Below are 115,343 nucleotides of genomic sequence, written 5' to 3' on the forward strand. Positions count from 1 at the left end.
CGGCTGCGGGGTTGAAAGATGCGGCGCCGTGCGCTTAGCTGCTCCCTTAGCTGCCCCGATAGGTGCTGTACGACCACGGCGACACCAGCAGCGGCACGTGATAGTGCGCACCGGCATCGGCTACGCCGAAGCGCAGCACGACGCGATCGACAAAACGCGGCTCCGGCACCTTCGTACCGATCGATGCAAAGTAGTCGCCGGCGCCGAACACGAGTTCGTATTCGCCCGGGACCAATGCGTCGCCTTCTAGCAGCGGCTGGTCGCAGCGGCCGTCGTCATTGGTGGTGGTGGTTTTGAGCGCGCGGCGGGTATCGCCGGAGAGCGCGAAGAGTTCGACCTTGATGCCCGCGCCGGGACGGCCGTTTGCGGTGTCGAGCACGTGCGTGGTGAGCTTTCCCATTTGCAATAGTCCTTGTCAATGAAGGCGAGACTTAGGCAGTAGCCCGACTCAGAATGTGTTTGCTGCGGATCGCGTTCCCGGCGTGATGGTTCCAGACACCTGGGTCATCCAATCGGAGCGCCGTGAAAGTCCATCTGGGAAGGGGGCGTGCATCCGCGCTCCTCGTGACGTGGCAGTGGTTGCTCGACTAGCGTTTGTGTGGCTGCGGCGATCATATTTCGCAACCAGCGTATGTCGTCGGAGTAGTGGGAACGTTCGTGCCATAGCTGGTAATACGAAATCTGAGGAAAATCGAGCGGGGCGGGCAGGATCGTCAACGGCAGCGACTTTGCATAGTATTCGGCGAAAAGTTGCGTCGTCGTGAAGATCAGGTCCGACTCGATCACCGCGTATGGCGCTAAAGTAAAGTACGGTAACGTAACAGCCACTTGGCGTTTTAAGCGCTTACGCGCGAGATGGATATCGATCGCATCCCGTTGTCCGACCGAATAGGGTGTCGGCGCAAGATGAGGCGCCTTCAGATAGGCATCGAGAGTCAATCGGCCGCGACGGGTAAGCGGATGCGTATTGCCCATCAGACACACGACCTGGTCGACGACTAACCGCGCGAGGTGTAATTGCTCAGGCGGTTCAGGCCAGTCGCCAATTACGATGTCGAGCTCACCTTCTTCAAGCGCCAACTCATAGTCGAACGACGGCCCCAACGAATGGAATTCGAGCGTGGCATTCGGCGCCGCCCGGCGGAAAAATGCGATGACTGTGGGGACGAACAGGATGTTCAGAAAGTCCGGGCAGCCAATCCGGAAGCAGCGGATCGAGGTGGACGGATCGAAGTTGTGTTGCTGAACTCCGATACGATCGATCTCATGTAATGCATTCTGCGCGGACGCGAGAAGCCGCAGCCCGTACTCGGTCGAGACCATCCCGCGCTCGCCCCGTACAAGTAGCGGGTCGGCGGTGATTTCGCGTAGCCGGCGTAATGCCGCACTAACCGCAGGCTGCGACTGATCAAGTTTGACTGCCGCACGCGTAACGCTGCACTCTGTCAGAACAGTGTGCAAGACCCGTAGTAAGTGCGTATCTATCAGCTCGCTTTGCTGAGTCATGATCCCTCCATGGACAACCAGGACGCTGTTGCGAAATCATCTTTGGTGTTTAAGTCCTCTTTGCCCGATGCTAAATTCCTGTTCCCCCTGATTCGAAACGAAACCCGATGCCAAAGGGACCTGGTGACGGCGAATCTGCTTATTCATCGAATACGTGCAATACCTATGGCCTGACTCGCGTCTGAACGGTGTCTTCAGCTTTCAGGCTCAAAAGGAGGTCTGTAATTAGACTCAAAAACGATGCATCTGAATTCAAAAAAGGACTGCGAATTGAATGAATTCATCCATGTTCAGGGAAAATTGTCGAGCCTTGTCAAACCTGCGGAGTTTTTAAAGACTGTCCTGAACCGTACGTGGCTTTTCTACTGATTCGTCTGGTCGAAAGATGACAGGTTCAACCACCACTCATTCTGAAACTGCTCCTGCAGGAACTGGATCAGCACGGTCACCTTGGCCGGAACCAGTTTCGGCGACGGGAATACTACGTGGATTTCCTGGTCGGGCAGGATATGGTCGGCCATGATCTGTCGCAGGTGGCCGCCGGCAATCGCACCGGCCGCCACGTAGTGCGGGACGATGGTGACGCCGAGATCCGCCCGTGCGGCCGTGACCAGCGACGAAAGATTGTTCGAACGCAGCCGCCCGTTCACGAAGATCGACACCCGATCGCCCGTGGGCGTACGCATATGCCAATAGTTGTCTTCCTGAACGCTGCTGTAGACAAGGCAAGCGTGCCGCGACAGTTCTGTATGCGACTTCGGCTCGCCGTGTTTTGCCAAATAGTCCGGCGACGCAACCATGACCCACGGGTTCAAGCCGATATAGCGACCTCCGAGCGATGAATCGGCGAGCGAGCCGAGGCGTATCGCGGCATCGAGTCCAATCCCGACCAGATCGACATACCGGTCGTCGTGGCTCACGTCCACACGAAGATCGGGATGCATCCCCATGAATTTGACCAGCAGCGGAACGATGATCCGCCGGCCAAACGTCAGGGACGTGCCAACGCGCAATTGGCCTTCAACATGTGTGTGCCGTCCGAGAACGATGTTTTGCGCTTCATCGTAAAAGCGTACGAGATCCTTACATTTCTCATAGTAACGCGCGCCGATTTCGGTGAGGCTGACCGCGCGCGGATTCCTGTTAAGCAGTCTCGCATTCAGCCTGCCCTCAATGGAATTGATGTGCTTCGTAATGGTTGGCTGGGTCAGCTGGAGTTCTCGCGCAGCCTTGGAAAAGCTTCCCATTTCCACCACCCTGATGAAGATCTGCAACTCCGTGAGGCGATCCATGTCCCCCTCCATTTTTTGCTATTAGATCAAAGCTTCGGTCTCTGTGCGCACTTCCTGGCATTCGCGGACGGAATACCTGTTATTCGATTCGGTCGCATTGCGGGATCGATCAGCATGGATTTACCATCCGGCCACGTTCCAACCCACAGTGCAGGCGGAGGTGACAACGATGAGCCGCATGACTGCCGTAGATATGCCGTATGGGTAATGAAAAAGGAAGGCTCCATGCGTGCGTTCGGGATCCAGGGAGCGGCGATCAATTCCCCGTCCACGGCTATGGAGCGCCGTGGCAGGAACGTGCGTACGCTGGCGCGGCACGCGAAAGAGGCGTCACATATAGGTGAAGGGTATACCCGGGGCGAGGCCAGTGATATTGGTGTTTGCATCGGTGCCTCGCGACTTCCGGACGGTTACTCCAAAGGAACCTACCGAGCCTGCTTAACTTGTCTAAGCCATTGTTCACGGCGTGGTCGAGCGAGGGGCGATCAACATTTCGTCCGTTAGCGGTTCGAAGGGCGCTTTGGGGTAAACCATCTACTCATCTTCGAAAGCCGGCATGCAGGATTTCTCCGTGGACGTAACGGCTGAGAAGTACATGTAGCAGATCGTTATATAACGCATTCCTAATGGAATAATAATGAGAGGGGACGCCCACATAGCTCAACGAAACCAGCGAACAAGTCGGCGAAACGTGATCGGAATATTTTGGGGTACGCCGTCTGTGACGGTGACCCGCTTCAACAACATAAGCCTGAAACGTGGCGGAACGGTGAGCGCACACGAGGTATTGTCTACAAGGGCCGAACACAGGTCAGCAGAGAGTCGCCTCGCGGGGTGTAAAGGTCGCATCGCTGTGCGTCAACTTCTCGGTAATCTGTTTCATTCAGATAGGAGGGGCCATGGGCCAATCGACACATCCCGTTGACGAGGTGCTGCCGTTCGGGCAGATGCTGGCAGTCGGCATCCAGCACGTACTTGTCATGTACGCTGGCGCAATCGCTGTACCGCTGATCATCAGCGCGGCGCTCAAGCTTCCCAAGGATCAGGTTGCGTTTCTGATCAGCTCCGATCTCTTCGCCTGCGGCATCGTCACACTAATTCAGTGCATTGGGATCTGGAAGTTCGGAATTCGCCTTCCAGTCATCATGGGCGTTAGCTTTGCACCGGTCGGCCCGATGGTGGCCATGGCCAATTCGGGGTTGGGATTACCCGGCATCTTCGGCGCGACCATGGCAGCGGGCGTCTTTGCGATCATCATCGCGCCTTTCTTTGGCAGACTGATGCGGTTTTTCCCACCCGTTGTCACGGGTACCATCATTCTGACGATCGGCATGACGCTGTTCCCGGTAGCCATCAACTGGGCGGGAGGCGGACACGGTTCCCCCAATTTCGGCGACCCCAGGAATCTGCTGATCGCGACAGTGGTGCTTCTCGTGATCTTGCTGATCAACAAATATCTGAAAGGATTTCTCGCCAACATTTCGGTGCTACTGGGGATGATCGTTGGCTTCCTGATTGCGCTTCCGCTCGGGTTTGTGAACTTCTCCGGCATTGGGCAGGCCGCCTGGTTTGCGCCGGTTTATCCGTTTGCCTTCGGCTTTCCGACCTTCGATGTTGGCGCTATTGCTTCACTATGTCTCGTGATGGTCGTCGTGATGGTCGAGTCTCTCGGTATGTTTCTCGCGTTGGGCGATCTCACCAAGCGACCCGTCACGCATGACGACGCCTCGAGGGGGCTGCGTACCGACGGTCTCGGTACGCTTATTGGCGGCATTTTCAATACGTTTCCCCACTCGTCGTTCTCGCAGAACATTGGTCTCGTCGGTATTACCGGCGTCCGCAGCCGGTGGGTGGTGGCGGTTTCAGGGGTGCTGTTGTCGTCGTTGGGTCTGCTGCCAAAGCTGTCGAACATTATCGCGTCTATTCCCGTTGTGGTGCTGGGTGGCGCAGGCATTGCGATGTTTGGAATGGTCGCCGCAACGGGCATTAAGATCCTCAGCAAAGTACACTACGAAAGCAAGAACAATCTGCTCATTGTCGCGATCAGTTTGGGCGTTGGTGTGATCCCGCTGGCGGCGCCGACATTCTTCCATCAATTGCCGCAGTGGACCGGTGCGCTTACGCACAGTGGCATTACACTTTCCGCAATCACAGCAATCCTGCTTAACGCGTTCTTCAATCGTGCGGAGTCGGTTGAGGATGTCGAACGAGAACTGGCAGCGGAACTGGCAATGAGCCTTCAAACGGATCCGGAGAATAGGTCAACTCCGCATGCATGATTGGCTGCGCAAAGTCATCCGCTCATCGCCCCCAATACACCCATGATTTCCTCAGCGAGCAACAAGCTCGCCAGCCCGTGCCCCAGTTTTTCGCGACGGACGAGGGAGAGGACGTTCTTGCTAAAAGCGCGGTCACGAATCTGTCGGTAAGTGAGAATCTCCTGGCGGTGCTCTTCCGCGATGTCGAACTTGCTGAGAAACGCAATGCTCTCGCCCGCGGCGGCGAGGCGTTTCATCGTCTCGATCGAATTCGTTCGAAAAGCTGGCTCGACACTCAGCCCCGCTTCCACGAAAGTGTCGGCGACGATGCCGTGCATCAGCATGGACCGGTCGGCGAAGATGAGCGGATAAGAGGTGCAGTAAGCGAGCGGTATGGATTCCATGCGCGCCAATGCATGGCTCGGTGCGATCACCGCACCGAGACGCGTGTCCATTTCCCAAAGAATTTCGAGTTGTGGCGATGCCGCCAAATTGAAGCCCAAACCCAGATCGGCTTCACCGCTGACTAGCGCGTCCAGGATTTCGCGCCCGGACACGGCTCTGATCGAAATCTTGATATGAGGGTGGTGCGCACAGAAACTTGCTGCTGCAGTGGAGGCGATTCCGCTGGCCAGCCCCGTCACGGTGGCAATGATCACCTCACCCTTCTGCAGCGTCTTGAGGTCACGTATCTCGGCTTCGACCTGGCGGTATTCCAGAATGGTTTTGCGCACATGGGCGAGGAGGATTTCTCCTGCCGGCGTCGGCCGCAGTCCGCGCGGCAGGCGCTCGAACAATGGTTCGCCGATCTCCTCTTCAAGAAGCAGCAAATGCTTATTGATGGCGGAAGGGGCAATGTGCAGCTTCTCGCCGGCACCGCGGATCGAGCCGGAACGCGCAACCTCGTCGAGGTAGCGCAGCAATCTTGAATGGAGCATGGTCGGCTGTCTCCCCGGTCGGTCGCCTGCCTCTCTGGTCAGCATAGCGTACTCGAAAAGTGCACGCTCTGTGCAAAAAACACTTCTTTTTAGAAACGCTCACTTCAGTCTTAATTGCACCAGTCGCGTTGGTTGGCGATTGGATGTGAAAGAGATCGATGACACAGGCTTTACGTCGCTCTCTCTCCGCGAACATTGCTCCGCATCTACGCTGGCCAGTTTGTTCGTTGCGGCGCGGCAAAAAGCAGGCCCAAACTAATTGATGAAAGCGAGACAACCATGTATCAAGAAGTCAGCGAGAGAAACGTCACAGCATCCGGGCAACAGGGTAAGGCGAGTGCCCACTACGATCAGGTGAGAGCGATTTTTGAAGTTCTCAACGGGAGAAAAGAAGCCGATCTTCTGCTGAAGAATCTGAATATCCTCGACGTCCACAGTGAAACTGTCTATCAGGGATCCATTCTCGTTTACGACAAACGCATCGTCGCATTGAATCCCGACGAAACGGCTATCAAGGTGCGTGAAGTTTTCGATGGCGAAGGTCTCTATGCGATTCCAGGGCTGATCGACGCTCACGTCCACTTCGATGCGCAATTGGCTCATCCGGCAGCGTTCGCCGAGGCCATCGTCCCTTGCGGAACGACCACCATTTTCTCCGAATGCCTCGATTTTGTGAGTGCGGCGGGCGCGGAAGCGGTGGAGGCAACCGAGCAGTTGTTCAAGAACCACGAACGTTTACCCTACCGGGTCTACGCGTTTGCACCTGGAAAGAAAACGTCCGTGGCAGTCACCGACGCGCTGCTGAAGATGGATCCGGTGATTGGCCTCGGCGAGCTCGCGCATCTGACCTACAGCGTGGGTAACGACGACGACTTCCGCAAGTCGGCCCTGGGGCGTGCCAAGGGTGGTTTCATGAACACCCACTGGGGTGTGACCACGCTGTCGGACATGATGCTGAACTACATGCCCGCAATCGGCGCCTTCGCCAACCACGATGTCTGGAAGGAGGATGACATCGAGAAAAGCGTTCGCTACGGCCTTCAGACGCAAATCAAATTTGGCGTCGGCAGCAGCGAGGTGATTAAAATCATGCTGCGTGCGATTGTCAAACGTAAGTGGCCTGCCGAGAACTTTCAACTGTGCGCAGACAATATCTCGGTCGACCGCCTGTTGACCAAGGGTCACATGGACTGGATCGTTTCGCTGTGCGCCGAAATGGGCATCGATCCGATCAAGGCGATCAAGATGGCGACCCTCTATACGGCGCGTGCATTCCGGATGGACAACAAGTTCGGTTCCCTGACGCCGGGCCGCTTCGCCGATATCGTGCTGACCGACAGCCTGTCAAAGATCAACCCGCGTTTTGTTTTCAAGGACGGCGAACTGGTCGCCAAAGATCGCAAGCTGTTGAAGCACGCTGACATCGACTATTCCAGCATGGTGAAAAAGCCGGTTCCGGGTCTTGGCGATCTGACGCCGGAACAACTGGATCTTGTACCGCTGGAAATCTCGGCAGACGGCAAGCAGGCGAAGGTGTACCTGTTCGACGTCTATGGCCGAGGTCACGAAAAGTTCTATCAGGAGGTGTGGGTGCCGTTGCAGGACGGCAAAGTCGTCGCTGAAGTAGGGGGCGTCAAGCTCAACCGGATTTCAGTCGTACAGCGCTATGCCAATGGTAAGCGTCATGTAGTCAACGGTCTGTTCAAGGGCGTTTATATCGACCGCGGCGCCGTGGCAACGTTCTGGCCCGCACCCAAAGCGTACTTCGTTGCGGTTGGGCAGGACAGCGCGGAAATGTGCCACTGTCTCCAGCAGGTCGACACCTATGCGGGCGGTTGCGTCGTCACCGACAACAAGGAAGTCAAGGCGGTGCTACCCCTCGACATCTACGGCGTCCAGGCCAACATGAACCTTTCCGAGTTGCTCGGCGCGACCCGCGCTATCGACGCCGCGTTGGAGGCGATGGGCAACCGCAATGAGGGCGAGCCGGTGGTGAACAAGCTTCTGACCTTGTTCATCTCTCTCGACCGGTTCGGTTTCATGGTTTGATGTTAACCCCATAGGAGGAGAACGCCGGCGGGTGCGCTAGATTCCCGCCGGCCGTGGGAGCCGAGGATGGAACCGGCACGTTCATGCCGGTCAATCGCGGAAGACTCCTTACCATAGCGTGGTGTCCCATCATCAAGAAACGCGGACAGCACCGCACAAAAGCAGGCAGACAACCAAGGGGCAGTCATGGCGCATCATGCAAGGGAAGCTGAAGTCATTGATACCGGGAATCTTAAACGGCGCTGGATCACCTACATCATTGGCATTTACATACTGACCATGGGCATCAGTCTGGCCGTCAGGGCCGGCATAGGCATTTCGCCGCAAAGCAGCCTGACCCGAACGATGACCCTCGTATACCCGCGTCTGAGTCAGGGCACGTACAACTTTATGCTTGAGTTGTTCATGCTGTTCCTGACTTATCTGGCCGCGCGGAAAGACTTCAAACTGAAGAACTTCGCCTCGCTGATTCCGGCATTTGTGTTGGCTTCATGCCTGGATCTGAACTTGATGCTGACCAGGTCGATCGGCTTTCAGGACTATCTCCCGAAGTTCTTCCTGTTAGCTTTCGCAGACGCATTGCTGGCGTTGGGCCTGTTCCTGATGATCCGGGCGAATCTGGTGCTCATGCCGATCGATATGTTCGTCAATACGCTTTTCAAGCGTACGGGATTGAGATGGGGGGACATCAAGACGGGCTTCGACTGCACGCTTTTGATCATTAGCGCCGCGATCGGTTTCGCCCTGCTTGGCGGCCCCAAGTTCATCCGCGAAGGCACGTTCATGAATGCCATTCTGGTGGGGCAGTACATCAAACTCTATTTCTTTCTATTCCAGAAAATCAAAACAGCGATCGCGTCGTATCATCGAAGATCTTTGGAGCATCAGTCCTACTCGCGTCAGCGATTTTGAAACAGGACGGTTGCCATCCACTCACTCGCTGGCAATCGTCCCGGTTTGCGCATCGCGTCAAAGTCGACGCATGCGCACATGCCGACGCGAGGCATATCAGGTGCGGCTTCCCACGTAATCGATTGTTTGTAATCGCGTGATCTGATCGCCTGCAGGCCGCATCCGGCACGCTGCCGCATTTGTGCGCGTCCGGGCCACAGGCCCTCGATCTCGGCCTCAAGTACAAGTTTCACCCGCAATTACCCCCGGCTTCGAGACGTCAATTCTGGCGTCGGCATCCGCTCGTCATTTAAAAGAACGAAAGAGGGAATACCATGTTTATAGAAACTGCTTGCACTGCCTTGCTGAAAAGGATCTGCCGCATTACTCCGATAATCGCCTCTATGGTGATAGGCGCTCACGCATACGCGCAATCGAGTGTGCAGCTATATGGCATCGTCGATACCTGGGTCGGTGTCCAGAAATATCCCGGCAAGAGTGCCAGCTGGCAGGAAGGCGGCGGTGGTTTGTCTACTTCGTTCTGGGGCTTCGGTGGTCAGGAGGACCTGGGTGGTGGCTACAAGACGATCTTTGCTATCGAGGGATTTTTCCGCCCACAGAATGGTGCGTACGGCTCCTTTAATGGTGATCCGTTTTTCTCACGTAACGCCTATGTCGGTCTCACGACACCCGCCGGCACCGTCACGCTTGGACGCCAGAGCAGCCTGCTGTATTTGCAGGCATGCCAGTTCAATCCGTTCTACGCTTCTTTCACGTTCTCGCCGACCATCGTGCAGATGTATGCCGGCCTCGGTACTTATCCGGCGTATAAGACCGATCAGGGGATCGTCGGCGGGACTGCCTGGAGCAATGCGGTTCAGTATGCCACGCCCGATCTGCACGGCTTCGTCGGCCACGCACTCTACGCGTTCGGCGACAGCGCCTCGGGGAACGGCAGCAAACAGTATTCGCTGCAGGCTTCTTATCGGAATGGCCCCTTCGCCGCCGGCGCCGTCTACCAATACGCGAACTTTAATTCGGCGGCGGGTGATCTGAATTCCCTGCTGAAGGGTTTTCACAGCCAGGCAGCGACGCAGCTCGCGGCTTCGTATGAGTTTTCGATTGCGAAGCTATACGGTGAATACACCTATACCGACAACAATGTGATCAACAAGGATTTCCACGTCAACATGTTCGAGGGCGGCGCGACTATCACCATCGGAACGAGCAGGATTCTGGCGTCGTACGCGCATTCGCGCGATTCCGGCGGCCTTAACCAGACACGCCAGACTGCGTCGCTGGGATACGACTATCCGCTCTCCAAACGCACGGACCTCTACGCCGTCTATATGTACGACCATTTTGCCGGTTTGTCGTCTGGGGAGACTGCCGGAGTGGGGATTCGCGCGCGGTTCTAGAAGAGAGAATCCGCAACGCTTGCCCCGGGTTTGTTATAGCGCACCGGTACTCAAGCAGGAATCGGCAGAGCCCCCGAATCTCGTGAATTCAGCGCTCGCCGTTAATTGGCGTCGATTCGCTGGCGAGCGCAGCGGTCATTTGCTCTGCCGCATTCTGAAGCTCCGGTACATAGCGCACCTTCGCTTCGGCGAGCGTCACGGCGCGTGAAAGAAACACCACGTTCAGACTCGCCAGCACGCGCTCCTGCGCTACAACCGCAACGGCCACTGCGCCGATCTTGCTTTGAGCGGCCCAGTCGCCGTGATTGGAGCCGAAGCCGTCCGCACGGACCCGGCGCAGGAGACTCCTGACCAGCGCATCGTTGCTGGCGATCGCCTTCTGCTCCTCTCCGCCCACGCCTGAGCGGAGCAAGTCGAGAATGTCCTCGCGCTCGCCGTCGGGGCACATCGAAAAATACACGCGCCCGGCTGCCGTCAGCAGAATCGGCAAGCGTCGCCCAACCATCGACCGATGAAATGACAAGGGACTGAAGCGATGCGTCGTCTCGCGGATGATCATCGCGTCGCCGTCCGGCGTGGTCAGATCCGAAGGCCATGCAACGCGCTGCAGCAAGCGGCCCATGATCGGCGGCGCAATCGTAGCGATTCGTTCGTCGTCCGTAAAACCTTCGCTCAATGCGCGCACCTTGAGCGTCAGGCGAAAGCTGTCGTCCGACGCGCTGCGCCGCACGAAACCTTCCTCCATGAGCGTTTCCAGCAGCCGCCGCGCGGTAGTGCGATGCAGCCCCGTCAGCTCGCTGATTTGCTGGCTTGTTGCGCGGCCGCTCTCCATTGCATTGAGCGCCTGTAGAACCTGAAGGCCCCGCGACAGACCCCGCACGCTGGTGTATTGGGTCACGGATTTTTCCTTTGAAAATCAACAATGTGCATTGTATGCACAATTTTCACAAATTGTTGAGCGCGCTGGTGGCTGCTCCTAGACTGCGAACAAATCAATCATTCAGGCAGGCACGCAAGGCCGATCCGTTCGCGACATGTTGCCGTGGCGATGGACGTTTGCCACATCGCGTACTTCCTGAATATTTCAAACAAGTCCGCTATCTGAAGCGAGCGCGGTTGCGCCGCGCACGAGAAAGGAGACAGCATGACCTCACCCCTTGATCCGGTGGCCGCTCAAGACCGCCGCGAGACTGTGTTTGCCGATGTGGCGATTATCGGCGCCGGACCCGTCGGTCTGATGATTGCCAACTACCTCGGCTTGCAAGGCGTGCGCGTGGTACTGGTGGAGAAGCTCGAACAGATCATCGATTATCCCCGTGCCATCGGCCTCGACGACGAAGCGCTGCGTGTGTTTCAGTCGGTCGGCCTCGCCGACGCGCTGCTGCCGCACACCACGCCTGACCACTGGATGCGTTTCGTCACGCATGCGGGTCACTGCTTTGCCTCGATCGAACCACGTACCGACGAGTTCGGCTGGTCACGCCGCAACGCATTCATCCAGCCGCTTGCCGATCGCGTGCTGTTCGAAGGCCTGCGCCGTTTTCCGCACGTCGAGGTGTGGTTCGACCACAGCCTGACCTCATTCGCGCAAGACCAGTCGGGCATCACGATCGAAACCGAAGACGCGGGAGGCGAACGCCGCACGATCCGTGCGTCTTATATGGTCGGCGCGGATGGCGGCAACAGTTTCGTTCGCCGCCTGCTCAACGTGCCTTTCGAAGGACGCACGAAGCCGAATCAATGGATCGTGGTGGATGTGCGCAACGATCCGATCGGCTCGCCTCATGTCTACATGCATTGCGATCCGAAACGGCCTTACGTGTCGGCCGCTTTGCCGCACGGTATCCGCCGCTTCGAATTCATGGTGATGCCGGGCGAGACAGAAGAGGAACTTTCGAAGCCGCAAAACATGGCCGCGCTAATCCGCAAGGTGGTCGCCGATCCGGAGAAAGTGGACTACATCCGCAAGCGCGTTTACACGCACAACGCGCGCCTCGCGAGCACGTTTCGGGTGGACCGTGTGCTGCTCGCGGGTGACGCCGCGCACATCATGCCGGTGTGGCAAGGGCAGGGTTACAACAGCGGCATTCGTGACGCGAGCAACCTCGGCTGGAAGCTGGCGATGGTGGTCAAGGGTCTCTCGGACAGCGCGTTGCTGGACACTTACACCGCCGAGCGCCGCGCGCATGCGCGTTCCATGATCCATCTTTCCGAAGTGGCCGGCGACATCTTTGCGCCGACCAGCCGCTTTGGCATCAGGTTCCGCGATGCGTTCGTCCGCACGTTCAATCTGTTTCCCGCGGTCAAACGCTACTTTGTCGAGATGCGTTTCAAGCCGATGCCGCGCTATGAAACCGGCGTGGTGTTGTTCGCCGAACGCAAGCGCAAACATGGTGTGCTCGCGCGCGTGCTGGAGCGCTCGGGCCATTCGGCGCCGGGACGCCTCCTCGGGCTGATGAGCGAGAAGCGTGAGTCGCTGCTCGGGCGCCTCGTATATGGCCGCGATCCGCTATGTCTTTCGCCGGTGGGCCGCATGTTCATTCAACCGCGCGTGCGGACCGTGGATGGCCGCGTCGTGCGTCTCGATGACGTGCTCGGCAACCGGTTCGCGATTGTCGGCTGGGGTTCCGATCCGACCTTCGGCCTGTCACCGCTCGCACGCGAAATCTGGCAACGGCTGGGTGGCTGCTTCGTGCTTGCGAAGCCGGATACGCAACTGGATTTCCACGACGATGTACCCGACGACGTGATCGCCATCGGCGACGTGAATAGCCGCCTGAAGGACTGGTTTTCGCGTGTGTCGGAATCTGTCGTGCTGCTGCGTCCCGATCGTTTCGTTGCGGGCATGTGCACGCCGCAACAGATTTCGGCGCAAATCGGCGAACTCGCGGAGCGGCTCAACCTGCAGCCGGCCGATCGGCAAGCCGATTCCGCTGCCGCTGCCGCATCCGCGATAACCACTGCGGCAGTGCTCCGCGACAGCGGCTTTGCAGTCGCAACGGGAGCCTGACATGCCCATGCTGCTCGAATGCCTCTCGCACACGCCGCTCACGGGTTACCACGACCCTGCGCCGGAAATCGTCGCTGAAGTGGAACAGCGTCATGCGGCGGCGCGTGCCCGCGTCGTCGACTTCGATCCTGAACTGGTCGTCGTGTTCGCGCCGGACCACTACAACGGATTTTTCTACGACGTGATGCCGCCGTTCTGCATCGGCGCATCGGCAGTGGCGATTGGCGACTTCAACAGTCTTGCCGGTCCGCTCGCCGTGCCGGCTGACATCGCGCTCGAACTCGCCGAAGCGGTGCTCGCCAGCGACGTCGACGTGGCAGTGTCGTACCGGATGCAGGTCGATCACGGCTGTGCGCAAGCGCTGGACATTCTCACAGGCGGCCTCGATCGTTATCCGGTCGTGCCCGTATTCATCAACTCGGTGGCGCCGCCCATGGCGTCGTGCCGCCGCGCGCGTTTGCTTGGCGACGCGCTCGGCCGTGCGCTGGCGCGGTCGACCAGGCGTGTGCTGGTGATCGGCTCGGGCGGTATTTCGCACGAGCCGCCGGTGCCGGAGCTGGCCGGCGCCAGCGACGAGGTCGCGGAGCGGCTCATTGCCGGCCGCAATCCTTCCGTTGAATCGCGCGCTGCGCGCGAGGCGCGCACGGTCGCCGCCGCGCGCGCGTTCGCCGCGGGCGACAGCCGCTTGCATCCGCTCAATCCCGAATGGGATCGCGCGTTTTTGAAGCTGCTGGAGGCCGGCGATTTGACCGCGCTCGACGGCTTCACCGACACCGCGATCACGCGCAATGCCGGCAAATCCGCGCACGAGATTCGCACGTGGATCGCGGCATTCGGCGCACTGAACGCATATGGGCCGTATCGCGCGACGCTCGACTATTACCGGCCGATCCCCGAGTGGATCGCAGGCTTTGGCGCGATGCACGCGCGGCCTGTTGCCGAACACGCATAGCAGAATCTGGGAACCGCCATGAACGATCAAAGCAATATTCAAACGCTGGCGTTGCGGCTGCGCGAATCGGAACGCACGCGCCAGACCATCGCGCCGCTGCGCGACGACGAGCGATTTGCCCGCATCGAAAACGCGGCCGACGCAGCGCGACTGGCCTACGCCGTACAACAGAGCAACGTCGAGGCGCGGCTGAAAGCTGGTGAGCGCATTGTCGGCCGCAAGATCGGACTGACTTCGCCCGCAGTGCAACGCCAGCTCGGTGTGGATCAGCCGGATTTCGGTGCGCTGTTCGCCTCGATGGCCTATGGCGACAACCAGCCGATTCCACTCGGCGAGCTGATTCAGCCGAAGGTCGAAGCGGAAATCGCGCTGGTGCTCGAACAGGATCTCACTCACGACAAGCACACTTACGCCGATCTGATTCGCGCCACGGCCTACGCCGTCGCCGCGATCGAAGTGGTGGACAGCCGCATCGAAGGCTGGAATATCCGCTTCGTCGATACCGTCGCTGATAACGCGTCGAGCGCGCGCTTCGTGGTCGGCAGCCGTCCGGTGTTGCTGCGCGACGTGGATCTGGCGGCGTGTGCGATGACGCTGTCGAACGATGCCGACATTCTTTCGCGCGGCAACGGCGCCGCGTGCCTCGGCAATCCGTTGAACGCTGCCGTGTGGCTCGCCGACCGGATGGTCCAGCTCGGCACGCCGCTGCGCGCGGGCGATGTACTGCTGACCGGCGCGCTCGGCCCCATGGTCGCAGTGACGCAGCCAGGCACCTTCAGCGCGCAGATCGACGGCCTTGGCAGCGTTCGCGCGACTTTCTCCGCATCAGCAAACATTTGATTGAGGACTGACATGGCAAGCGAAAAACTCAAGGCCGCGATCATCGGCTCGGGCAATATCGGCACCGATCTGATGATCAAGATCATGCGCCACAGCCGGCATCTTGAGATGGCGGCGATGGTTGGCATCGATGCGGCCTCCGACGGCCTCGCGCGCGCCGCGCGTCTCAGCGTGGCGACCACGCACGAAGGTGTGGAAGGGCTGACCCGTCTGCCCGTATTCGACGATATCGACTTCGTGTTCGACGCGACGTCGGCAGGGGCGCACGTGAACAACGACGCGTTCCTGCGGGCGCTCAAGCCGGGCATCCGTCTGATCGATCTGACGCCGGCCGCGATCGGCCCTTACTGCGTGCCGGTGGTGAATCTCGACGAGCATCTCGACGCCCGCAACGTGAACATGGTGACGTGCGGCGGTCAGGCGACGATTCCGATGGTCGCGGCGGTGTCGCGTGTGGCGAAGGTGCATTACGCGGAAATCGTCGCGTCGATCAGCAGTAAATCGGCCGGTCCCGGCACGCGCGCGAATATCGACGAGTTCACCGAAACCACCTCGAAGGCAATCGAAGCGGTGGGCGGCGCGGCGAAGGGCAAGGCGATCATCGTGCTCAATCCGGCGGAGCCGCCGTTGATGATGCGCGACACGGTTTACGTGCTCTCCGAACTGGCCGATCAGGCGCAAGTGGAAGCGTCGATCGAACAGATGGCCGCCGCTGTGCATGCATACGTGCCGGGCTACCGGCTGAAGCAAAAGGTGCAGTTCGACGAAATCTCTGCCGCCGCGCCGTTGAATATTCCAGGCCTTGGCCGCTTCAGCGGTTTGAAAACCTCGGTGTTTATCGAGGTAGAAGGCGCCGCGCACTATTTGCCCGCCTACGCCGGCAATCTCGACATCATGACTTCAGCCGCGCTCGCGACCGCCGAGCGTATGGCGCAATCGCTCGTGCAGGCTTAAGGAGACGCATCGAATGGACAAGAAACTGTATATCTCCGACGTGACGCTGCGCGATGGCAGCCACGCGATCCGTCATCAGTATTCGATCGACAACGTGCAGCAGATCGCGCGTGCGCTCGACAAAGCGAAGGTGGACAGCATCGAAGTCGCGCACGGCGACGGGTTGCAGGGATCGAGCTTCAACTACGGCTTCGGCGCGCATAGCGATCTCGAGTGGATCGAGGCGGTAGCGGATGTGGTCGGGCACGCGCAAATCGCCACGCTGCTGCTGCCGGGCATCGGCACGATTCACGATCTGAAGGCCGCGTACCAGGCGGGCGCGCGCATTGTGCGCGTGGCCACGCACTGCACCGAGGCGGACATCTCGAAGCAGCACATCGAATATGCGCGCGAACTCGGCATGGACACGGTCGGTTTCCTGATGATGAGCCATATGACCACGCCGGAAAACCTTGCCGTCGAGGCGAAAAAGATGGAGCGCTACGGCGCGACCTGCATCTACGTGGTCGATTCGGGTGGCGCGATGAACATGAACGACATCCGCGCGCGCTTTCGCGCATTGAAGGCCGTACTGAAGCCCGAGACGCAAACCGGCATGCACGCGCACCACAACCTGAGCCTGGGCGTGGCGAATTCGCTCGTCGCGGTGGAGGAGGGTTGCGATCGTATCGATGCGAGTCTCGCCGGCATGGGCGCGGGTGCGGGTAATGCGCCGCTCGAAGTGTTCATCGCCGCGGCGGAACGCGCGGGCTGGAACCACGGCACCGATTTATACACGCTGATGGACGCGGCCGATGACATCGTGAGGCCTTTGCAGGATCGTCCGGTTCGCGTCGACCGCGAGACGCTCGCACTCGGCTATGCCGGCGTGTACTCGAGTTTCCTGCGCCACTCGGAAGTCGCGGCGAAGAAGTATGGCCTGAAGGCCGTCGATATCCTTGTCGAGCTGGGCCGCCGGCGAATGGTGGGCGGCCAGGAGGACATGATCGTCGACGTTGCTTTGGATCTGAAGCGCACGGCCAACGCGTAGCACCTTCCCATGGATAACTGACGTAAATACGGCGCACGGCGTACAAACCGTTCGCCATCCTCATTACCACAGCGATATCGCCACCAAGAGCGATGCTGATCACACACTGGAGACTTTTATGCAGCGATCAACGAACACCCGGGCAAGCGGTGCTGTCACCGTCGGGCTATGCCTCATCGTCGCGCTTCTGGAGGGGCTCGATCTGCAGTCCACCGGCGTCGCCGCACCGCGCATGGCGCGTGAGTTTCACCTGGCCGTTGCGCAGATGGGCTGGGCGTTCAGCATCGGTGCGCTCGGGCTGCTGCCTGGCGCCGCGATCGGCGGACGTCTTGCCGACAAGCTCGGCCGCAAGTGCGTGCTGATGCTTTCGGTTGCGCTGTTCGGCATTTTCTCGATCGCAACCACACAGGTGTGGGACCTCAATAGCCTGTTGACGGCGCGCTTTTTGACGGGCCTCGGCCTCGGCGCCGCTATGCCGAACCTGATCGCGCTGTGCTCGGAAGCGGCGGCACCGCACCAGCGCAATACGGCGGTGGGTGCGATGTATTGCGGTATGCCGTTCGGCGCGGCGCTGGCGGCGGTGATCGGCATCGTCAGTCCGGGCGACGAAGGCTGGCGGCATATCTTTTATGTCGGCGGCGTGGGGCCGCTTCTGGTCCTGCCCTTGCTCGCCATTTTCATGCGCGAGTCGGCGCACTTCGTGGCGGCTCGCTCGGAAGCGGGCGGGTTGCGCAGAGCATCGACGGGCATTGCTCAGGCGCTGTGGAAGGAGGGCCGCGCCGGCACAACCGTCGCGTTGTGGATCAGCTACCTGGGCACGCTGATCGTGTTGTATTTCCTCATCAACTGGCTACCGTCGCTGGTGTTGAGTCGCGGTCTCACGCGAGTGCAGGCGAGCGTGGTGCAGATGATGTTCAACATCGGCGGCGGGATCGGCGCGATCGTGATCGCGAGCCTGATGGACCGCATCGGCCGCCGCCGTACGGTGTTCGGCATGTATGTGGGCATTGCGGCGGCGTTGGCGGCGCTCGTGGGCGCGAGCGGCGGCACGTCGATGGCGTGGGGCGGATTGCTCGCAGGTCTGTTTCTGGTGGGCGGCCAGTCGGTGTTGTATGCGCTCGCGAGCAGCCTCTATCCGACGGAAGTGCGTGGCACAGGCGTGGGCGCCGCCGTTGCAGTCGGGCGCATGGGCTCGATCCTCGGACCGTTGATCGCGGGTCAGTTGCTCGCCATTGGTCAGAGTGCGTCTGTGCTGTTGAGCGCGAGCATTCCGTTGATCGTTGTTGCGGCCATCGCGGCATGGCTCGTAGTCGGCAAGTCCGCGCCTGTTTATACAGCGGCCGCCGCGCAATAGATTGGCGGCCTGATAGCTATGCGGGCTTGCTGCGGAAGGCGGCCTGCGATCAATTTACTCCTGAGAAAAAGGAATTCAACATGAGCTCGAATGGACCGGCATTCACCGAAGCGTCGACCAGCAAATTTGTGCGTATCAAGGAAGACGGGCGCGACGTGCAACTGCACTACAACGATGTGGGGCAGGGCGAGGAGACGGTGGTGATGCTGCATGGTTCGGGACCCGGCGCGAGTGGCTGGGCGAACTTCAATCGCAATATCGAGCCGCTCGTCGCGGCGGGCTACAGGGTCATCCTGATGGATTGCCTGGGCTGGAGCAAGAGCGACCCGATCGTGTGCGAAGGCTCACGCTCCGAACTCAACGCACGCTCGCTCACGGGCTTGCTCGACGCGCTCGATATCGAGCGTGTGCATATCATTGGCAACTCGATGGGCGGACACAGCGCGGTGGCGTTTGCGCTGGCTGAGCCGAAGCGTGTCGGCAAGCTGGTGCTGATGGGCGGCGGCACGGGCGGTCCGAGCCAGTTCGTGCCCATGCCGACGGAGGGTATCAAGCTGCTGCAGGGGCTTTATCGTGAACCCACGATCGAGAATCTGAAGCGGATGATGAACGTGTTCGTGTTCGACACCCAGGCACTGACCGACGACCTCATGCAGGCCCGGCTCGCGAATATGCTCGCGCGGCGCGATCATCTGGAGAACTTCGTTAAGAGCCTCGCAGCCAATCCGAAGCAGTTCAATGATTTCGGTCCACGGCTTAGCGAAGTGGCGGCGCACACGCTGGTGATCTGGGGCCGCGATGACCGTTTCGTGCCGATGGACGTCGGTCTGCGGCTGGTCGCCGGAATGCAGAACGCAGAGATGCATATCTTCAACCGCTGCGGGCACTGGGCGCAGTGGGAGCATGCTGAGAAGTTCAACCGTATGGTGGTGGAGTTTCTCGCTCGTTGAGCGAAGCGGGGGTATTCATCGAAACACGCACGCATGGCGCGCTTTAGAGACGGACAGGAGCGAAGCCGTGCGCGCCCTTGCGAAATCATAAATATAGCTTCTATTGCTTCCGTGGAAAGCAGGCAACAGATCGTCGGCATTCTGGATGCCCCCGACCTGCATGATCGGCTGTGATGCTTATGTTGCGGGGCGAGTCTCGCCACGTACAAGAACGTGTGCCGTCGTACGAGGTTCCTCACTGGTTTTTTGCTGATCTGACCGGTACCGGACAGACTGACCGCCATGTCGGTGGAATGCTTGATTCTCAACCTGTGTCGACCCGTGCCCGTCAGGTCACTCTCGCGAGGCAGGTCACGGCAAACCGCCGTCTATAGATCCATCGTAGGTCCATCGCTTTCACCAGGTGGATGATCGGGGGTAGACATGTCAGCGCATCCAGGTTCTTTCCGTTGGTTCGTCGGCGCGCCCAATGCACGCCGTGCAGTTTTGGCAGACGAAATGATGGAACAGGCGCAACAACGTTCCATCATGGAGCTTTCCGGGTGTGCTTCGCAACCGGTCAAGCATTTCGACGCGTTGCGACTCAAGGACGAAATCCTTGCGATGGCGGCGCATGAACTTCGCGGGCCTTTGACGCCGCTGCAGTTCGCTGCGGATCATATCCGCAGGGCGTCAGCCGATCGAGCCGAAGTGTTGCGGTCAGTCGATATGATCGATCGGCAGATCGCGCAAATCGCACGGCTTGCCGAGGATTTGATGGACGCGATGCGAGTCGAACGTGGGGCGCTGCGCGTGAGTAAGGTCCCGATCGACGTCGTCGCGGTACTTGCTGCTCCGCTAACCGCAGCTGCCCTGGCAGCGGCGCGGCGCAAGCAGACTTTAACGGTCCAGATTGCTGACAGGACATTGCGCGTTGACTGTGATCCTGTTCGCCTCGCGCAGGCCGTCAACAATCTCCTGCACAACGCGCTGAAATATACGCCGGAAAACGGGTGTATCACATTGAAAGTGCTTGCTGAGCGCAACGTTCTTGTCTTGTCCGTGAAGGACGATGGCATGGGTATCTCGGATTCGCTCATGCCGCATATCTTCGAACTTTTCGCTCAAGCCAGCAGAACGATAGGGGCAAGTGCTGGTGGATTGGGGATAGGTCTTGCCGTCGTGAAGGCCGTTGCGGAGTCGCATGGCGGGACTGTGTCGGTGTTCAGTGCGGGTCCAGGTGCAGGCAGTGAATTCACGCTTCGACTGCCCGTCGTGGTGCAGGCGTGCGTAAAGGAGCGGCTAGCGTGATGGCGCATTCCTGATAGCGGCTGATTGGGAGACGTTTGTGGGTCGAGTATTGCGTCGAGCGATGCAGGATAACGCCAATGCACTTCTTTCGTGATTTCGGGGGTGTCTCATGTCGGGTATCAATCAACCTCACGACAACCCTCTGCTTGCCGTGATGCCTGAAGCAGGATGGGCCCGCACTGGGCCGCACGTAGCGCAAGTGGATATGCCGCTGGGACAGGTCGTCTATGGAGAGTCGTGGTCAGAAAGATAGATGCGAGCGAACCAGGGTGCCGCCCTCATGAGTCTCGACTAGCACAGGATATCGCGATGAATATCAATCCTCTCGCCGGAAAACCGGCACGTCATGAGATGCTGGCCAACATCCCCCGGCTGGTCACGTCGTATTACACAGAAAGGCCCGACCCCGCAATACCGGCGCAGCGGGTCGTGTTCGGTACCTCCGGGCATCGCGGTTCGGCGTTCGCGTGCAGCTTCAATGAGTGGCATGTGCTCGCCATCACGCAGGCGATTTGCCATTATCGGCGGCAGGCGGGTATCGACGGCCCGCTGTTTCTCGGCGTCGACACGCATGCACTGTCTGAACCCGCTTACGCGAGTGCGCTCGAGGTGCTGGCCGCCAACGGCGTTGAGGTCATGATTGCGCAAAACGGCGAATACACACCCACGCCGGCGGTGTCGCACGCAATCGTCGCGTACAACCGCGGCCGCACTGCAGGACTGGCGGACGGCATCGTCGTGACGCCGTCACACAATCCGCCGGAAAGCGGCGGGTTCAAATACAACCCACCGAGCGGCGGCCCGGCCGACGAGATCGTGACCGGCTGGATCGAAGTGGCAGCGAACGGATTGCTCGAAAGCAAGCTTGATGGCGTGCTGCGTATGTGTCTATCGAAGGCGCTGCGCGCCACGACGACACACCGGCATGACTTCCTCAACGCCTACGTTGGCGATCTCGTCAGCGTCATCGATATGGATGTGGTGCGTGGCGCGCCGATCGTCCTGGGAGTCGACCCGCTTGGCGGCGCGGGTGTGCACTACTGGGGGCCGATTGCGGAGCGCTATGGCCTGAATCTGAGCGTGGTCAACGACGACGTCGATCCAACTTTCCGTTTCATGAGCGCCGACTGGGATGGGCGGATTCGCATGGATCCGTCGTCACCGTATGCGATGCAAACGCTGATCGACCAGAAGGATCGCTTTGATGTGGCCTTCGCGTGCGACACCGATCACGATCGTCACGGCATCGTCACGCGGCACGCCGGTCTGCTGAAGCCGAATCACTATCTCACGGTCCTCGTCGATTATCTGTATTCTCATCGGCCCCTGTGGCGCGCTCATGTAGCGGTGGGAAAAACCGTTGTCAGCAGCCAGATGATCGATCGTGTGAGCGAGAGGCTCGGCCGTACGCTTTACGAAGTGCCTGTCGGATTCAAATGGTTTGTCGACGGCTTGCTCGACGGCTCGCTTGGCTTCGGCGGGGAAGAGAGCGCGGGTGCCAGTTGTCTGCGACTCGATGGCACCGCGTGGACGACTGACAAAGATGGCATCGTACCGGCGTTGCTGTCAGCCGAGATCACGACGCGAATTGGCCGCGATCCCGCGGAAATATACCGGGATCTGGCCCAGAGGATGGGGGAGCCGGTTGAACGTCGCGTGCAAGCCGTAGCAACGGCGCAGCAGCGCGCGACGTTGGGGCGACTCTCGCCAGCGCAGTTTCCCCACACCGAACTGGCCGGCGAACCGATCGAGCAGGTGCTCGACCGTGCGCCGGGCAATCACGCGCCCATCGGCGGCATCAAGGTGATCGCGAAGAGCGGTTGGTTTGCGGCACGTCCGTCAGGAACCGAAGATATCTACAAGATCTATGCGGAGAGCTTCCTGGGTGAAGATCACCTGACGCGCATCGTTGAGGAAGCCCAGGCGATGGTGGATGACATGCTTGCGGAACATGCGCTTCGCCTATGATCGCGCTCAGTCGTAGAGATTCAGAGACTGGCTGACGGTATCGTGGCTGCCACCCGATCTCGCACCGCGCAGCCGCGATGAACGCGGTACGCCCTACCTAGTAATGGTCGTGAGCCTCGTGATAGTCGCCACCGCCGTGGTGGTCGCCGCCGCCGACCGGGACGAGGATGCACGCACTCAGGCCGGTAATCAGCGACAGCGCGATAAGCATCCATACACGTGTTTGGTTCTTCATTTCCATTCCCCATTGAAACTAGAGCGGCAGGAACAAGCTGATTCCAGGGGCCTCCTGCGGTGCATAAACAACCGGCGGTGCTCCGTAGCCTCCGTAGCCATAGTCTTGATTGCCGTAAGTGTGGCCATTGCGATGATGATCGTCATGCCGGTACGCCTGGCGTGGGGCGGCATGGTTTTCGCCATGCTGCTGGCCGCCGCGGTGAGGCTCTGCCGCTTGCAGAGGCGCTGTTGTGACGAGGCAGGCGATCGCTAACGTGAGGACAGGTGCGCTCAAAAGTCGTGCTCTCATCGCGCCCTTGTCAGGTGTGCGGGTGATTGAAGTTTTCATGGTGTATTCCTTGGTTCGGACCGGCGCTCACGCGATAGTGCGCGGCGCCGGTTCGGCTGCCGATTGCGTGGCGCGGCTCTGGGTCATCCCTTCTTCGCCGCATGGTGGGTGTCGCTGCGGAAAATCAGATCGGCGTTGTGCTTCTGCGTATCCGACATGCTGTTGTAAAGCGTCTCGAAGACCGACGTGAGTTTCCTGACACCATCAGCGTGAGCATCGACAACCTGACCATAGGATCGGAGATCGTCGACCGCGCTCATGTTGCTGGCGTTAGCCGTGCGGGACTGCCTGAGCGAATCCATCGCACTGGCGTTGTCGCGCATGGCCTGGGCGACGGGTTGCCAGAGGGATTCCTGGTCAGCCGTGATCTGAAGCCTCGTATGAAGGTTGTCGATGCGGGTATCGACTGGGGTATGGGTTGCCACGGTCATGACGCGCGCGCTTGCCTGAGTCTGCCCCGGAGTGGCGGCGCTTGTCGGCGTGCCGAGCGTCGCGATGGCTAGAAGCAGCCCTGCCGCGAGCATAGGCGTGGGCCGGCGTTGGAAAGGGGTGGTCGTGCGCTTCATGGCTTCTCTCCCAGGTAATTCGGTCGGGGATCGAATTGCCTGCAAAGTACCGATGCTGCGAGCGCGCTGCGAGCGAATTCGATTGAATAAAAGACTTATGCCACCGCATCCGATCGGGGTCTGTCCGATGGCGGACGTTTGCGTGCAAGGTTGGCATCGATTTGCCGAGCGGTCGGTACGGCGACGGACATCGCGACTTCTCTTCCCGCGCGTTGGGGCCGGCTCCGCACTTGTACGGCACCGTACCGACCTTCGCCCAGGTTAAGCGCACCGTGATTGCAGGCGCCTGGCGTCTCTCATCCAAAGGCGCTCGAGACACCCTCGCGCAGTATGATTTTCTTTGATCGCTCGCCCGGGCCGCTCCCTCCAGCACGGAGTGGCCATCATGCCCACAATCCGACAACGCTATTTCTTTCCGCCACGCTCGTGGCGCGGACAGTCGCTGCTATGCAATGGCGCGGCAAGACAGATCACTTTGCGTGATTTCGTTCCAGCGACGCAAGCGCTTTCCTCTGCGCGTGCGGAGTTGAATCTCGTGCGCGAATTGAATTGCGACGGGATCGTTCCGAACTCATGCCTGAACCCGTGCGGGAGCAAAAAATGTTAGTCACCGATGTCACTGCCCCGATTCTTCAAGAACCGCAGGTATTCCTTCCGTCCGCGGCGATTTCGGCGCACGCTGCGATCTCCGGGATGGACGCGTACTGGGCGCTCGTCGCGGAAGCAGAACGCGATTACGAGGGCTTCTGGGCGCGTCTTGCCAAAGAGACGCTGAGCTGGAAGAAGCCGTTCATCAAGGTGCTCGACGAATCGAAGGCGCCGTTCTACACCTGGTTCGAGGACGGCGAACTGAACGCGTCGTACAACTGCCTGGACCGTCATATCGAGGCGGGCAATGGTGAGCGCGTCGCGATCATCTTCGAAGCCGACGACGGTACCGTGACCCATGTCACCTACCAGGATCTGCTGCATCGTGTGTGCCGCCTGGCCAACGCGCTGAAGAAGCGCGGCGTGAAGAAGGGCGACCGCGTGGTGATCTATATGCCGATGTCGGTCGAAGGCGTCGTCGCGATGCAGGCATGTGCGCGAATCGGCGCCACGCATTCGGTCGTGTTCGGCGGCTTCTCGTCGAAGTCGCTCAATGAAAGACTCGTCAACGTGGGTGCGACAGCGCTTGTCACCTGTGATGAACAGATGCGCGGCGGCAAGGCCTTGCCGCTGAAGAATATTGCGGACGAAGCGCTCGCGATGGGCGGCTGCGAGGCCGTCAAGAGCGTGATCGTCTACCAGCGCACCGGCGGCAAGGTGGCGTGGCACGAGGGCCGCGACCTGTGGATGCACGAACTCATGCAGGCCGAGTCCGATCAATGTGCGCCCGAATGGGTCGGCGCCGAGCATCCGCTCTTTATCCTCTATACGTCCGGTTCGACCGGTACGCCCAAGGGTGTGCAGCACAGCACCGGCGGCTTCCTGCTGTGGGCCTCGCAGACCTTGAAGTGGACCTTCGACTGGAAGCCCACCGATGTGTTCTGGTGTACCGCCGACATCGGCTGGATCACGGGGCACAGCTATATCGCGTACGGTCCGATGGCACTAGGCGCCACCCAGGTCATGTTCGAAGGCGTGCCGACTTATCCGAACGCGGGCCGTTTCTGGGAGATGATCGCGCGCCACAAGGTGACGCTGTTCTACACCGCGCCGACTGCCATACGCTCGCTGATCAAGCTGGCGGAGGCCGACGCCAAGGTGCATCCGGACGCCTACGACCTGTCGACGCTGCGCATTCTCGGCACGGTCGGCGAACCGATCAATCCGGCAGCATGGATGTGGTACTACGAGCACGTTGGCGGTGGCCGCTGCCCCGTGGTCGACACCTGGTGGCAGACCGAAACCGGGGGGCACATGATTGCGCCGATGCCGGGCGCGACGCCACTCGTGCCGGGTTCCTGCACCTTGCCGCTGCCGGGGATCATGGCGGCGGTGGTGGACGAGACGGGGCAGGATGAGCCGGACGGAAAAGGCGGCCTCCTCGTGATCAAGCGCCCCTGGCCGTCGATGCTACGTACGGTGTGGGGCGATCCTGCCCGCTTCGAGAAGGGGTATTTCCCGGAAGAACTCGGCAGCAAACTGTATCTCGCCGGCGACGGTGCGGTGCGCGACAAGGAAACCGGCTACTTCACCATCACAGGACGGATAGACGACGTGCTCAACGTGTCCGGGCACCGGCTCGGCACGATGGAGATCGAGTCAGCGCTGGTGGCCAATCCGCTTGTCGCGGAGGCTGCGGTGGTTGGATGCGCGGACGAAACGACGGGCGAGATCGTCTTTGCCTTCGTAGTCTTGAAGGGCGCACGCCCCGAAGGTGAAGAAGCGGAGAAGATCGCTAACGAACTGCGGGCATGGGTCGGCAAGGAAATCGGGCCGATCGCGAAACCGAAAGTGATCCGCTTCGGCGAGAATCTGCCGAAAACACGTTCTGGAAAAATCATGCGTCGTTTGCTGCGCTCGCTGGCGGCAGGTGAGGAGATCACGCAGGATGTGTCGACGCTCGAGAATCCGGCCATTCTCGACCAGCTCGGCTAATCGACACCGGCATCGCGCGCTGGGTATGTAGAAGCATTTTCCGTCAACCGGCGGTGAACCGTGAACGCCGTGTTGACGGAACCTCAGGAGCAGGCAATGAGCAATACCGCCGTTTTACCGAAGCTATCGAATCCTGCCCCGCTGGGTCTCGCGGGCTTTGCGTTGACTACATGGTTGCTGAGCATGATCAACGCGGGCTGGTTTAGCGGCGACGGGATGGGAATCGTCCTGGCTTGCGCGCTTGCCTATGGCGGCACTGCGCAGGCAATCGCCGGGATTATGGAGTTGCCGCGCGGCAATACATTCGGCGCTACCGCGTTTCTGAGCTACGGCGCGTTCTGGTGGTCGTTTGCACTATTCGTTCTGTTTCTGCATGACAAGGTGTCCGCCGCGTTCGTTGGTTGGTATCTGTTTCTATGGGGCGCGTTCACTTTCTACATGTGGTTGGCCACCTTTCGTTCGCCGCGTGCACTTCAGGCTATTTTTCTGGCGCTCTGGATCACTTTCTTTTTGCTCGCTGCGGGGGAGTGGACTGGCTCAAGCGCCCTGCACGTGGCGGGAGGATATATGGGGCTCGTTACCGCCGTCCTGGCGTTCTATCTGTCGGCAGCCGCTCTGATGAACGAGGTCTATGACCGCATCGTCTTGCCTATTGGTGAGCCGCGGATTTTCAAGCGACACGCCGTCCTTCTGTAACGTCCCCCGGTGACACGCCACGCTCGAACTCGTTGAAGAGTTTGAGCAACCGGGCCACGCGTTTGGTACCGTCGGGCAAGAGGGCCTGCTGTGCCTCCAGGGCTGTGACGCGTTGCCGCCAGTACGGTAGCGAAAGCGAACTGCCCCGTTCGAGTAACGGTAGAACGTATTCAAGGTGTGCCAGATCTTTGGCGAAATCATGCAGTGACATTCATTTTCCTTTGGGAGGCTGGTCAATGCCTCAGCCACAAGGTAAGCCGACTCGGGTTCGGCGTCTGCACGTTACCGTACAAGGCACAAATAAGCGTCCACGCATCGCAGATAGCCGGCAGTTTGTACGCTGACGTACCGCTTCCGGAGCCGATCGGGCGTAGTGTCAGAGTCATTATCTGCAGAAGTGGAGGCCATCATGCTACGAAGGAAATTTCTATTCACGACACCCGGTTCGATCCTCGCAATCGGGCTTGCGGTGTCAGGTTGCACGACGACAAGTCCGTCCGACGCGAGCGGTGCACAGATGGACAAGCGGCACAGCATCGACGCCGGCGTGGACTCGACTTTGGGGCGTCTCTACAACGCTGCAAACGGATCGCGCGAACTGGTTGCAAAGGCCCGTGGGGTACTGGTGTTCCCGTCCGTTATTGATGCCGGCTTCGTCATAGGCGGCCAGTATGGCGAGGGCTCGCTGCGGGTCGGCGGGCGTACCGTCGGATACTACAGCACAGCAACGGGTTCGATCGGCTGGCAAGCCGGTGCGCAGTCAAAGGCGATTGTCTTTCTGTTCATGACGGAAGAATCGCTGGCGAAATTCCGTAACAGCGAAGGCTGGTCGGCGGGCGGCGATGCGTCGGTGGCGTTGCTGAAGATCGGTGCGAACGGCAACGTCGATACGGGTACGGCAACCGGTCAGGTGGATGCGTTCGTGTTGACCAACAGTGGGCTGATGGCGGGCGCGACGTTAGACGGCACGAAGGTCAGCCGGCTCAAAACCCTGTAACGCGAGCGGATCGGGGCTCGCATACGGCGCATGGCGCATGGCGGGTGCGAGCGAGGAGGGAATCATGCATATGCTCACAAGTGCCGGCCCACTGGTCTCATTGATTGCCGGCATCCTGATTCTTGTGGTGCCACGTCTGTTGAACTACATCGTGGCGATCTATCTGATAGTGATTGGACTGCTGGGACTTTTCGGAAGCCACATTCATTGAACACACGTTTTCCATCTGGGAGACGACGCGGCGAATCGGCTGCCACGAAGCAGAAACGGAGTATCGAACATGCTGCGCAATATAGAGTTTTTGCAGGGATCCACCGTGAAGGCACTTGACGGCGACGTCGGAACCGTCAAGCAAGTCTATTTCGATGACGAAGCGTGGGGCGTTCGCTATCTGGTGGTTGAAACAGGCGACTGGCTCAGGGACCGGCAGGTGCTGATTTCGCCGTATGCCGTTTCTCACTCGGATCCTGGATCAAGTGCCGTGCACGTGAAACTCACGCGGCAACAGGTACGCGACAGTCCGAATATCGACGCGCATAAGCCCGTCTCGCGCCAGCATGAGATCCAGTACCTGCGGTACTACGGCTATCCGACGTACTGGGGCGGCGCAAACGTCTGGGGTATGGGTGCCTATCCCGCCTTCGACGGACTCTCTGCGACGGCGGCTTTGCCATTGGGCGCTGTTCCGGTTGTCGACCCGGACCCCGAAGCCGATGAGCCGCCGGCGGACACGCATCTGCGTAGCACAGAAGCGGTGAAGGGTTACCACATCGAGACGATCGACGGCACCATCGGTCACGTTTCCGGCTTCATCTTCGACGATGAAGCCTGGGTCATACGCTATCTGACGGTCGATACGCGCAACTGGTGGCCTGGCGGCAAGGAAGTCCTGCTGGCGGCAGAATGGATCGACTTGATCGACTGGTTCGGCGCAACCGTTTCCACGACGCTGACGCGCGATGCGATCAAGCACAGTCCGGCGTACGACGATGCGATTCCAGTCGATCGGGATTACGAAACGGCACTGTACGAGTTTTACGGCAGGCAGGGGTATTGGTCGAAGGAGAGAGGGCTTTGCCGGGTGAGCGAATGACCACACCGTGAGCACCGATGCCAGCCGGAGGAAATCTGACCTTTACCTTTACGGGTCGCAGGCCTTCAGGAAAGTCCGTGACCTGTTTGTCTTTCCCATGCTAGATCGCGCGCAGATCGGGCAACAGCCGGTCAAATTCGCGTCTGACGACGCCGTAACATTCGCAGACGCGCTTCTCCAGGCCAGGCCTATCCAGCACCTCGATATGGCCATAGCTGTAGCGGATCAACCCTGCATCCTGGAGCTTTGTGGCGGCTTCGGTCACGCCGGGGCGGCGCACACCGAGCATATTGGCGATCAGTTCCTGGGTCATCTTCAACTGGTTGGACGGCAATCTGTCAATGCTCAGGAGCAGCCAGCGGCACAACTGTTGATCGATCGAGTGATGCCGGTTGCAGACGGCGGTTTGCGCCATCTGGGTAATCAGCGCCTGAGTGTATCGAAGCAGCAGCCGCTGAACGGGACCGGCACGATGGAACTCTTCCTTCAGGACGCGTGCGTCCAGCCGGTAGGCGTGGCCTGCGCTTTGCACAACGGCGCGGCTGGGGGTGGTTTCTCCGCCCATAAAGAGCGCGATACCGACGAGCCCTTCGTTACCGACAATCGCTATCTCGGCGGACGCGCCATCTTCCATGACGTAAAGCAGCGAGATGATGGCGGTGATGGGGAAATAGACGTGATCGAGGCGGTCGCCGGATTCGTATACCACCTGTCCCAGCGGCATATCGACCGGCATGAGATGCGGTTCGATCCGCTTCCACTCTGCCTCCGGTAAGACCGATAGCAGGTGATTCTCTTTGGGGTGATGTGATTTTGACATCGCCGCTCCTCGACATGCTTGTGCGATCCGGTTAACCCTTACCCTATTATAGGGCAGCGCTACCAGACGCTGCACTGAGGTAGCGAAACATCAGTTGGATTAAGCATCCGCGCGTTTTGTGAAGTACTGGCTCCTCAAGAGTCGGCTTGGCGTTGCCGGCCGCATGGATACAACTGGCGGCGGGCGTCGAGGTTATAGACGTTTCTTCAAACGCGCCTTTGCATCGCCGTAAGACGCCTGTGTTTTCCCGATGACCTGCTCGATGCGGCCCTTCCAGGTGATGGTTCGGTTGCCGACGGCCTTGCCAAGACCGGCGCGCAGCTTTCCGAAGTGTTCTCTGACCCACCCCTGTATCTGATCCTTGTTCATTATCTGGCTCCCCGAGCGCTGTATCTATGGAAACAGGATGAGGTAAATGGTCAAAGCAGTCGGTACGGCAGCGGACGGCAGCCATGATGCCGGTGTCCCGACAATAGGGAGCGCGATGATATTTGATGCCGGTACTCCGCCGTACCGACTTTCGGCCACTGAGCGAGCACCGTCAGGGCAAGCTCCTGTGTTTCTCAAACACAGCGATTGAGCGAGATTGCCGGAAAGTTTTTTATCATCGGAAGAAGTCCGTGTCATGAACTTATCAGGAAAGGTGAACGATGACGGCTGGACGGTCACGGCTTGCGCACACGCAAGCGGCACTGAGTTCGGCTGTCTGACAGGCACGAGCGTTGCCGCGCCGGATGGCGTGGTCGTGCGTGAATTCAGCCACGACCGAACCGTCTGCACGCCGCGGGAGGCTGTGCTGGATAGTTTGAAGCTGGACATGTCGTGGGTGGGCTTGATCGCCTCGAATACGATCTGCGGCGCCTAGCGGCGCCGCATTTCCCGGCGTGCCAACAAGATGCCGGGCAGCATCGGCAACCAGAACGTCAGGGCGCGCAACAGAAGGGTGGCGGCGAGCGCCGCTTCCACTGACACGCCAAGCAAACTCAGCATCCCCACAGAGGTGGCTTCGAAGGTTCCCAGGCCGACCGGAATGGGACCGATAGTGGCCACCATCGACGCGATGATGAAGCTCACGAACACCACCCAGAGCGGCGGCACTTCGCCGATCGCGTTGAACGCAAGCCAGAGCGTCAAGGCATCGAATGCGAAGATGGCCAGTTGCAGTCCCACGGTCTGCAACAGCAGGCGCGGGCTGCGTAGAAGGTGAGTGGGCGCGTCGGTCAACTCCTGAAGCAGCGTAGTGACGCCAAAGCACTTGCTGAGCCATACGACTGGCGCACGTTGGCCCCATTGTTTGAGTCCCAGCACGACAGCCGGCACCGCCACCGTCACGGCCACGAAGATCGCCACGCCGGCGATCAGCGCCACGTTCAGCCGATGCTGAGCCCACAGCACACTGGCGCTTGCGAGCACTACGAACAGATAAGCGATGTTGTAAGACACCAGGCCGGCCAGCATGGCGGCCATCGCGATGCCCGCAGGGACGAGCCGGCCGGTCAGGCCGCGCACCACCAGCATCGTGCCGCTGATGCCGCCGCTCGGCAGCACCTGATCGGTAAAGACCTTGGCGATGCCGAGCGGAATCAGGGTGCGCAGAGAGAGTGGATGACCGGCCTGGCGCAAGGCCGCGTGCCAGACGAACGCCGCGCTGATATAGGTGCAGGACTGAACCGCAAGCGCGACCAGCATCCAGGCCGGACGCGCCGAGCGGATCAGTGCGGCCATTTTTTGCAGCGAGCCGAGGTGAAGCACCACCAGAATAACGGCGAGAAAACCCATCAGTCCAATGATCCAGAACATGAGTGAGCGCAGCCGCGATGTTTTGCCGAGCAACCCAGGAGCGATGTGCACGAGGCCCGTCTCGGCGACAGGCTTCGTTCCGGGCAGCAAGGCGCCGCTTCCCGGCATAAGCGGGGGGCGGACGGAGCGGGGTTGCGGAGTGCTCATGGGATGGGATGCGATTGAAGGTGCCGCAAGAGGTCGAGCCGTGCGGATTCCGCACGCGGATAATAGAGGCGGTCGGCCTTCCTGCTACCTTCGAGCATGCTGCAGACACGCACGCGCAGAAGGTGATCATCACGGCATAGCCGTTTCGCCGCAACCCTACTGCTGCTGCTTTAGCTCGGCATCTCAACCGTCGCGGCGGCAACGTCGGCGTGGCCCGGTTTGGCCGACTCTATGTGCGTGGTTTGCGTTTGGCGGCTCGGCACCAGCAACACTGGGCAGTTGGCACCGCGCACCACGCGCTCGGCGACGCTGCCGAGAAACAGACGCCTGAAGCCGCGCCGGCCGTGCGTGCCGAGCACCAGCAGGTCTGAGTTGAAGTCGTTGGCCGTGATGCGGATGCGCTCTGAAATATCCTCGCCTACTGGCGCGACATCCACCATCCGTGGCGTGCCGGCTACCTTTTCGTATTTCATCCGCGCCAGTGCGTCGGCCAGCAAGCGCTGGCCTTCTTCCACGAACGCGTCACGCAGGATCGTTGGATCGTAGCCGGAGGCGTCGTACGCCATCAGCGGGTTGTCGACGACATAAAGCGGTTGCAATTGCGCACCGCTCTCGCTGGCGAGTTGTAAAGCGGCAGCGAATGCATGTTCAGATGTTTCGCTGCCGTCGATCGCTACAAGAATGTGTTTATACATATCGACCTTGAAGCGTTCGTTCGTTCGGACGGCGGCCGCCGTCGCGGGATTGAAATGCGTGAACTCACAGCGCGGCAGCTTGAACCTTGCCGTCGACGATGTCCTTGCCGAACTGCATGGCAAGGTCGATTGCCTCGTCGAAAGTGGCGGGGCTCACAGCGTCGAATACGGTCGAGTAGCGTCGCGCATCCATTTCGTTCAAGGGGATGGTGTCGATTCGCACCACCGAAGAAAAGCGCCGCGCACCCTTGGCATAGGGATCGCCGAAAGGCGGGAATTGCTGGTGAGCATAGGCACGTAACTCGTGTCCGTTGTATGTCGCTGTGGGGATGATCATGATGACGGGCTCCTTGACGAACTTTTTTCCGCTGGGCCCGGATATCAACGACGTAGCGACGGCGTTACAGACGATCGGAAACAGCACAGTGAGTAGCCCTACCATGCGCTCAATATCAGCGTAATGCAATGAACAAATCACTTGGGATGCCGCAATGCAGTACGGCACCGTACCGACTTCGATTGGTCCTGCGCGCACTGTGGCTGCGGAAGTTCTACCGTCTATCCAGCATCACCAGGCCATTCGCTCAGGTGTTCGTTCACGAACCCGCCGCGTTCGATTCAAGCAAGGAGTGTTACGCCATGACGTTTCTCAAGTCCCCACCCTCTACACCCGACGCCGTCGCCGACGAATACGCTGCGACGATTTCCGGTTCTTCGCTCGCGAAATACCGGATTCCGGAGACATCGTCTGACCGCCGCGCCGTATTCGACCTGGTGCGCGACGAATTATTCATGGACGGCAACTCACGGCAGAACGTCGCGACGTTTTGCACCACTTACGCCGACGATGAAGTTCGGCGCCTGATGGATCTTTCGATCGATAAGAACATGATCGACAAGGACGAATATCCGCAAACCGCTGAGATAGAGATGCGCTGCGTGCATATGCTCGCCGATCTGTGGCATGCCACGAAGTCGTGGAAGACTACCGGTTGCTCGACGACGGGTTCGAGCGAGGCCTGCATGCTCGGTGGTCTCGCGCTCAAGTGGCAGTGGAAAAAGCGCAGGGAAGCGCAAGGCAAGCCGACTGACAAACCGAACTTCGTCTGCGGACCGGTGCAGGTGTGCTGGGCGAAATTCGCGAGGTACTTCGATGTCGAGATGCGCCAGGTGCCACTCGGCGGCGACGCGACTGGACTGCGGCCAGAAGATCTGGCCCAGTATTGCGACGAAAACACGATCGGTGTCGTGGCCACACTTGGCATCACGTTCACTTGCGTCTATGAACCGGTGAAAGCGCTGGCGGGCGCGCTCGACGCCTTGCAAGCCAATCTCGGACTCGATATTCCTATTCACGTCGACGCGGCCAGCGGCGGCTTCGTCGCGCCGTTCATTCAGCCGGACCTCGAATGGGACTTCAGCGTGTCGCGCGTCAAATCGATCAATGCGTCGGGTCATAAATACGGGCTCGCGCCGCTCGGGGTCGGTTGGATAGTGTGGCGCAGCACACAGGACCTGCCCGACGAACTGATCTTCCGCGTCGATTATCTGGGTGGCGACATGCCGACGTTCGCGCTGAATTTCTCTCGGCCGGCCGGGCAGATCATTGCGCAGTACTACATGCTGCTGCGCCTGGGCCGTGAAGGCTATCGACATATCCAGCAGGAGTGTGCCGACACCGCGCAAGCGCTGGCCGACGGTCTGGCAAAGATCGACGAACTGGAGATGATTTACGACGGGCGCGGTGCGTTGCCGGCTGTCTGCTACAAGCTGAAGCATCCAGAAACGGCAGGCTTCACGCTATTCGATCTGTCCGATCAGGTACGCATGCGCGGCTGGCAGATCGCCTCGTACAAGCTGCCGGCCGGACGCGAGGAGACCATCGTACAGCGCGTGCTGATCAGGCGCGGTGTCACGCGCGACATGGCGGCGATGCTGCTTGAAGACATCAAACATGCAATTGCTCATCTGACGAAGAACCCGGTGCTGCATTCGACCGCCGGTCCTACCTTCCACCACGATTGACGTCGTCTGCTCATAGGAGCGCCTGAAATGGACAACACCGTCACCTCCGCGGCACCGCCGCCGGCCGCGGCTACCGCACAACGCGGCAAATACCTGAGCGTCACCTCGATCGGTCTGATGACGGCCGCCGCCGTGGTCACCAGTTTGCGCGGACTTCCTTTGCTGGCGAAGGAGGAGATGACGATGTTCGTCTATCTCGCATTTACCGTTGTTTTCTATCTGATCCCCGCGTCGCTGATTTCGGCTGAACTGGGCGGCGCTTTTGCGGACCGGCGCGGGGGTATCTATACGTGGGTCGCGGAAGCGTTCGGCACACGTTGGGGTTTTCTTGCGATCTGGCTGCAATGGATTCAGAACGTCGTATGGTTTCCGGTCGCGCTGACGTTCGGTGCGGCGGCGCTCGCGTACACGATCGGCCGCCCGGAGCTGGCGAAGAACGGCGTCTACGTCGGGATATTCTGCATCGTCGCATATTGGCTCGCGACGTGGGTCGTGCTGCAAGGCGTGGAAGTTTTCGCGAAGATCGCCAACTGGACCTTCGTGATCGGCACCATCGTGCCGGGCGTCGTGCTGCTTGCGCTGCTCGGCTACTGGATCAGTAGTGGCCACCCGCTCGGCTGGCAACATCTGAACGATGCCGCACTGTCTCAGAATGGCCATGCCCGCTTCTGGCCAGCGATTCACGGCTTCGGCACGATCTCGTTTCTCGCCGGCATCGTGTTGCTGTTTGCCGGCGTGGAGGTGCAAGCGGTTCATGTGATCGACATGCGCAGTCCGAGTCGCGGTTATCCGGCGGCCATTGGACTGGGTGCGCTCATTTCGGTGCTGATCTTCGCACTTGGGGCATTGCCGATCGCGGCAATCCTGCCGTACGAGAAGATCTCGCTGCAGTCCGGCGTGTTCGACGCGTTTGGCGCCGTGCTTGCGGAAATCTGGCACATGAACTGGGCGGTGTCGGCCCTGTCGCTGCTGGTCGGCGTCGGCGCAATCAGTGGCGTGTTGGCCTGGCTGGGCAGTCCGTCGCGCGGCCTGCTCGAGACCGCGCACGAGGGTGAGTTACCGCCGATCCTTCAGGTGAAGAATCGTAAGGGCATGCCCACTCATATCCTGCTGGTGCAAGGTCTGATCGTGACCGTCATTTCCTGCTTCTACTTCGTGATCCGGGATGTATCGGTAGCGTTCTTCCTGATTTCCGCGATGACGATCGCGCTTTACCTGATCGCCTACATGTTGATGTATGCGGCGGCGATCCAGTTGCGCTATTCCGTACCCGCTTTGCCGCGGCCCTTCACGGTGCCGGGGGGATTAGCCGGCATGTGGCTGACGGCCGGCATCGGCTTTGCCGGCGTGCTGTTCAGCTTCGTGGTGTCGTTCTTCCCGCCGGACCAATTGCCGGTCGGCTCGCCATGGCTTTACACGGGGCTGGTCGTCCTCGGCATCGTCGTCTTCGCGGGCATTCCGTTGATCATCCACCACGTGCGCCGCAGCGACTGGTCAAGTGTTCATGACGCGCCGCTCGGTCGTCCCGCCGTGATACCGCTGAAATAGGAGCGCGCGCGGTCTTTCTCATAGGTCTTCGATATGAAATATAAAAACTATTACGAAGTGCTGGGATTGCCGCGCAGCGTGACGCAGGACGATATCAGGCGTACGTATCGCAAGCTCGCTCGCCAATATCATCCGGACCTGAGCAAACTCGACGACGCGGAGCCGCGCTTCAAGGAGGTCGGCGAGGGCGATGGTCCGCACTTCGACGGCGTCTCATTGCGCCGCGCTCGCAAGGCTCGCCATCTCGCGCCGGGTCTCGAGATCAACGCTGCGGGCATCGCACTCGCACTCGATCTGCTTGATGAAATCGCAGTCTTGCGAGCGCAGTATCTGAGGCGATAGGGCGGTTCCCTCACGCAACCCAGGTGATACCCATTGCCACGACCGTTGCGGCCATCACGCCGGTAGCAATCCAGCCGAGGATACGTAGTGCGGGCGGTAGCGTAAAACCGGACATGATGCGGGCACGCATCGAGAGATGCATCATGACGATCATCACGGGCACCGCGACGATACCATTGAGGACTGCGCTCCAGTAGAGCGCCTTGACCGGATCGATTGATGTGAAGTTCAGGCCGGCACCGATTGCCGTCGCCATGGCGATCACGCCATAGAACGCCTTAGCTTGTGACGGCAGGCGCGCAAGGCCCACTCGCCATGCGAACAATTCGCCTACCGCATATGCGCCTGATCCGGCCAGCACGGGCAGTGTCAACAAACCGGTGCCGATAATGCCGGCGGCGAACACAACGAACGTGAATGGTCCTGCTATGGCACGCAGCGCTTCCGCGGCCTGAGCCGAAGTCTGAATATCAATGAGGCCGTGGGCGTGCAAAGTCGTCGCCGTCGTCACGACGATGAAGAACGCGATCATATTTGAGAGCGCCATGCCGAGGTAGGTGTCGATGCGAATCCGCGCAAACTCCGCGGGCGCTTCCCATGGCGCGTGGGTCAACGGATGCGCGCCGGGTCGTTCCTTTTCGTCTTCGACTTCCTGCTCTGCCTGCCAGAAAAACAGATAGGGGCTAATTGTCGTGCCCATGACCGCCACGATGGCGACGAGGTAATCCGGCTTGACGGATAGCGGAGGCAGTAAGACAGCCCAGCCCACCTGATCCCACGGAACTTTGACGGCAAAGGCGCAGATCACATAGCTGAACAGCGACAGGCACAGCCATTTGAGAACCGACACATAGCGAGCATAGCGCGTGAACACTTCCAGTACCACCGACAGCAGCCCGAATCCGCACACATAGAGTAACGCCGGGCCTGGGATCAGCAGTTTGAGCGCCGCACCCATCGCGCCGAGGTCCGCACCCAGGTTGATGATGTTCGCGACGAGCAGCAATCCGACTACGCTGGTCGACAACCAGCGCGGATAGTGCTCACGCAGATTGCCTGCGATGCCGCTGCCGGTGACCCGCCCAATGCGCGCGCTGATTTCCTGGATCGCCGCCATTAACGGATAGCTGAACAGGAGTGTCCACGCGAGGCCATAGCCGAATTGCGCACCGACCTGCGAATACGTCGCGATACCGCTCGGATCGTCGTCCGATGCGCCGGTGATAAGGCCGGGGCCCATGACCTGCAGAAGTTTTGGGCGAGGCGGTTGCTTGACCGGTTCGCGGGTGAGCGTATCCATGAACGGGGTACTCCTCGTAGCCGGCGACGCCGTACCGGCCCCTCAGGCCGTTTCGGATGTGACAGGCTCGATGGGTGTGACGCCTTCGTGCGAATCGAGACGCGCCGGTTGATGGGTCGCGAGAACAGCTTTTGCGCGTGCCATGTCATCCGGCGTGCCGTGGGCCATCACGATGAATCCATCGGCTTTGATGGCGGCCTCGTAGTGGACCACGCTTTCCTTCGGCAGCCCCGCATTGACGAGCGTTGCGCCCAAAGCACTGAGGGTGCCGACAACAACGGCCCCTTCGACCGCAGACACGATGACAACGGCGAGATGGCCCAGCACCACGATCGGGCCGAGCACCGGAATCGTCAGAAACACGCCGCCCATCAGCAGGCCCCACAGGCCGCCCCAGAAGGCCCCGTACTTGCCCCACATCTTCATGCGATCACCGATCGTGTAAAGACCGACGATCTTTTCCTCGGTGTGATAGCCCTTGCCGACCACGCTGAAATTCTTCATATCGAAGCCGCTGTCTATCAGCTTGCGCACGGCGGCATCGGCTTTATGGTGGTCATCGAAGACCGCGATTACGACGTCATAGGGAGTCATGCGATTGGTCCTTGAAAGGATAAAAGGTATGCAAAGTATTGCGCCCTTCACAATGAGATCTGGAAGTGCGGTTCTACGCTATTTCAGATTGTTGAGCTCGGCACGTGCAAGCGTCTCAGCCGATTCCCATGCGACATCTTCATGCTCGAAGAAAGTATCGAGTTTGATGACGAATTCATTGCTCGTTGATGCGCCTTTCGGAACGATACGCACGCTCGCCACCCAACCATCGGCGATATGATCTCTTACGCTCATGTGCGCGTCGTGTGTCTTGCTTGAGATGATTCTGTCTGTCATGGCGCCACCTGTCTGATTTTCAAAGCGACGCGAGACCTGAGAGCACCACACCGAATACCGGAAGCGATCCGGACGTGCTCCAGATGAAGGTTCGTCCAAGCATGATTTCTTTCCACTGGTCGACGGTAGAAGACACGCTACGCGCACGCGCGGCAGAAAGCGGTACGACAACGTACAGAGTTTTGTATATGTTCAAACGCACAATCCACGTCGATCGTCACGGGACTTTCCTGATGACGAGTGGGCACTCGTCCGGCCCCGACGGGTTTGACTGGAAGACCAACGCAAGTCGAATGTCTCCGGAATGGTCTGCGACGGGGAGAGATACGAACGGTCTGGCGCAGGAAATCTTGCATAGATCAGCCGACCGGTTCCCGGTCCTGACAAAAAAGACATCCGCGCGATGGTGGGGGCGGTCGCGGGCATGGTAGGTCACAATTCTTTGGTCGAGTTCGCTGAACGACGGACTGTCGCCGAACCGGTGCCCCAAAACGCTATGGCATCACTGCCTAGGTCGCACCCTTCCAGGGGGGGCGAACGGCTGGAGTTGAAGATCGTGGCACCGACGGGCTCCCTCTGGACTGCATTGGAAAGAGCCTGAGGTATGGCCTTCACACATCGTCTTGAGATGCCCGGCGAACTTCGCCGTTTTTCAGCTAAAGCGGGCGTGAATGCTCCGATGCAATCTGTCCCATGCTGATAACCGCCGACTGGATTTTTCGGTATCACTGACGGTACCTTCGCTGTCCGAGCGGGTGGAAACGCCGTCTCCACGAGGGTTCAGCCCTTCGATTGACGATCGAGTGGGAGTAGAATTCCCGCCGGGAAACATTATTTGCCAGTTGATCGACTATTAAGGCCCTATTTTTATAGAGTTTTATATTCTGGATTGCCGCGTGGTAGTTCTCGCATTCTGGAGAGTGTTGGAGGAACGCGTGGCGTTTCAGTTTGGTGCCACTGAACTCGGCGACGAATAATAGCGGCTGCATCATTTTGAGCACCATTTTTAGGATTCACCATGGAAATTAAAGTCAACTTTCTCGACAAGCTTCGTCTCGAAGCCAAGTTCGATGACTTCACGGTAGTGGCCGACCAGCCTATCCGTTATAAAGGCGATGGTTCGGCGCCTGGTCCCTTCGATTATTTTCTGGCCTCATCGGCTTTGTGTGCAGCTTACTTTGTGAAGTTGTACTGCGTGAATCGCAATATTCCCACGGAAAATATCCGTCTGTCGCAGAATAATATTGTCGATCCGGAAAATCGGTACCAGCAGATTTTCAAAATTCAGGTCGAGTTGCCGCCGGATATCTCGGACGCAGACCGCCGCGGTATTTTGCGCTTTATCGACCGCTGTACGGTAAAAAAAGTGGTGCAAGCCGGGCCCGAGTTTGTCATTGAAGAGGTAGAAAACCTGGATGCCGATGCTCAGTCGTTGCTGACGTTGGCGCCGGCTTCTGACGCCAGCACTTATATCGTGGGTAAAGATCTGCCGCTGGAGCAAACCATTGCCAATATGTCCGGCATTCTGGCGGGCCTGGGCATGAAGATCGAGATTGCTTCGTGGCGCAATATCGTTCCCAATGTGTGGTCGCTGCATATTCGCGATGCGCACTCGCCGATGTGTTTTACCAATGGCAAGGGAGCGACCAAAGAAAGCGCGTTGGCGTCGGCGTTGGGAGAGTTTATCGAGCGCCTGAATTGCAATCATTTCTATGGCGGTGCGTTTTGGGGCGAAGACATCGCCAATGCGGCGTTTGTACATTATCCGAACGAGCGATGGTTCAAGCCTGGCGCCAAGGATGCATTGCCGGCTGAAATTCTGGATGCGTACTGCCTGGAAATTTATAATCCTGACGGCGAATTGCATGGCTCGCATCTGTACGACACCAACTCCGGCAATACGGAGCGCGGAATCTGTTCGTTGCCGTTTGTGCGGCAGTCGGACGGCGAAGTGGTGTACTTTCCCTCCAACCTGATCGAAAACCTGTTCGTCAGCAATGGCATGAGTGCCGGTAATACGCTGGCCGAAGCGCAGGTGCAATGTCTGTCCGAAATTTTTGAACGGGCGGTCAAGCGTGAAATTCTGGAAGGTGAAATCGCGTTGCCCGATGTGCCTCACGAAGTGCTGGCGAAATACCCCGGTATTCTGGCCGGAATTCAGGGCCTGGAAGAGCAGGGCTTTCCGGTGCTGGTAAAGGACGCATCGTTGGGTGGAACCTACCCGGTGATGTGCGTCACATTGATGAACCCACGGACAGGCGGTGTCTTTGCCTCGTTCGGCGCGCACCCCAGCTTCGAGGTGGCGCTGGAACGGAGTCTGACGGAATTGCTGCAGGGGCGCAGTTTTGAAGGCCTGAACGATTTACCTCAGCCTACCTTTGTCAGTAATGCCGTGACTGAACCCAATAACTTTGTTGAGCACTTCATTGATTCCAGCGGTGTGGTGTCGTGGCGCTTTTTCAGCGCCAAAGCGGATTTCGAGTTTGTCGAGTGGGATTTTTCTGGCCAGGGTGAAAACTCCAATGCCGAGGAAGCCGCAACCTTGTTCGGCATTCTCGAAGACATGGGCAAAGAGACGTACATGGCAGTGTATGACCAGCTCGGCGCCGTAGCCTGCCGGATTTTAGTGCCCGGTTATTCGGAAGTTTACCCGGTAGAGGATTTGATCTGGGATAACACCAACAAGGCGCTGTTGTTCCGTGCCGATATCCTGAACTTGCATCGCCTGGATAATGCTGGCCTGGCAGCATTGCTTGAGCGGTTGGAAAACAATGAACTCGATGAGCATTCCGATATTGCCACTTTGATCGGCATCGAATTTGACGAGAATACGGACTGGGGGCAGCTAACCGTTCTCGAGTTGAAGCTGCTGATTCATCTCGCCTTGCAGCAACTCGAGGAGGCGCAAGAACTGGTGGGAGCCTTCCTGCAGTACAACGACAACACGGTCGAGCGCGGACTGTTTTATCAGGCATTGAATGTGGTGCTGGAGGTGCTGCTCGATGACGACCTGGAACTGGACGACTATGCGGTCAACTTTCGCCGGATGTTTGGCGACGCCCGGATGGACGCGGTAATGGGGTCAGTGGACGGCAGCGTGCGTTTCTATGGGCTCACGCCAACGAGTATGAAGCTGGAAGGGCTCGATAGGCACCACCGCCTGATCGACAGTTACAAAAAATTGCACAAGGCGCGGGCCAAGGTGGCGGCTGCAGCGAGTTAGGGTTGCGAGTTATGGCTGGGGCGATGATGCCGTTCCATCCCCCAGCGCAAATGCATTTTCGATAGCCGGGCGAGCATCTGTGCCGGTGTGCATCAGTGTTGATGCCGCTGGCGTGGATGGTCAGATAGGAAGGGCAGGTTGTCAGCGGAACGCAAGAGATCGGTAGAAAACAAAAAACCCCGTAAGACTTTAATCTTACGGGGTTTCTCGAACTACTTCGGCTTATGTTGAAACTATGCCGGAACAACTGTTGGTGCCCAGGAGAGGACTCGAACCTCCACGGTGTTGCCACCGCTAGGACCTGAACCTAGTGCGTCTACCAATTCCGCCACCTGGGCACGTCTTCAAGCTAGACCGCTATTTTAGCGTGATGATGCAGCGTGTCAATCCCTACATGCAAACAAACTATCGCTACATCAGCCGCCCGGTTGGGTTGTGCAGCGGAGCAAAACCTCACCGCACAATCACTACCAACTTACGTTGGCGTAACCGTCCTGCCAACCCCGTAATCCGCTCGAAAAACCAGAACCGGATCACATGGCCTCACACAAAAAGTAAAGCCGCCGATGTGAAACATCAGGCGGCTTTACTTTTGAATCTGGTGCCCAAGAGAGGACTCGAACCTCCACAGTGTTGCCACCGCTAGGACCTGAACCTAGTGCGTCTACCAATTTCGCCACCTGGGCAGGTGATGAACAGCAAAGAACGCCATTATAGCGACAGATTCATGGCTGTCAAGCGTTTCTCAAAAGTCGCTTAAACATCGCCGCAGCGAGCCTGCATGCGCCTCACAGCGACTATTGACGGGCCGCGTGGCGCGCAAGACGGGTGTTAGAATGCCTCGCAGTAGTTCGTTGGCACGGTGCACACGCCCGTCGGACTCAGACTTGAACGAGCCGGACCCGAGCAGTTATTCCAGTGCAATCGCAAGTGCAACTTAAGCGCAACCTGAACGCCTCTTAAGCCCAGCCACATCGCCGACCGACGTCCATGCAACGAGAAAAAATCATCGACAAGCCCTTGAGCAAATTCCCGTATCCGATCCCGAGCCGCGAAGAAATCCTGGGCGTCCTGCGCACGAGCGAAGCGCCGCTTGCCGCGAACGACATCGCCGAAGCCCTGTCGATCAAGCGCCAGGAGCGCGAAGGATTTTTCAAGCGCTTAGGCGCCATGGAGCGCGACGGCCAGATCCGGCTCGATCAGCGCAATCTCTACCAGCTGACCCATCCGTCGAACTTCGTCGGGGGCCGCGTGCAGGGCCATCGTGACGGCTACGGTTTTCTCATTCGCGACGACGGTCAGGACGATCTGTTTCTGCCCACCGGCGAAATGCAGAAGGTCATGCACAACGATCGCGTGCTCGCGCGCATTGTCGGCTATGACCGGCGCGGCCGGCCGGAAGGGCATATCGTCGAAGTCACGGATCGCGCCAACAAGCGCGTGATCGGCCGTCTGCTCAACGAAAACGGCGCGCTGATCGTCGCGCCTGAAGACAAGCGCATCGGCCACGACATTCTGATCCAGCAGAACACCAAGAAGGCCAAGGTCGGCCAGGTGGTGGTGGTCGAGCTGACCGATTTCCCGAGCCGTCACTCGCAGCCGCTCGGCCGCGTGGTGGAAGTGCTCGGCGATATCGACGACCCCGGCATGGAAATCGAAATCGCGGTGCGCAAGTACGGCGTGCCGCACGAGTTCAGCCAGGCCGCGCTCGACGAAGCCGCCAGGCTGCCCGACGAAGTCCGTCCGGTCGACGCGCGTCATCGTATCGATCTGCGCGACGTGCCGCTCGTCACGATCGACGGTGAAGATGCCCGCGACTTCGACGACGCCGTCTATTGCGAGCCGGTTCAGGTCGGTCGTGGCGAAGGTTTCCGCCTGATCGTCGCGATCGCGGACGTCTCGCATTACGTACACCCGAAGAGCGGGCTCGACGCCGACGCGCTGGAACGCAGCACCTCGGTGTACTTCCCGCGCCGCGTGATTCCGATGCTGCCGGAAAAGCTGTCGAACGGATTGTGCTCGCTCAATCCGCATGTCGATCGTTGCGTGCTGGTGTGCGACATGATCGTCACCGCGCGCGGCGAAGTGAAGGCGTATCAGTTCTATCCCGGCGTGATCAATTCCGCCGCGCGCCTGACTTATACCGAAGTCGCCGCGGTGCTGAAGAACACCAAGGGCCCGGAAGCCGCACGCCGCGCTGCCTTGCTGCCGCAACTGCAGAATCTCTACGGCGTCTACAAGTCGTTGTTCGCCGCGCGCCAGAAGCGCGGCGCGATCGACTTCGATACGACCGAGACGTACATCGTCTGCAATGCGCAGGGCAAGATCGAACAGATCATTCCGCGCACGCGCAACGACGCACACAAGCTGATCGAGGAATGCATGCTGGCCGCGAACGTCTGCGCGGCCGACTTCCTCAAGCGCAACAAGCACCCGGGTCTGTTCCGCGTGCACGCCGGGCCGACCGCCGAGAAGCTCGAGAATCTGCGCACCTTCCTGCGCGGCATGGGCCTCTCGCTCGCCGGAGGCGACAAGCCGCACGCCAGTGATTACGCCGCGCTGATGGCGCAGATCCGCGAACGGCCTGACGCGCAGATGTTGCAGACCATGCTGCTGCGCTCGATGCAACAGGCTGTTTATAGTCCGGACAACATCGGCCACTTCGGCCTCGCGTACGAGGCGTATGCGCACTTCACGAGCCCGATTCGCCGCTATCCGGACCTGCTCACGCACCGTGCGATCTACGCGATTCTGCAAGGCCGCAAGTATCAGCCGGAACCGCCGCAAGGCGTCGAATTGAATACGGCGCTGTCGCCGCGCGCCCGCGCGATGCAGCAGGCCGACGAGGAAAAACACGGCGTTCGCAACAAGTCGAAAGACGTGGCGATCTGGGAAGAACTCGGTCTGCATTGCTCGGCGAATGAACGCCGCGCAGACGAAGCCTCGCGCGACGTGGAAGCCTGGCTCAAGTGCTACTTCATGCGTGACAAGCTGGGTGAAGAGTACGGCGGCATGGTGAACGGCGTCACGTCGTTCGGCATTTTCGTGCAACTCGACTCGCTCTTTATCGAAGGCCTCGTGCACGTCACCGAGCTGGGCTCGGACTACTTCCAGTACGACGAGATCAAGAACGAGTTGCGCGGCGAGCGTACCGGTATTCGCTACCGTCTGTCGGATCGTGTGCGGGTGCAGGTGAGCCGCGTCGATCTCGATGCGCGCAAGATCGACTTCCGCCTCGTGCGCGATACGCCGATCAAGCCGCCGGCAGGTCGCCCGGCGCTCGCCGACAAGGCATCCGGCGAAAGCGGCGGTGCACGCGTGCGCTCGTTGCCGCCGGTGGACGGCGGGGCAGGTGGCGCGGGAGCGCCGGGTGGCCGGCGCAAGAAGGCCGCGCCGGCGCAAACCGCGGCCGTCAAGGAAGCGCGCGCGGCACGCGGCGCGGCGAAGAAGCACGGTGGCGCGCCGGCCAAGTCGGCATCGAAACCGCAGGCCCGCAAGAAGCGCTGAAGTCGCATGACGGCTTGAACCGCGCGCAACCGGTACGTTTCAATGTACCGGTTGCGCGCGGTCTTCGTTTCATCGCAATCAAGTCAGGTAGCGAGACAAGCTACTCAAGCAATACAGTAAGCGGGCTCGTATTCATCACAGCAGCGCGCGTTCAAGGCGCGCTCAATCAAAGGTTTGTCAGTCATGTCACGTCTCAAGGTTCTATACGGTTTCCACGCAGTGACCGCGCGTATGCGGCACGATGCGTCGACGGTCGAAGAGGTTTATTACGACGCGACGCGCAAAGACCGTCGCATGACCGAGTTTCTTCACGCGGCGAAGGAAGCCGGCGTGCGTTTGATTGCCGCCGACGAAACGCGTCTGTGGGGTCTCGCGCATACCGAGCGCCACCAGGGCGTGGTCGCGCGTGCGAGCGACATGCCGCTTGCGCAGAATCTGGCTGAACTGCTCGACGGCATCAATGGCTCGCCGCTGATTCTGGTGCTGGACGGCGTGACTGATCCGCATAATCTCGGCGCCTGTCTGCGTGTGGCCGATGCGGCCGGCGCGCACGCGGTGATCGTGCCGCGCGACCGCGCCGTGGGATTGAATGCGACGGCGGCGAAAGTGGCGAGCGGCGCGGCCGACACCGTGCCGTACATCACCGTCACGAATCTGGCGCGTGCGCTGCGTGAGTTGAAGGACGCGGGCGTGTGGGTTGTCGGTACCGCCGGCGAAGCCACCAAGAGCCTCTACGAGACCGAGCTCGACGGGCCAGTCGCACTGGTGATGGGCGCCGAAGGCGAGGGCATGCGCCGCCTCACGCGCGATACCTGCGACGTGGTCATGCAGATTCCGATGGCGGGGACGGTCGAGAGCCTGAATGTGTCCGTGGCGAGCGGTGTTTGTCTGTTCGAAGCAGTGCGTCAGCGCTCGGTGAAGAAGTAAACTCCGGTAAACTCGTCGTTTTTACTGCTCGCCTGCATTCCCCATGACCCAAGACGAACTCAAGCAACTGGTCGGCCAAGCCGCCGCCGACTATGTGAACGCCAACGTGCCGGAAGGCTCCGTGATCGGCGTCGGCACCGGCTCTACCGCGAACTGTTTCATCGACGCGCTGGCCGCCAGCAAGAGCCGCTATCGTGGCGCGGTGTCGAGTTCGCTCGCCACGACCGCACGTTTGCAATCGCACGGCTTCAAGGTGCTCGATCTGAACGAAATCGAAACGTTGCCCGTGTATGTCGACGGCGCCGACGAGATCGACCACAGCGGCGCGATGATCAAGGGCGGCGGCGGTGCGCTGACGCGCGAAAAGATCGTCGCGTCGGTATCGGACGTATTCGTCTGCATCGCCGATGCCACCAAGCGTGTCGACGTGCTGGGCGGGTTTCCGCTGCCGGTGGAAGTGGTGCCGATGGCGCGCACGGCAATCGGCCGCCGCGTGACCGCGTTGGGTGGCGTGCCGGTCGTGCGCGTGACGAAGGACGGTGCACCGTTCATCACGGATAACGGCAACGAGATTCTCGACGTCAAAGGTCTGAAGATCGCCGATCCGCGTGCACTCGAAGCCCAGATCAATGCATGGCCGGGCGTCGTGACTGTAGGCCTGTTCGCAGAACGCGGAGCGAATCTGTGTCTGCTCGGCACTGACACCGGCGTAGAGACGATTCGTTACGCCCTTCGTTAAGCTGCGTCTTCTTCAAGTTCTTCAAGGCATCGCACGGCGTTGAGCGCTGTGCGATGCCTTGTCTTATGTTTCCGGCGGCAGTTGCTGCCGCAGTGCCGTGACCCGGTGTCCCCTCTGAGCTTCCGGCTCATCACTGTTCGTCCGGCGGCGCGAACGCGCAATTCTAAAGCGTCCGCCTCCCGGCGCTTCCAACCCTCCCCGTTGTCGCTCTCGTGCGTTCTTGTGCGGCCAAGTCCCCGATTCGTTTGTCGCTCCATTATTTGACGTTCTGATTGCGGCCCGCATGCTGTGCCGGTTCCGCTCGATCCGTGCATCGAATGGACACGATTGCGCGCTAGCAGCCGTGGTGAACAGAGTCAGGCCTTGGTGGCCGATTGACGAGCAGACAATTTTTGTCCTTTCTCGATTGCGGAGTGTGGCCGCGCGCACGCACCGCTGACGACGCTCCTTTTAAACTCGGTTTCGTGGCGTTGGACCGCTGCGTACGGCGACATTGTTAAAGCGACGATTGCCGCCGGATGGCTCATGACGTCAGGAGAGGCGGAAGACGTGCGCAAACAGGTGGTCGAGAAATATTGGAATGCCGATCCATCCGATTGGCTCGACCTCTTTGACTATTGTGCGCCGATCACATCAAACGACGTGGATGGGTAGGTGATTTCGAATTGTAAAAAGTTCGGTATCTTAAATGAATTGAGAGATAAAAAAGCAATTGCCGTACTTGCGGAGATGGAATCGTGAGAGCGTGGCGTGGCATCGCTGCAGGAAACTCGCGGGAACTTCTCCGATGCTTGCATCATGCCCGGAATTGATAGGGCAATGCGGTATTCATTGTTGTGCTTTAAGCGAGTCATGAAGAATCTGAAATTTGCCAATTTTTGGTGTTGTTCCATGTCGTGTTCGATGTGAATTGAAACAGGCGCGGGATCGTTGTGATCGCAATGAGCGTCGGCGCCCGCTGTCGGCACGCATTGCCCAACGTCTAAGGAATACGATCTTCTCAAAAGGAAAATTTAAAGAATATGAATGCCGATCGCCTTTTGGGCCAGGTCCCTGACATCGTTGAAGCATGGGTTGCGTTGCAGAGCAAGGTGTCTATCAAGCCAATTCGCAACGAGCACGAATACGAGCAGATGATGCAGCTCGCGAATGCCCTGACGAAATATCCCCAGTGTGACATGGGCAATCCGCTGGCGGATCTGCTCGATCTCCTGTCCACGCTGATTGGCTGCTGGGAAAGCCGTCATGTGGCGCTACCCAGTGCGGAGCCGCGTGAAGTGCTGCGCCACCTGTTGGAAACGCACGGTCTCAAGCAAAAGGACCTGGCGGATATCGCCTCGCCGACAGTGGTCAGCGATATTCTCGCGGGGCGCCGCGCGATTAGCAAGAACGTGGCAAAGGCGCTAGCCGTGCGATTTCGAACGGACGTTAGCGTATTTTTATGAGATCTCGCTAAGTACAGAGAATCGCCGGTGCAAAGCTGGAGATACATCTATTTTGTATTAACAGAATTAATTTGGATCGCTAATAAATAGATATGTAAAAAGGTTAATTCTATTCGCACGTTTTTCATGCGGCGCCAGGCTTCTGCCGCGGCGCGTTGGATTTCGGTCGGTCGCCGGATTTCATGCTGTTACTCAACCAAAACGCGAACTTCGCTTATCGGTTAAGCGAGGGAAGGGTCACGTGATCACTTAACAATGTTTTGGATAAATTCACCGCTATTTCTTAGGACGATTATCCGTCGTCATCAATGAAACCTCGTGGTTGGTGTGATGCCGCACGGAATGTATCCGGTCGAGGACGTAACTTATTAGTGTGGACTGAAGTACTGCTTGCCAGGTGAATAAGACCGTGACGTGCACCGGCACGGAATACGTATTGAACCAGTGTGCGTGCTCCGTGCCAGGCGCGCGTACACGGTTCGAAAGCCTGAGCAAGCTGCCTTTGGCGATCGACGGGGTGCGGTCGATGGAATACATCGGCGAGGACGACAGAGTGCGTCCCGCCGCTAGCGATGCGGGAGGCTAGATTTCCGTTGCTGGTCCTACGACCGGTTAGACGGAAATCCCGGCAGCCGTGGGCGGCGACGAGTCGGGAGCGATCGGCGCGGGGAACGTTAAGGTCTGGGGTAACGGAAATGTCAGTACTAGTCCATCGATTAACCGATATCGCGCTGATCGTACTGGGTGCGTTTGGCGCGTTGCATCTGAACCTGCCGCAAATGGGTCATCCGCACGAGCTTGATCCGTCGCTCGTCGCGTTCGTTGCGGCGCTTGCGCTGACCGTGTTTCCGGCTTGTGGAACTTACCCTGCGCGACGTACGCGCGCGGTGTTCGGCCTTGCAAGCCGCACTGCATTCGCCTGGCTCGCCGTCCAGCTCTGCGGCCTTGCGTTGCTCTATGCAATTCATCGCGAGAACCAGTTGCCGCTGCAGTGGTTCTTCTATTGGACGCTTACGACCGGCATATCGTTGCTCGGCTCGCATACGCTTATCTTCGCCGAATTCAACTTCGCCCGTTTCTCGGGACTTCGGTTAGCCGGCACTGCGGGTTTCGATGCCGGAACCGATACGACGGCACCCCGGGAATATGGTCTGGCCAGCGCTGGCGCCGTACGAAAGGTCGTCAAACGCAGCTTTGACGTCGTGGTCGGCACGTTGTTGATGGTCGCGCTGCTGCCGGTTTTCGTTTTGCTCATGGTGATCGTGATGTGCGATGGCGGCCCGGCCGTGTTCGGACACGTTCGCGTGGGGCGTAACGGGAAAAAATTTCGTTGCCTCAAGTTCCGTTCGATGGTCGTGAACGCAGATCAGGTACTCAAGACCTTGATTGAAAACGATCCGCAGGCGCGCGCCGAATGGGAGCGTAGTTTCAAGCTCAAGAACGACGTGCGTGTCACCCGTATCGGCCGGTTTCTACGCCGTACCAGTCTGGATGAGTTGCCACAGTTGTGGAACGTAGTGCGCGGCGATATGAGCCTGGTCGGACCTCGCCCGATCATCGATCAGGAACTGGAGCGCTATGGCGCAAACGTCATGTACTACCTGATGGCCAAGCCCGGCATGACAGGCTTGTGGCAAGTCAGTGGCCGCTGCACGACGGACTACGCGACGCGGGTGTCTCTGGATGTCGCCTACGTGAAGAACTGGTCGTTGCTCCGTGACGTCACCATTCTCTTCAAGACTTTCAAGGTGGTCTTCAAGGGGAGTGGCGCGTACTGAATCCGATGTGGTGGGTTGATCGAACGCGGTATGGCCGGGCGGGGCGGTTGGATGTCGCTAGCGAAAGCATAAAAAAATTCTACATAGTGGTGTGCGTGTTTCAACGGGGGCATCAGGTTGAACGCGCGACGGAAGGGAGTAGCGATGATGTTATGCAACAAGTTGGATTCGGAAAGGACCACGAACATGCAAGAGTCAAACGTGTTGATCGAGGAGCGAGCAGACCCGTTGTGCGATTCATTGACGCGCGCTCGCGCCGCAAGCCGCCGGGGACAGGTCAGGACTGCAGTCACCGGTGTTGTGCTGGCGGTATGCCTGGCAGGCTGCGCATGGTCACCGGGGATGTCATTCAGTCCTCCATCGGGAGCCGCTGGTCCGGGACAAGCGGATGGGAGCAACGGCCTCGCCAGCAGCAACGTGCGCGCGACGGCAGACGTTCACCAGGGTAAGGGTGTGGATGCGCCCCCCGCGGGCACCCTGATCGAAATCACCGACGATCTGGTTGAAAAGGAACGTGCCGCACGCTCTAAGGACGTGCCTGAAGAGGTCACGCAATTGTTCTCGAAGCCCGCACCCTACACGCTAGGGCCGGGCGATATATTGAGCATCGTCGTATGGGATCACGCTGAGCTGAATATGCCGGGCGCCTCGGCATCGGCCGGACCGGAAGCGAACAGTGCAGGTTCGATGACCTCGGGCTATACAGTCGACGCGGGCGGCATGATTCAGTATGCCTATATCGGTCCACTCAAGGTGGCAGGGCTCACCGAAATGGAGGCGCGTGATCTGCTGGCCCAAAAGCTCAGCCGTTACGTGCGCCAACCGCAGGTGACGTTGCGGATTGAGACTTATCGAAGCAAGCGGATCTATCTGGACGGCGCAGTCAGGAGTCCCGGCGTACAGGTTCTCAACGACATGCCGATGACCTTGCCCGAAGCCATCAATCGTGCCGGAGGATTTACGCCTACCGCAGACCGGTCGATGGTCGCGATTACGCGTGGTGACAAGACAGTTGTTGTCGATATTCCCGGCATGATTGCGAAAGGGGTGAATCCCGACAACATCGAGTTGCGTAGAGGCGATATGGTGCGCGTCTTCGCGCAGACAGATACGAAAGTGTACGTGTTCGGCGAGGTTCAACGTCCGGGGAGCTTGACGTTCAACAACGGTCGGATGAGTTTGAACGAAGCGCTAGGCGATGCCGGTGGCATCAGTCAAACCTCGGGGGATGCGTCGCAGGTCTTCGTGGTGCGCGGACGCAACGTGGGTAAGCCGGTGGTCTTTCACCTGAATGCCGGGTCTCCGGCTGCGATGGCAACCGCGGATGGCTTTGAACTAAAGCCAAATGATGTGGTGTTTGTCGATGCGTCCGCGCTTGTCAGGTGGAGCCGCGTGATCGGTTTGATTGTGCCAAGTACACAGGCGGCAGCCGCCGGCCGGGCCATCGGTTACTAATGAACCAACAATCTGTTTGGCCTGGCAGCAGTGCATCCGGCAGCGCGATGGTGAAAGCAGGCGTTGCCGGAACGTTTGGGAATAGGGGAGAAGGCACATGAATTACCACGACCCGTCAATGAATACGATCGATGCAGTTCCCGCACAGGGTGACCATTTCGGCGTTTTTCTAGACGTTCTGTATCAGAACCGCGGCATGATCGTCCTGATCACCGCGTGCTTTCTTTTTATGGGCGCGGCGTATGCGCTGCTCGCGGCGCCGGTGTATCAGGCCGATATTCTGATCCAGGTCGAGGAGAACCCGAACGCCGCCAAAGATGCCTTGGGCGACGTGAAGTCCATGTTCGCCATCAAGACGGCTGCTTCGGCCGAGATCGAGGTGTTGCGCTCCAGACTGGTGATCGCGGGAGCCGTAACCAGTGCGCAGCTCAGCCTCAGCGCAACGCCACGGTATTTTCCGGTCGTCGGCCGATGGATTGCGGGCCATCTGAATGATTTGTCCCACTCGGGAATGGGCGGCTATGCATGGGGTAATGAGCGGATCAGCGTTTCGAAATTCGATGTGCCCGAGGTGTTGCAAGGCGCGAAATTTATCCTGACGTTGCACAAGAACGGCAACTATTCGCTGAAGTACAAAAGCATCGAATTGTCCGGGCGTGTCGGTGAACCGTTACACGCTGAAACGGACGAAGGGCCAATTGATCTCCTCGTGGACCAGATCGTCGGAAAGCCGGGCGTTGGTTTTGAACTGGTTCGCACTTCGGAGCTTGCCGCGATTCAGAGCGTGCAATCGGGCTTGTTGATTGCGGAGAAGGGTAAGGACTCGGCTGTGATCGGCGTCGCGCTGGAGGGCACCGACCCGAAGAAGATCAGCGCCATTCTCAGCGCGATCGGCACGGCATATGTTCGGCAAAATGTTTTGCGTACTCAGGAAGAGGCGCAGAAATCGATTACATTTCTCGATGGTCAATTGCCTGAACTGAAGGCCAAACTGGAAGCGGCGGAAAGCGAATTCAACACGTTTCGCGCGAAGAATGGGACCGTGGATCTGAATGCGGAAGCAACGGCGCTCCTGCAACGCTCGGCTCAGGCGCAAAACAAGGTCGCCGATCTTCAACAGCAGCGAGCCTTGCTTCTCGCGCGGTACACGTCGGAAAACCCGGCCGTGATCGCCGTCAACGACGAATTAAACGAAGCCCAGAGGGAGGTGGGAAGCATTGCTTCCGTGACGAAGCAACTGCCGCCGATGGAGCAGAACCTGCTGCGGCTGCAGAGAGAGGTTCAGGTGAATACCACCATCTACACCAACCTCCTGAACACCCGTGAACAACTGCGTCTTCTTAAAGCGGGGAAGGTGTCGAATGTGCGGCTGGTCGACTCCGCTATCGTGCCGGATAGTCCGATTCGGCCGAAACGCGCGCTGGCGATGCTCGGAGCCCTGATGGCGGGGCTGTTCACGAGCGTCGCGATAGTATTGCTCAAGCGACGGCTCTTTGATGGAATCACCGTGCTGGACGAAATCGAAGTCGGCACGGGGCTGGCGGTGTACGCGACGATTCCACGCAGCAGGGCACAGGAAACGCTGACCCGCCGCCTTCCGCGCAACACCGATTCAAATCTTGTCCTGGCGCGTGCCGCAATGGGCGATGCTGCGATCGAAAGTCTGCGAAGCTTCAGAAGCGCGCTTGAGTTTGCGCTCGTCGACGCACCTAACCGGATTGTCCTGCTCGCCGGGCCGACGCCCATCGTGGGCAAGTCATTCGTCTCGGTCAATCTCGCGGCGTTGATCGGAGCATCGGGGCAGCGTGTGCTGCTGGTCGATGCCGATCTGAGAAGGGGCACGTTGCATCAATATCTCGGGGTGCCGTGCAGCCCAGGCATTACCAATATCGTGACGCGTGCGCAGACGTTCGAGGAGGCCGTCCATCGCGACATTCTGCCAGGCGTCGACTTCGTGGCGAACGGAGGATACATACAGAACGCGAGCGAAATTCTCAAGCATCGGAACTTCCTCGCGTTCGCCCAGCAGGTGGACAGTGAATACGACGTGGTATTGATCGACGCACCGCCCATTCTGCCGGTTGCCGACTCAGGCATTGTGGCTTCGATCGCGGGAATGGTATTCGTGATCGCGCGGCACGGCGTGACAACGGTGGAGGAACTGCGCGAGTCGACGCGCAGGTTCGAGCAGATCGGCGTGCCGATTCGCGGTGTTATTTACAATGACGCGATGTCGAGGCCAGGTCGTTACGGCAAAGCGTACGCCGCCTACGGATATTCCAGCTATAGCTCTGATTTGCCCGCCGCGGACTGAGGCGATAAACCGGCGGAGACGCTCAGTTTCCGGGCGCGTCCGCGGGTGTGACTTCGATCAGAATGACGTGATCGGGTACGTGCACGGTAAGTTGGCGCAGGTCGCGATGGCTTGCGAACGGCGTCTGGGCAACGAGCGGATCGTACAGGTCGATGCGGGCAGCTTTTGCGCCGAGGTCAAGTTCGACGCTGGCCGGCGGGCTGGTGAGCGGTGTTCCCGTCTCCCGGTTCCAGATCGGCGTTTCGTTCCATAGCGCCAGCACGAAGCGGCCATCCTTTTTCTGCAGCAGCAGACTGTTTGCCGATACCGGCATATCCGAGAGCGTATACGCGAGCGTGCCGGGTGCCGCGCCGCTTGCGCGGCGCGTTGTGCTGGCGTTCAGGATCGACGTGAGATTGCGAATCTCGTAAGCCAGCCGCTTGGGGCTATTGTCGTTGCGAAAGAACCCGTAATGCCATTCGCCGCTCTTGTTCAGCGGATCGGGTTTTTCATCGAGCAATTCGTAGACATAGGTCCGCTTCACGCCCGCCGCCACCGCGTCCATGTAGCCGTTGAGAACGCCTTTGGCCTGTGTCGCCTCGTCGACGCCAATCATGTACCAGCCCGCCTGAGGCATCGAGAAGTAGCCGAATTCGGTGATGACGGTCGGCAACTGGAATTTCTTGACGCTATTGATGGCCGCGGGTAACCAACTGCCGCCTTGCGCGTTGTAGGTGGGCTGCTGGCCGTTTTGCGGGTAGGCATGTTGGTTCGCGTAATCGGCGGAGCCCGCGCGCGTCTCGACTGACTTCAGATCGTAGCCAGTGAGGTCGTAGACGGGTACGCCCGCGAGCTCCGGCGTGCTTCGTACGCGTGCGTAGATCTCGCGCTGCAGGGCGAGTCCGGCAGCGGTGCCCGTGAGGCCGTGATCGGAGACCGGAAAGTTGTCGATCTCATTGAAGCCTTCGATGGCCGTGACACTGCCAGGCACGGTGGCGTTCAACTGCGCAGCCCGCGCGATTGACTCCGCGACGTCCGAGACAATCAGGAAGCTGAATTTGACGCCGCGCTGCGCCAGATAGACATAGCTTGAGAAAGGCACACTGGCGCCGGGCGTGGCGTCGCGAACATGGTAAATGCCAAGCCATGCCAGGTCGTCGGCGACGTTGCGTACGTTGGCATAGGCGCCGTCTGTATAGTTGACGTGGGTAACGACAGCGAGCGTCTGGATGAAGGTGTCGACAGGCATTGCTCGCACAGCATCGCTGGCTTGCACCGTCGGTACGCATGCGAGCGCGCAGAGGCCTGTGGCGAGGCTTGCGGCGGCGCGCGTGCCAAACCACTTGCATGGCTTCGCCCGGCTCGCGTGTCGCGAACTGCGAGAGAGGTTTGTATTGGCGAGCAGGGTATGAGTGGTTGCGACGGGATGCTTCACGGCGGATTCCTTGTGAGACGATTGCCGGTTCCGCGCGCCTTGCGCCACGCCCGGTACTTCGTGGTCTTGCCTCTGCTGGAGGGGCATGCAGAAATCATTCTGACGTGTGGTTGCGTCCTTCGTGTGTGCGGCGGCGAACGGATAGAACGTGGCCTGCAGTGCGGCTCACGTGCGGCGCGGACGGCGAGTTAGCGATGCTTCGTGTGAAAACTGGCAAGGCATGAGCGACGGCGAACATTCGCCGGAGCACAGAACGGCCACACTCCAGTCCATATGAATTGCATGGCGTGGCTTGTCGAATCCGGTCGTATGTCGCGTTGACTTCGCGCACGGATAACGTCTGGTCATGAGCGATGCCTTGGACCCTCTCGATGAAACACGTGCACGTCCCCAACCTGATGATCAACGGCCGCTTTCTTGGCCGCCGTGCGACGGGTGTCGATCGTTTCGCGTTCGAGACCATCCGGGCGCTCGATCAATTGATCGAACTGCGTGATCCACTCGTTGCCGGATTGCGAACCGAGATCATCGTGCCCGAAGCGCTGACCGGTATGCCGAATCCCTTTCGACACGTCGGGCTGCGAGCGAGCGGCAAAGGCGGTGGTCTGCGTTGGGAGCAACTCGCGTTACCGCAGGCGGCGCGCGGCCGGTTGCTGCTCAATCTTTGCAATTCTGGGCCACTGTTGTACCGCCATCAGATTACGGTGCTGCACGACGCAGCGCCCACGCGCGTGCCCGACAGCTACAGCCGGTCGTTTGTCGCCTGGTATCGCCTGATGGCACCGCGCATCGGCCATGTATCGCAGCGTGTCATTACCGTGTCGGAATTCTCGCGGCGCGAGTTGTGTGACGCTTATCGCATTCCGGCCGGAAAAATTGGTGTCGTGTCGGAGAGCGGCGAGCATATGTTGCGCGTGCAAGAAGATGAAGGAGGTGTGGCGCCCACGCTGAACGGGCGTCCTTTCGTTCTGGCGGTTGGAAGCCTCAACCGGCACAAGAACTTTCGGCTCGTGGCCGAAGCCGCACGCCTTATCGACGATGCGCAGTTCGACATCGTGGTGGTGGGCGGTGGAGATTCGCGCGTGTACGGGGCGGGCAAGGACGCGTTGCCCGGGTTCGTGAAACATCTCGGTTACGTGAGCGATGGCGAATTGGCCGCGCTTTACCGGCGAGCAGCATGCTTTGTCTATCCGTCGCGCTACGAGGGCTTTGGGCTGCCGCCTGTCGAGGCACTGGCGCTGGGCTGTCCCGTCATCGCTTCGAGGCTGCCGGCCATCCAGGAGGCGTGCGGCGATGCCGTGCTCTACACCTCGCCGGACGATCCCGCAGAATTGGCGCGTCTGCTCGAACGGATCACCACTGACGCCACGTTGCGAGCAAGCCTGCGCGAGCGAGGCCGTGCACGGACGGAGGAACTGACCTGGCGCGCGACCGCTGCCAGGTTGATCGAGGAGATCTCGCCGTGGCTAATGTAACGCTTGCCCCCACGCTTGCTAACGACAAACGCTGCTTTGGCCGCGTGGCGCTCGTGCATGACTGGCTCACTGCGTATGCGGGCTCGGAGAAGGTGGTTGAACAGATTCTTCAGTTGTTCCCGCAGGCCGATCTCTACAGTATCGTCGATTTTTTCCCTGAATCGCAACGGGATGTGCTGGGCGGAAAACGCGCCCATACTTCGTTCATTCAACATCTGCCGCGCGCGCGCAAATGGTTTCGCCACTACCTTCCGCTCATGCCGCTCGCGATCGAGCAGTTCGATCTTTCTGGCTACGATCTCGTGATTTCGTCAAATCATGCCGTAGCCAAGGGCGTATTGACCGGACCGCACCAGGTCCACGTAAGCTATGTGCATTCGCCGATTCGCTACGCGTGGGATCTGCAGCATCAATATCTGGCTGAGGCCGGCATGCAGCACGGCATGAAGAGCTGGGTCGTGCGTCTGCTGCTTCATTACATGCGCATATGGGATCAGCGCACCGCGCATGGCGTCGATGCCTTTGTCGCCAATTCTGCCTTCGTTGGCCGGCGCATCCAGAAGGCCTACGGAAGCGACGCCACGGTGGTCTATCCGCCCGTCGATGTCGAGCGGTTCGAACTCTGCACAGAGCGTGAGGACGTTTACCTGATTGCCTCGCGCATGGTCCCATACAAGCGCATTCCGCTCATCGTCGAGGCTTTTGCGGCGATGCCCTCGCGGCGCCTTGTGGTGATCGGCGACGGCACGGATTTCGCGCGCGTCAAGGCCTGCGCGACGCCCAATGTGACGCTACTCGGCTATCAGCCCGATGCGGTACTGGTGGATTGGATGCAGCGCGCACGCGCATTCGTCTTTGCCGCGGAAGAAGACTTCGGTATTTCGGTCGTTGAAGCGCAGGCCTGCGGTACCCCGGTCATTGCTTTTGCTCGTGGAGGTGTGCGGGAGATCGTCGTCGAATCATCGGATCCCGAGCGGGCGACGGGGCTTTTTTTCAACGAACAGAGCGTGACTTCCATCGTCGACGCCGTGGAGCGTTTCGAACAGTCCCCGCCGTTTCGCGCGGAAGTCTGCCGCCGCAATGCCCTGCGCTTTACGAGGGAGCGGTTCAAACGCGAGTTCCTGGGTGTGGTGGAGCGCGCAGTGGATGCCAACAAGGCGCCCGCCGATCCGGTTCCAGAGATTCGCCGCTGGCGCTCCGCCTGAGGCCGTACAACCGGACAACATTCAGGATGTCCAGGCACGCGCCTGCAGTGAACGGATTGGGGGTGAAGCAAGTGCAACTGACGCTATTCGGAATCGCGGTATTCGTCATCGGGCTGATAGCGCTCTATACATCGTTTCGCACCGCGGTTTACGCGATGGCGGCGTTTTCGCTGTTCGGATGCACGCTTGCGCTGGGATTGGGCGGCGTTGGCATCATGCCGGCGCAACTCTTTCTCGTGTTCTTTGCCCTGAGGGCCTTCAATCTTGCCGGTGGAAAGGGGATCATGGATGCGCTTTCCATGGAGAAGCCGGGATTCTGGCTGCTCGGCACCTGTCTGTGGGGTGTCGTAGGCGCCATCCTGCTGCCGCGCCTGCTGCATGGATTGACCCTCGTGTTTCCAGTCGATCGCGCTGTCGTCGGGGCGGTACTGTTGCAGCCGCTCGGTCCTGTTTCCGGCAATCTGTCGCAGGCGATCTATTGCGTTGGCGATGTCGTGGTGTATGCCTGCATGTATGCATTTCTCAGATATCGCGACGCGTACCGGGCGCTCGCAGGCGGCATTTTCCTGCTCACATTCCTCGATGTGCTCGCAGGCGTGATCGATATCGGCACGCATGCTGTCGGTCTGGATGTGATGTCGGTCATCAAGACGGCGCAGTACGCCGATCTGAGCGGGGAAGAGTTTGGCGGACTGTTGCGCATCACCGGCACGTTCAGTGAAACTTCCGCGTTTTCAAGTTTCACGCTGCCGCTTTTCGTCTTTTGTCTCAATCTCTGGGTGATCGGTTATCGTCCGAAACTGGCAGGGACGCTTGCTGCCGCGACGGGGACACTGTTGCTGATGTCCACGTCGGGCACTGCGTATGTCGGGCTGGGAGCGTATCTGGTCGTACAACTATTCAGCCGGCCAGGTCGTGTTGCCGCCGCCGCCGTCGCGCGCAAGCGGCGCATGTGGATAATCGCGGCCTGCGCGGGCGTGCTTGGCGCGATCTACGTCACACTCTTCTTGCCGGGCGTGGTGGACACGCTTACAGACTTCTTCAATACGACCGTCACGGGCAAGGCAAGTAGCGAGTCCGGCGTTGAACGAATGAGCTGGAACATGCAAGGCGTGACCAACTTCCTCGATACATACGGGATAGGCGTGGGACTGGGCAGCATTCGTACGTCGAGCTTCCTCGTGGCGGTGCTGGCAAATCTGGGTGTTGTGGGCGTGGTCTGCTACGGTGTGTTCGTTGGCAGATGTCTCCTGTCGCCAGTGTCTGCCCATTACCCGCTTACGGAGCGGGCCGTTTGCCACGCGGCACGGCATAGCATGATCGCGACGTTGATTGTCGCTTCGACGACGGCTGGGGTGTTCGAACTGGGCTCGTGCTTCTACTTATTTGCGGCCGCGGCGAGCGTACTTTCGCAGGGTGCGCCCAAACGCGTGCCGAGGCACCAGGGATGGGTTGCCCGGAGCATTCGTGAATGACTTTCGGCGTTCAATATGCGCGTGTTTACGTGGGGTAGGCAGCAGTACCGCGTTTGCGCGATCGATACGATGGTCTTCGAAATGCTAGCCGGAATGGCTTGCTCCATTGGCAATGTCGGGACGATTGAGTTCAGCAGAAGAGGGGCAGCGGTTTTCCGGTTTCCAGAAAAATATGCATTGGCCGACGAGGTGAATATTGGATCCCATTGTCTGTCCGCGAGTAACCCTGTCCAGGGAAATGAGCCTGCCATCGCCCGCGAAGGAAGCAAAGGTCTGCCTGATCTTCCCCACACGCGGCCGTGCCGAAATGCTTGAACGTGTCGTCGCTTTCGTCGATTCGCAGACTGTAAAGCCGGATCTGATCATCGTTTCCTGTGTATCGGATGAGGACGCCGGCAAGCTCGCCAGCCGACCCGGAATGCTCGTGATCAAGGGGCAGCCCGGCAGTTCCTCGCAACGTAACCATGCCTTGAACCATGTACCGGATGACTTCGATATCCTGATCATCCTGGACGATGATTTCCTGATGCATAGCACATGGATCTCCGAAGTACTCAAGGCCATGGATAGCGATCCCTCTATAGCCTGTGTCACTGGAACCGTACTCGCCGACGGCATCCATGGGCCGGGTTATTCCTTTGAAGAGGGACAGGCGATCCTGGCAAGGGCGACAGACGTTCCGGAAAGCTTGAGGGTCGTTCCGACGGGTGGCCCCTACGGGTGCAACATGGCGTTTCGAGCTCGCAGCATTGCCGGACTCCGGTTTGACGAGCGGCTCGTTCTCTATGGCTGGCAGGAGGATCGCGACTTTGGCGGCCAGATCTGGAATCGCGGCGGTCGTGTGGTCCGGATCAACACTGCACTTGGCGTGCACCTGGGGGTCAAGCGTGGCAGGGTATCCGGCCGCAAGCTTGGCTATTCGCAGGTCATTAATCCGTTCTACCTGGTGAGAAAGAAGACCATGCCCTGGCGCGATGCGCTCGATCATGTTCTGCGCAATGTCGTGAGCAATGTGGTGCGGAGCGTTGCGCCGGAACCCTGGATCGACCGCCGGGGGCGGCTGGGTGGCAATCTGATCGGCCTGTGGGACTTTGTGCGAGGAAGGTTGACGCCTGAACGTGCGGCAAAACTATGAAATAGCGTTCCCTGGGGCAGCGCCAACTGGTGTGCACAGGAACATCGGCCTCCTCCTCAGGGCTTTCGCAAAGTCTGAACGGAAGGACGTTGCGCTTGTGCTGGTCGCGGTGCGAGGAAAGCCGATTTCGAGAACCTCGGGCATGCCGTGTCGCCCAATGTGTGACTTGCCGGCCAGGTCACCGCTGTGATCGTGACATAGCCAGCGTCACCCAGAGATCGGTTTTGAGGGGCAATGCAATGAAGAAGCTGGATTCGATTCAAGTGCTTCGCGCAGTCGCGGCGTTGCTGGTGGTGTTCTGCCATGCGGCGAACGAGGTGGGCGGCCATGGCGCATCCACATCGCATCTGTGGCGGCTCGTGAACACGAAAGGGCTGTTCGGCGTCGACATTTTCTTTGTCGTCAGCGGCTTCGTGATGATGTATATCATTTCAGGGCAGCGCTCGGGGCGCGCGAGCGCCACCTGGTTCATCAGCGATCGCGTCCTGCGCGTTGTACCGCTCTACTGGGCGGCGACGCTGGTCTCGGTCGCTGTCGGTCTCGCACTGCCCGCGCTCAAGCACGAGAACTGCTATGCGGTGTCGTACGTCCTGCGCTCGCTGTTCTTCGTGCCGTCCAGCAACCCGATGACGGGTGCGCCAGAACCGGTACTGGGGCTTGGCTGGACGCTGAACTTCGAGATGTTCTTCTACGTCGTCATTTCACTGGTGCTGCTGCTCGGTATCCGGCGCGTTTATCTCGCGGTGGTGGCGATATTCGTGACGCTCGTCGCGCTCGGTCTCTTGCTGAATCCCGAATACCTCATCCTGAAGGGCTGGACTCATACGATCATTCTCGAGTTCGTGTTCGGCGTGCTGTTTGCACAGTTGCGTCTCTCGGGATTCCGGATTGGCGTTCCTGCACAGGTCGCGCTGATCGTGGCGGGTGTGGCAGGCTGGCTACTGATGGGACCGCCCACGGAAGGCGTATTCGATATGCGCGGCCTCGTGTGGGGACCGCCTGCCGCCGCGATATTTGCCGGTGTCGTCATGGGTCGTCACGAGATCGCCTATCCAAAGCTGCTTCTCTCGATCGGCGATGCGTCGTATAGCCTGTATCTCACGCATCTCTTTGTCCTGCGCGCCTCGTCGCTGCTGGTGAATCATCTGCCTGTGGCGCCCGCGCTGCGCGTCGTGCTGTTGTTCGCTGTCTTCGTACCCGGCGCGCTGTGCGTTGCGATCCTGTCCTACCGCAAGTTCGAAATGCCGACCATGCGCTTCGGCCGCCGGTTGCTGCGGGCGCGGCTCAGCAAGGCGAGTGTTGCTGAGGGTGTTTCGGCTGGAACGCAGGGTGCGGGAACCTGAGAGGGGCGGCGCGCATGAAGTGGCGCTAGCCGCGCTTGCCCATGCCGTACTCTTGTCAGTCCCTTCGGGTATTCGGGACACAGTTCCTGACAGCCGCTCCCGGTGGCTGATGTTGATTCCGTCGAATCCCCCTTTGTCGAAGCGATCGATTACATCGATCGTGCGCCTGCTTGCGCACTGTCCGCTTTCGCGGGGGGCGAATGCGCTCGGGAGGTGTTCGCCTCGCTGGGTTATGGGTGGACGCGCTCTCCCGTTCGGCGAGTATGGACGATCAGGCTTCTTCGCGGGGGCGCAGGCCGAGAATGGTGTCGCTGGTCGCAAAGAGTTCACCGATTGGCAAGTATGGGCAATCAGGCTTCTTCACGGGGGCGCAGGCTGAGAACGGTGTCGCTGGTCGCAAAGAGCTCACCGATCAGACGGGAACGGATCATGTAGATGAGCAGGGCCGTCAGCAGCGTCAGTTCTCCCAACAGACGCGCGCCCACCATGCCCATCGCCCCCCAATGGCTGGCGAGCGGAATGGCAACGAGGATATTGACGACCGCGCTCGCCACGCCGGCGCGGGCGAGCAAGCCGTCGCGATGGCGGGGAATCAGGAAATAGAGGCCGAGTACCTGGTTGATGATGCTCAACGGCAAGACCAGCACGAAAACCTTCAGTACAGCGATGGAGTGCTGAAAACCTTTGCCGAACACGAGCGGCACGACCCAGTCGGCGAGCAGCATCGTGCAGGCGACGGCCGCGATTGCGCCGCAAAGGAACAAGGCCGATATCCGGTGAGCGAGCCGGTTGGCTTTCGCGGGGTCCACGCCGACCAGATAGGTGACCTTCGGAACGAGAACCTGGGCGGCGGGAGCCGTCAGGCTGAGCCCGACGGAGACGAGGCGTTCGGCCACGCCGAATGCGCTAACCTCGGATGCGGGCGCGAACACGGACAGAATGTAGGTCGAGGCGGTGATCAACAGAACGGAGGTGCCGGTGTAGATGAAAATGACCTTCGAGCGGCGGATCAAGTCGATGCCGGCGCGAATCGAGGAAAACCACCCGGAAAACTCTCGCCTGATCGATCCATAAGCAAGGGCCGATTGCGTGACGCTTGAAATCAGCAGTAGAGGAAAAACCCGCGAGAGATCCGATGGCTGATGAACGAACAGGAAGATGAGACCGAGCGATGTGATAAATCCGACAATCTCGATCACGATGCATCTTGTGGCTCGTCCAGTGCTCGTGAAATACCAGCCCAGGTTGAATGCAGCAAGCAGGCCAAGGAGTACCGTGGTACAGCCGAGCATGGGATGCGCCGAAAGCGCGGGCGAAAGCGCGACAGCCCCTAATCCAAGAATCGCGGTAGGGATGGACAGGAGCAGCCGGCCCGTCATCTGGCTTGACAGAATGGCCGCACGTTCGGCGCTGTCCCTGGCGTGGACCGTATCGCGGCCGCCGACAGTGGGGAATCCGAAGTTCACGAATCGCCAGATCGTATTCGACAGCGACATGCCCGCCAGCACGATGCCGTAGCCGGCCGGCCCCAGTGTTCTGCCGTAGAACGGCAGGAGCAGGAGCGGATAGACGTAACGCAGCACGTAGCCGACGTACACCGCGATCAACTCCGCTTTGGCCAGCGAGGATTTCACCGAATCCATGATTTCACCGTGTAGCCGAACCTGATCGTTTGCTGCACGAGCCGGTGCGAGCGCGGAAATGCGCGCACCACTGCGCCGCTTGGCCAAAGCGACTGCTTCGCGATGAAAAGCCGTGTCCATGCGTTGGCCCGATCGCAATTCCGGCCGGTAATCGAGACCGTCTCGTCGCGCCCGAAATCGACCGGCCGGTCACGCCCCGAGAGCCGGTTGACCAGTTCCGGGTCCGGAAACATGATCACGCGCTCCAGGCTTTTTGCTGCCAGTTCGAAAGCGGCAAGCGACGCATCAGCCGTGGTCCGCTTCGCGCTCTGAGCAACATATTGGGCAACTTCCTCGAATTTCGGATGGGGCATGCGCGCGAGCTTCTGTTGCCAGCCTACGGTTTCGAGGTTAGAGACGAGTCCGCCGTCGCTGCGCCTGTCGAAGCGGCGCACGCTTTCGAGATCCGGTTCGACCAGGCTTTCGATCAGATGCCAGAACGCGAGGATCGACGAGATGGAGTCGCCGGGCTTGTATCCGTTGCGCTCCGTCAACAGCCCGGTTACGAACGGAAAGTGCTCCCGCCCAAGATGCTTATAGTCACAGCGTGCGAGCTGGACGCAGTGGCCGCCGTTTGCGAGATTGCCTTGCATGAGCATCTTGAAGGTGGAGCCATAGAGGCCGGTATCGCACAACACGACACCCTGCTTGCCTGCAGTGAGGGCTTGCCACACTTCGCGGAATCGTCTGGCCTGCTCGACAATCAGTTCGTACAGATGCGCTTCGCGTCCGCTGCGCAGGGCTTCGACAAATGCCCGCACGCTCGGGTAGTCGCCTTCCGGTGCCGTATCGACGCCACTCAGCGCGCGTGCGAGTGGCGCCACGTCGCGCACATCGAAGGCATAGTCAAGTTCGCCGACTACGCCCTCTCCTCCGTACACGAGCGCGTCTCTTGCCGCGACGAGCCGCGAGATCATCAAAGGTTCGATGCTGATATCGCCGCGCACGGGAAACTGCTCCGCATAGAGCTTGTAGAGCTTCTCGAGCCCCAGTCCGCCGCGCGCGCAGAAGAGTGCGACTACGGGACCTTCGATGGCTGCGGTCTGCGCGAGGTAGACGTGCAGTCTGCGGCAGTATTCTGCAAACACAGGGCCCAGTACGTCCCGGCCGAGGTCGTCGCGCACCTTGCCCGCGGTGCCCGAGCCGCCGCCCGCCGCGCGTTTTTGCGCCTCGCGGTGCTGCCAGTGGTGCCACTGCAGCCGGCTGTGCGTGAGGATGGCATCAGTGCGGCGCATGGCGACGTGCAAGGGGGAACGTGGTCGGTGGATTGAGGTCATCCCGCATCGGCGCGGCATGTCGCGGTCGGCGACGAGGTCGTCGCCGAGGTGCGCAATTTTCGATAGCGGAACCCCGGCTGCGTCAGATACCGCAGCGAAGATCGTTCCATCGCGTTTCGTGAGTTGCAGGTCGGCACTCGTATGGATTTCATCCCATTGAAGCCCCGGCGGGCAGACTGCGGTAATCAGTGTCCGCAGCGCGTCAGCGGACAAGGATGTATCGCTCACCACGCGCAGTGCGAGACCTTTTGCCTGGAGCTGTTCGAGCACGCGTATCAATGGCCGGTTAGGCACGAGGGATTCGCGTTCCACCGCGAGTTCGCATGCGATCCATTCAGGCACGTAAGCGGCGTCGATATGGACGAGTTCCAGCAAGCTCGACGCGATGCTTTCGAGGCGGACTTCGCCACGCGCGGCCACGTCGCGGGCTCGGTAAGCGAGTTGCTCGATCTGGCGCCGGCGCCTGGCGAGCGCATAGGGAGCGAGTTCGCCCGGACGCAGCTCGAGACGTGCGCAAAACAGCTTCGCCGTTTTCAGCAGACGGTGATCCAGCGATACGGATTTGCGAAGGAGCAGCGTATCGAAGGCATCGACGCAAAGCAGGGCGCATTGTCCTTCTTGCAGCAAACGGGGGAGAGACTTCACTAAGGTCATCCTCTCGGCAATCGGGGTGTTCGATTCATCGGCTCTATGTGCGGCCATCCCGTCGCGGCGCAGGGCTCTACATGTCGGTCCAGGTCGATGCGTGGCGGGTTCGCGCGCTCGCATGACGCTGATGCTCATTGTGAACAATGAAAGATGAGGTGTTTGTGCGAGGGCGTACGCAGAACAGGGTATTGGTCGGCCTTGGAGTGAACCCCTGCAGTTACAAGGCTGATTGCGCGGTTACAGCAAAGCCCGGTTGCGGAAAGCCGATGATCTCGGTATCCGTGATGGGGCGGAGACGTTGCCCCGATGATTCAGGCATCAATCGATCTGACAAGGAAATTGCGACCTTGATGCTAGATCAGCGGCTCCGAGCCAGATTGCGAACGATACGTCTGCGGACGGGAACGACGACCTTCATCACCGATGACTTCGCATTGTCGGTACCGGGGTTCGCACCGGGCGGCTGCGGATTGACACCAAGTTTGCGCAAGTAATGATTGGCGGCAAAGATACGGCCGCGGGCTCGGCTCGCGTCGGTCTCGTAGACGAACGCATAAGAAACGCTGCGTTCCGCGCCGGTCTGAACCCAATGGGGCGCGTCCTGCGGCTGATGAAAGCCGCTGCCGGGCACAAGGTCGAAGACATGTTCGAGGTTCTTGTCGCGGGTGGCCAGATCCACCTGGCCGATCTCGACTTTGCCCTCAACGTAGAAATCCTCGAGCTCGTCTTCCCGAACGGCACTCGGACGATAGACATGGTAGTGCTTGTCGCCCTCGATCTGGAAAAAGTGATTGATTTCCGGATCGAAATGGAACGGCGTGGTCGACGCGGCGGAGCTGACGAAAACGGCCGATTCGAGCCGTACGACCTTTTCACCGTTGAGACCGCCGCGCAGCTCGGCCACTTTTTCGAACAGCTTGTTCAACAGTTCCCGAAAGCCCGCGTCGTAATTCTCGGGCCGCTTCAAAAGCACGCGCATCGGCCCCGTAGCAAGCTGAGCAAGCGCTTCATCCGGTCTCGACATTTTTGCTTTGACATCAAAGAATCGGGTCCCCGGCGTGGGGGCCGAATTGGAGACGTAATAGTCCGCGGGTTTCTCACCATACTTCTTTGCCAACGCCGCTAATGCATCCGGCTGGAACATCGACAGCTGATGCAGATAGTGCTTGAAACTGAACGGTGTAGTGTTGAACGCGGTCTTGTAGGCAGCTGGGTCAACGGTCAGTAGAGCATCGGCAGAAGGTATCATCGCTATCAATCCAGGCTGGGTGAGACAACGTCGAAAACGCGGCAGGAACGAATGCGCGTGGCGTGTCTGGTTAGCGCTTGACTAGCCGCCGAACCGCATTCAGCGGCGATTTCAATCTGTTTATCGGCGTGTGGACGACTTCCGAAAAGGTCTTGGGATTGGGGTGTTCCAGCGTCGCGATGACCTTCGTCTTCAAGCCGTCGCGCAATGGTGCAAGCCCGGGTGGCAAAGGCTTTAGACCCATCTTGCGCAAAAGGTAGTTGGCCTGATAAACCCTGGCTCGTTTCTCGAGAGACTTCATGCAGTAGTTGATGCTGATACTCACCGAGATATTGTCGCCGTTCTTCACCCAGTGCGGCGCCAATGGCGGGTGATGCACTACTTCGCCGGGGGTCAGCCGATAGACCGTACCGCGATCCTGCATTTCCGGGCGATAACGCACAGCGTCGAAGTTGCCACTATAGTAGTCTTCGACCTCCTGATCCGGTACCAACTCGCGATCGGTCGCGGGGAAGAGGCATACGTCCTTCGAGCCCTGCAGCTGGAAGAGGAAGTTGGTTTCGTGATCGATATGGAAGGGTGTTGAGATCTTTGGCGAGGAGAGTAACAGTGTCATCGTTACGTAGGTCATATCCTCGCGCAGCGGCCAGCCAGACAAACTTTCAAGCTCGGAGGTAATCACTTCGAGAACCTGAGCGTACTCGGGGTCGTAATCCTGCGCCCGGGTTAGCTTGATCCATGTGCCGTTTTCGCCAAGACGGGAAACCGTCTCGTCCAGCCGCTCGCTCTGCGGCATGGCGCCAGACTTTGTATTGGTTGAGCCATCACCAAACTTCGTACCTATAGAACCGCGCTTGAAGTTAAGGGCGCAGAAGTCGCCATTCCTTTCGATCATCCGTCTGGTGAGTTCGACGATTCTAGGGATCTCGAACAGGCCACTCTGGTGCAACGTATGATTGAATTTGAATGAATGCAGATTGAAGTTGCTTTTGAATTCTGTCTTGCACGCCTGAAGGATTGTGTGGTCCGAGGGCAGTGGGCGTGACGTATCGGCTAACACAGTACCATCGCTCGGCAGAAACATGGCACACCTTCATAGGGTAGAGAGCATTGCGGGTAGCCTACTATCCCGCCTGTCGGTCAGATGTGCGTTGACGAACATCCACGTCTATATGGAATCGTTCATCGGTACGCGCGAGGTTCACGCGTACGGTGAATACGTGGCGATCTGCCAGAATGAACATTCCGGCCTCTGTGTGACGCACTTCGTGTGCTATCGCGCAGAACCGGGCGCCTTTCAGGATTTACGCTGCACCAGCAGTCGCCTTTCGTTTCTCTGAGACCAGCACCTTTTATCTCGTACAGACATGAACGAGCATCCGTATTGTGAAGACCATGATGTGAAGCTCGGTGAGCGTCTCAGAGAGTTGCTTGTAGCCGCGTGCGAGTCGGCGAAACCTGTTCAACGCGAGAAGCTGTCCCAGCGCGTTAACTTCACTGTCGCGCTTGCGCTTGTCGTCAGGGTAACCGGTGCGAGGGCCGTGCTCGCAGGTCGACTGCGACGTGCGTCTATCCAGAAAGATCGCGATGGACCACCCGTTTCGGACCTGCTGGAGCGTTGGTTTGGCGATCGTCCGTTTATATCCTGTTCGCTTCCTGGTTATGTTTTCCGTTTACGGATCCCCGGAGGGCTCGTTAAAGCTGCCTTCCATCATGATCCTGATTATTCCCATTTCATTTCCCGTCGCTCGCGTCGTTGCAAATTAATTGACAATTCTGCGCTCAATTTGATGTGGAGTTGATTCGCAAGGGATAGTAATTAATGTGTTAACGGGGGCGTTATGTCGAAATTTATGAGTCGATCGTTTAGCGAGGCCATGCGTTTTGGTCAGGCTATCTCAATAGCAATGATGAAAACGCCAGTGAACGTGGTTTTATGCCTTGCGGCATTGACAATTTTTGCTGAAATTATTGTCGTTGCAGTGTTTGCCAAAGAAAATGTAATGCTTTATGCGGACGGCGGATGGTTCGTTTTCGCCTTATCCACGGGCAACCCCTGGATTTTGAAATGGCATGATATTGCTGCCCGCTTTACGACGTATGCATTGACGGTCTGGCCGGTTCTCAAATTCAGCCAGGCATTTAATCTTGCACCTACGGAAATCGCCGTTGCCAATTGTTTGCAGTTCTATGGCCTTCAGGTTGTACTCACGCTTTGGGCATACTGGCTTGCCAGGCAAGTGAATTCTCGCTTTCTTGTGTTTCCGGTTACCCAAACGGTGCTTTTTTCCCTTTTGGGCTGGGGATTTCCCTCGGAATTGCTCCTGGGCCCGGGAATCCTGTGGATCATTTTGTTTGTTGCAGTAAAAAATCGAGGACCTACCCTATTGTTTTTGGCAGGTTTTGCGGCACTGGTTTTTACGCATGAACTGGCTTTACCGGCAGCCATGGTCGCTGGAATGTTGGCACTTTATCTTCAATGGCAACGCACAAATGCCAATTCACGGTTTTGGTTGGCGCTGGTCGTAATGATTGCCACGATTGCGGCATATTTTTTTGTGCGCGTGTATTGTGGAGGAGGCGTCGGCAGTGACGCCGGTGCAATTTATGTCTTCGATCCGCGGCGCGTGCTGATGAATCCGCTTTTGGTGCCGCTTGTTGCGGGCGCATTTTTATTGCGGCTTACATCGAAAGTCAAATGGTGGGTCTTGCCAGCATTCAGTGCTGTTGGCTTTGTCATTGTTATGGCAACCGGCTTTGGCACTTCGTTGAATTTTGACGCTCCTCGCTATGGCGCGAGAACATTGATCGCCATAGGCATGCTGGTCCTGACGATCCTGTTTGTGTTCGCTGTTTTGGAAAATGACGTCGATCGGATTCGCAGCAGCGAACCGCACCAGCCCGTAGGCCAAGGAAAATTTGGCCTTGTCAAATGGTTGTTTCTTTGCCTCGGTTTGCAAGCGGGGGCAATCGGCGTTTTCGTGCATGACTGGATGCTGTCAAGCGCAGCCGAAGCCCGTTTGCAAAGTGAAGCACCCATCACGCCACAGGTGATGGCGATCACCAGGGCTCGAGAAGGTTGGACCCCTGCTCAACGCGATGCCAGCGTTCGCTTACAGGTGGAATGGTCGGTTCCTTATCGCCAATTTGTCTTGACCAATGGACATATGCCGCAGGTGATTCTTTACGATGAAACCCAATGGTACAAACCGGACGGATGTTTGGAGCAGAATCTGATTTTTGGGAACACCTCCCGTTTTAATGCCGAGGATTTTGCGGTCTGGACAGGCTTTGCCTGCACTCAAGCCGAGCCGCCAAAGGTAGACGCGCTGAAAGACCGCCTCATACGCAACATCAGGCATCTTCTTGGCTAGCCATGAATTCCCCGAACTCAATCTGATTGAGATCGTCGGGAAACATTTCAAATATCGCTGGCGACGCTTCTTCACCTGGACAAGAGAAACGATAGGCGCTGAACTCGCCAAACTGCTGAACGGATACGGCACGAAATTCCAGGTCGATTTTTCGTGAACACCCATCTCAGCATGCTTGTGTTTGCGTGCGGTAGGCAGCAGTGCCGCGTTTGATGTCCTGACACGATACAAGTCAGTGAAAACGCCATTGTCCTGCGGAATGGCGCCAGCAAGATCGTAAGCAGTATTGCGCCGAAGCCGGGAAAGCTATGAAAACAATCGCATCGAAGACGATAGCGTTCAACGGCAAGTTCTTAGGGGCCGCGCCGACGGGCGTGCACAGGGTGGCCGAGCAGCTCGTCGCAGCAATCGATGTGTTGATCGCCGGGCACACCGGTAACGGCGTTGACTATGCCGTCATAGTCAGAGATAGCGTCGAGGTGCCACCCTACCGCAACATTTCATGCGTTCGCGAGAATCGCTGGGTTCGCAGGATGCACAGGATCGTATGGGAGCAATGCTATCTTCCCCTGGCTCGCAGAAAGGACTTGATTCTCAACCTCTGCAATCTCGGGCCGCTGTTTCATCGCAATTCGGCGACGATGATCCACGATGCCCAGGTGTACTCCGCGCCCGAATCCTATTCCCTGCGTTTTCGGCTGTGGTACAAGCTGCTCTTCTTTTTCATCGGAAAGCGGCACAAGGTCATTTTCACCGTTTCAGAGTTCTCAAAAAGCGAACTTGTTCGCTACGGTATTGCCAGTGCCGACAAGATCGTCGTCGTATACAACGGCTGCGACCATGTTTTGCAGGTGCATCCCGACGAGGGGCAGCTTGCGGCGTTGAGCCTCAAACCGCGGCGCTATGTACTCGCGCTCGCAAACACCCAGAAGCACAAGAACATCGGAATTCTTTTCAAGGCCTTCGCGGGTGAAGAACTGAGAGACGTCGAACTCGTTCTGTTCGGTGGCGCGACACAAGCCGATTTCGAAAATCTCGGACATGTCGTGCCGCCCAACGTGAAATTTGCTGGCCGGATTACCGATCCGGAACTCGTTGGGCTGATGGTCAATGCCGGCGCGCTTGCCTTTCCTTCGCTAACGGAAGGGTTTGGCTTGCCGCCATTGGAGGCAATGGCCCTGGGCTGTCCCGTCGTCGCTGCGCCGTTCGGCGCGCTTCCGGAGGTTTGCGGCAAGGCCGCGCTTTACGCGGATCCGTTCAGCCCGGACGCATGGCGCCTGAATATTCTAACGGCGCTCGACGACGAAGCAGTGCGGCAATCCCTGATATCCGTGGGACGCTCGCAGTCTGGCGGCTTCACCTGGGACCGGGCGGCGCGCAACCTCTTCGAGACCGTGAAAGCCGTGACCCGCTAATTTAGAAATAGATATTGGGGGGTAAGCAATGTGTATCGATGTGGATTTCTCGTTGGCACTGAATGATCGTACCGGGAAATTTTTTTTAGGGAAGGATATTATTTCATCGCTCGGCAGTGGAGTCGGCAGGGTCCACTACGGCCGGCTTCACGGATTTCCGCGCAATGATTTCGTGCGCCGTATCTTGGGTCGCGTAACCCACAATGAAACGACGGCGAGGGTGAACAGGTCCAGGCTGATTTCCTTTTTTCCGGTCATCCGTGATCCTCGTCCGACACTGCATCTCGACCCACTGAGCGTTGTGCGTCATCGGTTGGAACCGCGCGATATCGTACTTTGCCATGATGTCGGTCCGATCACGCATCCCCAATACTTCGCGCCGGGCGTGGATGAGTTGTACCGCCGGGCTTATGATCAGATCCGGCGAATAAAGCCTCACATGGTATTTGTCAGCAAGACGTCGCAGCGGGAATTTCATCGGCTGTACGGTGAAGAGTATGCCTCGTCGAATGTTATCTACATTCCGACCCGCTTGGGGATAAAGGAAGGGGAAGGGTGTCCGGTGGAGGGGATTGAATCTTCCTTTGTCTTGACGGTGGGCAGTATCGGTAACCGTAAGAACCAGGCTCGTTGTATCGAGGCATTTTCGGCAAGTGGGCTTGCGGAGAAAGGATGGCGGTATGTCATTGTCGGCGGACGGGAGTCCGGTGCTGACACCGCTATTCAAGTCGCGAAGCAAACGCCGGGGGTTGTGATGCCGGGATATATGACCGATGACAAACTTCGTTGGCTCTATCGCAATGCATCCGGTTTTGTGTTGATGAGTCTTCTGGAAGGATTCGGAATGCCGGTTATCGAGGCGATAGAGCATGACTTGCCGTGCCTCGTTTCCAGCTCCAGTATTTTGACGGAAGTCGGGGGGGAAGCCATGCTGGACGCCGATCCGCTCGACCTGGAATCAATCACGGCCGGTATGAGGTCACTAGCCGAAATGCCGGATGAGGAACGTACCCGGCGAATCTCCCAAGCCCGCGCCCATCTCCTGAATTTTTCCCGCGAACCCATTCTCGCTAGCTGGAGAGATCTGGCTGAGAGGCTAGGCTGAGTCAATGGGCATGTGCCGGACACAAGGTTCCGCTCGATCCAGGCACAGTTCTCAGTTTATCGGCGACTGTTCACCAAAATTATGACTGTGATGCTGGATCAGCAATCGATCCGGATTGCGGACGATACGCCCGCGGACGAGTCAATGCGGGGTAAACGCCAATATAGATGTGGATGTTCGTCAACGCACATCGGGGTCGACAGACAGGAACATAGACTATAAGCAATGCTATTTAACCTATGAAGGTGTGCCATGTTTGCGCCTGGCGATGTGTTAGCCGATACATAGTTCCTGTGCCCTTGACTTCAGGCATGGCGCTATAGACACAGAGGTTAGTGCCATGCCGCAGAGCGAACGGATCGAAGAGAGGGTTGCACGTCCTGGATAAAAAACGGCACACGGAGCAAGCTGTTTTTCCAACACCTATCAGATTGCAAGGAGCGATCGCATGGACATGTCCGCGGTTCCCCCGATTCTTGACGCGACATTGCCTGACAAATGGATCGACGCGGATACTGCGGCGTTCCAGGAGAATTTCGAGCGGAAGAGTTTCGAGGTCTCCCATCATCTGGCGTGCCATCCGCTCTTTCAACTCCCCCAATTGATGGATCTGGCGGAGCGAACCTTGAAAACGCGCCCATCTGATCTCTACTACGACATGGGTGATGTCGCTCCAGGTCAAAAATGGAAAGATACGAATCGTGCGTTCTCGCCGCTGAAAGCATTAGAGCAGCTGGAAGATTCAGACGCCTGGTTCATTTTCAGAAGCACGCAAAGAGATCCGGCCTACGCCGAGCTGTACAGACATGCGATCGCAGAGATCAAGGATATGGTTGGCGGTGACATCGAATCCAAGATCAGCAAGGAGGACATCATCGTCTTCGTGACGTCGCCGAATCGGGTGACGTCGTATCACATTGATCGTGAATGCAATTTCATTCTTCAGATCCATGGGGAAAAGGATTTGTACGTCTTTGATCGGGAAGACCGGCAGATTCTTCCGGAGGTGGAAATTGAGCGATTCTGGGCGATGGACAACAACGCGCCAAACTACAGACCCGAACTTCAGAACCGGGCGAAATCGTACAAATTGGCGCCCGGAAATGGCGTTCACGTTCCCGTCAATTGCCCCCATTGGTTGAAGAACGCAGACAATATCTCGGTGACGTTGAGCGTCAACTTCCAGTTTGTTGACTCTCTGCGAGCGGATATCTACCGGGCCAACCATTACCTCAGAAAGCTGGGAATGAATCCGAATCCGCCTGGACAGAACGCAGTGCGAGATCGAGCCAAGGTCATGGCGCTTTCTACGGTGAGTGCCGCCCGGCGAGTGGCCAGGTCGGTTTTGCAAAGGGGCGGCTCGTTCGGTGCAGACCGCGAGGCGTGAGCGATGCGCCGCGAAAGCGTCCAGTGTGACCGGGCGCACTGACGGTGGGCGTGCATCGCGCCAGACTCTGAATGCATGAGCACATACCGGTCAGACGCTGTGGTTTGCAGCCAGTCCTGAACGGACATCCCGCTGGGGCAGGCCGCAAAGAACGTTTGCGATGAAAGCGTTACGCCAGTCGGACAACCGCGGCATCTTCGCGAGGTAACCATGAACTATGTCGGCCACCCTCACTTGCTGGCTCCGGAGACGCTTCTGAGGGAGGCGCCCACCTCGCCGGCAGAGGGCCGTGAGACGATTGCCCGGTCCACTCCTTCGCTGGCAGAGGCCGCGGGGGATGACGAACCCCGCCTCCTGTCGCTCGTCGTCCCGTTCTTTAACGAGGAGGAGATGATCGGGGCATTTTTCAGCGCGGTTACTCCTGTACTCGAAGCGATCGACGGAGTCCGGTTCGAAATTGTCTGCGTCAACGACGGCAGCCGCGATGACACGCTCCGTATGCTGATGGGCATGTCGAATGAAGATAGTCGCATCCGTGTCATCGATCTGACGCGCAATTTTGGCAAGGAGGCCGCGCTGTCGGCCGGGCTCGACGAAGCGCGTGGAGCCATTGTGATCCCTTTTGATGCCGATCTGCAGGACCCGCCCAGAATCATTCCGTTATTGGTGGAGAAATGGCGGGAGGGCTACGATGTAGTGGTCGCCAAACGCGTCAACCGCCTGACGGACTCCTTCCTGAAGCGGGAGAGCGCGGCGATTTTTTACCGGATCCACAATGCGATGTGCGAGACGAAGATTCCGGAAAACGTGGGGGATTTTCGTCTGATTACAAGGGAGGTCGTGGACGCGCTCAAACGGCTGCCCGAAACGCGCCGCTTCATGAAGGGACTGTTCGCCTGGGTCGGTTACCGCACTGCGGTCGTCGACTATGTGCGCGAGCCCCGCGTGGCCGGCAGGTCGAAGTTTTCCGGCTGGAAACTGTGGAACTTCGCTCTGGAGGGCTTCACGAGTTTCAGCACGTTGCCGCTTCGCGTCTGGACCTATGTCGGCAGTTTCGTAGCGTTGGGGGCGATCCTGTATGCGTCGTTCCTGATTGTGCGAACCCTGATTCAGGGGGTTGCCGTGCCGGGCTACGCGTCACTGATCTCAGCCGTCCTTCTGCTCGGCGGCGTTCAATTGATCGGAATAGGCGTACTTGGCGAATACATCGGCCGCATCTACTACGAATCGAAGAACCGGCCGGTGTACCTGATCCGCAGCCGCTACCAATCTGCAGACACCAGCGATGCCTGATCTGCGCGTGGTACGAAGGTTTGTGCTCTATGCCGCTGTCGGTGCAGTTGGTACCGGCGCGCAGTATGCGACTCTGATTGCGATGGTTCGCTCCGGCTATGCTTCCCCAGCCGTCGGCTCGATGGCTGGGGCGAGCATCGGCGCAATCGTCAACTACAGTCTCAACCGCCGGATCACGTTTCGAAGCAACAAGAACCCTCTGTCAACCGCACCGAAGTTTGCCGTTATCGCTTTACTTGGAGTACTGATGAACGGCGTGTGCATGAAGTTCTTCGCAACAATTCCCGGGTTAAATTATTTGATTGCGCAACTGGTTACGACCGCCCTGGTTCTCGGCTTGACCTATCTGTTCAACTCGGCGTGGACGTTCAATGAGAAGGGGCGCCTCTCCGAGGCGGTTTCCAATGCGTCTATAACCACCTCGTCCAATAAGATCCCATCGCAGGGCGACGCACCGTCGTCCTGAACGCTGCGGGATAGGCGAGGGCGCTAGCCACACTGCGGCCGACTGCGACCGTCAGACATACCGGGTCGGCACGCGGCCTGGCAGAACATAGCAATGAAAAGACCTTGCCACTTTACGAACGTGGAAACCTATGGTCTGTGCGAAGACGTAGGCTGATGAATCTGCCTCGTTCGATCGAAAGCCGCGTTGCTCAACGCACAGAGAGGTTAGTTCTCGCCGGCTACATTCGTGGTGTGACTTGCCTGCACGGGTGTACGCGAAGCGTCCCGACGTCATGTGAGAGCCGGGACGACGTCGAGTAGAGAACCAGGCATGCAGAAACACTACGCTCTTCAGCTTATTTGCTGAAATTATCGGAGAGTATCCTGGGCAGACCTTCAACGAGGTCAGGCAGCGGCTGCTCCATGTGCTGAAGGACCAGGAGCCGCCGGTGCAGCGGGAGATTGGCACAGACAATCGTGGAATTAACTCCTTTATCTATTGATCTTCTGGCTGCGAACGTGGGGGTTCTACATGACAATAAAATGGCCGCCTGGGAATGTGCATCTCTTCCTTTCCTGGATCGTCGTCGGCATACTCGGTGTGGTCGAAGGAATTTACGGTCGGACACAATATTACGGCGATTGGATATCCTATCTCAATGTTAGTTGGGCCGTTGCACACATCGATTGGCGAGAAATATTCAACCCGTTCTGGAATCCTGGATATCCCGCATTAGTAGCCGCCGCACGGGCGCTGGCCGCCCCTACTCCAGAGGGTGAATGGCATGCCATAACGGTAGTGAACTGGGTGATATATCTGGTTGCTTACGCATCCTGGCGTAGTCTGATTTGGAATGCCCTCGCGTTGTATTGGCCTAATTCGCTTGCGCTGAGCCGGCATCCATTTGCGATCTGGATTGGGGTTTGCGTTTTTCTTGGTTCCTGTCTGGGACTTGAGACTGTTTCGGCCGTGTGTCCGGACATGCTTGTGACTACCTGCTTCCTCCTTGCTTCGGGTCAACTTCTATCTCTGATCCGGCGGCGGGACGTGCTAACAGCGATATTACTTGGTCTGATCCTTGGTTTCGGTGTTTGGGTAAAAGGGGTATTCACACCATTTTCTTGCCTGTTTATTCTTACCCTTTTCATCTATAGCTGCACGAAGGGTGGTTTGTGGCGACAATTCGGAGTGGTTGCGGGAGTCTTCGGTTTTCTCTTTGCTATCTATGTCGCCGGAATCTCCTGGGCCTATGGCGGATTTACTCCAGGTGCCTCCGGCGCCTTGAATTTCGCATGGCACGTAGGCGAGCTATCTCACCTTACCAATTGGCAAGGTGGACCGGAGCAGTTCGGCCGGCCAATCCATCCGACCAGTCAGCTTGTAGCGGGCCTACCAGTTTTCGGCTTTGGCGCACCTTTCCATACGACTTACCCCCCCTATAACGACGTCGCATATTGGTACAAAGGTTTTCGGCAGTTCTTCAGTTTAAAACTCGAAGTAATCGCAATGGGCCGGTCGCTATGGAGCTTGCTGCAGATACTCAAGCAACACCCGTTCGCGGTGGCCGTCGCCGCGGCTTTCTTGTTATCGCTTGTCAAGCGGTCATGGCGAGCACCGCTCGTTAAGATAACGATCCGAACCTGGCCATTGCTATTGCCGACCGTCGCAGGGTTTGGCACATATTTTATCGTTCATGTCGAAGATCGCTATCTCAGCGCGTTCATTATGATTCTTGCGCTTCTATCGTGGGCACCATTGATCGAGGCGACACTGCCTTCCCGTCGTCTGCTCGCCACGGCTTTCGTCATGATCTTTGGGGCGGGTGTCCTCGGTGAACTTGTGGTTGCGGATGCGAGCGCCTTCAAGGCGGCGTTTCTCGATGCGGACTTTCACGACGACCCGCAATGGCGGATTGCTACGGCTCTTACTGCTTCAGGTTTACGGCCGGGCGACCCGGTGGCCGTTATCCGGGATACCGTTCCTGCTGTCAGAGTCAACTGGGCCTATGTATCACGCCTGCGCATCGTCGCGGAGTTCGGCGGTCTCCCGTACCGGATCGAGCCTCAGGATCGCACTCGCTTCGATCACGACGATGAACCCCTCTATCCCGACTATGGTGAATTATTCTGGACGCAACTTGCGCCGCAACAGCGTGAACAGGTCATGAAGGCGTTCTCTCAAAGCGGAGCTCGAGCGGTCGTGTCGCTATCGATGCCGAAAATTCCTCCCGATCCTGGCTGGGTACCATTGAAGGGGACGCCTGCCTGGCTTTACACGTTCATCGATGTGACCAAATAGATTCAAGGCTGTAATTTATTCTGGCTGGTCTCTGGCTAGTCGCGCCTGAATAATTCGAATCGCCTTGTACAGCAAGGGTTTGAAGCGGAAGCCGTCGTTGCATTTTTGATCAGCCGGGATCTGCCGGGTGCGTTGATGAGCGTAGCTTCGTCTCACGCGAGGGCCGTCCGGCAACGTCATCGAGACTGATTGCTGGGCTGTTCTCCAGCATACGTTCGATCTGTCGACGAGGAAGTGATCTGGCAACGGGCGGAGAACCCGTCCAGATCGATGCAATTGCGGGGCGGGGCGGCTACAGGTGTTCGAGCCAGAGGCCCGTATAGGCGCTTACGCTGGAGGAGGGGCGATCCAGCACGGTAAGTCTGAGTTCTGCCGCATGCCATTCACCCAGTACCCCATAGCCCATGCGCTTGAAATCGGCAATGAGTTTCGAACGATTGTAAAGTTTGCAAGCGACACGAATATTTCCCGCGTCTTGAACGACAGCGAATTCTGGACCTTCTGTCAGTGGAGTTCGATTAATAAGAATATACTTTGGACGTTGTTTGATATTCTCAATGAATTCCGGTAGTGGCTTGTCGAAATAATGAAGAGCTCCGCTGACAATTAATAAATCAGCCCCATCGGCCTTCTGCGGGTCATCGGTAAATTGAAGGTTGCGCGCGTTCCTGTCGCTTGCCATTTCTCGCCCGAGTCGCACATTTTCGGGAAGATCGTAAACGGTCCAGATTGCGTCCGTTCCCAGAGGTAAATAATCGCTATAGCAATAGCAAAGATTGCCGACACTGCCGCCCATGTCGAATATTCTTTTAATGTAAGGAATCCGGTCCCGGAGGTAATAGAAGGCGGCGTAGTCACTCGGCTTGGCAATGCGGCTGAGTTCGAGTCTGGAGGGATTTTCATGACCTCCTTTCGCGTAGGGTCTGACTGCTCTTTCGGCTTCGTCAAGCGTTGAGAAGCTACGTCTGTACCCCAGTATGCATCCGAAAATCGCGGCTCCGAAATGAGTGCGCTCGATTCCTTCTATCAAACGGCGACCGTATCCGATCATGCCGAGCGCTCGAAAGAACTTCGCGGCGCAGACGATTTGAGTATCGCGTAGACTGATTTTCGCTTTCATTGATGTGTTCCAATATGAACTTGAATCGTGGTGCACGGCAATACCCTATGGTGTGGAGTGTGGTCGATCTCCGCCACGGAGAATGTTAGCCGTCGCTCATGCCGCGCTACTTCGCCAAGGATTTGACGAGTGATGAGTCCGATCGCGTGCTTGCAGCGAAGCTCGGTTGCAGAAAGTCGATGACCTCGGAATCTGTGATCGGTTTGAGATGCAAACCGAATGCGTCGTTCAGGGACGCGACAAGGTGCTGCGTCCAAAGGGCGTTCCAGACAACGCCGGCGTGACCATCGGAAAGGCCGGCGTTGTGCGGATCGTCGCCGCTTGTATTGGTGATTGCCCAGCCAGGTAACAGATGCACTGTCTTGTATCGCGGACGACCCTCGTCGTCACGGGTGCCCCACAGGCCTCTGAACCAGGCGCGATCATCGAGAAAGCAGACATGGCGATCCGCCGCCGCCAGTTTGCGCAAACCATTATCGAAGCGATCCATGCCCGCATCGATATTGGCGATCTGCCTCGCCGATTGCCAACGGTCGAACGAATCTGACCCATCCACATCGCTGAGCAAACCCACCAGCACGACATACGTATCCGGGTGCTGTTTGCGGATCAGGGCGACTGCTTCGCCGATTGCCCCGATACAGGCGTCGATCAAGGCCGCGGGACGCGACGCATTCCGGTCACGGGCGAGCTCGTCAAGAATCTCGGGTCCACCGACATCGTTAGTACCAATCCGGATCAGCACGATGCCGCCTCGCCAGGCTTGCGGCTCTGTGTCCATCAGGTCGACGAGGCGGAGCGCCTCGCGCAACGGATGGCCCATCAATTGATTGCAGATAGCGCCGCTGACGGCAAAATTGTAGCGATAGTCGTATTTGGGAGGTGTCCGCGAGAGAAAACCGAGCGCCTCGTCGAGATAGGCGCGATACTTGCCGGTTCCCCAAACTCCCCATTCACCGAGGTCGATCTGGTCGCCCCTCAACCGGGCAAGGATCTCGGTCCACTGCCAGGTGGTCGCGCGCCGAGGGCCGCCGCGCATGTGCGGATCCCCCAACATCAGCGTGTCGTGGTAAGACTGGCTGTCGGAATCCCCTAGCACTGCCAATCGTATCCTGCCGGACGGCACTGCCGGGCCGGCAGCGACGGCTGAGGGCGCGCGCCGGAACAGGTCAGGCACGGCCAGTCTGACAATGATAAGGCTGGCGACGGTCAGTGCGCCGCAAAACGCGACGAGTAACACGATCCACAAACGGGACATAGTCCAATCACCTTATCCAGTCAGATTGAGTTTTAGCTCAAAGGGCGATGTTTGAAACCCTCTCTGATCTAAGCCTCAGCACGACTCAGGAATGCTGTCGGCGCATCCTGGTCGCCAGGACCGGCCTCAAGCCCGTTAGCCTCGATTCCAGCCAGCCGCTCACGCAGTTGCGTGCCGATGACAGCGGCACCCGCTGAGCGAAAGATCTGATCGTGCATACCGGGAATCTCGGTGACGACCAGTTTGCCCGATACCACCGGATGCCATCCCAGGTCGTGGGCGAACAGGCGCCCGTTGAGCACCTGGCCACTGCGGAAGATCTGCACGTCGCCGTCATAGGGCGCCGGACGATACCGCGCCTGCTGAGCCAGTAGATATTCGATGTACCAGCGATTCTCCGAAATCATGTGCTCCGAAGCATTTCCCTTGATCAGGCCGAGTTTGAGAGCAAGGTCCGCAATGCCGAGCCAGCGAACGATCCGATACTGCTTGAGGAAGGCGACCATGGAGGTCTCGCCCCGCATGGCCTTGCGAAAATCGCGCGGAATGTTGTCCGCACGCACCTGCATCTTGCGCAACTGCCGGTCGTACCAGGGCATCGACTCGCGATAACCGGGGCACCAGGAGTCGTTGAGGATGACGAGCTCCACCGTTTCGCCCTCGCGCCTGAGCTGATGAGCCGCCTCCAGCGACATCGCACCGAGCACGCAGTGCCCCATGAGGATATAGGGGCCTTTTGGCCGGGCCAGCCTGATCAGTCGCACGGCGTCCGCGGCGAGGTCCTGGAAAGCACGCTGCGGGAACTCGCGCGGGGCGCCTTCCGGCACCATCGGGATGTCGATGACAGGCCGATCGGAGTCGATCTGCCGAGCCAGTTCATAGAGTACCGCCACGTTGTTGAGCGTGATGATGGGGGTTCCCGACCCATCCTCGTTGAATCGAACGATATTGCGCGCTTTCGCCTCCAGCTCCGCCTGACTCATGAAACCGCTGACGCCGACGCCTCCCGCGACTTGCGCCGTGTCTCTCGCAGCCGCAGCCGCCAGCGGCCGTTGCGCCACGATTTCAACGGTTTCCAGCATCTCGCGCCACACTGCCAGATGCCGGTCGATCGTCTCGACGTCGTAAAGGTCCGTGTCGCCTTCGCAGGAGATGCGCCAACCATCCGGGCGTCGCACCATAAAGAAGTTGAGGTCGTAGAGCGCGCCCGCGTTGAAGGAGGGCGACGTCGTCGCGGCGAAATCCTGGCGGCGAACCTCGTCGCTCCCGCCGACGAAGCTTTGCTGCAGGGCGAAATTGACCGAGCATAGCGGCGGGCGATCTCCGTCGGCAACCTCGCCCGCCATGTCCATCATCTCTTCGAACGGCAAGTGGAGATGTTCGATAGCGTCGCTGAGCTTGGCGCCGCACTGCGCAGTGACGGAGGCAACAGTACTGCCTTCGGGAACGTCGAGGCGAAGTATCACCGTGTTGATGAGCGGTCCGACCACACTTTCGAGTTCCTGCTGATCCCGCACCGACATCTGGGTGCTCAAGGCTACCCGGGTCTGGCCGGCCGCCGTTTGCAGCGCCATCGCAAGACCCGCCGCCGCCACGCTGAACAGCGTCACGCCTTGTGCCTTGGCGGCCGCAATCAGACGGTCGCTCAGCGCAGTGGGCAACAGAATGGAGCGAATCACACCCTGGAAGCGCCGCTCCTGCGACCGGGGACGATCGCCGGGAACGTCGAAGCGGCTGAAGTCCTGAAGCTCCTGGCGCCAATGGGTGCGGGCGCGATCGAGCGCACCGCTGGCAAGGAACTCTTCCTTCCACAGCGCGTAGTCGCCATGGTGAAGGTCGACATCGGCGAATTCGGGATCATGACCCGCATGTAACGCGGCGAGTCCTTCCACCAGTTCGCGCACGAGGATCGCGAAGGACCAGCCATCCATGACGAGCGAATGGAAGGTCAGCTGCAATTCACCCTGCGTGGACGACCTGGGCAACCATACGGCGCGGAAAAAGGAGGGCGACGACAATTCGAAGGGCGTGCGAGCCTGCTGTCCGCCGACACGCTCGGCCTCGGCCACGGCGGCCTTTTCTTCCAGACCGGTAAGGTCGACCACGTCGAGCCGGAACGGCGCATGACTCCAGACCTGCTGGCGCAGCCCCGCACCCGTCATCACGAAGCGGGTCCGCAATATCTCGTGTCGCGCCACCAGTTCGCCGAGCACCTGTTCGATGCTCGCGGCATCCAGCGGACCCGACAATTGCAGCCGGAAGGCGATGTTGAGGGCGGAGGCCTTCGGCGATGCCTTCTGCTCGTGCCAGAAGCGTACCTGGCAGGCGGTCGCCGGGAACAGGGCATAGCCGGCTTCGATCTCCTGATTCGGGGCGATATTCAAGGCTATCCCGTTCATCTCTCACGCTCCCTCGGCAATTCTGCGTTTGAAGTTGAGGATCGACGGCCGGGCGACGGCAGGCGCCTCGGTCAGTTCGCTCTCCTGCGTGCCGTCAAGGCTCGCCGCCAATTCGGCGATCGTCACGTTCTTCATGAGCTGACGGGCATCCACGCCCAATCCACGCTCGTTCATTCGCGCGACGATGCGGAACAGCTGGAGGCTGTCCGCGCCGAGGCTGAAGAACTGCTGGTCGATGCCGACATGCTGCAAACCGAGCACGTCCCCCCAGATCGCCGCGATGGTGGCCTGAGTCGGCGTCACGGCTGCAGGTTCGGCCGGCATGGCCGGTCGTTCGATCGGCGTGGCCACTGATCCGGCCGGCAGAGGGGCCGGCGGAACCACCGTGAGCGCCGCGTGCGGCTGATGGCGGACTGGCGCGGCCACCATGTCCGCTGTCGGCACGGGCAGGGCTTTGCGGTCGAGCTTGCCGTTGCTGGTCTGAGGCAGCGCGTCGAGGGTCATCCACAAGGTCGGCACCATATAGCTCGGTAATTGCCCGGCAACGTGCGCCGCGACCGCGCCCTGGTCGATCTTGTCGACGGCCGTCCCGACGATATAGCCCGCGAGGCGAGGACTGTCGTTGACGGTATGCAAGGCAACCGCTGCCGCAGTAACGCCGGGCGCCTTACGCAAGGCCGCCTCGATATCCTCGATCTCGATGCGGAAGCCGCGCAGTTTGATCTGCTGGTCGCGACGGCCGAGGTGCTGGAGCGAGCCGTCGGCAAGCCGCTTGGCCAGGTCGCCGGTGCGGTAGAGCCGGCGCGGCGCAGCGCCTTCGATGGCAACCGTCCTGAAGGCGGCGCCGGTGAGATCGGGGCGGTTGAAGTAGCCCTTGGCCAGGCCTTCGCCGCCAATCCACAGTTCGCCGCTGACGCCTTCCGGCGCCAGATGCAGGTCGTCGGTCAGCACATGCAGATCCGTATTGGCGATGGGGCTGCCGATGACCACAGGGCCGTCCGCAACAACACGCAACGCCGAGGACCAGATCGTTGTCTCCGTGGGGCCATACAGATTCCACACCTGGGCGCCGGTTGCCAGCAGGTCGTCGGCGAGATCGCGCGGCAACGGCTCACCGCCGCACAGGATAGTGAAGCCCTTGGGTGCCTTGAAACCGGCCTCCAGCAGCATGCGCCACAACGATGGCGTGGCCTGGAGAACGGTGGCGGCCTCTTCCTTCAGCCGGGTCACCAACTCGTAGCCCGTGCGCACCTCTGCATGACCGGCGATGAACGTCTGGCCGCCGACGATGAGCGGCAGGAACAGTTCGAGACCGGAAATATCGAAGGAGAACGTGGTGACTGCGACGATGCGGTCTCTCGCCGTAAAGCCCGGCGCTTGCGCCATCGACAACAGGAAGTTGCTCAGCGCGCGATGGCCGATCTCCACACCCTTGGGCTGGCCCGTCGAGCCCGACGTGAAGATGACGTAGGCCGAATCCGCATCCGACACGATGGGCAACGTCACGACCTCGTCGTCGCTGTCCGCGTCGTCGCGCGCTTCGAGCAGCGCTTCCAGTTCCAGCACGCGATGGTCACCGGGTTCCAGCACCGTCCGGCTTTCAGCATCGCTGAGAATGGCGGCAATGTCGGCGCCATCGAGGATCTGGCGCAGGCGCGCCGGCGGCATCGTCATGTCGAGGGGGACATAGGCGCAGCCGGCCCGCCACACGCCGATCATGGCGGCCACGGTCAGCGCCGTCCGGTCCATTGCGATGGCGACGCGTCCGCGCGGCGCGATACCTGCTGCCACGAGCCCGCGGGCGATCTGGTTGGCGCGTGCATCGAGTTCGCCATAGGCGAGGCTCGACGACGCGTCCGACACGGCCGTCGTATCGGGAGTCCGGCGAGTCTGCGCGGCGATCATCGCCGGGACCGTCTGCGAGAGATCGTAGTCGCGCTGGGAGGCATTCAGCTCGTCGCGAAGATGGTGGATCTCCTTTTCGTTCAGCAGAGGCAGTGCCGCGATCGGCGTTTCGGCATCGCGGGCGATCGCCGCAAGCAAGGTTTCGTAGTAGCCGAGCCAACGCTGAACCGTCGTCTCGTCATAGACGTCGGTGTTGAAGTCGCAATCCAGACGAAGACCCTGCGGCGATTCGATCACGTTCAGGAAGAGATCGAAGTTGCTGTAGGCCTTTGCGTTCGGCGTGAAGTGCGTGGCCACGCCGGCCATGTCGAGCAGTTCGTCGACCTTCTCCAGATTGAACTGCAGCTCAGTCAGCGGCAGTCGGTTGAAATCCCGCTTGATGCCGAGATCGCGCACCAGCGCGCCATACGTGTAGTTCTGCCGGTCACTCGCGTCGAACACGTGATCGCGCACCGCCTTCATGTGCACGGCGAACGGCTGGTCGCGGTCGAACCTGACACGCAATGGCAGGAAGTTGACGCAGTGCCCGACCAGCAGCGCTTCGCCGGCTAGGGACTGGCCGGCCATCGGCGCCGCGATGACGACATCGTCATGGCCGGACAGGCGGCCGAACAGCACCTGAACGGCGCCGAACAGGGTGGCGAACAGCGAGCAGCCTTGCTTCGAGGATGCGGTTTTTACCTGCTTGAGAAGATCGGCACCCAGATGACGGGTTGTCGAGGCGCCGCGGAAGCTCTTCAGTTCCGGGCGCGGCCGGTCGCCGGGCAAATCGAGCTGCGGCGCGGGGTCGCGATGGAGATTCAGCCAGAAATCACGCGTCTCCTTCTCGACACCGGCCTCATCCTGCGTTTTGGCGAAGGTGAGAAAACTCTGCACCTCGTCGAGCTCGGGCTCCTTGCCCGAAATCCCGGCTGCATAAAGAGCCCCCAGATCGCGCAGGATGATATTGATCGACCATCCGTCGCAGATGATGTGATGGGCGGTAAACACGAAGGCCCACTTCTGGGGTTCCAGACGCACCAGCGCGGCACTCACCAGCGGGGCACGGGTGAGATCGAAGACCTCGCGTGCTTCCGCATCGATGAGGGCCTCGAGTTCTCCGGCTGCATTGGCGTGGCCGGAAAGATCAATCCTTTCCAGCGGAACGGTCGTCGCCGCATCCGCGAACATTTTGTCGCCGACGCGTGAGAAGTGCGCGCGCAACGCATCGTGGCGCGCAATCGTCGCCGCGAAGGCACGCTCGAAAGCGGCCTCGTTCAGGTGACCCGTGAGTTCGAGGGTGAACGACTCGTTGAACACGAGCGATGCTTCGTTGCCCAGTTGAGCCGACATCCAGATTTCTTTCTGAGGCTCGGTGAGCGGAGACTCGGTGAGCGGCTTAGGTTCGGCCGACGGGGTCGACGCGAGGGCGTCCTTCGTGCCGCCGAGAATGCCCACGCTTTGAAGTGCGGAAATACTTTCGACGAAGGCGTCGCCGATTTTGCGGATGTCCTCATCCGAATGGCTGGTCGTCAGGAAGCAAGGGAAGCCTTCCATGATGTGGATGCCGAGGTAGCGCATATAGGCATAGAACAGACTGCCCAAACGGTCTTCGCCTGCAAAGCTGATATAGAACCAGCTCGAGAAGGATTCCGCCCGCGAGGCGATGCCGACTTTCTCCAGATGGGCATTGATGCGTTGTACGAGGCCGTCCATGCGGGCGCCGAGCGATTCCTGCAGCGCCGGGCCAGCCTCCTTGAGGTGCAGGAGGACGGCTTTCATTGCCGCCAATACCACGGGATGGCGCACGAACGTGCCGGCGAAGAAGGTCGGCGGGACTTCGGGAACCGACGCGTCGCCGAATTGCCACTGGCCGCCGTCGAGCGCATCCATGAACTGGGTGCTGCCGGCGAGCACGCCCACGGGCAGGCCGCCGCCCACCACCTTGCCGTAGGTCGCCATGTCGCCCTTGATGCCCCAATAGCCCTGCATGCCGGCGGGGTGCACGCGAAAGCCCGTCACAACCTCGTCGACGATGAGCGCCGACTCGTTGGCCGCGGTGACGTCGCGCAATTGCTGCACGAATTCCCTGGGGCGCAGATTGGGATGGCGCGACTGCACCGGTTCGATCAGCACAGCGGCGATATCGTCGATGTTGGCCTTGATCCACTCGAGGCTCTCGGCCCTGGCGTAGGGCAGCACGACCATGTTGCCCACCGAGTTTTGCGGGATGCCCGGCGCGAGCGGGAAAGCGCGCGGCACGCCGGCCTCGCTTCCCGGCTTGACGAGCACTTCGTCGAACTGGCCGTGATAGTCACCGTCGAAGCAGACGACCTTCTCCTTGCCTGTCACGGTGCGCGCGAGGCGCATCGCTGCCATCACGGCTTCCGAACCGGTATTGCAGAAGGTGACGCGTTGATGCCCGGTCATCTCGGCGAACATCTGGGCGACCTCGCCTGCGAGCGGAGACTGCGGTCCGATGGCAAAGCCCTCCGCCATCTGCGCGTTGACCGCTTCCACGACGAAATCCGGCGTATGGCCGAATGCGGTCTGACCGTAGCCGTTGACCACATCGATATATTCATTGCCGTCGACATCCCAGATCTTCGAGCCCTTGGAGCGCTGGGCGACGATGGGATAGACCAGTTCCTTCCATTCCTCGCGGAAGCCGCTGGCGGTACGCGGGTCGGCAAGCACGGATCGATAGGATTGCGTACGGGATTTGGATGTGGCGGTTCTCGCCGAGTAGCGAGCCGACAGATCGGCGATGAACGCCGTCTGGGCGTCGGTGATCTGCGCCGAGCTGGTTGCGCCGGGCTTGTAGGCGGTAAAGCGCGTCGGCCGGTTCTCCTCGAACTTGATGTCGGGGCCGCCGGGCCGCGCGGGAGCAGCGGCCGGCGCGAGCGCGGCGGTCGGAGCGGCGGCCTGGATTGCCGCGGCAGGCTGCTGCACCGCCAGCGGCGCGCCCTGGAGCACCTCGAGCTGACGCGACATCAGGGACTGCATCGCGGCGAGCTGGTCGCGGAATACCGATTGGATGTCGCCCGTAGCCGGGACAGCGGCCAGCGTGGGCGCGGCCAGTGCGACGGCGGCCGGTGCAGCCACGATGGGCGCGGTTGATGCCGCAACGGCAACCGGCGAAGCCTCGGCTGCGGCCGGCGCGATCTGCGGTTCCGGATCAGGCGGCAACGCGCCATCGAGGAACTGCGCCAGGGCGGGCAGCGTCGGATAGTCGCTCATGATCTGCCGGAAGCTGATCGTGACGTCGTAGCGTCGGCGAAGCTGCCGGGAGACTTGTCCCATGAACAGGGAGTCGTAACCGAGATCCCAGAAGGTCACGTCCGGATTGGAGGTATCCGGCGCCTCGCCGGACATTTCGGTGAGAAGCGACGCCAGTTCGGCAATGAGGCGCGGTTTGCGATCGATTTGGACGGCTTGGGTCATGGCGGTCGGGGCAATGTGGGTTATGGCGTCGGACGAGGCTGGCGCGGCAATCGCCGCGGCGGCCGTCGTCGGCTGGCTTGAGGAGGCAGTTGCGGGAGCGTCGATCCAATGCCGTTCCGGTTCGAACGGATAGGTCGGTAGCGAGATACGACGGGCGGCTTCGGGCTGGACGGCTTTCCAGTTCGGCGTGACACCGTTTAGCCACAGGCGCCCGGTCGTCTCGGCCAGAACGGACAGTTCCCGCTCGCGCATCGCGAAGTCAGGCAGGGAGGCGAGCGCGCCCTGATAGCGGTCCTTGGGCAATCCCTGCGTGGCAAAGGTCGACAGCGTCCGGCCCGGGCCGATTTCGAGGAGCAGGGGCTTGTCCTGCGCTGTCACCGTGGACAGCGCTTCACTGAAGCGCACCACGTTGCGGCAATGACTGGCCCAGTAATGTCCCGGCACCGGCTGATCCATTGCCGCCCACTGACCGGTCACCGTGGACACGTAGGGGATCTTCGGCCTTGCGAAAGAAAGGGTGTCCGCGAGCCTGGCAAGGTCTTCAACGACGCCGGACATCATGCGCGAGTGGAAGGCATGCGAGGTATGCAGACGCCGATGCTCGATGTCGCTCGCTTTCAGCGTGGCCTCGAAAGCCTTGATGGCCGCGAAGGGGCCGGCCACTACGCTGAGCGACGGCGCATTGACTGCGGCCAGGTCGACATCGCCGGGCAGGATGGGCTCGAGATCGGCCTCCGACAGACGCACGACCAGCATCGCGCCCGGTTCGGCCGACTGCATGAGCGCGCCGCGCCGGGCGATCAGGTACAGCGCATCCTCGAAAGAAATCGCCTCGGCCACGCAGGCTGCAACCAGTTCGCCGATGCTGTGGCCGATCATCGCTGTCGGCTTGATGCCGCGAGAAATCCACAACTGCGCCAGTGCATATTCGACCAGGAACAGGGCCGGCTGCGCGTAGATCGTCGAACGGATGGGATGCGGCGTGTCGTCGCCTTCCGGGGCCTCGCTGAGCAGCAGGGTCCGGATATCGAGCCCGACATGCGGCGCTAGCGCTTCGGCGCCTTTGTCGATCCACTGGCGATACACCGGCTCGGTGCGATAGAGCGCCTGGCCCATGCCCGGATACTGGGCGCCCTGGCCGGGAAACATAAAGACCACCGCGGGCGCGGCCTGAGGGGCCTGGGCTTCGATGGCCCCCTTCTGAAGCTTCGCCTGAGCCTGATCGAGGCTGTCGGCGATGACCACGGCGCGGTGGGTAAAGGAGCGGCGGCCCGTTTGCAGCGTCACGGCGACGTCGGCGAGCGAGAGGCCGGGATGGGCGGCCAGATGGCTGGCAAGATGGGCCCTGGTGCGTTCGAGCGCTGCCGCGCTCCTGGCCGAGAGCGGCAAGATCTGCAGTCCGTCTTGCGGCGCCTGTTGCGACTCACATGCGGCGTTGGCGCGGCCGGGCGCTTCCTCCAACACCACATGGACATTCGTACCGCCGACGCCGAAGGAACTCACGCCGGCACGACGCGGTGCCGGGCCATCGGCCCAGGGACGCGCAGACGCGTTGAAAAAGAACGGGCTGTTAGCCGAGTCGATGGCCGGGTTGGGCGCACGGAAATGCAGGAGCGGCGGCAAGACACGGTTGCGCAAGGCGAGCGATGCTGTGATGAAACCCGTCACGCCGGCCGCTGCATCGAGGTGTCCGACATTGGCCTTCGCCGAGCCGAGGGCGCAGAACTGGCCGCCTTCGACGCCGCCCAGGCGGAATGCCTGCACCAGGCCGGCGAATTCAATGGGATCGCCGAGTGGCGTTGCCGTACCGTGGGCTTCGACATAGCCAATGGAGGCCGGGTCAACGCCGGCTTCGGCGTGCGCGATGGCAATCGCGCGGGCCTGCGCATCGACGCTAGGCGCGGTGAAACCCACCTTGTCGGAACCGTCGTTGTTGATGCCGACGCCGCGGATCACGGCATAAATCGGATCCTCGTCGGCGATGGCGTCCTCGAGGCGTTTCAGCAAGACAACGCCGGCGCCGCTGCCGAATACCGTGCCGCTGGCACCGGCATCAAATGGGCGGCAAACCCCATCCGGCGCACCCATTCCGCCTTCCTCGTAGAAATAGCCGCGCTTCTGCGGGAAGGTGACCGACACACCGCCGGCCAAGGCCATGTCACAGCGTCCCGAGCGAAGGTTCTCCACGGCCAGGCTAATCGCGGTCAGCGAGGTAGAGCACGCCGTTTGTACCGATATGGCCGGTCCCGTGAGGCCGAGCTTGTAGGCGGTGCGGGTGGCGACGAAATCGCCGGCCCCCACCAGCTTCTGATACTCGCCGACCTGGAACTGGCTCGTGAATTCGTCGATGACGCCGCGATCAGACAGGACATGCTTGAGGAAGTAGGTATTCATCGAGGTGCCGGCGAATACCCCGACAGCGCCGGCGATCGTCGCCGGATCATATCCGGCGTCTTCGAACGCTTCCCAGGCGATCTGCAGGAAAAGGCGCTGCTGCGGATCGGTCAGTGCCGCTTCGCGCGCGAGCATTCCAAAGAAGCCGGCATCGAAGCGGTCGACGTCGGAGAGTATCGGCTTTGCCTTGACGTAGCGTTCTTCGCGGCGAGTGCTCTCGTCGAAACTGTCTTCCAGTTCCGTCATGTTGAAATGGGTGATGCAGTCGCGTCCCGCGAGGATGTTGGCCCAGAGTTCGGAGACATTGCGTGCACCGGGAAACCGACCGGACATGCCGATGACTGCGATGGCCCCGCCTTGTGTGTCACGGCGCGGCCGGATGGCCTCACTCTTCGTCACCCCGAGCGTGGCGCGCAGATGCGTGGCCAGCGCCTCGACATTAGGATGACGAAACAGATCCACCAGCGCCACCTTGGCCGCCACGTCGCGCATGATGATGGCGTGCGCCTGCATCAGATCCAGCGAACGCAGTCCAAGGTCGAAGAAATTCGACCGGCGATCGACGGGCTTGCCGAGGAGCCCTTCGAACACAGCCGCCAGCTTTGCGGCGATATCGTCGTCCACCGGCCCGGCTGCGGCCGATGCCGCGGCAGGCGTATCGAGCCCGGCAAGCAGGGCTTTGCGGTCGACCTTGCCATTCGGTGTCAGCGGAAAGGCCGGCAGGATTCGCAACTCCGCCGGCATCATGTAGTCGGGTAAGGCAGTCTTGAGATAAGCGCGGATTCCGTCCAGCAAGACGGCGGCTGTCGCTACATCGGCCTTCACGAAGCCGGCGATGGATTTCCCCCTGCGGCCCTCGAACGCTGCCACGGCCGCATCGGCTACGCCGGGCGCCGCACGCAGGGCATGTTCGATTTCATCGAGCTCGATGCGCTTGCCGGCGATCTTGATTTGCCGATCGTTGCGGCCCAGGAAATCAATGGCGCCGTCCGGGCGACGGCGGACCAGGTCACCGGTGCGGTAGAGCCTGGCGCCGGGGGTGAAGATGTCGTCGACGAATTTCTCCGCCGTCAGTTCGGGACGATTGAGGTAGCCGAGCGCAACGCCTTCACCGCCCACGACGAGCTCACCCACTTCCCCCTTGCCGACAGGAACAAACTTGTCGTCCAGGATGTAGACGAGCGTGCCCGCGATGGCGTCGCCGATGGGAATGGCGTCGCCATTTTCCAGCGCCTCGCCGCCGCGCGGAATGCGGTAGCAGCAGGAGAAGGTCGTGTTTTCGGTCGGGCCGTAGCCGTTGACGACCTGCAGCCCGGGATGGGCCTCCATGACCTTGCGTACGTGGACGGGCGACAGCACATCTCCGCCGGTCAGCACCTCCTTGAGCGGCAGAAAGGCTTCCAGCCGATAGTCGGCGAGCGCATTGAAGAGGCCGGCCGTGAACCAGGCGCTCGTCGCGCCGAGTCGCGCAATCCCGGCAGCGACCGTGTCGAGCGAAGGCTGAACCTCGTTGATGATAGCGGCGCAGCCACCGTTCAGGAGCGGACCCCAGATCTCCAGCGTACTGGCATCGAAGGCGAGGGGCGCCAGGTTGAGGAAGCGTGTCTGCGGCGACAGGTCGGCGAAGGTCTGGTCATGCACCAGACGCAGAATCGCGCGATGCGGCACGATCACGCCCTTCGGCTTGCCGGTCGAGCCGGAGGTGTACATGATGTAGGCCGGGTCGCCGCCACCGGAAGCCTGGAGCGGAGCGGGATCGGCAGCCTCCGACGATGCCACGAGATTCGCCAGATCGACCCATACGCCATTCAGGTCGCCGACGCTGGCGAGCGCAGCCCCTTCGGCGATGATGAGCTTGGGCGAGCAATCGGCAACGATGAAATCGAGTTGCGTGCGGGGATAGGCCGGATCCAGCGGCACGTAGACTGCTCCCAGACGCAGGATCGCGAGGATCAACGCTAACGTATCGCGGCTGCGCGGGACCATGATGGCGCAGCGCTCGCCTCGCTCCAGCCCCATGCCGTGCAGGACGGTCGCAAGACGGGCCGAACGTTCGCCGAGGGCGGCATAACTTTCTTCACCCGTTGTGTCGATCGCAGCAAGATGATTACCAAACACCGCACATACGGCATCGAAGCGCTCTGCCACGCCTGGTATATGACCTGGCCCGCTCGGCAAGTCGCCTGAATATCCCTCTCTGTGTGACATTTGCCGCTCTCCGGTAATTTAGATGAAGGCCTTGTACTGAGCTATGCCTGGCGATGAGCGTGCAACGCGCGCACTTCACGGCGGCCAGTCACAGGAGGCGCAAGCAGCACGAGACTGTCCGTGCCTGGTCAGCGTCTCAAAACGCGAAATTTGCTGTAAGTGGAAGTTAATCTTCCGCGGCCGGCCTATCCGTTCGCCGTCGCACACACGAACGACGCAACAACACATCACGCGCGAAGCGCTCGTGCGCCGGGAGCGTGTCGGGCACTCGCGCTTAAACCTGGAATGTGACGGGACGATGGACCGTACGCGATATTCGCGTGACGTTTCGGAAGAATTCGGGAGAAGCGTGGCGCTCAGCCGCTTGAGATGACACAAGCAGGTGCTCCGTGACGGATACGGCTAACTATGTGCGCCAGCGCATAGTATCGAGGCGCCTTTGCAGCACTGCGCCGTTTCTCTGATGCGGACGCCGTCAGTCAATTCATGTTGACAATCGACCAGTCCATGCGTCGGGCCGCCACCGCTCCTGCGCAGGTCGGGCCGGAGGGCAGGGCGCAAATGCGCCAATGCATTGCTTCCTCCGCGTCCCCGCCGACGAAGCGGGGTGTCGTGTCGCCGTGGATGGAAAGATCGAATTCGAAGTGGTCCGGTGGCAGGGTAAAGCCCGTGCCGAGCGCTTTCAAGCAGGCCTCTTTGCGCACCCAGCTTTCAAAGAAGACCTTTTGCCGTTCTGTATCCGGCAACGCGGTGAATTCCGCGCGCTCCCGGGTGGAGAATACCTGGAGCGGCATACTCTCCTCGATCGGGCGGCCTTGTTCTATGTCGATGCCGATCTCGAAACCGTTCGAGATTGCGAGAGCCGCCGCATTCTCGCTGTGGCTGAGGTTGAAGCAGATCGTCCACCCAGGAGGCTGGATGGTGCAGAAAGGTTTGCCATCCGAACCATAATCAAGGGCGACGTCACGCGGTGATAACCCGAGATAGCGGCTGAGAATCCGCCTGAGTTCGCCTCGTCCTGCCACGAAGCGACGGCGATGCCGTTCGAAGCGGAATTTGTCGGCCCGCTCGCGCTCTTGCGTGGATAGTATTTGCCAGTACTGATCAAAATCGCCGCTGCAGACATCGAGATCCCATTGCCAGACATGCACTTCTTGCGCAGAGGGCGGTGTAAGGAGAGGAGAGGACATTGAGAGCCTGGAATCGACTGGCGGTGGGGCTACCCGATTCTACAGGATCAACATCGGAAGGCGGCGTGCCCGCCTGACGTTGACTAGCTGTAAGCCGCGACGTGCCGACCTCAATTTACGCGGGATTGTTGGGCAACCCACGGAACAGTGAGGGGAATGCGTCTTACGATCCGTCACAGCGTATCGCCTCGCCGGTTGAGGCGATGGCGCCGCACGGCTTGCGTGGCCCAAACGGGCGCAAGCACGTTGCGACGACGAATGCGAATCATGATTTGCCGGCCGCGCCGAATCTGCAGGCGCGCAACTTCACCGCGGCAGACAGGCGACATCACCTACGTGGCGATAGCCTAAGACAGGCTTTTCCCTGAGGGCACTTCCTTCCTGGCGTACCTGACCGTCGCCATCGATCTGTTCAACTGGCAGACGATGGGCCGGTCGATGCACCCGCATATGAGGACTTAATCCGACATTGAACTATGTCAGCACCATCCTGTTCGAGAAAAACAGGGTCGAAATTTAGTAATGGAAAGCAATCTGACAGGATTTATTGTGTGATTAGTAAAGTATTGGCATGGCAGGTGTAATTAATTGGCTTGCAAGATGCAACTGGATAATTTTTTCTTTGCGTGAGGAATCTTTCAAATTCATAGCTGAGGTGTGGGATGGGGCGTGATTTTGACGATGTCACTAGTGTTAGTGTGATAATTCCGCACTACAATAGCCCTGATTTACTTTGGATGGCTATAGAATCAATATCTGGTCAAACCGTTGTTCCGCGGGAAATTATTGTTATAGACGATGCATCGGGCTTGCAGTTCGAATTACCGGAGCATTGCGGAGATGGGATTGCATTGCGCCTGATTCGCGAAACCGTGAATCGTGGCGCAGCGTGGTGTCGAAACAGAGGCATTGAGGAGGCAACCGGCGATCTGATTGCTTTTCTGGACGCAGATGACCGATGGCTCCCGAACAAGCTCGAGCGATGCATCGCCGCGTTCGGCCCCAAGCCTTCCAGGAGCGAAGCGAAGGTCCTGTTCAGTAACGTGATGCTAACCGACGGAAGCCAGCGCGTCCTGGGCAACCGGTCTCCCTATGGGGGTCAACCGATGCTTGACTTCATTTTATTGGATGGAGGGTATATTCAGAGTTCATCTATCATGATGTGGCGTCATCAGTATCCGTTAATTAGCTTCGATGGATCTTTGCGCCGCCATCAGGATTGGGATTTTGCCATTAATGCTGAAATGGCTGGCTGCGTATTCATATATTTGCACGATCCTCTGGTGGAGTACTGTCTGAGCGGGGGTGCCAATAGAATGTCAGGGAAGGCCAATTGCGAGCCAAGTCTGGTGTTTTTTGAAAAATATAATAGATTTATGTCAAGAGGACATGTTTCTTCACTGGTGTTTAATGTTTTGATTTACAAGAACCTGAATGTTTTGTTAAGGGTTAATATCGTCGGAGGAATAATATTGAAAGAAATAAAAATTCCGGGCAAGGGGTGGGTGTTGTTGTTTGCGCGGTTGATTATCGGAAGGGGTGGTGTGAATTTAATCAAGCAGTTGAGGCGGACAATTCAGATTCCGAGGGCGTGATCGCCGCCGTGACGTGCGGCAACACAGACACGACGCGGCACGCCGCGAAGACGATCGCGGCCATCAGACGAGTACTCGTTGCAGGAACGAACGTGTAATCGCCTGATGGCCGCGTCCGGGACAGGGGCGTCCCTCTGCGAAGCAAGGATACTGAAGTCAATCTTCAACAAGCGCGATGCCGGCTTCGCTGCGGCGCTCGATGAAAAGCGAATGTTGTCGCCTAGCTCACCGTCTCGGCCTGGTGCAGACGCGGCAGCAAGCGGTCGAACTCACGCTTCACGAGCCCATAACATTCGCATGCGCGCGATTCCAGCGCCTTGCGGTCGAGCACCTTGATATGGCCGCGGCTGTGATGAATCAGACCTTCGTCATGCAGCTTGCCCGCTGCTTCGGTGATGCCCTCGCGGCGTACGCCAAGCATATCCGCGATCAATTGCTGCGTGACGGTCAACTCGTTCGAGGCGACGCGGTCGATCTCGATCAGCAGCCAGCGGCACAACTGCTTGTTCAGCGAATGATGGCGGTTGCACGCGGCGGTCTGTGCCACCTGGGTCAACAGCGCATGCATATAGAGCATCATCAGGCGGCGTACCAGGTCGGAACGCATGAACTGCTGGCTGAGCGCTTGCGCTGTCATGCGATAAGCGAAACCGGCGCTTTGCACCTGCACGCGGTTAGGCATCGTTTCGCCGCCCGTCAATACTGGAACGCCTGTCATGCCTTCTCGTCCCACCGCAGCAATCTCGACCGAGCTGCCGTCTTCCATGGTCGACAACATCGAGATGATCGCGGTGGTCGGAAAATAAACGTGATGGATGCGTTGCCCGGAGTCGCACAGGAGTTGCTCCGTGCGCAGATGAACGAGTTCGAGATGAGGGGCCATTGCTTGCCACTCGTGGGAGGGCAGTGCGCCAAGCAAATGATTGCCGTGCAGATCGGATTGAAGTGTGAGCATGATCGGTCCTCGCGCGGAGCCGCGTGAGGCAGCCCCCTGATTTTCTACCCGTCGCTGCGTCCGTACGTGCTGCCGCCTGGCGAGCGGCTATGGATAGGCAGTGCGGGCCCCGTATGGCCTTTGCGCGCCGACGCTGTCTTGGGTTGTGTACGCTGGCGCTCGTGTTGCGCTTCTCATTTAGCGAGGATTGTGCCAGTGAGGCCGGAACCGAGCACTGGTGCGGCGCAGCGAAGCAAACACCGACGTGTTGCGCCGCGGAATATGCGTTTTTGTTTCAGTTCTGTACCAGGCCCCCGCTTGCCCGGTTCCCCGCCAGAGGTATTTTTTTAGCGCAAGTCATTGATCGGATTGGAATAGTACGCGTCAGACAGGTGGCGGCGCGATACGAATCAACGTCTGAACGCTAGCTGGACGGGCATTGAGCCAGCGCGTCCCGGATGACTCAGAAATGATTCAGATGTGTTCCACGGGTTGAGTGGGCTGACGCACGGAAGCGATTTTTGGCGAGCTATTCGATGTCGGCGCAACCTTTTCGGGGTGGCCGGAAAGAAGCGTATAGAACGAGGTTTTATGCGCGTCGTGGGGCAGTTGGGCCGGCCGGCGGATAGCGTCGGCGGTGGAAAACCGGTGTCTCAGTATTGATTCTGCCCGCCTCGGGTTCAGGTGCGGCTTCTGTATCGTCTGCGTTAAACGGTACCGGTGGGATCGTTTCCGGAGAATCCGGCGGCAAGTGGACCCCGTCTGCTGCAGCATGAAAGTGCGCGTCCGCGACACGAACGAAACCGCTAAAGGCGTTGCTTCGACGATTAGTTGTTAGCCGCCAGTCGCTAGCCGCCGGACGCCGGTCACAGTTGCAGGCGGTCGCTCAGAGCGTCGCCGTGAGGCCGGTATGGTGGCGCTCGATTACGCTTCCATTGTGCAGATGGAACGCTTGCGACACCGCTCGTGTTGCGCGCGCAACAGTGCGCTTGCGCACCGAGTTCGCCAGCTTGGCCGGCGTACCTTGTGTGCATGGCAACGGCCGGCTTCTGTCGGGTGAATCGCTGGGGCAATCGTGATCAACTGGAAAACGCTCGAATTCGAACAGTGCACGGTACGTGAGTTGTATCTGATCATGCGTGCGCGTAGTGCGGTATTCGTCGTCGAACAGTCACATTTGTGTCTCGATGCCGATGGGCGCGACGAAGGCGCACTCCATATCTTTGCGGCTGAAGATATATCTCGCCCGATGCCCATCATTGCTTATGCACGGGTTCGTCCTGACGATACAGACTACCCGCAAGTGGTGCTTGATAAGGTGCTGACAAGTCCGGCGAGGCGGGGCGACGGCACGGTTGAGGTGTTGATCGAGCGGGTTCTACGGGCGGCGGCGGAGCGCTGGCCAGGAACAGTTGTACGAGTGAATGCACCGGTAAGCCTGTGTACCTTCTACGAGCAGTTCGGCTTTCGCATGGTGGAAGGGCCATTCCCCGACCACGGCGCGCTATCCGTAGGTTTGACATTCAGAGCACGGAGCGACCGCGCGCCGCTGGCCGGCGGGCTGCACCAGCATCGCATATTGCCGGACGTTTGTACGTTCGAGAAACTTTAACTCCACTGGCTTGACTCGCGTCCGGCGTGCCGCCTGGATACCTCCCGTTCACGGTCTGAAAAGTAGGTTAGGAATATTGATTAATTCAAATGCCTGATCGTAGTCCGTGGACGAGTGAACGTTGCGTCAATCAGCCTTTGCTAGGCCGTCCAGTCGATGAGCGCCCGCCACGCCAGCGTGGCAGTGTTGGAGTGCGAACAGATATGAGCCGCTGATGCATGCTCCAATCAACACGTGATGCTTGCCGTGCCGGGTTCAATCCTCGTCGCGAGGGCCCGGAGTGTTGTGCATTGGGAGAGGCTCGAATGAACGATTTTGCATTGCCGGTCACGCAGGAGGCGCTCGCACGCGAGGCGCTGGCGTGCTGCACCGTCCAGCCGGTGATTCTCGCGGGTGGCTCAGGCACGCGGCTATGGCCGCTGTCGCGCGAGCAAAGTCCCAAACAGCTGATCAGCCTGTTCGGTGACGAATCGCTGCTCGAATCGACCGTGCGTCGGCTAGACCGTCTGTTTGCGGAGGAGCCCGATATACACGCTGCACCGCATTTCGAGCGGGCGGCGCCGATTGTCGTATGTGGCGCCGACCTGCGCCTCGCAACCGTCGAACGGCTCGGGCGGTGCGACGGTGGGCCTCGCCTCCTGCTCGAACCTTCGCCGCGTAACACCGCGCCGGCGCTGACGCTCGCCGCGCTCGCCGCGCAAGGCGACATGCCGGACGGCCCGGATCCCGTGCTCATCGTGATGCCGGCCGATCACCTGATTGCTGACAATGCCGCGTTCGTCGCTGCGCTTGCGCAGGCGGTGTTTCATGCGGCACAAGGCGCGATTGTGACACTCGGCGTGCCGCCCGAGCGGCCGGAAACAGGCTACGGCTACATCTGCACCGGCGTGCCGGTCGGGAGCCAGGGGGCGCGTGCGATCGATGGTTTCGTCGAGAAACCGGATCTTGAACTGGCCGAACGCTATGTCGCCAGCGGCGAGTACTGGTGGAACAGCGGCATTTTCGTTGTGCGTGCTTCGGTGTGGCTCGCTGCGATCGCGCGGTGCTGTCCCTTGATCGCCTCGACATGCGCGGAATCGTTTGCGCGGGCGTCGCTTGATAGCGCCGGCGCGCTTCATCTCGATCGCGCTGCTTTCGATGCCTGTCCGTCCGATTCGATCGACTACGCAGTGATGGAGCATCTTGGTTCTGACATGCGGCTGTCCGGTGTCGTCGTGCCGCTCGTCGCCGGCTGGTCCGACGTCGGCGCATGGGATGCGGTCTGGCAGTTGTCCGATAAGGACGCCGATGGCAACGTCGGCCGCGGCCGGGTGATGTTTGAAGGCTCGACTGACAGCTTCGCGCATTCGGACGGCCGGCTGGTCGCATGCGTCGGCGTGACAGGCGTCGTGGTGGTTGAAACGGCGGATGCAATACTGGTTGCCGCGAAGGAACGCGTGCAGGACGTGCGCGCAATTGTCAGCCGCCTGAAAGCGGAGCACGGTGCGGAAGTCCATGAGCACCGCAAGGTCCAGCGTCCCTGGGGCTTTTACGATTCGATCGACCGCGGCGAACGCTTTCAGGTGAAGCGCATCGTGGTGCAACCGGGTGGCCGGCTCTCATTGCAGATGCACTATCACCGCGCCGAACACTGGGTGGTGGTACGCGGCACGGCGCGCGTCACGCGCGGCGAGGAATCCTTTCTACTGACAGAGAATCAATCGACCTACATTCCGCTCGGTGTCACGCACCGGCTCGAAAATCCAGGCAAGACACCGCTGGAAATCATCGAGGTGCAATCAGGCGGCTATCTCGGCGAAGACGACATCGTGCGTTTCGACGATCAGTACGGCCGCAGCCAGGAGACCGGCAAAGCAGGCCCGGACAATTCCCGCTCATGACGCTTTGCCTATTCGTCTCACTACGTGCGTCTTCGCACGATGCAAATTTTGCAACGCAGGCACGCTTGGGACGCAAGCTTATGGCCCGTCAAAACAGGCGGCGTTACATAGAAGAAACAATTCTTCAGAGGGATAACCCTCTCAGGACGTTTCCCAACTGGCGCAACCGTTTTGAAGCTAGCAACGTATCGTAAAAGAACAACAACACCTATATAAAACGACACACGAGGGCTGTTTGATCAACAGGCTACGCGGGGACAAACACCGCTTCGGGGAGAGTGTCACATGGAACAGGCAAACAAGGATCGATCGCTGGTCAGCAAAGTCATGGACGGACTTGTGACCGGCATTGTCGAAGAGAAGTACGGCGCCATCCTGCCACCGCAGGACGTGCTGTCGAAAGAGTTCGACGTCAGCCGCACCGTCATGCGCGAGGCGCTGTCGATGCTGCTCGCGCGCGACATGCTGGACGTGCGGCCCAAGATCGGCACGCGCATCCGGCCGATGAGCGATTGGCGCATGATCGACGAAGACGTCGTGAACTGGCGTTTTCGCGCGAAACCCGATCCGCTGTTTCTGCGCGACGTGATCGAATTTCGGATCCTGATCGAACCGCGTGCCTCGGCGCAGGCAGCCGCGCGGGGCAGTGCGGCCGATGTCGCGGCGATTCGCGAGGCGTTCGAAGCGTTCCGCGTCATCCGGCCGGACGAGCCCGGCTATCAGGCCGCCGACGAACTGTTCCATGCGCGCATCGTGGTGGCGAGCGGCAATCAGTTCTTCAAGCAGATGGCGGCGATCATTCGCGGCGCGCTGTCCACCGTCAACCCGATCGTCAGTCAGAAGGACGGGATGTGGGAGAAGGCGGTGAGCACGCATCAGCGTGTGGTTGAAGCGATCGAGCGGCGTGATCCGAAGGAAGCGGAAATTGCCTCGCTGGCAATGATCGACTACACCGCGGAAGAGATCGGCGGCAACTTTACGCCGGAGCCGCCGCCGCGCGGCTGAGAGTGCCCGCTGCTGCGGCGGCAGCGGAGAGCTTTCCTGCAGGGACCTTGCATAACGAACGGCGCGACAGCATGCCTGCGCATGCGCGTGTGGCTTGCGTCACAATAGCGCCTGTTCTGAACTGCATGGACTCGAAGGAACGATGACAATCGCAACGCAAGAAGCCCCCGCGGGCGGCATGATTCGCTGGGGGATCGTCGGGGCGGGCCGTATTGCCCGTCGCTTCGCTGCCGGACTCACTCATGTGCCGCAAGCGCAACTGACCGCGCTGTGGTCACGCCGCGCCGAACCGGCCATGGCCTTCGCTGCGGAATTCGGCGGCGAGGTGTGCGCGAGCTTCGATGCGCTGCTCGCGAGCGGTATCGACGCGCTTTATATCGCCACCGTCCAGGACAGTCACGCCGACTACGCGATCGCCGCGCTCAACGCCGGCCTGCACGTGCTGTGCGAAAAACCCGCCACGATCAACGCGCCGCAACTCGAGCGAGTCATCGCGGTCGCGCGCGCGAGGCAACGGCTTTTCATGGAAGCCATGAAACCGCCGTTCTATCCGCTCTACAGAAAGTTGCGCGCGCATCTGGATGCCGAGCCGATCGGCGAGGTGGGTCTCGTGCGTGCCGGTTGTTCGGTGCCGGGCGTGCCGGACGATCATCCGTCGCTGTCGTTCGAGCATGCGGGCGGCGCGCTGCTCGATATCGGTGTCTACGAGATGTTTCTCGCGGTCGACTGGCTCGGTGCGCCGCGTGAGGTCCAGACGCTGGGGCGGCTCGGCTCGACTGGCGTCGACACGTTCGCGAGCCTGAACAGCCAGCATGAGCGCGGCATCGCCCAGCTGTTCTGCGGGCTCGACCTGCACGGTAAGGGCGACGCGTTGCTGATGGCCCCGGGTGGCCATGTCACGATTCATGAGCCCTGGTGGAACCCGTCGCGCGCGACGATCCGGTACGCCGACGGTCGTGTGGTCGAACTCGACGAACCGTTCGAAGGCGGCGGTCTGAACTACGAGACCGCGCATTTCTGCGAACTGATTCGGGCGGGGCAGATGGAGAGCCCCTTGATGCCGCACAGCAAGTCGCTGCAGATGATCGGCATGGCCGATGCCGCGCGCGCTGCGTTGGGGCTCAAATTCGCGGGGGAGTCTGCTTAGCCTTGACGCAGCGCCTGCACGCATTCGGCCACCAGCGCTGGTCCGCGATAGATGAAGCCGGTATAGAGCTGCACGAGCGATGCCCCCGCTGCAAGCTTCGCGCGCGCATCCTCGCCTGAAAAAATCCCACCGACGCCGATGATCGGCACCGTCTCGCCGACTTCGGCGCGCAGCTTGCGGATCACTTCGTTCGAGGCGTCGAACACCGGCTTGCCCGACAGGCCGCCGGCTTCCTCGCCGTATTGCATACCGGTGACAGCGGTGCGCGACAGCGTGGTGTTGGTGGCGATCACGCCTTCGAACTTATGGCGCAACAGCGTATCGGCGATCGATTTGATCTGTTCGTCGTCGAGATCCGGCGCGATCTTCAGGGCGAGCGGCACCAGCTTGCCGTGCATGTCGGCCAGACGTTGCTGCTTGTCCTTGAGCGCCGCGAGCAGCGCATCGAGTTCGCCCGCGCCTTGCAGCTGGCGCAGGTTCTTCGTATTCGGCGACGAAATGTTGACCGTCACGTAGCTCGCGAACGGATACACGCGCTCGAGGCAGTACAGATAGTCTTCGGCGGCGCGCTCGATCGGCGTATCGGCGTTCTTGCCGATGTTCAGCCCGAGAATGCCGCGATAGCGCGCGGCCTGCACGTTCTTGACGAACTGGTCGACGCCCGCGTTGTTGAAGCCCATCCGGTTGATCACGGCATTCGCCTCCGGCAGGCGGAACATGCGCGGGCGCGGATTGCCCGGCTGCGCGCGCGGCGTGACCGTGCCCACTTCAATGAAACCGAAGCCGAGCGCCGCCAGGCCGTCGATGCACGCGCCGTCCTTGTCGAGGCCCGCGGCGAGTCCAACCGGGTTCCTGAACGTCAGCCCCATCACGGTGCGCGGCGCATCCGGCACGCGTGGCGCGAGCGCGCCGGCAAGGCCGGTGCGGCCGGCAGCGCCAAGAATGCGCAAAGTCAGGTGGTGAGCGTCTTCCGCGTCCATGCGAAAGAGTTGGGCGCGTACGAGCGGGTAGAGGGAACTGAACACGGGACGAAGCCGGGCGGCCGGAAAATGGGAACCCGCCATTTTACCGGCTTTAAGGCATTAATGAGACTAATGGGCGCAAGGCAAGGTACGTAGGCGCAGGCGCGGACGCTGGTTCCGCCCGCCGCGCGCCTACGGCCGCAGCGGCCCGCGCCGGCCCTGAATCGCCAGATCGACCGGCGGCAGATCGACGCTGGTGGGATCGAGCACTTTCCATGCGCCGTCGATCAAGCCTTCGAGCGGCCGGAAATTCGCCTTGTACGCCATCTTCGGACTCTCGCGAATCCAGTAGCCGAGGTACACGTAGGGCAGCTTGAGGCTGCGTGCCTGCTCGATCTGCCAGTAGATGTTGTAGGTGCCGAAGCTGGTGTGCGGCAGATCCGGTTCGAAGAACGTGTACACCGACGAGAGCCCGTCACCGAGGATGTCGATCATGCTGATCATGCGCAGGATGCCCGGCGCGTCGGGGTGATCCGGCAGCGGCTCGCGGAATTCGACCAGCCGCGAGTTGATCCGGCTCTGCAGCAGGAACTGTTCGTACTGGTCGCGGCTGTCGCGGTCCATGCCGCCACCGGCATGCCGTGCCGACTGATAGCGCATATAGAGCGCGTAGTGCTCTTCGTCGTAGTGCAGTGGGGCGACCGTTGCAATCAGTTCGCCGTGCTTTTTCCAGACCCGGCGTTGCGTGCGGTTCGCCTCGAAAAGATCGACCGGCACGCGCACCGGCACGCAGGCGCGGCAGCCGTCGCAATACGGGCGGTAGGTGAATACGCCCGAACGGCGGAAGCCGGCTTTGACCAGGTCGGTATAGACGTCGGAGTTGATCAGATGACTGGGTGTGGCGACTTGCGAGCGCGCGATGCGTCCATCCAGATAACTGCAGGGATAGGGCGCCGTTGCATAAAATTGCAGCGCGGAAAGCGGAGAAAGAGGCAGCTCGTTGGGATGAGTCACGTTGGCAGCTCTCGAAGCATCTCTGGTATTGCAAACCCGGCGCCTTGCGGTTTGAAACCCGCGGCGCGTGACCCGCGGCTCGGTAGGCGGCGGATCCGGATTCGGCCTGATTCTTCCTACGCCGCCGGCGCGACGACATCGCGCAAGACGGTCTTGTCGAAACGCCAGGGAATCGGCGGTGCATCGACAGACGCGCGAACATGCGCGATGAACGCTTTGCGCGCTATCTCGCGGCCGCCTAGCGACGCCAGATGCGACGTGTTCTGCTGGCAGTCTATCATTTCTATTTCGTGACAGCGCAAGTGTCCGACAAGCGCGGCCAGCGCCATTTTCGACGCATCGGTCACCTCCGCGAACATCGATTCGCCGAAGAACATCCGGCCGAACGACACCCCATACAAACCGCCTACGCGCTTGCCTTCAAACCAGGTCTCGATGCTGTGCGCATCGCCCACCCGGTGCAGCGACGAATAGGCTTCGACCACGTCCGCCGTGATCCACGTGCCGCGCTGGCCGCGCCGCGGCGCCTGCGCGCAGGCGCGCATCACGGCGGCGAAATCATGGTCGACACGGATTTCCCACGCGTCCTCACGCAGCACGCGCTTGAGCGTTTTGCGCAGTGACGGCGACACTTTGAATTCGGCAGGGCGCAGGATCATGCGCGGATCGGGACTCCACCACAGCACCGGCTGGCCGTCCGAATACCACGGGAAGATGCCGCGCCGGTACGCGTCGATCAGCCGCGACGGCAGCAGGTCGCCGCTGGCGGCGAGCAGGCCGGGTGCGCCGCTTGCCGCGCCGAGCGCGCGCTCGACGGGGGGAAACGGATCGTCAGGTCCGAGCCAGGGAACCATGCGCGCCGCTCAACCTTCGCGCAGCGAGCGGAAGATGTCGCCCGTGTGCAGCCCGAAGCTGCCGGCGGCGCGGTCGGCGAAAAAGAAACGCAAGGTCTGGCCGACGGTGGGGAAGGCGATCTCGTCCCACGGAATTTCGTGTTCCTCGAAGAGTTTCACTTCGAGGCTTTCCTCGCCGGCTTCGATGTCGAGGTCGAGCAGGCGCGCCATATAAAACAGATGCACCTGATGCACGTGCGGCACGTTCAGCAGCGAGAACAGGCTCTGCACCTCGACGCGCGCACCGGCTTCTTCCAGTGTTTCGCGCGAAGCCGCTTCGGCGGTGGTTTCGCCCATTTCCATGAAGCCTGCCGGCAGCGTCCAGTAGCCGTAGCGCGGTTCGATCGCGCGACGGCACAGCAGCACTTTGTCGTCCCAAACCGGAACGGTGCCGACCACGTTGCGCGGATTCTGATAATGCACCGTGCCGCAATTGCCGCATACGAAGCGCTCGCGGTTGTCACCCGGCGGGATGCTCAGGCTGACGCCGTGGCCGCAGACAGAACAGAATTTCATAGGAAGGGGACGAGAAAGGGTGATGGGAGTTTATCACTGGGGCGAGCTTTGCCGGGAGCGGTCCATGGTGGGATGCGTCTGTCATGGCGGCGCGGGGATATTTCACGGGCCGGGCTCAGTCGACGCACGCGGCTATCACTGCCGTCGAGGAAGAATGCGGGTCTGTTTGGAGTCCGGATCAACGAACGTGAGCCGGAGTGATGGAGGGCCAGGCGGAATGCGTGATGAGCGCGGCACGGCCTGTCAAAGATTGGTGAGTGCTTGTCCGGCTACGAAATGGAGCCATGGAAGCCGAGTGCAATTCGGCGGGCGAAATGTGCGCAATTGCGCGGCGCAGAAGGGGAGGCAGAAAACAAAAAAGGCCTGCCGGTTGGGCAAGCCTTTGAAGTTTTTCGACGTTTCGAACCGCTTGAGTAGCCACTTAAACGCTACTTGGTTGCGGGGGTAGGATTTGAACCTACGACCTTCGGGTTATGAGCCCGACGAGCTGCCAGACTGCTCCACCCCGCGTCCGTCGAAGAAAAGATTATAAGACAAAGCCGCAGCCCGCGCAATAGCTAATTAAGAACCGGCTTCAACACGCGCCGTCACGATGCGCGCTTCAAATGCACCCTTCAAAGCGAAGCGGCTTCCGAAGTCGCGGCGCGCATTGGCTGCGTCGCATGCCGGAAAGCGCGTGTAGAACGCTGCGCTAGAATCCAGGTTCTCTTCGCGCGCCGGCATGCATGTGCAACGGTCTGCGCTTCACCCCTTACCTTGCTCTGAACTCCATGGATATCGCTCACGATCTACAGGTGATTGCCGCTCAGGAACAAGCGCTGGTGTTCCCGCAATTCGATGCCGACCGCGCATGGCAGGTCGGTGTCTATCTGCACGAGGTTGCCAAGGCGCGCGGCATTCCCGCGGCCATCGACGTGCGCACGTTCGGTCAGCCGCTGTTCTTCAGCTTGCTCGACGGCGCGACGCCGGACAACGTCGACTGGGCGCGTCGCAAGGGCAACACGGTCGCGCACTTCCGGCGCAGTTCGTATGCGATCGGTTTGAAGATGCAACAGGCCGGTAGCACGCTCGCCGATAAGCACGGCTTGCCGGTCACGGAATACGCGTCCCATGGCGGTGCGTTTCCGTTGACGATGGCGGGCGCCGGTGTGATCGGCTCGATCACGGTGTCCGGCTTGCCGCAACGCGCCGATCATGAACTGGTGGTGGAAGCGCTGTGCGCCCACCTCGGCCACGACTACAGCAAGCTCGCGCTTGCAAAGGCCTGAGGCGATGCGGATGCCTCCTTATGCATTGCTCGCCATTGCGATCGTTGCCGAAGTCATCGCGACTTCCGCCATGCGGGCCTCGGAAGGCTTTTCGCGGCTATTGCCCGCGACGGTCGTGGTGATCGGCTACGGCATCGCGTTCTATTGCCTCTCGCTCACGCTCAAGAGTATTCCGGTTGGCATTGTCTACGCGGTATGGTCCGGCGCCGGCATCGTGCTGATTACGCTGGTCGCGGTCGTGATGTACCGGCAAGTGCCCGACGTGCCGGCCATTATCGGGCTCGGGCTGATCATTGCCGGCGTCGCCGTGCTGAACATGTTCTCGAAGATGCAGGCGCACTGATGAGTGCCCGCTGAGTGTCCACCGGGCGTTACTTGCAGCGCACGATCATCGAACGGTTTTTCACGTTGGCCGAGACGACGTTCGTGACGCTGCCACCCGCGGGGCCGCCTTCGTCGTTGTCTTTCGACACGATGTCGTAGCCGGTTGCGCCACATGCCTTGCCGGCCTGCACGTAGCAGGAGGCCCAACTGGACGCGGCGTCGGCGCCGCTGCAATTCACCGCAAAGCCGGTCTGGCCGTTCGGCAGATTGATCAGCGACGTGGTGTTCGACGATGCGCAACCGGCGAGACCCGCGCCGAGCAGCACGGCGGCAGGCAGGCCGATCGACAGGGACGCCCTGCGGATGAGAGCAAGCGCGGCGCTGCTGGGTCGGAAGCGGCCGGAGCGGCGCAGTTGCGTCATGAAGTGCATCGTGATGTTTCCTTTCAAATAGATATCGAGATTCGCCACGCACAGCGGAGGTGTGCCCGCAACGGAAGGCTAAGACGTTTCGATCGTGATGCCTGCCGCGCTGACCAGTTGGCGGCTTTCCGCACCGCTTTCGGTTGCAGCGTCTTCCCAGATGCTGATGGCTTTCGGAATGTCGATGCCGTGGTTTTCGGCGTAGGCAAACCATGTGTTTGCCGCATCCGGCTCAGGCAGTTCGTGGTTTTGCAGAAAATATTTTCCCATATTGCGCTCGCTGCCCTCGAAATGGCGTCATTGCGTCAGCACAGATCGTGCCCTTGAACCGGTTCGACAGACGCAGCCGGCACAAGTGCAATGCGGCGTATCGATACGCATGCCGACCTGATCGATCCGGGGCGTGCAACGCTGCGCAGAGGGGCGCTGAAGGCTGGACCGCGGTCCGGCCGCGCGAGTACCATATCGGGCATGTCCGGGGAGCGGCTGGTTCTCCCCGGTGTCCGTTTTCCGCCGGATACTTCTGATGAGGCGACCATGGAAATTCGGTTTCCCGCGGACGCGCCCGCTTACCGCGACTCCAATCTGACGGTTGTCTTTCCCGCGCTCGTGGACGGCGAACCGGTGCCGTGCGCGATCTCGGTTGAGGCGCTCGAGGATCATTTCGGCGCCTACACCGAGGATCTGGAAGGCTGGCTGCGCGCATTCGACGCCGGGCGCCCGCGCATCGAGGCGGTTGCGCGCGAACATTTGCAGATCAGCAATGGCACGCCTGTCTTGCTGAAGAGCGGCCACTTTCCGCCCGGCAACGTGGCGGGCTGATCGGGTTCATTCGTTCATACGCGAATAATGTGCTTCAAACCGGCCCGCTCGTGACAGCCGTTCACAGACAGCCGTCCACAATCAGGCGGTTTTTGCGGCGTCCCGCCGCGTGTCCGTACTCGCCGATGCTGCCGCGCGCGCGGCTTCGAACGCATGCCGGATACCGTCTTGGTACGACGTTTTGGCGATCGGGCCGATCAGTTGCGTCAGTGCCGTGTCGTCGAGCACGACCGGCTCGGTCATCAGGTAGTTCATCTCCACCAGTTCCCGCATAATCGGATTGAAGAGGCCGAGCACGCGCAGCAGCGCCTTGCCGGCCACCATCAGCTTCGGCTCGCGGCCCGCCAGCGCATAGGCCTGTCTTGCCACTTCGCGCTGCGTGATCGTGCCCACGCCGGCCAGGTGCCACCACCGGCCGTATGCGTCGGGTGTGCGGGTGAGTTTCTCGACCACGGGTCCGATATCCGGCAGGTAGATGAATTCGTGCGGCACATCCACCGGGCCGATGACCTGTGCGCGCTTGCCGCGCGCCGCGCCCTCGAATATGCCGTTGATCAGGCTGCGTTCAATGCATTGCCCGTAGAAATCCGGCAAGCGCAGCACCAGCGTCGACAGGTGGGTCGACCCGCTTGCGCGCCCGTGTGCCGCCAGTACCCGTTTTTCCTGCTCGAGCCGCATCCGGCCTTTGAACGTGTGGGGTTCACGCGGATGATTTTCGCTAATCGGATTGCCGCGCGCGCGCCCATACGGATACACGGTGCCGATCAGAATCAGGCGTTCGACGCCTGCCGCCGTCACACCGTCGAGGGTTCTTTCCATCAGCGGCGGATGCTCGGCGAACTGATCGTAGGGCACGCCTACCAGATAGACCACGGTCTGCAAACCGGCTGCCACGGCGCTGATGGACGCCGGGTCGTCCGGATTCCACGTGACGATTTCCGCATGCGGGTCGTGGCCGAAAGCCGCTTCGAGCGGCGCGCGCGAGCGGCCGACCACCCGGTAATCCCGGCCCGCCGCGCTCAGCGCCGCCGCGATGATTTGACCGGCCGCGCCCGCGGCACCGAATAAACCGACTTTCCCTATGGCTTGCATGAGCGACTCCTGAAGACGGCGCCGTATCGCGCCTGGGTAAGGTTGTCTGATTGATGAGAATTTTATGAACACTGTTCAGTAAACGGTGTTCAGTTTAATTTGACTTTTCAGTTTGTCAACCTGAAAATGTTCGTTATGGGAATCGTCGAACGAAAAAGCCGGCAGAAACAGGCGCTGCGTGAGCGCATCCTCGATGCGGCGCGGCGCATCGTCATGCGCGAGGGCTTCGCTGCACTGTCAATGCGCAAGATTGCGGACGCCATCGAGTATTCGCCAGCCACGCTGTACCTGCATTTCGCGAGCCGCGATGAGATTGCGCAAGCCTTGTGCGCGGAAGGTTATGCGCAATTGCTGGAGACGTTCGTGCCGCTTGCGCAGATTGCCGATCCAGCTGAGCGGTTGAAGGCGCTTGGGCGTGCTTATGTGGCATTCGGTGTCGCGCATCCGGAGACCTACCGCCTGATTTTCATGGAAGACCCGAGTTATACGGGCGCGGCGCTGAGCGGTGCGGCTGCTGCAGCGGGCGCGGGTGCGTCGGCGGCTGCGGTCGCGGATGAAGGAACGGTGGACGAAACCGGGGAGATCACAGCGGCAGGCACCACGGCCGCAGCTTCTGCCGCGTCCGGCAAAGCGAACCTCGCACCGGCGAAAGCGGATGACGACCCAGGCGACGCCGCCTTGTCCATCATGCTCTGCGCGCTCGAAGAGTTGAAAGCAGCGGGGCGTTTGTCCGCATCGATGGATCTGGTCGTGTGGGCGGAGGCGTTCTGGGCGACCCTGCACGGCATCGTCGCGCTCAACCTCACATGCCCCGTATTTCCGAGCGCGCCGCTGGATACGGTGGTGGGCGTCGCACTTGATACCTGGCTGGGCACGCAACCCGCAGGGCAGCAAGGTGTTGCAAGATCCGCTCGCGCTGGTAAGAAGAAGTCCGCTGAAGCGGCAGAGTCAGCAGCATCGCTCGCCGAGGCGGCGGGCGAGCCGGCCACGCAGCCATCCCAGCCATCCGCCCGGGCGAGCAAAAAGGCCACCAAGCCTTCGGCACATTCGGCCATTGAACCGGCCGCCAAGCCCAAAGCCTCGAGTGCGTGATAACGTTCAGTTCCGATTCATTTCGCGCCATCGCGCCTAGCTCTCCATGTCTATTTCCGCCTCGCCCGCCGTCAGCGACGAAGTCGCGACTTACGTAGCCAACCGCATCGGTTTCATCGAACTGGAACGGCCGAAGGCGCTCAACGCGCTGTCGACCGGCATGATTCGCGCGATGCACGCGGCGCTCGATCAGTGGCGCGAAAATCCCGACGTACTCGCCGTGGTGGTGCGCAGTCAGCACCCGCGCGCGTTCTGCGCAGGTGGCGATATCCGCTTTCTGTACGAGTCGGCGCAGCGTGGCGAGCATGAGGCGCGCGATACGTTTTTCACTGAGGAATACCGCCTCAATGACGCGATCTTCACTTATCCGAAGCCGTATATCGCCTTGATGAACGGTGTCGTGATGGGCGGCGGCATGGGGATTTCGCAGGGCGCACATCGCACCGGCGGCCTGCGGGTAGTGACCAACTCGACGAAGATGGCGATGCCCGAGACCCGCATCGGACTCTTTCCCGATGTCGGCGCGAGCTGGTTTCTGGCGCGCACACCGGGCGCACTCGGCCGTTATCTGGCGGTCACGGGCGAAACGATCGGCGCAGCAGATGCGCTCTACGCAGGTCTCGCCGACGTTTATCTCGACGACGCGGCCTTGCCCGCGCTAGTCGATACATTGCGCGCCGAACCGTTCGAACGTGGTGCCGACGTGGTGGCGTGCATCGAGCGGGAGAGCGCCGCGCATCAGGTCGTGCCGGAGCCCGACGCCGCGCCGCTCGCGAACGCGCGCGCGTTGATCGACCGGCATTTCGCGTTGCCCGACATGACGCAGATTCTCGCGTCGCTGGAACAGGAACGGGAGCATGGCGGCGAGGGCGCCGATTGGGCTGAACAGACGATTGCCGTGTTGCGCGAACGTTCGCCGTTGTCGATGGCCGTGTCGCTGGAAGTGGTGACGCGCGCCGAGGGTTCGATGGCGGACGTGCTGCGCGGCGATCTCGATCTGACGCGCACGTGCTTTGCGCACGGCGACACGATTGAAGGGATTCGCGCGCGCATCATCGACAAGGACAACGCGCCGCGCTGGCGTTTTGCACGTATCGAAGACGTGAGCGCCGCCGATGTGGAGAAGATGTTTGAAAGCCCGTGGCCGGCAAACGAACACCCGTTGCGCGATCTGCGCGGTTAGGCGGGGGCGGGCCGCAACGCTAAAGCAATCGAAGCAGTCGGGTTATGCCGGGTTTAGCCCCGGCATAACCCGGCAAACCCGGCGAGCACGCACCAGGAAGACGCTCAGTCCTCGTCTTCGCTCGCCATGAATGCGCGCATGAACACCAGCGCGCCCCAGCCCCACATCGCGTTCGCCGCGAAACCTACCGCGAGGCGCGGCAGCATGTTGCCGCTCGGCCAGATGCCGCGCAGCGGATCGACAACGAACACGCTCGCCGCCGTCAATGCAAGGCCGCCGAACACGAAGGCGGGCACCCACGGCGCGTGTCGCCCCGGCCCCACGCGCAACAGCCACGCCATCAACACTGCCCAGAACGCGCTCCAGATGGCGTTTGCGATGAACTCCGGCAACCCGAGCGGCAAAAACGGCGCAGTCGAAAAACCGGTTGGGTCGATCAGACCGGCTGCGTGCAGCAGCGCCAGTGTCGATTCATGAAAGAACAGGGACGCCAGAAAGCCGGCGACGAACGGCAGGATGAGTTTTTGCATGCATTGCACCGCGAGAGCTCAGGCGGCGCGGTTCGCGCGGCCTGCATCGGATTATTGGAAACGTGGCGCCATTATATAGAGGGGCAACCCGCTTCCAGCGTGCCTAAGGCGCAACACCCGCACACCATCCGTATGCTTTAGCGTCGGGCTAATCACGAAAGTGGAAAACCTAAGCTAAAAAAAATCGTTCAAAAGCAGGGGCCCGATCCATAGACTGTTTCTCCATGCAGACGGTGTTTGCCGCCGTCGCCCATTTAATCGAGCGCATCACGCGCACGTTTGGTCGAGGGAAGCCGTCGCGATGTCCTGCCTGATGCCGATCTTCAACCGCTCCATGGCGCACGCGCGTTTGCGGATGCGCTGTCGGAACTAGTCCGCGCCTCGCTGCCGTATCTCCGTCCTTCTTTGCGCCCGCGTCCCCGGCTCCCGTGCCGGATGGATGCGCGCGGCTAGCGGTGCGCAGCTAGCGGTGTTCGACCAGCGGCGCGCGACCCGCAGTGCGCGGCGCAGCGTGCGCGCTCCAACTCGACGCATCGTTGTTACACACGTCTCCATTCAATCCAGTTTCGAACAAGCAGGAGCAGCAAATGAATGTGTTCTGGTTCATTCCGACTCACGGCGACAGCCGCTATCTCGGTACGTCCCAAGGCGCACGCGCAGCCGATTACGACTACTTCCAGCAGATCGCCGTCGCCGCCGATACGCTCGGCTACGAGGGCGTGCTGCTGCCGACCGGCCGCTCGTGCGAAGACGCATGGGTCGTCGCGTCGAGCCTGATCGCCGCGACCAAACGTCTGAAGTTTCTGGTGGCGATCCGTCCGGGGATTTCCTCGCCGGGTCTGGCGGCGCGCATGGCGGCGACCTTCGACCGTCTGTCGAACGGGCGTCTTCTGATCAACGTCGTGACCGGCGGCGATTCGGCGGAACTGGAAGGCGACGGCGTGTTCGTCGATCACGATACGCGCTATGAAATCACCGACGAATTCCTGCATATCTGGCGCAAGCTGCTGACTGCCGCGCATACCAACGACGCGATCGACTTCGAAGGCAAGCATCTGACTTCGAAGGGCGGCAAGGCGCTGTATCCGCCGGTGCAGAACCCGCATCCGCCGCTGTGGTTCGGCGGGTCGTCCGCGGCTGCGCACGACATCGCGGGCGATCACATCGACACGTATCTGACCTGGGGCGAACCGCCTGCAGCCGTCGCGAAGAAGATCACCGACATTCGCGCCCGCGCCGAAGCGCGTGGCCGCAAGATCAAGTTCGGCATTCGCCTGCACGTCATCGTGCGCGAGACCGAAGAAGAAGCATGGGCCGCCGCCGACAAGCTCATCAGCAAACTCGACGACGAAACCATTTCCCGTGCCCAGGCCTCGTTCTCGAAGATGGATTCCGAAGGACAGCGCCGCATGGCCGCGCTGCATGGCGGCAAGCGCGGCGGCCGCGAAGAACTCGAGGTGTATCCGCACCTGTGGGCCGGCGTGGGTCTGGTGCGCGGCGGCGCGGGGACGGCGCTGGTCGGCAATCCCGAGCAGGTGGCGGCGCTGATGAACGAATATGCGGCGCTCGGCATCGACACGTTCATCCTGTCCGGTTATCCGCATCTCGAAGAGTCGTATCGCTTCGCTGAACTGGTGTTTCCGCTGCTGCCGGGGCGTCAAACCAAGGTCTCGGGCGGTCCGCTGTCGGGTCCGTTCGGCGAGATCGTCGGCAACAACTATCTGCCGAAGGCGGCGAGTTCGAGCTGAGCGCTTGCGCCCGGTTCGACAACGACGCCTAACGGTTAAGCAATGAGGACATCATCATGGCTCAATCTGCTGTGAGCACGGGACGAGGCACGCACGCCGGCGCGCGTCCCAACGTGAACGCGGAGGTGGAGGCGGGTGTGAGCACCGACGTGAGTGCAAACGCGAATGCGAACGTGAAAGCGGGCGCGCGTTCGGACGCGGGTCTCGCCCTAGTGCGCCGCATCGGCGCGCATCTTGCGCCGTGGCTCGCGCCGCTGGCGATTCTGCTGGCGTGGGAATTCGCCGCCCGTAGCGGCATTCTCTCGACACGTGTGCTGCCCGAACCGCTCGCGGTCGTGAAGGCCGCGTGGTCGCTGATCCAGTCCGGCGAAATGTGGGCGGACGTGAAGGTCAGCACCTGGCGCGCGGTGTCCGGCTTTGCGATTGGCGGAGGCATCGGACTCGTGCTCGGTCTCGCCACGGGTCTCTTCAAACCCGCCGAAATCGCGCTGGATTCGACGGTGCAGATGGTCCGCAATATCCCTGCGCTGGCGATGATCCCGCTCGTGATCCTGTGGTTCGGTATCGAGGAAGAGGCGAAGGTGTTTCTCGTCGCGCTGGGCGTGTTTTTTCCGGTCTACGTGAACACGTTTCACGGTATCCGTTCGGTGGATGCCAATCTGATCGAGATGGCGCGCAGTTATGGCGTGAAGGGTTTCGCGCTGTACCGGCATGTGATTTTGCCGGGCGCGTTGCCGTCGATTCTGGTCGGCGTGCGGTTCGCGTTCGGACTGATGTGGGTCACGCTGATCGTCGCCGAAACCATTTCCGCGCAGTCGGGCATCGGCTACATGACGATGAACGCACGCGAATTCCTGCAAACCGATGTGGTGGTGGTCGGCATCCTGCTGTACGCGGCGCTCGGCAAACTCGCCGACGTGCTGGCCAAGACGCTCGAGCGCGTGTCGCTGCGTTGGCATCCTGCCTATCAACGAGGGGCGAAAGTATGAGCGCAACGACATTCTCGGCGTCGTTCGGCGGCATCGCGG

Annotated in this window: 93 protein-coding genes, 3 tRNA genes and 3 pseudogenes (1 of these 99 running past the window's edge); 58 read left to right on the forward strand and 41 right to left on the reverse strand. The window is 60.1% G+C overall.

Going from position 1 to position 115,343, the window contains the following annotated elements:
- Positions 1-46 precede the first annotated feature (46 nt).
- From uraH to PQQ95_RS29485, 3 genes and pseudogenes are all read right to left on the reverse strand, one after another.
- Positions 47-400: a hydroxyisourate hydrolase gene (gene uraH, locus PQQ95_RS29475; RefSeq protein WP_074283346.1), complete on the reverse strand. Its 354-nt coding sequence runs from the start codon at positions 398-400 to the stop codon at positions 47-49.
- 176 nt (positions 401-576) lie between these two features.
- Positions 577-1,506 (reverse strand): annotated as a pseudogene (locus PQQ95_RS29480) (LysR substrate-binding domain-containing protein); the annotation flags it as partial.
- A 362-nt stretch (positions 1,507-1,868) separates the two neighbouring features.
- Entirely contained in the window at positions 1,869-2,798 is a 930-nt protein-coding gene (locus PQQ95_RS29485; protein WP_408443975.1) for a LysR family transcriptional regulator, read from the reverse strand.
- A gap of 899 nt (positions 2,799-3,697) precedes the next feature.
- Between PQQ95_RS29485 and PQQ95_RS29490 the strand changes: the two genes are divergently transcribed.
- On the forward strand, positions 3,698-5,077 hold the full coding sequence (locus tag PQQ95_RS29490; RefSeq protein WP_408443978.1) for a nucleobase:cation symporter-2 family protein: 1,380 nt from the start codon (positions 3,698-3,700) through the stop codon (positions 5,075-5,077).
- Positions 5,078-5,091: 14 nt separating this feature from the next.
- Here the strand turns inward: PQQ95_RS29490 and PQQ95_RS29495 are convergent, their stop codons facing one another.
- Positions 5,092-5,994: a LysR family transcriptional regulator gene (locus PQQ95_RS29495; RefSeq protein ID WP_408443981.1), complete on the reverse strand. Its 903-nt coding sequence runs from the start codon at positions 5,992-5,994 to the stop codon at positions 5,092-5,094.
- 195 nt (positions 5,995-6,189) lie between these two features.
- Here PQQ95_RS29495 and PQQ95_RS29500 point away from each other — a divergent pair, with 195 nt between their 5' ends.
- The 3 genes from PQQ95_RS29500 (at position 6,190) to PQQ95_RS29510 (ending at position 10,352) form a co-directional block, all read left to right on the forward strand.
- Entirely contained in the window at positions 6,190-8,043 is a 1,854-nt protein-coding gene (locus tag PQQ95_RS29500) for an amidohydrolase family protein (protein WP_408443983.1), read from the forward strand.
- 186 nt (positions 8,044-8,229) lie between these two features.
- A complete protein-coding gene (locus tag PQQ95_RS29505; protein ID WP_408443985.1) occupies positions 8,230-8,955 on the forward strand; it encodes a YczE/YyaS/YitT family protein in 726 nt (241 codons plus the stop codon).
- Positions 8,956-9,338: 383 nt separating this feature from the next.
- Positions 9,339-10,352, forward strand: a complete 1,014-nt coding sequence (locus tag PQQ95_RS29510) for a porin (RefSeq protein ID WP_408443988.1) — start codon at positions 9,339-9,341, stop codon at positions 10,350-10,352.
- Positions 10,353-10,440: 88 nt separating this feature from the next.
- Here the strand turns inward: PQQ95_RS29510 and PQQ95_RS29515 are convergent, their stop codons facing one another.
- On the reverse strand, positions 10,441-11,250 hold the full coding sequence (locus tag PQQ95_RS29515) for a DNA-binding transcriptional regulator (protein WP_408443991.1): 810 nt from the start codon (positions 11,248-11,250) through the stop codon (positions 10,441-10,443).
- Between the two features lie 246 nt (positions 11,251-11,496).
- On the opposite strand from PQQ95_RS29515, the gene PQQ95_RS29520 reads away from it, so the two are divergent.
- The 9 genes from PQQ95_RS29520 to pgm all read left to right on the forward strand — a co-directional run bounded on the left by PQQ95_RS29520 (position 11,497) and on the right by pgm (position 22,700).
- Entirely contained in the window at positions 11,497-13,362 is a 1,866-nt protein-coding gene (locus tag PQQ95_RS29520) for a bifunctional 3-(3-hydroxy-phenyl)propionate/3-hydroxycinnamic acid hydroxylase (protein ID WP_408443994.1), read from the forward strand.
- A gap of 1 nt (position 13,363) precedes the next feature.
- Positions 13,364-14,314 (forward strand): 3-carboxyethylcatechol 2,3-dioxygenase, encoded by a 951-nt coding sequence (locus PQQ95_RS29525; protein ID WP_408443997.1) that lies wholly within the window; start codon positions 13,364-13,366, stop codon positions 14,312-14,314.
- A gap of 18 nt (positions 14,315-14,332) precedes the next feature.
- Entirely contained in the window at positions 14,333-15,154 is an 822-nt protein-coding gene (locus PQQ95_RS29530) for a 2-keto-4-pentenoate hydratase (protein ID WP_408444000.1), read from the forward strand.
- Positions 15,155-15,166: 12 nt separating this feature from the next.
- Positions 15,167-16,108, forward strand: a complete 942-nt coding sequence (locus PQQ95_RS29535; protein ID WP_408444003.1) for an acetaldehyde dehydrogenase (acetylating) — start codon at positions 15,167-15,169, stop codon at positions 16,106-16,108.
- 13 nt (positions 16,109-16,121) lie between these two features.
- Positions 16,122-17,138 (forward strand): 4-hydroxy-2-oxovalerate aldolase, encoded by a 1,017-nt coding sequence (mhpE, locus tag PQQ95_RS29540; RefSeq protein WP_408444006.1) that lies wholly within the window; start codon positions 16,122-16,124, stop codon positions 17,136-17,138.
- A gap of 118 nt (positions 17,139-17,256) precedes the next feature.
- On the forward strand, positions 17,257-18,492 hold the full coding sequence (mhpT, locus tag PQQ95_RS29545) for a 3-(3-hydroxy-phenyl)propionate transporter MhpT (RefSeq protein WP_408444009.1): 1,236 nt from the start codon (positions 17,257-17,259) through the stop codon (positions 18,490-18,492).
- A gap of 80 nt (positions 18,493-18,572) precedes the next feature.
- A complete protein-coding gene (locus PQQ95_RS29550) occupies positions 18,573-19,442 on the forward strand; it encodes an alpha/beta fold hydrolase (protein ID WP_408444012.1) in 870 nt (289 codons plus the stop codon).
- Between the two features lie 423 nt (positions 19,443-19,865).
- Complete coding sequence (locus tag PQQ95_RS29555; RefSeq protein WP_408444015.1) at positions 19,866-20,732, forward strand: sensor histidine kinase; 867 nt, start codon at positions 19,866-19,868, stop codon at positions 20,730-20,732.
- A gap of 309 nt (positions 20,733-21,041) precedes the next feature.
- Entirely contained in the window at positions 21,042-22,700 is a 1,659-nt protein-coding gene (gene pgm, locus PQQ95_RS29560; RefSeq protein ID WP_408444018.1) for a phosphoglucomutase (alpha-D-glucose-1,6-bisphosphate-dependent), read from the forward strand.
- Positions 22,701-22,797: 97 nt separating this feature from the next.
- On the opposite strand, the gene PQQ95_RS29565 is transcribed toward pgm, so the two are convergent.
- From PQQ95_RS29565 to PQQ95_RS29575, 3 genes are all read right to left on the reverse strand, one after another.
- Positions 22,798-22,935 (reverse strand): hypothetical protein, encoded by a 138-nt coding sequence (locus tag PQQ95_RS29565; RefSeq protein ID WP_408444021.1) that lies wholly within the window; start codon positions 22,933-22,935, stop codon positions 22,798-22,800.
- Between the two features lie 18 nt (positions 22,936-22,953).
- The gene (locus PQQ95_RS29570; protein ID WP_408444024.1) at positions 22,954-23,265 is read right to left on the reverse strand and encodes a hypothetical protein; all 312 of its coding nucleotides are present in this window, start codon (positions 23,263-23,265) and stop codon (positions 22,954-22,956) included.
- Positions 23,266-23,348: 83 nt separating this feature from the next.
- The gene (locus tag PQQ95_RS29575) at positions 23,349-23,831 is read right to left on the reverse strand and encodes a Spy/CpxP family protein refolding chaperone (RefSeq protein WP_408444026.1); all 483 of its coding nucleotides are present in this window, start codon (positions 23,829-23,831) and stop codon (positions 23,349-23,351) included.
- A gap of 600 nt (positions 23,832-24,431) precedes the next feature.
- Here PQQ95_RS29575 and acs point away from each other — a divergent pair.
- Entirely contained in the window at positions 24,432-26,414 is a 1,983-nt protein-coding gene (gene acs, locus PQQ95_RS29580) for an acetate--CoA ligase (protein WP_408444029.1), read from the forward strand.
- A gap of 96 nt (positions 26,415-26,510) precedes the next feature.
- The gene (locus PQQ95_RS29585; protein WP_408444031.1) at positions 26,511-27,110 is read left to right on the forward strand and encodes an acetate uptake transporter; all 600 of its coding nucleotides are present in this window, start codon (positions 26,511-26,513) and stop codon (positions 27,108-27,110) included.
- Here PQQ95_RS29585 and PQQ95_RS29590 read toward each other — a convergent pair.
- Positions 27,085-27,321 carry a hypothetical protein gene (locus PQQ95_RS29590; protein ID WP_408444034.1) on the reverse strand — a complete coding sequence of 79 codons (237 nt, stop codon included), beginning with the start codon at positions 27,319-27,321 and terminating at the stop codon, positions 27,085-27,087. The genes PQQ95_RS29585 and PQQ95_RS29590 overlap by 26 nt on opposite strands.
- A gap of 198 nt (positions 27,322-27,519) precedes the next feature.
- On the opposite strand from PQQ95_RS29590, the gene PQQ95_RS29595 reads away from it, so the two are divergent.
- The 3 genes from PQQ95_RS29595 (at position 27,520) to PQQ95_RS29605 (ending at position 29,200) form a co-directional block, all read left to right on the forward strand.
- Positions 27,520-28,107, forward strand: a complete 588-nt coding sequence (locus PQQ95_RS29595) for a BPSL1445 family SYLF domain-containing lipoprotein (protein WP_408444037.1) — start codon at positions 27,520-27,522, stop codon at positions 28,105-28,107.
- 64 nt (positions 28,108-28,171) lie between these two features.
- On the forward strand, positions 28,172-28,318 hold the full coding sequence (locus PQQ95_RS29600; RefSeq protein ID WP_074288095.1) for a DUF3096 domain-containing protein: 147 nt from the start codon (positions 28,172-28,174) through the stop codon (positions 28,316-28,318).
- Between the two features lie 69 nt (positions 28,319-28,387).
- Positions 28,388-29,200, forward strand: coding sequence for a PRC-barrel domain-containing protein (locus PQQ95_RS29605; RefSeq protein WP_408444040.1), 813 nt, complete (start codon positions 28,388-28,390; stop codon positions 29,198-29,200).
- Positions 29,201-29,300: 100 nt separating this feature from the next.
- Here PQQ95_RS29605 and PQQ95_RS29610 read toward each other — a convergent pair whose 3' ends face one another.
- Positions 29,301-30,020, reverse strand: coding sequence for a Crp/Fnr family transcriptional regulator (locus PQQ95_RS29610; protein WP_408444043.1), 720 nt, complete (start codon positions 30,018-30,020; stop codon positions 29,301-29,303).
- 192 nt (positions 30,021-30,212) lie between these two features.
- On the reverse strand, positions 30,213-30,389 hold the full coding sequence (locus PQQ95_RS29615; protein WP_408444047.1) for a CsbD family protein: 177 nt from the start codon (positions 30,387-30,389) through the stop codon (positions 30,213-30,215).
- Positions 30,390-30,645: 256 nt separating this feature from the next.
- Between PQQ95_RS29615 and PQQ95_RS29620 the strand changes: the two genes are divergently transcribed.
- Positions 30,646-30,885, forward strand: coding sequence for a hypothetical protein (locus tag PQQ95_RS29620; protein ID WP_408444049.1), 240 nt, complete (start codon positions 30,646-30,648; stop codon positions 30,883-30,885).
- On the opposite strand, the gene PQQ95_RS29625 is transcribed toward PQQ95_RS29620, so the two are convergent.
- The 3 genes from PQQ95_RS29625 to PQQ95_RS29635 form a co-directional block, all read right to left on the reverse strand.
- Positions 30,882-31,820 (reverse strand): lysylphosphatidylglycerol synthase transmembrane domain-containing protein, encoded by a 939-nt coding sequence (locus PQQ95_RS29625; protein ID WP_408444052.1) that lies wholly within the window; start codon positions 31,818-31,820, stop codon positions 30,882-30,884. The genes PQQ95_RS29620 and PQQ95_RS29625 overlap by 4 nt on opposite strands.
- A gap of 317 nt (positions 31,821-32,137) precedes the next feature.
- Positions 32,138-32,662, reverse strand: a complete 525-nt coding sequence (locus PQQ95_RS29630) for a universal stress protein (RefSeq protein ID WP_408444055.1) — start codon at positions 32,660-32,662, stop codon at positions 32,138-32,140.
- 64 nt (positions 32,663-32,726) lie between these two features.
- Positions 32,727-32,999 (reverse strand): hypothetical protein, encoded by a 273-nt coding sequence (locus PQQ95_RS29635; RefSeq protein WP_408444057.1) that lies wholly within the window; start codon positions 32,997-32,999, stop codon positions 32,727-32,729.
- Between the two features lie 302 nt (positions 33,000-33,301).
- On the opposite strand from PQQ95_RS29635, the gene gad reads away from it, so the two are divergent.
- The 4 genes and pseudogenes from gad to PQQ95_RS29655 form a co-directional block, all read left to right on the forward strand.
- On the forward strand, positions 33,302-34,687 hold the full coding sequence (gene gad, locus PQQ95_RS29640) for a glutamate decarboxylase (RefSeq protein ID WP_408444060.1): 1,386 nt from the start codon (positions 33,302-33,304) through the stop codon (positions 34,685-34,687).
- Between the two features lie 27 nt (positions 34,688-34,714).
- Positions 34,715-36,235, forward strand: a complete 1,521-nt coding sequence (locus PQQ95_RS29645) for an amino acid permease (RefSeq protein WP_408444063.1) — start codon at positions 34,715-34,717, stop codon at positions 36,233-36,235.
- Between the two features lie 33 nt (positions 36,236-36,268).
- Positions 36,269-36,421, forward strand: a pseudogene (locus tag PQQ95_RS29650) (DnaJ domain-containing protein); the annotation flags it as partial.
- A 15-nt stretch (positions 36,422-36,436) separates the two neighbouring features.
- Positions 36,437-36,577 (forward strand): annotated as a pseudogene (locus PQQ95_RS29655) (chaperone modulator CbpM); the annotation flags it as partial.
- Positions 36,578-36,587: 10 nt separating this feature from the next.
- Here the strand turns inward: PQQ95_RS29655 and PQQ95_RS29660 are convergent.
- From PQQ95_RS29660 to PQQ95_RS29670, 3 genes are all read right to left on the reverse strand, one after another.
- Positions 36,588-37,877 carry an NRAMP family divalent metal transporter gene (locus tag PQQ95_RS29660; RefSeq protein WP_408444066.1) on the reverse strand — a complete coding sequence of 430 codons (1,290 nt, stop codon included), beginning with the start codon at positions 37,875-37,877 and terminating at the stop codon, positions 36,588-36,590.
- A 42-nt stretch (positions 37,878-37,919) separates the two neighbouring features.
- Positions 37,920-38,471 carry a general stress protein gene (locus PQQ95_RS29665; protein WP_408444068.1) on the reverse strand — a complete coding sequence of 184 codons (552 nt, stop codon included), beginning with the start codon at positions 38,469-38,471 and terminating at the stop codon, positions 37,920-37,922.
- 78 nt (positions 38,472-38,549) lie between these two features.
- Entirely contained in the window at positions 38,550-38,867 is a 318-nt protein-coding gene (locus PQQ95_RS29670; protein WP_408444071.1) for a hypothetical protein, read from the reverse strand.
- A gap of 919 nt (positions 38,868-39,786) precedes the next feature.
- Between PQQ95_RS29670 and PQQ95_RS29675 the strand changes: the two genes are divergently transcribed.
- Complete coding sequence (locus PQQ95_RS29675) at positions 39,787-41,991, forward strand: OsmC domain/YcaO domain-containing protein (RefSeq protein ID WP_408444073.1); 2,205 nt, start codon at positions 39,787-39,789, stop codon at positions 41,989-41,991.
- 251 nt (positions 41,992-42,242) lie between these two features.
- On the opposite strand, the gene PQQ95_RS29680 is transcribed toward PQQ95_RS29675, so the two are convergent.
- A tRNA-Leu gene (locus PQQ95_RS29680) sits at positions 42,243-42,329 on the reverse strand.
- 261 nt (positions 42,330-42,590) lie between these two features.
- A tRNA-Leu gene (locus PQQ95_RS29685) sits at positions 42,591-42,677 on the reverse strand.
- 304 nt (positions 42,678-42,981) lie between these two features.
- On the opposite strand from PQQ95_RS29685, the gene rnr reads away from it, so the two are divergent.
- The 3 genes from rnr to rpiA all read left to right on the forward strand — a co-directional run bounded on the left by rnr (position 42,982) and on the right by rpiA (position 47,164).
- The gene (gene rnr / locus PQQ95_RS29690; protein WP_408444076.1) at positions 42,982-45,498 is read left to right on the forward strand and encodes a ribonuclease R; all 2,517 of its coding nucleotides are present in this window, start codon (positions 42,982-42,984) and stop codon (positions 45,496-45,498) included.
- 183 nt (positions 45,499-45,681) lie between these two features.
- Positions 45,682-46,425 (forward strand): 23S rRNA (guanosine(2251)-2'-O)-methyltransferase RlmB, encoded by a 744-nt coding sequence (gene rlmB, locus PQQ95_RS29695; protein ID WP_408444079.1) that lies wholly within the window; start codon positions 45,682-45,684, stop codon positions 46,423-46,425.
- 43 nt (positions 46,426-46,468) lie between these two features.
- Positions 46,469-47,164, forward strand: coding sequence for a ribose-5-phosphate isomerase RpiA (gene rpiA / locus PQQ95_RS29700; RefSeq protein ID WP_408444082.1), 696 nt, complete (start codon positions 46,469-46,471; stop codon positions 47,162-47,164).
- Positions 47,165-47,778: 614 nt separating this feature from the next.
- On the opposite strand, the gene PQQ95_RS29705 is transcribed toward rpiA, so the two are convergent.
- The gene (locus tag PQQ95_RS29705) at positions 47,779-48,057 is read right to left on the reverse strand and encodes a hypothetical protein (RefSeq protein WP_408444083.1); all 279 of its coding nucleotides are present in this window, start codon (positions 48,055-48,057) and stop codon (positions 47,779-47,781) included.
- 129 nt (positions 48,058-48,186) lie between these two features.
- On the opposite strand from PQQ95_RS29705, the gene PQQ95_RS29710 reads away from it, so the two are divergent.
- From PQQ95_RS29710 to PQQ95_RS29725, 4 genes are all read left to right on the forward strand, one after another.
- Positions 48,187-48,609: a helix-turn-helix domain-containing protein gene (locus PQQ95_RS29710; RefSeq protein ID WP_408444085.1), complete on the forward strand. Its 423-nt coding sequence runs from the start codon at positions 48,187-48,189 to the stop codon at positions 48,607-48,609.
- A gap of 695 nt (positions 48,610-49,304) precedes the next feature.
- On the forward strand, positions 49,305-50,387 hold the full coding sequence (locus tag PQQ95_RS29715) for a sugar transferase (RefSeq protein WP_408444088.1): 1,083 nt from the start codon (positions 49,305-49,307) through the stop codon (positions 50,385-50,387).
- 186 nt (positions 50,388-50,573) lie between these two features.
- On the forward strand, positions 50,574-51,842 hold the full coding sequence (locus PQQ95_RS29720) for a polysaccharide biosynthesis/export family protein (protein WP_408444089.1): 1,269 nt from the start codon (positions 50,574-50,576) through the stop codon (positions 51,840-51,842).
- A gap of 118 nt (positions 51,843-51,960) precedes the next feature.
- A complete protein-coding gene (locus tag PQQ95_RS29725; RefSeq protein ID WP_408444215.1) occupies positions 51,961-54,156 on the forward strand; it encodes a GNVR domain-containing protein in 2,196 nt (731 codons plus the stop codon).
- Positions 54,157-54,178: 22 nt separating this feature from the next.
- On the opposite strand, the gene PQQ95_RS29730 is transcribed toward PQQ95_RS29725, so the two are convergent.
- Positions 54,179-55,570 (reverse strand): calcium-binding protein, encoded by a 1,392-nt coding sequence (locus PQQ95_RS29730; RefSeq protein ID WP_408444092.1) that lies wholly within the window; start codon positions 55,568-55,570, stop codon positions 54,179-54,181.
- Between the two features lie 371 nt (positions 55,571-55,941).
- Between PQQ95_RS29730 and PQQ95_RS29735 the strand changes: the two genes are divergently transcribed.
- From PQQ95_RS29735 to PQQ95_RS29755, 5 genes are all read left to right on the forward strand, one after another.
- Positions 55,942-57,045, forward strand: a complete 1,104-nt coding sequence (locus PQQ95_RS29735) for a glycosyltransferase family 4 protein (protein WP_408444095.1) — start codon at positions 55,942-55,944, stop codon at positions 57,043-57,045.
- Positions 57,033-58,250 (forward strand): glycosyltransferase family 4 protein, encoded by a 1,218-nt coding sequence (locus tag PQQ95_RS29740; protein ID WP_408444097.1) that lies wholly within the window; start codon positions 57,033-57,035, stop codon positions 58,248-58,250. Before PQQ95_RS29735 ends, PQQ95_RS29740 begins: the two co-directional genes overlap by 13 nt.
- Before the next feature lie 62 nt (positions 58,251-58,312).
- A complete protein-coding gene (locus tag PQQ95_RS29745; RefSeq protein ID WP_408444099.1) occupies positions 58,313-59,725 on the forward strand; it encodes a hypothetical protein in 1,413 nt (470 codons plus the stop codon).
- A 196-nt stretch (positions 59,726-59,921) separates the two neighbouring features.
- A complete protein-coding gene (locus PQQ95_RS29750) occupies positions 59,922-60,860 on the forward strand; it encodes a glycosyltransferase family 2 protein (protein ID WP_408444100.1) in 939 nt (312 codons plus the stop codon).
- Between the two features lie 239 nt (positions 60,861-61,099).
- Complete coding sequence (locus PQQ95_RS29755) at positions 61,100-62,203, forward strand: acyltransferase family protein (protein ID WP_408444102.1); 1,104 nt, start codon at positions 61,100-61,102, stop codon at positions 62,201-62,203.
- Positions 62,204-62,553: 350 nt separating this feature from the next.
- Here the strand turns inward: PQQ95_RS29755 and PQQ95_RS29760 are convergent, their stop codons facing one another.
- From PQQ95_RS29760 to PQQ95_RS29775, 4 genes are all read right to left on the reverse strand, one after another.
- Positions 62,554-63,846, reverse strand: a complete 1,293-nt coding sequence (locus PQQ95_RS29760) for an oligosaccharide flippase family protein (protein WP_408444104.1) — start codon at positions 63,844-63,846, stop codon at positions 62,554-62,556.
- Positions 63,834-65,807 (reverse strand): HAD family hydrolase, encoded by a 1,974-nt coding sequence (locus PQQ95_RS29765; protein ID WP_408444105.1) that lies wholly within the window; start codon positions 65,805-65,807, stop codon positions 63,834-63,836. The genes PQQ95_RS29760 and PQQ95_RS29765 overlap by 13 nt, the downstream gene beginning before the upstream one ends.
- A gap of 361 nt (positions 65,808-66,168) precedes the next feature.
- The gene (locus tag PQQ95_RS29770) at positions 66,169-67,059 is read right to left on the reverse strand and encodes a hypothetical protein (RefSeq protein WP_408444107.1); all 891 of its coding nucleotides are present in this window, start codon (positions 67,057-67,059) and stop codon (positions 66,169-66,171) included.
- Positions 67,060-67,129: 70 nt separating this feature from the next.
- Positions 67,130-68,143, reverse strand: a complete 1,014-nt coding sequence (locus PQQ95_RS29775; RefSeq protein ID WP_408444110.1) for a cupin-like domain-containing protein — start codon at positions 68,141-68,143, stop codon at positions 67,130-67,132.
- A 283-nt stretch (positions 68,144-68,426) separates the two neighbouring features.
- Between PQQ95_RS29775 and PQQ95_RS29780 the strand changes: the two genes are divergently transcribed.
- The 9 genes from PQQ95_RS29780 (at position 68,427) to PQQ95_RS29820 (ending at position 78,379) form a co-directional block, all read left to right on the forward strand.
- The gene (locus PQQ95_RS29780; protein ID WP_408444112.1) at positions 68,427-68,861 is read left to right on the forward strand and encodes a hypothetical protein; all 435 of its coding nucleotides are present in this window, start codon (positions 68,427-68,429) and stop codon (positions 68,859-68,861) included.
- Positions 68,862-68,900: 39 nt separating this feature from the next.
- Positions 68,901-70,433 carry a hypothetical protein gene (locus tag PQQ95_RS29785; protein ID WP_408444114.1) on the forward strand — a complete coding sequence of 511 codons (1,533 nt, stop codon included), beginning with the start codon at positions 68,901-68,903 and terminating at the stop codon, positions 70,431-70,433.
- A complete protein-coding gene (locus PQQ95_RS29790) occupies positions 70,426-70,590 on the forward strand; it encodes a hypothetical protein (RefSeq protein WP_408444117.1) in 165 nt (54 codons plus the stop codon). The genes PQQ95_RS29785 and PQQ95_RS29790 overlap by 8 nt, the downstream gene beginning before the upstream one ends.
- 151 nt (positions 70,591-70,741) lie before the next feature.
- The gene (locus PQQ95_RS29795; RefSeq protein WP_408444119.1) at positions 70,742-71,848 is read left to right on the forward strand and encodes a glycosyltransferase family 4 protein; all 1,107 of its coding nucleotides are present in this window, start codon (positions 70,742-70,744) and stop codon (positions 71,846-71,848) included.
- A gap of 28 nt (positions 71,849-71,876) precedes the next feature.
- Positions 71,877-72,953 (forward strand): glycosyltransferase, encoded by a 1,077-nt coding sequence (locus tag PQQ95_RS29800; RefSeq protein WP_408444120.1) that lies wholly within the window; start codon positions 71,877-71,879, stop codon positions 72,951-72,953.
- A gap of 448 nt (positions 72,954-73,401) precedes the next feature.
- Positions 73,402-74,340, forward strand: a complete 939-nt coding sequence (locus PQQ95_RS29805) for a transcriptional regulator (RefSeq protein WP_408444122.1) — start codon at positions 73,402-73,404, stop codon at positions 74,338-74,340.
- Positions 74,341-74,550: 210 nt separating this feature from the next.
- On the forward strand, positions 74,551-75,633 hold the full coding sequence (locus tag PQQ95_RS29810) for a glycosyltransferase family 2 protein (protein ID WP_408444125.1): 1,083 nt from the start codon (positions 74,551-74,553) through the stop codon (positions 75,631-75,633).
- Positions 75,626-76,099, forward strand: coding sequence for a GtrA family protein (locus PQQ95_RS29815; protein ID WP_408444126.1), 474 nt, complete (start codon positions 75,626-75,628; stop codon positions 76,097-76,099). Before PQQ95_RS29810 ends, PQQ95_RS29815 begins: the two co-directional genes overlap by 8 nt.
- A 513-nt stretch (positions 76,100-76,612) precedes the next feature.
- On the forward strand, positions 76,613-78,379 hold the full coding sequence (locus PQQ95_RS29820) for a glycosyltransferase family protein (protein WP_408444127.1): 1,767 nt from the start codon (positions 76,613-76,615) through the stop codon (positions 78,377-78,379).
- Between the two features lie 292 nt (positions 78,380-78,671).
- Here the strand turns inward: PQQ95_RS29820 and PQQ95_RS29825 are convergent, their stop codons facing one another.
- From PQQ95_RS29825 to PQQ95_RS29845, 5 genes are all read right to left on the reverse strand, one after another.
- Positions 78,672-79,499 carry a methyltransferase, TIGR04325 family gene (locus PQQ95_RS29825; RefSeq protein WP_408444130.1) on the reverse strand — a complete coding sequence of 276 codons (828 nt, stop codon included), beginning with the start codon at positions 79,497-79,499 and terminating at the stop codon, positions 78,672-78,674.
- Positions 79,500-79,605: 106 nt separating this feature from the next.
- Positions 79,606-80,757: a GDSL-type esterase/lipase family protein gene (locus PQQ95_RS29830; protein WP_408444132.1), complete on the reverse strand. Its 1,152-nt coding sequence runs from the start codon at positions 80,755-80,757 to the stop codon at positions 79,606-79,608.
- A gap of 68 nt (positions 80,758-80,825) precedes the next feature.
- Positions 80,826-83,156: a condensation domain-containing protein gene (locus PQQ95_RS29835; RefSeq protein ID WP_408444134.1), complete on the reverse strand. Its 2,331-nt coding sequence runs from the start codon at positions 83,154-83,156 to the stop codon at positions 80,826-80,828.
- A 3-nt stretch (positions 83,157-83,159) separates the two neighbouring features.
- Entirely contained in the window at positions 83,160-93,026 is a 9,867-nt protein-coding gene (locus PQQ95_RS29840; RefSeq protein WP_408444136.1) for a non-ribosomal peptide synthetase, read from the reverse strand.
- A 539-nt stretch (positions 93,027-93,565) separates the two neighbouring features.
- Positions 93,566-94,276, reverse strand: coding sequence for a 4'-phosphopantetheinyl transferase family protein (locus tag PQQ95_RS29845; protein WP_408444138.1), 711 nt, complete (start codon positions 94,274-94,276; stop codon positions 93,566-93,568).
- Positions 94,277-94,938: 662 nt separating this feature from the next.
- On the opposite strand from PQQ95_RS29845, the gene PQQ95_RS29850 reads away from it, so the two are divergent.
- A complete protein-coding gene (locus PQQ95_RS29850) occupies positions 94,939-95,871 on the forward strand; it encodes a glycosyltransferase family 2 protein (protein WP_408444140.1) in 933 nt (310 codons plus the stop codon).
- A 220-nt stretch (positions 95,872-96,091) separates the two neighbouring features.
- Here PQQ95_RS29850 and PQQ95_RS29855 read toward each other — a convergent pair whose 3' ends face one another.
- Positions 96,092-96,826 carry a Crp/Fnr family transcriptional regulator gene (locus tag PQQ95_RS29855; RefSeq protein ID WP_054034603.1) on the reverse strand — a complete coding sequence of 245 codons (735 nt, stop codon included), beginning with the start codon at positions 96,824-96,826 and terminating at the stop codon, positions 96,092-96,094.
- A gap of 1,057 nt (positions 96,827-97,883) precedes the next feature.
- Between PQQ95_RS29855 and PQQ95_RS29860 the strand changes: the two genes are divergently transcribed.
- The 4 genes from PQQ95_RS29860 to PQQ95_RS29875 all read left to right on the forward strand — a co-directional run bounded on the left by PQQ95_RS29860 (position 97,884) and on the right by PQQ95_RS29875 (position 102,449).
- Entirely contained in the window at positions 97,884-98,417 is a 534-nt protein-coding gene (locus tag PQQ95_RS29860; RefSeq protein ID WP_408444217.1) for a GNAT family N-acetyltransferase, read from the forward strand.
- Positions 98,418-98,722: 305 nt separating this feature from the next.
- The gene (locus tag PQQ95_RS29865; protein ID WP_408444142.1) at positions 98,723-100,297 is read left to right on the forward strand and encodes a mannose-1-phosphate guanylyltransferase/mannose-6-phosphate isomerase; all 1,575 of its coding nucleotides are present in this window, start codon (positions 98,723-98,725) and stop codon (positions 100,295-100,297) included.
- Between the two features lie 285 nt (positions 100,298-100,582).
- Positions 100,583-101,302: a FadR/GntR family transcriptional regulator gene (locus PQQ95_RS29870; RefSeq protein ID WP_408444144.1), complete on the forward strand. Its 720-nt coding sequence runs from the start codon at positions 100,583-100,585 to the stop codon at positions 101,300-101,302.
- A 142-nt stretch (positions 101,303-101,444) separates the two neighbouring features.
- The gene (locus tag PQQ95_RS29875) at positions 101,445-102,449 is read left to right on the forward strand and encodes a Gfo/Idh/MocA family protein (RefSeq protein ID WP_408444147.1); all 1,005 of its coding nucleotides are present in this window, start codon (positions 101,445-101,447) and stop codon (positions 102,447-102,449) included.
- Here PQQ95_RS29875 and PQQ95_RS29880 read toward each other — a convergent pair.
- The 5 genes from PQQ95_RS29880 to PQQ95_RS29900 all read right to left on the reverse strand — a co-directional run bounded on the left by PQQ95_RS29880 (position 102,446) and on the right by PQQ95_RS29900 (position 106,344).
- The gene (locus tag PQQ95_RS29880) at positions 102,446-103,429 is read right to left on the reverse strand and encodes a quinone-dependent dihydroorotate dehydrogenase (protein WP_408444220.1); all 984 of its coding nucleotides are present in this window, start codon (positions 103,427-103,429) and stop codon (positions 102,446-102,448) included. The two genes, PQQ95_RS29875 and PQQ95_RS29880, sit on opposite strands and share 4 nt — an antisense overlap.
- 174 nt (positions 103,430-103,603) lie before the next feature.
- The gene (locus PQQ95_RS29885; protein ID WP_408444150.1) at positions 103,604-104,425 is read right to left on the reverse strand and encodes an arginyltransferase; all 822 of its coding nucleotides are present in this window, start codon (positions 104,423-104,425) and stop codon (positions 103,604-103,606) included.
- A 116-nt stretch (positions 104,426-104,541) separates the two neighbouring features.
- On the reverse strand, positions 104,542-105,279 hold the full coding sequence (gene aat / locus PQQ95_RS29890; protein ID WP_408444152.1) for a leucyl/phenylalanyl-tRNA--protein transferase: 738 nt from the start codon (positions 105,277-105,279) through the stop codon (positions 104,542-104,544).
- Between the two features lie 9 nt (positions 105,280-105,288).
- Entirely contained in the window at positions 105,289-105,834 is a 546-nt protein-coding gene (locus PQQ95_RS29895) for an NUDIX hydrolase (RefSeq protein ID WP_408444154.1), read from the reverse strand.
- A 433-nt stretch (positions 105,835-106,267) separates the two neighbouring features.
- A tRNA-Met gene (locus PQQ95_RS29900) sits at positions 106,268-106,344 on the reverse strand.
- A gap of 260 nt (positions 106,345-106,604) precedes the next feature.
- Here PQQ95_RS29900 and PQQ95_RS29905 point away from each other — a divergent pair.
- Entirely contained in the window at positions 106,605-107,102 is a 498-nt protein-coding gene (locus tag PQQ95_RS29905; RefSeq protein WP_408444157.1) for a heme-degrading domain-containing protein, read from the forward strand.
- Between the two features lie 10 nt (positions 107,103-107,112).
- Positions 107,113-107,445, forward strand: a complete 333-nt coding sequence (locus tag PQQ95_RS29910) for a DMT family transporter (RefSeq protein WP_408444160.1) — start codon at positions 107,113-107,115, stop codon at positions 107,443-107,445.
- Positions 107,446-107,473: 28 nt separating this feature from the next.
- Here the strand turns inward: PQQ95_RS29910 and PQQ95_RS29915 are convergent, their stop codons facing one another.
- Positions 107,474-107,857, reverse strand: coding sequence for a hypothetical protein (locus PQQ95_RS29915; protein WP_408444162.1), 384 nt, complete (start codon positions 107,855-107,857; stop codon positions 107,474-107,476).
- Between the two features lie 69 nt (positions 107,858-107,926).
- A complete protein-coding gene (locus PQQ95_RS29920; protein WP_408444163.1) occupies positions 107,927-108,118 on the reverse strand; it encodes a hypothetical protein in 192 nt (63 codons plus the stop codon).
- A 267-nt stretch (positions 108,119-108,385) separates the two neighbouring features.
- On the opposite strand from PQQ95_RS29920, the gene PQQ95_RS29925 reads away from it, so the two are divergent.
- Positions 108,386-108,670 (forward strand): DUF1488 family protein, encoded by a 285-nt coding sequence (locus PQQ95_RS29925; protein WP_408444166.1) that lies wholly within the window; start codon positions 108,386-108,388, stop codon positions 108,668-108,670.
- Between the two features lie 81 nt (positions 108,671-108,751).
- Here PQQ95_RS29925 and PQQ95_RS29930 read toward each other — a convergent pair whose 3' ends face one another.
- Positions 108,752-109,762: an NAD-dependent epimerase/dehydratase family protein gene (locus tag PQQ95_RS29930; protein WP_408444168.1), complete on the reverse strand. Its 1,011-nt coding sequence runs from the start codon at positions 109,760-109,762 to the stop codon at positions 108,752-108,754.
- 135 nt (positions 109,763-109,897) lie between these two features.
- Between PQQ95_RS29930 and PQQ95_RS29935 the strand changes: the two genes are divergently transcribed.
- Entirely contained in the window at positions 109,898-110,854 is a 957-nt protein-coding gene (locus tag PQQ95_RS29935) for a TetR/AcrR family transcriptional regulator (protein WP_408444171.1), read from the forward strand.
- A 46-nt stretch (positions 110,855-110,900) separates the two neighbouring features.
- Positions 110,901-112,037, forward strand: a complete 1,137-nt coding sequence (locus tag PQQ95_RS29940) for an enoyl-CoA hydratase/isomerase family protein (RefSeq protein WP_408444173.1) — start codon at positions 110,901-110,903, stop codon at positions 112,035-112,037.
- Between the two features lie 104 nt (positions 112,038-112,141).
- Here the strand turns inward: PQQ95_RS29940 and PQQ95_RS29945 are convergent, their stop codons facing one another.
- Entirely contained in the window at positions 112,142-112,567 is a 426-nt protein-coding gene (locus PQQ95_RS29945) for a hypothetical protein (RefSeq protein ID WP_408444175.1), read from the reverse strand.
- Between the two features lie 587 nt (positions 112,568-113,154).
- Here PQQ95_RS29945 and ssuD point away from each other — a divergent pair.
- The gene (ssuD, locus tag PQQ95_RS29950; RefSeq protein WP_408444178.1) at positions 113,155-114,315 is read left to right on the forward strand and encodes an FMNH2-dependent alkanesulfonate monooxygenase; all 1,161 of its coding nucleotides are present in this window, start codon (positions 113,155-113,157) and stop codon (positions 114,313-114,315) included.
- 35 nt (positions 114,316-114,350) lie between these two features.
- Here the strand turns inward: ssuD and PQQ95_RS29955 are convergent, their stop codons facing one another.
- A complete protein-coding gene (locus PQQ95_RS29955; protein ID WP_408444222.1) occupies positions 114,351-114,482 on the reverse strand; it encodes a hypothetical protein in 132 nt (43 codons plus the stop codon).
- Between the two features lie 45 nt (positions 114,483-114,527).
- On the opposite strand from PQQ95_RS29955, the gene ssuC reads away from it, so the two are divergent.
- Both ssuC and PQQ95_RS29965 read left to right on the forward strand, forming a co-directional pair.
- On the forward strand, positions 114,528-115,304 hold the full coding sequence (gene ssuC / locus PQQ95_RS29960; protein ID WP_408444225.1) for an aliphatic sulfonate ABC transporter permease SsuC: 777 nt from the start codon (positions 114,528-114,530) through the stop codon (positions 115,302-115,304).
- A protein-coding gene (locus tag PQQ95_RS29965; RefSeq protein WP_408444180.1) for an ATP-binding cassette domain-containing protein crosses the window boundary here: on the forward strand, positions 115,301-115,343 show its 5' portion. 959 nt of this gene lie beyond the right edge of the window; only the first 43 of its 1,002 coding nucleotides appear in the window; the start codon lies at positions 115,301-115,303; its stop codon lies off the right edge, out of view. The genes ssuC and PQQ95_RS29965 overlap by 4 nt, the downstream gene beginning before the upstream one ends.

Source organism: Paraburkholderia caffeinilytica, assembly GCF_046030355.1.
GTDB classification, from domain to species: Bacteria; Pseudomonadota; Gammaproteobacteria; order Burkholderiales; family Burkholderiaceae; genus Paraburkholderia; species Paraburkholderia caffeinilytica_B.

Bases quoted from the DNA above. Each gene is read 5' to 3' on its own strand.
- uraH (WP_074283346.1), bottom strand. From the start codon at position 400: ATGGGAAAGCTCACCACGCACGTGCTCGACACCGCAAACGGCCGTCCC.
- PQQ95_RS29485 (WP_408443975.1), bottom strand. From the start codon at position 2,798: ATGGATCGCCTCACGGAGTTGCAGATCTTCATCAGGGTGGTGGAAATG.
- PQQ95_RS29490 (WP_408443978.1), top strand. From the start codon at position 3,698: ATGGGCCAATCGACACATCCCGTTGACGAGGTGCTGCCGTTCGGGCAG.
- PQQ95_RS29495 (WP_408443981.1), bottom strand. From the start codon at position 5,994: ATGCTCCATTCAAGATTGCTGCGCTACCTCGACGAGGTTGCGCGTTCC.
- PQQ95_RS29505 (WP_408443985.1), top strand. From the start codon at position 8,230: ATGGCGCATCATGCAAGGGAAGCTGAAGTCATTGATACCGGGAATCTT.
- PQQ95_RS29510 (WP_408443988.1), top strand. From the start codon at position 9,339: ATGGTGATAGGCGCTCACGCATACGCGCAATCGAGTGTGCAGCTATAT.
- PQQ95_RS29520 (WP_408443994.1), top strand. From the start codon at position 11,497: ATGACCTCACCCCTTGATCCGGTGGCCGCTCAAGACCGCCGCGAGACT.
- PQQ95_RS29525 (WP_408443997.1), top strand. From the start codon at position 13,364: ATGCCCATGCTGCTCGAATGCCTCTCGCACACGCCGCTCACGGGTTAC.
- PQQ95_RS29530 (WP_408444000.1), top strand. From the start codon at position 14,333: ATGAACGATCAAAGCAATATTCAAACGCTGGCGTTGCGGCTGCGCGAA.
- PQQ95_RS29535 (WP_408444003.1), top strand. From the start codon at position 15,167: ATGGCAAGCGAAAAACTCAAGGCCGCGATCATCGGCTCGGGCAATATC.
- mhpE (WP_408444006.1), top strand. From the start codon at position 16,122: ATGGACAAGAAACTGTATATCTCCGACGTGACGCTGCGCGATGGCAGC.
- mhpT (WP_408444009.1), top strand. From the start codon at position 17,257: ATGCAGCGATCAACGAACACCCGGGCAAGCGGTGCTGTCACCGTCGGG.
- PQQ95_RS29550 (WP_408444012.1), top strand. From the start codon at position 18,573: ATGAGCTCGAATGGACCGGCATTCACCGAAGCGTCGACCAGCAAATTT.
- PQQ95_RS29555 (WP_408444015.1), top strand. From the start codon at position 19,866: ATGTCAGCGCATCCAGGTTCTTTCCGTTGGTTCGTCGGCGCGCCCAAT.
- pgm (WP_408444018.1), top strand. From the start codon at position 21,042: ATGAATATCAATCCTCTCGCCGGAAAACCGGCACGTCATGAGATGCTG.
- PQQ95_RS29565 (WP_408444021.1), bottom strand. From the start codon at position 22,935: ATGAAGAACCAAACACGTGTATGGATGCTTATCGCGCTGTCGCTGATT.
- PQQ95_RS29570 (WP_408444024.1), bottom strand. From the start codon at position 23,265: ATGAAAACTTCAATCACCCGCACACCTGACAAGGGCGCGATGAGAGCA.
- PQQ95_RS29575 (WP_408444026.1), bottom strand. From the start codon at position 23,831: ATGAAGCGCACGACCACCCCTTTCCAACGCCGGCCCACGCCTATGCTC.
- acs (WP_408444029.1), top strand. From the start codon at position 24,432: ATGTTAGTCACCGATGTCACTGCCCCGATTCTTCAAGAACCGCAGGTA.
- PQQ95_RS29585 (WP_408444031.1), top strand. From the start codon at position 26,511: ATGAGCAATACCGCCGTTTTACCGAAGCTATCGAATCCTGCCCCGCTG.
- PQQ95_RS29590 (WP_408444034.1), bottom strand. From the start codon at position 27,321: ATGTCACTGCATGATTTCGCCAAAGATCTGGCACACCTTGAATACGTT.
- PQQ95_RS29595 (WP_408444037.1), top strand. From the start codon at position 27,520: ATGCTACGAAGGAAATTTCTATTCACGACACCCGGTTCGATCCTCGCA.
- PQQ95_RS29600 (WP_074288095.1), top strand. From the start codon at position 28,172: ATGCATATGCTCACAAGTGCCGGCCCACTGGTCTCATTGATTGCCGGC.
- PQQ95_RS29605 (WP_408444040.1), top strand. From the start codon at position 28,388: ATGCTGCGCAATATAGAGTTTTTGCAGGGATCCACCGTGAAGGCACTT.
- PQQ95_RS29610 (WP_408444043.1), bottom strand. From the start codon at position 30,020: ATGTCAAAATCACATCACCCCAAAGAGAATCACCTGCTATCGGTCTTA.
- PQQ95_RS29615 (WP_408444047.1), bottom strand. From the start codon at position 30,389: ATGAACAAGGATCAGATACAGGGGTGGGTCAGAGAACACTTCGGAAAG.
- PQQ95_RS29620 (WP_408444049.1), top strand. From the start codon at position 30,646: ATGAACTTATCAGGAAAGGTGAACGATGACGGCTGGACGGTCACGGCT.
- PQQ95_RS29625 (WP_408444052.1), bottom strand. From the start codon at position 31,820: ATGTTCTGGATCATTGGACTGATGGGTTTTCTCGCCGTTATTCTGGTG.
- PQQ95_RS29630 (WP_408444055.1), bottom strand. From the start codon at position 32,662: ATGTATAAACACATTCTTGTAGCGATCGACGGCAGCGAAACATCTGAA.
- PQQ95_RS29635 (WP_408444057.1), bottom strand. From the start codon at position 32,999: ATGATCATCCCCACAGCGACATACAACGGACACGAGTTACGTGCCTAT.
- gad (WP_408444060.1), top strand. From the start codon at position 33,302: ATGACGTTTCTCAAGTCCCCACCCTCTACACCCGACGCCGTCGCCGAC.
- PQQ95_RS29645 (WP_408444063.1), top strand. From the start codon at position 34,715: ATGGACAACACCGTCACCTCCGCGGCACCGCCGCCGGCCGCGGCTACC.
- PQQ95_RS29660 (WP_408444066.1), bottom strand. From the start codon at position 37,877: ATGGATACGCTCACCCGCGAACCGGTCAAGCAACCGCCTCGCCCAAAA.
- PQQ95_RS29665 (WP_408444068.1), bottom strand. From the start codon at position 38,471: ATGACTCCCTATGACGTCGTAATCGCGGTCTTCGATGACCACCATAAA.
- PQQ95_RS29675 (WP_408444073.1), top strand. From the start codon at position 39,787: ATGGAAATTAAAGTCAACTTTCTCGACAAGCTTCGTCTCGAAGCCAAG.
- rnr (WP_408444076.1), top strand. From the start codon at position 42,982: ATGCAACGAGAAAAAATCATCGACAAGCCCTTGAGCAAATTCCCGTAT.
- rlmB (WP_408444079.1), top strand. From the start codon at position 45,682: ATGTCACGTCTCAAGGTTCTATACGGTTTCCACGCAGTGACCGCGCGT.
- rpiA (WP_408444082.1), top strand. From the start codon at position 46,469: ATGACCCAAGACGAACTCAAGCAACTGGTCGGCCAAGCCGCCGCCGAC.
- PQQ95_RS29705 (WP_408444083.1), bottom strand. From the start codon at position 48,057: ATGGAACAACACCAAAAATTGGCAAATTTCAGATTCTTCATGACTCGC.
- PQQ95_RS29710 (WP_408444085.1), top strand. From the start codon at position 48,187: ATGAATGCCGATCGCCTTTTGGGCCAGGTCCCTGACATCGTTGAAGCA.
- PQQ95_RS29715 (WP_408444088.1), top strand. From the start codon at position 49,305: ATGTCAGTACTAGTCCATCGATTAACCGATATCGCGCTGATCGTACTG.
- PQQ95_RS29720 (WP_408444089.1), top strand. From the start codon at position 50,574: ATGCAAGAGTCAAACGTGTTGATCGAGGAGCGAGCAGACCCGTTGTGC.
- PQQ95_RS29725 (WP_408444215.1), top strand. From the start codon at position 51,961: ATGAATACGATCGATGCAGTTCCCGCACAGGGTGACCATTTCGGCGTT.
- PQQ95_RS29735 (WP_408444095.1), top strand. From the start codon at position 55,942: ATGAAACACGTGCACGTCCCCAACCTGATGATCAACGGCCGCTTTCTT.
- PQQ95_RS29755 (WP_408444102.1), top strand. From the start codon at position 61,100: ATGAAGAAGCTGGATTCGATTCAAGTGCTTCGCGCAGTCGCGGCGTTG.
- PQQ95_RS29760 (WP_408444104.1), bottom strand. From the start codon at position 63,846: ATGGATTCGGTGAAATCCTCGCTGGCCAAAGCGGAGTTGATCGCGGTG.
- PQQ95_RS29770 (WP_408444107.1), bottom strand. From the start codon at position 67,059: ATGATACCTTCTGCCGATGCTCTACTGACCGTTGACCCAGCTGCCTAC.
- PQQ95_RS29775 (WP_408444110.1), bottom strand. From the start codon at position 68,143: ATGTTTCTGCCGAGCGATGGTACTGTGTTAGCCGATACGTCACGCCCA.
- PQQ95_RS29780 (WP_408444112.1), top strand. From the start codon at position 68,427: ATGAACGAGCATCCGTATTGTGAAGACCATGATGTGAAGCTCGGTGAG.
- PQQ95_RS29785 (WP_408444114.1), top strand. From the start codon at position 68,901: ATGTCGAAATTTATGAGTCGATCGTTTAGCGAGGCCATGCGTTTTGGT.
- PQQ95_RS29795 (WP_408444119.1), top strand. From the start codon at position 70,742: ATGAAAACAATCGCATCGAAGACGATAGCGTTCAACGGCAAGTTCTTA.
- PQQ95_RS29800 (WP_408444120.1), top strand. From the start codon at position 71,877: ATGTGTATCGATGTGGATTTCTCGTTGGCACTGAATGATCGTACCGGG.
- PQQ95_RS29805 (WP_408444122.1), top strand. From the start codon at position 73,402: ATGGACATGTCCGCGGTTCCCCCGATTCTTGACGCGACATTGCCTGAC.
- PQQ95_RS29810 (WP_408444125.1), top strand. From the start codon at position 74,551: ATGAACTATGTCGGCCACCCTCACTTGCTGGCTCCGGAGACGCTTCTG.
- PQQ95_RS29815 (WP_408444126.1), top strand. From the start codon at position 75,626: ATGCCTGATCTGCGCGTGGTACGAAGGTTTGTGCTCTATGCCGCTGTC.
- PQQ95_RS29820 (WP_408444127.1), top strand. From the start codon at position 76,613: ATGACAATAAAATGGCCGCCTGGGAATGTGCATCTCTTCCTTTCCTGG.
- PQQ95_RS29825 (WP_408444130.1), bottom strand. From the start codon at position 79,499: ATGAAAGCGAAAATCAGTCTACGCGATACTCAAATCGTCTGCGCCGCG.
- PQQ95_RS29830 (WP_408444132.1), bottom strand. From the start codon at position 80,757: ATGTCCCGTTTGTGGATCGTGTTACTCGTCGCGTTTTGCGGCGCACTG.
- PQQ95_RS29835 (WP_408444134.1), bottom strand. From the start codon at position 83,156: ATGAACGGGATAGCCTTGAATATCGCCCCGAATCAGGAGATCGAAGCC.
- PQQ95_RS29845 (WP_408444138.1), bottom strand. From the start codon at position 94,276: ATGTCCTCTCCTCTCCTTACACCGCCCTCTGCGCAAGAAGTGCATGTC.
- PQQ95_RS29850 (WP_408444140.1), top strand. From the start codon at position 94,939: ATGGGGCGTGATTTTGACGATGTCACTAGTGTTAGTGTGATAATTCCG.
- PQQ95_RS29855 (WP_054034603.1), bottom strand. From the start codon at position 96,826: ATGCTCACACTTCAATCCGATCTGCACGGCAATCATTTGCTTGGCGCA.
- PQQ95_RS29865 (WP_408444142.1), top strand. From the start codon at position 98,723: ATGAACGATTTTGCATTGCCGGTCACGCAGGAGGCGCTCGCACGCGAG.
- PQQ95_RS29870 (WP_408444144.1), top strand. From the start codon at position 100,583: ATGGAACAGGCAAACAAGGATCGATCGCTGGTCAGCAAAGTCATGGAC.
- PQQ95_RS29875 (WP_408444147.1), top strand. From the start codon at position 101,445: ATGACAATCGCAACGCAAGAAGCCCCCGCGGGCGGCATGATTCGCTGG.
- PQQ95_RS29880 (WP_408444220.1), bottom strand. From the start codon at position 103,429: ATGGACGCGGAAGACGCTCACCACCTGACTTTGCGCATTCTTGGCGCT.
- aat (WP_408444152.1), bottom strand. From the start codon at position 105,279: ATGGTTCCCTGGCTCGGACCTGACGATCCGTTTCCCCCCGTCGAGCGC.
- PQQ95_RS29895 (WP_408444154.1), bottom strand. From the start codon at position 105,834: ATGAAATTCTGTTCTGTCTGCGGCCACGGCGTCAGCCTGAGCATCCCG.
- PQQ95_RS29905 (WP_408444157.1), top strand. From the start codon at position 106,605: ATGGATATCGCTCACGATCTACAGGTGATTGCCGCTCAGGAACAAGCG.
- PQQ95_RS29910 (WP_408444160.1), top strand. From the start codon at position 107,113: ATGCCTCCTTATGCATTGCTCGCCATTGCGATCGTTGCCGAAGTCATC.
- PQQ95_RS29915 (WP_408444162.1), bottom strand. From the start codon at position 107,857: ATGCACTTCATGACGCAACTGCGCCGCTCCGGCCGCTTCCGACCCAGC.
- PQQ95_RS29920 (WP_408444163.1), bottom strand. From the start codon at position 108,118: ATGGGAAAATATTTTCTGCAAAACCACGAACTGCCTGAGCCGGATGCG.
- PQQ95_RS29925 (WP_408444166.1), top strand. From the start codon at position 108,386: ATGGAAATTCGGTTTCCCGCGGACGCGCCCGCTTACCGCGACTCCAAT.
- PQQ95_RS29930 (WP_408444168.1), bottom strand. From the start codon at position 109,762: ATGCAAGCCATAGGGAAAGTCGGTTTATTCGGTGCCGCGGGCGCGGCC.
- PQQ95_RS29935 (WP_408444171.1), top strand. From the start codon at position 109,898: ATGGGAATCGTCGAACGAAAAAGCCGGCAGAAACAGGCGCTGCGTGAG.
- PQQ95_RS29940 (WP_408444173.1), top strand. From the start codon at position 110,901: ATGTCTATTTCCGCCTCGCCCGCCGTCAGCGACGAAGTCGCGACTTAC.
- PQQ95_RS29945 (WP_408444175.1), bottom strand. From the start codon at position 112,567: ATGCAAAAACTCATCCTGCCGTTCGTCGCCGGCTTTCTGGCGTCCCTG.
- ssuD (WP_408444178.1), top strand. From the start codon at position 113,155: ATGAATGTGTTCTGGTTCATTCCGACTCACGGCGACAGCCGCTATCTC.